This window comes from Brevundimonas bullata (assembly GCF_003350205.1).
In the GTDB taxonomy this organism is placed as follows: domain Bacteria; phylum Pseudomonadota; class Alphaproteobacteria; order Caulobacterales; family Caulobacteraceae; genus Brevundimonas; species Brevundimonas bullata.
In genome coordinates this window covers 55,821-166,128 of record NZ_QLLC01000001.1, presented here as the reverse complement: position 1 = coordinate 166,128, position 110,308 = coordinate 55,821, and the positions used below count along the sequence as shown (strand labels likewise).

The window sequence follows — 110,308 nt, the reverse complement described above, 5'->3', positions numbered from 1 at the left end:
TGGCGTCGATCAGCCACTTGGTCAGCAGGGCCATCAGGCCGCCCATGAACAGGCCCAGGCCCATCAGGCCGACGCCCAGCAGGGCCGCCGCCAGGGCGCCGCCCGGCACGCCGATGAAGGGGCCGACCACCAGGACGGCGCCGCCGGCCACGAAGACCGCAACCCCGGCGATCAGCAGCGACAGCACCGTGCCGAACACCGGCAGGGCGATGGGCAGCAGGATCAGGATGTCGATGGCGCCCAGGCCCAGGATGCCGAAGATGGCCCCGGCGGCCGAGGAGGCGGTCTGTTCCTGTCCCCAGCGCTTGGCGCTGGCCTCGGCCTTCAGTTCGCGGGCCAGACGATCGGGATCGCCCAGGGCCTCGGCGACCTGAGCCTCGGTGCGGCCGGCGGCGAGCCCGTCGGCGAAGTGGCTTTCATAGTCGGCGACGATGTCGTTCGCCGTCGTGGTCGGCAGCCCGACCAGGCCGCGTTGCAGGCGGGCCAGGAATTCGGCGCGGTTCATTGTTCAGCTCCCCGTTGAGCGTCTGCGGATGGGTCGGCCAGGGCGGCCGGAGCGGCAAGGGCGGCGGGTTCGACCGGCGCGCCCGCCGCAATGGCGTCGCTGTGCGGCGCGGTGTTGGCCACCAGGGCGTCGACGGCCTGGGCGAAGGCTCGCCATTCGGCGGTCTGGCCTTCCAGGGCGGCGCGCCCGGCGGTGGTCAGCCGATAGTATTTGCGTGACGGGCCGCTGGTGGACTCGACCAGATAGGTCTCGACCAGGCCGTCCGTCTGCATGCGGCGCATCAGCGGATAGATGGTGCCTTCCCCCATGCCGATGGCGTCGGACAGGCGGCTGGCGATCTCGTAGGCGTAGCTGTCGTCGCGGGCCAGCAGGGCCAGCACGCACAATCCCAGCACGCCTTTCTTCAGTTGGATGTCGATGGAGTCGGGCATGGCGTTCCCTTCGGTGATGACGAATGGGTATCGCAAGGTATCGTGTGGTGCAAGGTAGCTGTCGGTACATGACAGCGAATTAATCCGCCGAACTTTTGCCTCATGCCGTCACTTGCGCGTCTTGATCGCTTGGCAAGCGCTACCCGAGCCGATAAGGACCGGCCCTGAAACGCCGAGGTCCGTCCAGGGCCCGGGGGTGTTTGCGAATTGCTCGCAAGTATCGGCTGCGAAACGGTTTATGAGGACTCGAATGGGGATGGGCACGCGAGCCATGGCGCGGATCGGAGGCGGTGTCGCCGCGACCGCTCTTGCCGCCTTCGTCGCCGCGCCGGCGTGGGCGCAGGATCTGATGGGACAACCGACCCCGGGCGGCATCGGCCTGCAGCCCGCCGCCGCGCCGTTGAAGCACGAAGCGATCTTCTTCCACGACGTGGTGTTGATGCCGGTCATCACGATCATCACCCTGCTGGTGCTGGCCCTGCTGATCTGGATCGCCATCCGCTACAACAAGCGCGCGAACCCCGTTCCGGCCAAGTGGAGCCACAACACGGTCATCGAGGTCATCTGGACCGTGGTGCCCGTGCTGATCCTGGTCGGCATCTCGCTGTTCTCGTTCCGCCTGCTGTTCGCCTACCACGACATGCCCGACCCCGACCTGACGGTGAAGGTCACGGGCAACCAGTGGAACTGGGCCTATGAGTACCCCGATCAAGGCGTGGCCGAGTACATCTCGAACATGACCCCCGAGGACAAGGCGCCGGCCCACCTCTACCGCCTGGCCGCCGACGAGCCGATGGTCGTGCCGGTCGGCAAGACCGTTCGCCTGCTCGTCACCGCCTCGGACGTCATCCACTCCGTCGGCCTGCCGGCCTTCGGTCTGAAGACCGACGCCGTCCCCGGCCGAGTCAACGAGACCTGGTTCAACGCCGAGAAGACCGGCATCTACTACGGCCAGTGCTCCGAGCTGTGCGGCGTCGACCACGCCTTCATGCCGATGCAGATCAACGTCGTCACCGAGGCTGAATTCGCCGCCTGGGTCGCCTCCAAGGGCGGGTCCATGACGAAGAAGGCTGACGAAGCCGCTGCGGCAGCCGCCGCCGCGCCCGTCGCCGCTGCTGCTCCGGCCGCCGACGCCGCCGCCCCGACCGCCGCCGCCGCTCCCGCGGCCCCCGCAGCCGCTGCCGCGCCCGTCGCGCCGGCCGCCCAGTAACAGAGACGCGAGAGCCCACGATCATGGCCACCGCTGCCGCAACGCACGACGATCATCACGATCACAAGCCGGGTTTCTTCACCCGCTGGTTCCTGTCGACGAACCACAAAGACATCGGGATGCTGTACCTGATGTTCGCCATCTTCACCGGCCTGGTGGGCGGCGCCCTGTCGGGCCTGATCCGCTGGGAGCTGGCTGAGCCGGGCATCCAGCTGTTCAAGGAAGGCACGATCATCCAGCAGCTGGGGATCGTGGAAGCCTCCAAGCACGGCTATAACGTCACGGTCACGGCCCACGCCCTGATCATGGTCTTCTTCGTCGTCATGCCGGCGACGATGGGCGGCTTCGCCAACTACTTCACGCCGATCATGATCGGCGCGCCGGACATGGCCTTCCCGCGCCTGAACAACATCTCGTTCTGGCTGCTGGTCGCCGCCTTCATCCTGCTGGTCATCTCGATGTTCGTCGACGGCGGACCGGGCATGGGCTTCGGCGGCGGTTGGACGGCCTATCCGCCGCTCTCCACCATGGGCCACGCGGGTCCGTCGTTCGACCTGGCGATCTTCTCGCTGCACGTCGCCGGCGCCTCGTCGATCCTGGGCGCGATCAACTTCATCACCACGATCTTCAACATGCGCGCGCCGGGCATGACCCTGCACCGCATGCCGCTGTTCGCCTGGGGCATCCTGATCACGGCCTTCCTGCTGCTGCTGTCGCTGCCGGTTCTGGCGGGCGCCATCACCATGCTGCTGACGGACCGCAACTTCGGCACCAGCTTCTTCGATCCGGCCGGCGGCGGCGACCCGGTGATGTACCAGCACCTGTTCTGGTTCTTCGGCCACCCCGAAGTCTACATCATGATCCTGCCGGGCTTCGGCATCATCTCGCACATCGTCTCGACCTTCTCGAAGAAGCCGATCTTCGGCTACCTCGCCATGGCCTACGCCATGGTCGCCATCGGCTTCATCGGCTTCATCGTGTGGGCCCACCACATGTACACCGTGGGCATGAGCATCAACCTGCGCGCCTACTTCGTGGCCGCGACGATGATCATCGCCGTGCCGACGGGCGTGAAGATCTTCAGCTGGATCGCCACCATGTGGGGCGGTTCCATCACCTTCAAGACGCCCATGCTGTGGGCGATGGGCTTCATCTTCCTGTTCACCCTCGGCGGCGTGACCGGCGTGGTCCTGTCGAACGCCGGCATCGACTACAGCCTGCACGACACCTACTACGTCGTGGCCCACTTCCACTACGTGCTGTCGCTGGGCGCCGTCTTCTCGATCTTCGCCGGTTTCTACTACTGGTTCGAGAAGATGTTCGGCGTGAAGTACAACGAGTTCCTCGGCGCGACCCACTTCTGGATCATGTTCGTCGGCGTGAACCTCGTCTTCTTCCCGCAGCACTTCCTGGGTCTGCAGGGCATGCCGCGTCGTTACATCGACTACCCGGAAGCCTACACCTACTGGAACCAGGTTTCGTCGTTCGGCTATCTGATCACCATCGTCGGCGTCCTCGTCTTCCTGGTGATGCTGGCTGAAGCCGCGATCCGTCGCCGCAAGGGCGAGGCCAATCCGTGGGGCGAAGGCGCCACCACCCTGGAGTGGACCCTGTCGTCGCCCCCGCCGCACCACCAGTTCAACGAACTGCCGGTGGTCAAGGCGGACAACCACTGATCCGACCCGGATAACCCTAGAGAGGCCGCCCTTTCGCTACCGGAAGGGCGGCCTTTGGCTTTTTATGACCATGACCGACCGCCAAGCTCCGCTCGTCACCACCGCCCAGCCGGAAGACTACTTCCAGCTGCTGAAGCCGCGCGTCATGTCGCTGGTGGTCTTCACAGCCGTGACCGGACTGGTCGTGGCGCCGGGGCATCCCAACCTGCTGCTGGCCGCCATCGCCGTCCTCTGCATCGCCGTGGGGGCAGGGGCCGCGGGCGCCCTGAACATGGCGCTGGAGGGCGAAACCGACGCCCTGATGCGCCGGACGCGCGGACGCCCCGTCGCGGCGGGCCGCATCCGCAAGAACGACGCCATGGCCTTCGGCGTCGTCCTGTCGATCTTCTCGGTCATGCTGCTGGGCATGACGACCAACTGGCTGGCCGGCGGCCTGCTGGCCCTGACCATCGTCTATTACGCCGGCTTCTACACCCTGTTGCTCAAGCGCCGGACGCCCCAGAACATCGTCATCGGCGGCGCCGCCGGCGCCTTCCCGCCGGTCATCGGCTGGGCGGCCGTGACGGGCGACGCGCCGTGGCAGGCCTGGCTGCTGTTCCTGATCATCTTCCTGTGGACCCCGCCGCACTCCTGGGCCCTGGCTCTCTATTCTGCCGGCGACTACGCCAAGGCGGGCATCCCGATGATGCCGGTGGCGCGCGGGACCAAGTCGACGCGTCTGCAGATCCTGATCTACACACTGATCTTCGTGCCCGTGGCCATCGCCCCGGCCTTCCTGGGTCTCGGCGGCGTCGTCTATCTGGCGGTGTCGGTCGCCGGGGGGCTCTTTTTCCTGACCCTGGCGTTTCGCCTGTGGCGCTCGCGTGCGGGCGACCAGCCGGACAAGGCCGAGGCGGTGGGGCGAGAGGCCGCATTGTACGACGTCCGCGCCGAGGCCAAACCGGCCCGGAACCTGTTCGCCTTCTCCATCCTGTATCTGATGGCGCTGTTCTCGGCCTTGCTGGTCGAGCAGCTGCCGGGCCTGGGAGCCTGACCGCGTGACCCGTCCTAACTTCATCAAACTGACCGACGAACAAGTGCGCGCGCGCAAGCGCCGCAACGTGGCGATCGCCCTGGGCCTGGTCGGCTTCATCGTCTTGGTCTTCATCGTCACCGTGGTGAACCTTCAGCGCAACACCGAGGCCCGCAAGGCGGCCGAGGCGGCGGCGCTGGGCACGGTCGAGCGCGCTGATCCCGCTCTGCCCGCCGCTGTGGCGGCCCCGGAGGCGCCGGTCTCGGAGCCGACGCCGTGAAGGACCGCAAGAACCTCGTCGCGCTGATCTGCGCGGCTGTGGTCATGGGCATGACCGGCGCGGCCTTCGCCGCCGTGCCGCTTTACCGCCTCTTCTGTCAGGTCACGGGCTTTGACGGCACGGTGAAGAAGGCCGAGGCGGCGCCGACCGAGATCCTGGACCAGAGCGTCCTGATCCGGTTCGACACCAACGTCCGCAACCTGCCGATGGACTTCAAGGCCGAGCAGGTCAGCCAGCGGGTGCGAATCGGCGAGACGGGCATGGCCTATTTCAAAGTGACCAACACCTCGGACCAGCCGATCCACGCTACGGCGGCCTATAATGTCGTGCCGGAACGCGCGGGGCCCTACTTCCAGAAGCTGCAGTGCTTCTGCTTCGAGGGGCAGGAAATCGGTCCGGGCGAGACCAAGGAATTCCCCGTCCAGTACTTCGTCGCGCCCGAGATGGCGACGGACGCGGAGTCCAAGGGCGTGCGGGAAATCACCCTCAGCTACACCTTCTTCCCGACCAAAGGCTTCGCCCAGGCCGCTTCCGGCCAATCCGCTACTGGCAAAGCCGGATAGCGGACGCTATAGCCCCTGATATAACGATCTCTCGCCTTAATTCAGAGACCCCTGGAATGGCCGACGCGCACGCTAAACCGCATCACGACTACCACCTGGTGGACCCGAGCCCGTGGCCGCTGATCTCGTCCATGGCCTCCGTGGTCATGTTCGTCGGCGCGGTCATGTGGATGAAGGGCCTGTTCGGTCTGCCCGAGGGCACCAAGTGGCTGTTCTTCGCCGGTCTGGCGGGCGTGCTGTTCGCCATGTACGGCTGGTGGTCGGACGTCATCAAGGAAAGCCAGAAGGGCGATCACACCCCGGTCGTCTCGATCGGCCTGCGCTACGGCATGATCCTGTTCATCGCCTCGGAGGTGATGTTCTTCGTCGCCTTCTTCTGGATGTTCTTCGACATGGCGATCTTCAATGAATCGCGCGCCCTGACGCCGGAAGTCGGCAACTGGATGGATACGGCCGCCGCCTGGAAGACCTGGCCGCCCAAGGGCGTGGAGCTGCTGGACCCCTGGGGCCTGCCGCTGCTGAACACCGTCATCCTGCTGCTGTCGGGCACGACCGTGACCTGGGCGCACCATGCGCTGCAAGTCGGCGACCGCAAGGCCGCCAAGACGGGTCTGCTGATCACCGTCCTGCTGGGCGTGATCTTCACCGGCGTTCAGGCCTACGAGTACCAGCACATCCTGCACGAGGGCTACTTCTTCAACGAAGCGGCCGCCCAGTCGGGTCTCTATGGTTCGGTCTTCTTCCTGACCACGGGCTTCCACGGCTTCCACGTCCTGATCGGCACCATCTTCCTGGCCGTCTGCCTGCTGCGTCTGCAGATGGGTCAGATGAGCCCTCAGAAGCACTTCGGTTTCGAAGCCGCCGCCTGGTACTGGCACTTCGTGGACGTGGTCTGGCTGTTCCTGTTCGCCTTCGTCTACGTCACCTTCGGGTGAAGCTGAGCGAGTCAGCCTCTGCACTTCAAACGGCGCGGGACGAACAGTCCCGCGCCGATTTGCTTGGCGGGCAGGCCGTTCGCGCCGGTCTCAGGGGACGTTGTCCGAACTGCGGGCAGGGGCGTCTGTTCCAGGGCTTCCTTAAGGTCCGCCCCGTCTGTGAAACCTGCGGCTACGACCTCGCCTCGGTCGAGACCGGCGACGGCGCCGCCACCTTCATCATGCAGATCGCCGGCTTCATCGTCGGCTTCTCGGCCCTGGCGGTCGAGATCGCCTGGCATCCCCCCATCTGGCTGCACCTGATCATCTGGCTGCCGCTGGTCGCCGCCCTGGCGCTGGGCCTGATGCGGCCGGGCAAGGGGCTGATGACCGCCTTGCAGATGCTGCGAACCCGAGACCCGAAATGACGACTGCCCCCCGCCCCCGTTTCCCCATCGTCCTGACCGTCCTCGCCGTCGCCCTGTTGGGCGTCCTGCTGGCGCTCGGCGTCTGGCAGGTGCAGCGGATGCAGTGGAAGGAAGGCCTGATCGACGGCGCCGAGGCCGCTGCGGGCCAGCCGCCCCTGTCGCTGGCCGAGGCGCTGAAGCTTGAGAACCCCGAGTTCCGCCGCGTGATCCTGACCTGCCGCGGTCTGGCGGCGGCGCCCTATGTCGAACTGCAATCCATCGAGAACAGCGACGCGGGTGTTCGTCTGGTTTCGGCCTGCCGCCCTGAAGGAACTGAGGGCGCTCCCGTCCTGGTCGATCGCGGCTTCGTCTCCGCCGACATCTCGGCCCGACCCACGGTGAACGCCGACGACACCATGCCTGTGGTCATCACCGGCGTCCTGCGCCGCGCCCCGGCCCCCAGCGCCCTGACCCCGCCGCCCGCCGAGGGCCGCTTCTACGGCCGCGACGCTGAGGCCATGGCCCGCGCCTTGAAGGTCGAGGGGCCGACCTCGCCCTTCACCGTCTTCGCCACGACCTCGACCAATCCCGACTGGGCCGCGCTGAGGCCCTCGGCGCCGCCCGCCGCCTTTACGAACAACCACCTGGGGTACGCCCTGACCTGGTTCGGTCTCGCCGTCGCCCTGATCGCCTTCTACGGGGTGCTGCTGCGCCGCCGCATGACCCGCAAGGACATAGAATCCTGACTGCTCGCCTTCACACCCTGTCCAACGGCGTCCGCGTCGTCTGCGACCCCATGCCCGGTCTGCGGACCTTCGCCTTGACCGTCGCCGTGCGCGGCGGGGCGCGGATGGAGGACGAGGCCCGCTCCGGCTGGTCGCACCTGCTGGAGCATCTGGTGTTCAAGGGCGCCGGCGACATGGGCGCGCGCGACATCGTCGAACGCATCGAGGCCGAGGGCGGCTCGATCAACGCCGCCACCGGCTATGAGCGCACCAGCTTCGAGATCCGCGCCCTGCACGGCTCCCTGCCTCTGGCCATGCAGATCGTCTCGGACCTGGTCTTCCGCCCCACGCTCGATCCTGCCGAGATCGTCCGCGAGAAGGACGTCGTGGCCCAGGAGATCGCCGAGGCCTTCGACACCCCCGACGACCACGTTTTCGAAATGGCCCAGACGCGCGCCTATGCCGGTCAGGCCCTGGGTCGGCCCATTCTGGGCACCGTCGACAGCCTGAAGGCCGCTGACCGCGCCGCCGTGGCCGACTGGCGCGCCCGGCTCTATTCCCCCGACCGCATGGTCGTCGCCGTGTCCGGCGCGGTGGACGAGAACGAACTGCTGGCCCTGGCCGAGCGCTGGTTCGGGCAGGAGGCGGCGACGCCGCTGGCCCCGCTCGCTTCCGCCGTCTTCGTCGGCGGCGAGGCCAAGCTGACGCGCAAGATCGAACAGGCCAACCTGGTCTTCCAGTTGCCGACCATGGGGGCGCTGGACCCGCGCCTCCCGGCCCTGCGTCTGTTCACCGAAATCCTCGGCGGCGGCATGGCCTCGCGCCTTTTCCAGAGCGCGCGCGAGGACCGGGGCCTGGCCTACGCCATCGACGCCTATCAGGAAGCCTATGAGGACGCCGGGCTGCTGGGCGTCTACGCCGGGGCCGCCGCCGACCGCGCGGTGGAACTGGCCGAGGTCAGCGCCGCCGAGCTGCTGGATCTGGCCGAGAAGGGCCCGACCGACGCCGAACTGTCGCGCGCCAAGGCCGTGCTGAACGCCACCCTGTGGATGGCCGACGAAAGCCCCGCCAGCCGCGCGGGCCGCAACGCCGCCCAGACCCTGATCTTCGGCGCGCCGGTCTCGTCGGAAGACAGCGCCGCCCGCATCCTGGCCCAGACCAGCGACGACCTGCGGGCCGTGGGCCGGTCCATGGTCGAAGCCGGGCGCTCGGCTACGGCGGTCCTGGGCCCCAAGGCGGCGGCGCCCGCAGGCGCGGCCTTCACCGCGCGTCTGGCCAACCGCTAAGTCGTGGCTGGCGTCGGCGGCGCATCTCGGTAATCTGCCGGCATGGCCCTGTTCGACTGGATGGCCGAGGCGACCGGACCCGTCCTGCGCGGACAGGGGGTCTTGCTGCGTCCGCCGCGCCCGTCCGATCACGCCGAATGGGCCGAGTTGCGCGGCGGGTCGCGCGACTATCTGCAGCCGTGGGAGCCGGCCTGGGCCGAGGACGACCTGACCCGCGCGGCCTTTCGACGGCGTCTCGGCGTCTATGCCCGCGAGATGGAGCTGGGCACGGCCTGGCCTCTGTTCATCTTTGATCCCGACGAAGAGCGGCTGATGGGGGCCATCACCCTGTCCAACATCCGGCGCGGCGTGGCCGAGACCGGAACCCTGGGCTACTGGATCGGCCAGCCTTATGCCGGGCAGGGCGTGGGCACGGCGTCGGCGCGCACCATGCTGGACTTCGCCTTTGGGGCGCTGAAGCTGCACCGCATCGAGGCGGCCTGCGTGCCGACCAACCACGCCTCGCGCCGGGTTCTGGAAAAGGCGGGCTTTCGCCATGAGGGACTGGCCAAAGCTTATTTGAAAATTAACGGCGTATGGGCAGATCATCTGCTGTTCGGCGTCATCAGGGACGAGTTCGTCCCGGACCCGGCAGCGTCCAGTTCTTACACCCAGGAAACGCTTTGAACACACGATCCAGAGCGCTGGCCTGGGACCCGACGACGGCGATCGAGGCGCTGGCCGCCGCCGACGCCGCCCTGTGGATCTGGACCCCCGCCGACGACCAGATCCGCTTTACCGGGGCAACCCGCGCGCTGGGCCTCGGGCCGCTGGCGCCGGAGTGTTCGGGCGCCGCCTTCGCCGCCCTGGCCATGCCTCAGGACCGCGCCCTGGCCGACCGCCTGCTCAAGCCCCAGGCAGAGGGGACCGAGATCGCTGTGCGCCTGCGGATGCGCGGCTGCGAGACCTGCCTGTGGCGCGGCGTCTGGCTGGAGGACGGCCTGCGCGCGGCGGGCGTCGTGGCGCTGGAGACCAAGTTCGCCGGGGCTGATCGCGACACCCTGACCGGCCTGCTGGATCGCCGTACCTTCCTGGTCCGCGTGGCCGAGACCCTAGCCCAGCCGGGGGATTATGAACTGGTGGTGGCCGACGTCGATCGTCTGCGCCGCCTGAACGAGGCCCTGGGCCATGAGCGGGCCGATCTGGTGCTGTCGGCCCTCGGATCGCGGCTGGCCGGGGCCTTTTCCAAGGACTGCTCGCCCGCCCGAATCGGCGAGGACGAGTTCGCCGTCCTGACCCGGCGCAGCGCCACCAGCGCCAGCGAACGCGTGCGCGAGGCGCTGGAACAGCCGCTGCGCGTGGCGGGCTTCGACATCTATCCGACCGTCTCCATCGGCGCTGTCGCCGCCGAGGGCGGACCGGACGCGCCCGACCCCGCCGAGCTGTTGCGCCGGGTCGAACTGGCGGTGGAACAGGCCAAGACGGCGGGGCGCGGCGGGGCGGCGGCCTATGGCCGGGCGCTGGAAACCGACAGCCTGTCGCGGCTGGCGCTGGAATCGGACCTGCGCAACGCCTTCGTGCGCGGCGAGATCGAGCCCTTCTACCAGCCCATCGTCAACCTGAAGACCGGGGCGGTGGCCGGGTTCGAGGCCCTGGTGCGCTGGCGTCACCCTCAGCGCGGCCTGGTGCCGCCCGACGACTTTTTGACCCTGGCCGACGAAATGGGCCTGATGAACGAACTGGGTCTGCTGATGATGACCCAGGCGGCGCGTCAGCTGGCCGAGTGGCTGCATCGCCACCCCGGCGCGGGCAAGCTGTTCTGCAGCGTCAACCTGTCGGTCGGCGAGATCGAGCGCGATCATCTGGTCGAGGACGTGGCCCGCATCATCCAGGAGACCGGCCTGCCGCGCGGCGCGCTGAAGCTGGAAGTCACCGAGGGCGATATCATGCGCGACACCGCGCACGCCGCCGAGGTGCTGACGAAGCTGCGCGAAGCGGGGGCCAGCCTGGCGCTGGACGACTTCGGCACCGGCTTCTCGTCCCTGTCCTATCTGGCGCGCCTGCCTTTCGACACGCTGAAGATCGACCGCTACTTCGTTCTGACGATGAACAAGGACGAGGGCTCGGCCAAGATCGTCAAGTCGGTCGTCAACCTGGGCCGTGACCTGTCGCTGGAAGTCGTGGCCGAGGGGGTCGAGAACGCCGAACTGGCGGGGCTGTTGCTGGAGGCGAGCTGCCACTACGGCCAGGGCTTCGGCTATGCGCCCGCCCTGCCGGCCCAGGAGGCCGAGGTCTATCTGAACGAGTCTCTGGCCGACGGATCGGCGCCGATCAAGGCGCGGTCGGCGTAGGTGTCCGCCTTCCCTCTCCCGGCGGGAGAGGGCTTGAGCCTCCAAGAGCGAAGCGATTGGTTAGGCGAAAGGGTGAGGGGCTACCCTTCAAGTAGGCGAGAGCCGTGGTGCGGCGGCTTGCGCCGACGGTTGCCGACGACCCTCACCCTTTCGCGCAAGAACGCTCGCTGACGCTCTCGTGCGCTCAAGCCCTCTCCCACCAGGAGAGGGGGGGGTTACGCCCGTCCGCTTTGCGCCGACAGGCGGGCGGCGTCGACGCCCAGGCCGGCCAGGGCGCGCGCCCACTTGGTCGTGTAGTCGGCGTCGAAGATCAGCGCGGGATCGGCGTCGGCGGTCAGCCAGACGTTTTCGCCGAGTTCTTCCTCCAGCTGCCCCTCGCCCCAGCCGGCGTAGCCCAGCAGCAGGATCGACTGGGCGGGACCGTCCTCGGCGTCGCTCATGGCGGTCAGGGCGTCGCGGGTGCCGGTCAGGGCCAGGCCGTCGCCGAAGCTCAGCGTGACCTCGCCATTGGTCCAGTCGTCGGTATGCAGGACAAAACCGCGCTCGCGCTCGACCGGCCCGCCGATCAGAACCGCCCGATCCGCCATGGCCTCCGAGACGGGCGTATCCAGCTTCTTCAGCACCTCGGACAGGGTGACGCCGGGCGCCGGCTGGTCCAGCCGCAGGCCCATGGCGTGCTCGTCGTCGTGGGCGCAGATCAGGATGACGGCGTGGCGGAAACGGTCGTCGTCTATGCCCGGCATGGCCACCAGAAGACGCCCGGTCAGGGAGGAGAAGGCGGTCATTTTCCTATCATCGGGCGGCGAGCGCCGCGACGCAAGGCGCGAGGGAACGAAGGGCGCTTGGCGATCCTTCTTCCCGTCTCTATCTGACAATTCGAACGCCGCCCGGATTCCCCGGGCCCTTCAGCCCGGAGACCCTGCATGACCATCCAGATCGGCGACCGTATTCCCGACGCGACCCTGACCACCATGACTGCCGACGGCCCCAAGCCGGTCACAACCAGCGAGCTGTTCGCGGGCAAGACCGTGGCCCTGTTCGCCGTCCCCGGCGCCTTCACCCCGACCTGCTCGGCGCGCCACCTGCCGGGCTATGTCGACAACCGCGCCGACCTGGCCGCCAAGGGCGTGGACACCGTCGCCTGCCTGTCGGTCAACGACGCCTTCGTCATGGGCGCCTGGGCCCAGGCCAATGACCTGAACGGCACGGACGACGTGGTCATGCTGGCCGACGGCAACGGCGACTTCACCCGCGCGGTCGGCCTGGCGTTGGACGCCAAGGGCTTCGGCATGGGCGAGCGTTCGCAGCGCTACTCGATGCTGGTCAAGGACGGCGTGGTCGATCAGCTGAACATCGAGCAGGGCGGCGAGTTCAAGGTGTCCTCGGCCGAGCACCTGTTGGCCCAGCTCTGATTCTGTCTGTCATGGGCTGAACCATGACAGACGTCTTCACCCCGGAAAAACGCAGCGCGGTCATGCGCCGGGTGAAGGGGCGCGACACCGCGCCCGAATGGAAGGTCCGGCGGATGCTGCCCGCCGCCGGGATCGGCTACCGTCTGGGCGGCTGCGGCCTGCCCGGACGGCCCGACGTGGTGATGAAGGGACGCAAGGTCGCTCTCTTCGTCCACGGCTGTTTCTGGCACGGCCACGACTGCCCGCGCGGGGCGCGCAAGCCTCAGGCCAACGCCGACTACTGGATCGCCAAGATCGACCGCAACCGCGCTCGCGATTCGCGGGTCGCGGCGGAGCTGACCGTCGGGGGCTGGCGGGTGCTGACGGTATGGGAGTGCCAGTTGCGTCAGTCGGGCTTCGCCGAGGAACTGGTCGCGCAGGTTCGGGGTCAGGCCGCTGCGCTCTGCGCCGCCTCGGCCGCCGCCGCCGCTTCCTCCAGCACCTGGGACAGGGCGCCGAGCAGCGATCCGGGCGTCAGCGGCTTGGACACGAAATAGTTCATCCCGGCGGCGGTGCAGGCGGCGATGTCCTCGGGCGCGGTGTCGGCGGTGACGGCGATGACCGGAACGGCGGCGTTCAGCCCGCCCCCGGCGCGCAGGCGGCGCGTGGTCTCGCGCCCATCCAGCTCCGGCATCCGCACGTCCATGAAGACGACGTCGAACTGGGCCCGCTCACAGGCCTCCAGCGCCGCCAGACCGTCCTCGGCCATGGCGATTTCGCAGTCGAGGGATTGCAGGATCAACTGGATGGCGCGGCGGTTGATGGCGTGGTCGTCGACGACCAGAACGCGCAGCGGCGACTCGGTGGGTTCGTTCTCTGACAGCTCGACTTCCATCGTCGCCGCCGTCTCGGGCGCTGGTGCGGGCTCCAGCGCAGGCTCTAGCGCGACTTTTGGCTCAGGTCTTGGCGCGGTGATGACGGGCCGGGCCAGGGCGCGGGTGATCGTGGCGCGGGCCCCGGGCTCCAGGCCGGGAGGCGAGGCCTCGCCCTCGGCGCCGCGCGGCAGGATGACCGACAGGGTGAAGACCGATCCCTGGCCCGGCGTGCTGCGCACCGTCAGGCGACCGCCCATCAACTCGATCAGGTCGCGACTGATGGCCAGGCCCAGGCCTGATCCGCCGAAGCGGGCGGCGACCCCCTCGGTCGTCTGGTCGAAGGGCGTGAACAGGCGAACGAGCTGCTCGGGCGTCATCCCGGCTCCGGTGTCCTCGATGTCGATCAGCAGGACATGGGCGCCGTCCTCGTCCGGCCAGGCGTTCAGGCGCAGGGTGATGGCCCCGTCGTCGGTGAACTTCATGGCGTTGGAGATCAGGTTGTTCAGCACCTGACGCAGGCGCATGGCGTCGCCGCGCACCATCTGGGGCAGGGTGCGGGCGCCCTCCAGCCGCAGGCGCAGCCCCTTGGCGCGGGCCGGGCCAGCCCACAGGCGGGCGGTCTGGGACAGCAGGTTGCGCAGGTCGAAGTCGCGGCTCTCGATGCTCATCCGTCCGGCGTCCAGCCGGGCGTGATCCAGCAGGTCGTCGAGCAGTTCCTTCATCATCAGACCGGCGTCGGTGATCAGGGCCACCTGCGGACGCGCCGCGCCGGACTTGACGCCGCGATCCAGTTCCTCGGCGCCGGTCAGGATGGCGCTGATCGGGGTGCGCAGGTCATGAGCGACGGCGGCCAGGAAGGCGCTGCGGCTTGCCATGGCCGTCTCGATTTCCTTGTGCTTGCGATCGGCCTCAAGGCGAGCCGTGGTCTCGGCGCGATTGGCGCGGAACAGGGTCCGCCGCGTGTTCAGGCAGAAGACGGTGTAGGACAGGATGCCGACCGCCACGGCGGTGACGACATGGGGCGGGGCGCCCATCTGGGCCATGAACAGCGGCGTCAGGGCGAAGATCGCCAACTGGGGCAGGACGGTGCAGGCGAAGATCCGCATGGAGCCCGCCGACATGATCACCGAGTTGATCATCCCCGCAGACAAGAGCACGGCGCTGGCGATGCCGCCCATCGGACCGCCGACGATCCAGAGCGGAATGGCGATGACGCCAAAGAAGCCCGCGTTCAGGATCAGCACCAGATCGCCATAGACCCCGCGCCATCCGGTCGGCGCCTGGACGCGGCCCGCGACGACGGGGGCGAAGACCTCGGCCTCTAGAAACTGGATCAGGACGTACATCGCCATCCAGGTCGCGCTGAAGCGCCAGCCCAGCATGGGGCTGAACACCAGGGCGGTGGCGGCGCCCATGACGAGGCGCTGCAACATGGCCTTGCGGCGTTGTCGGATAGCGGGCGCCCAGATGGCTTGGGCGTCGGCGGCGATCTGCGTCATGCGACTTTCCGAGCAGGCGAATTCGCCTATCGGACCGATGATGCAGCGGCTTGCCCTAATGCTCCGTCAACGGCCGACGGCTTCGGAAATATGGGCAAAGCCCTCGGCGCGCAGGCGGGCGGCCAGGTCGCGCTTGATGGCGCCGACCAGGCCGGGGCCGTCATAGATGAGGGCGGAATAGATCTGCACCGCACTGGCGCCCGCGCGGATGCGGGCATAGGCGTCCGCGCCGCTCTCGATGCCGCCCACCGCGATCAGGGGCAGACGCCCGGCGGCGGCCTCGGCGGCGGCTTCCAGAGCTTTTTGCGCGAAGGGTTTCAGCGGCGCGCCCGACAGACCCCCGGCTTCGTTCGCATGGCTGGACTTCAGCGTGGAGGGGCGTTCCAGCGTCGTGTTGGACACGATCAGGGCGTCGATCCGGTGGGCCAGCGAGGCCTCGACGATCATGCCGATCTCTTCGCCGATCAGGTCGGGCGCGATCTTCAGGAAGACCGGCGCGCCATCGGTCGGGCGGGCCTCATGGATGCGGCCCAACAGGTCGTCCAGCGCCTCGCGGCCCTGAAGGGCGCGCAGGCCCGGCGTATTGGGCGAGGAGATGTTGATGGTGAAATAGTCGGCCAGACCCGCCAGACGACGCAGACCCGCGACATAGTCGGCCGCCTTGTCCTCGGTGTCCTTGTTGGCCCCCAGATTGGCGCCGATGGCCGTGCGCTTCGGACGATGGGCCAGACGCGCGGCGAAGGGCTCCAGCCCCTCGTTGTTGAAGCCCATGCGATTGATGATGGCCCGGTCTTCGGACAGGCGGAACAGGCGCGGCTTGGGGTTTCCCGGTTGCGCGCGCGGCGTGACCGAGCCGCATTCCACGGCGCCGAAGCCGAGCCGCGACAGGCCGTCCAGGGCCTCGCCGTTCTTGTCGAGCCCCGCCGCCAGACCGACCGGGTTGGCCATCTCCAAACCGGCGATGCGGGTCTTCAGGATCGGATCATCGGCGCCGGGCGCGGGCAGGGGCGCAACCTGAAGGGCGCGGATGGCCAGGCGGTGCGCCGTCTCAGGGTCCATCTGGCGCAGGATGACAGCGCCGAGGTCGGTCAGGCTCATGGAAGCTCGCTCAGGATCATCTCGCCCGCGTCCGTCACCGACAGGGCGCGCGCGCCCCGCGTCGCTGCGACCGGCAGGGGGCCGTAGATATGGGGGAACAGGGCGCCGCCGCGCGACGGCTCCCAGATCAGGGTCTCGCCGAGGGCGTCGAGATCGACCTCGACCAGCATCAGGTCGCTCTGGCCCGCATAGTGCTTGGCGGCGGTCACGGCCAACTGGTCGGCGGCGGACAGGTGGATATAGCCGTCGGCGTGATCGACCGGCGAGCCGTCATAGGCGCCCTCGGCCAGGGTCGCGCGCCAGTCGGCCCGGCTCAGGATCTTGAAGGCCGTGGTCGGCAGGGCGTCGGTCATTTTTCCAGATCGTGCGGCGTCAGCCAGCCTTCATAGGTGGGCCGTCCCGCGACATCGACGGTGAAGATGGCCGCCGCCCCGGTCGGGAAGCCGCCGCTCATCTTGTCCATGACGCCGGGCGAGGCGGCGCTCTCGATCAGGTATTCGACCGCCAGCTGATGCACGCCCGGATTGTGCGCCACCAGCAGCAGGCAGCCCGCCTGATCCTCGGCGGCCTCGACCGCGCGACGCAGCGTATCCGATGAGGCGTTGTAGAGGGCGGGCGACAGATGCACCTCGACGTCGCCCATGGCTTCACTGACCTCATCCCAGGTCTGCCGCGTGCGCCGGGCGCTGGACACCAGGGCCGTGTCGGGACGCAGGCCGCGCTCGGCCAGGGCCTTCCCCATGGCCAGGGCGTCGGCGCGTCCATGCTTGGACAGGGGGCGGTCGATGTCGCCGCCGGGGGCGCTCTTCTCGGCCTGGGCGTGACGCATGATGATCAGTCGCTGCATGAGGCTCGCCTTAAGGCCGTTTGCCTTCGCCGACCAGAGCATGGGCGGGCGGCCCATGGTCGCGCGAGGCGGGGGAGGGGGTCAGGGCGGGGCGTCCCGCCAGCACCGTTTGCGCCAGACCCTGCGGCCGGATGCGGACGTAGGACTGCCGCGCAGCCTCCAGCATGATCAGGCCCGCCGCTCCCGGAAACACCCAGCGCCCTACCTGCTCGATCCCATCGGCCATCGGCAGCAGGGGCCGCCACGGCGGGACATAGAGGGTCTGCGACCAGGCCGAGGGCTCCAGCCCGACCTCGCGCACCAGCCGCTCCAGCTGGCCGCGCGTAAAGGGGCGGCCATGGCCGAAGGGGGTGGTCTCGGCCCGCGCCCACATCCCGCCGCGCGCCGCCGTGGCCAGGATGATGCGACCGGCGGGGGCCAGGGCCCGCACAGCCTCGGTCAGCAGGGCTAGGGGATCGTCGGCCTCTTCCAGGGCGTGAACCAGAAGGATGCGGTCGAAGCTGCCCGCCGCGAAGGGCAGGCGTCTTTCGTCCACCAGCAGGGTGCGGTTGCGCCCCGCCGTCGCCCATTGCTCGGCGCCCTGTCCGCCCGGCATGGCGGCGATGACGCGCCGCGCCCCGACGAAACCGTCCAGCCAGGGCGTGGCGTAACCCAGGCCCAGGACGTCGCAGCCCTCGGCCTCGCCCCAGGCGTCCTCCAGCCGCCGCGCCAGCATGCGCCGCGCCAGCGCCCCGGTCGGCTCGCCGTAGAAGGTGCGAAGATCGTCGATGCTGCGGCGCATTTTTCTCATTCACGCTCTATTCGCTGCGCTCATCGCTCCGTGGGGGCGGCGAACGATCGCCGACGCCCGGTCGGGCTTTGGGCAGCAGAGCTGCTTATTGCTACTATAGTCCCTGGACGGCCCTCGCTGCTAGGATGCGCCCATGACCCTGACCGTGCGCCAGTTCGCCTGCCTGTCCGACAACTACGGCTTCCTGATCCGCGACGAGGCGACCGGGATGGTCGCGACCGTGGACACGCCGGACGCCGAGGCCGTCCTGGCCGAGATCGAGGTCTCCGGCTGGGGGCGGCTGGACCTGATCCTCAACACCCACTGGCACCCCGACCACACCGGCGGCAACGAACGGCTGAAGGCCGAGACCGGCTGCGAGATCGTCGGCCCGGAAGAGGTCCGCCGCGCCGCGCCTCTGGACCGCGTCGTGGTCGACGGCGACCTGGTGCGTCTGGGCGAGACAGTGTTCGAGGTTACGGCCGCGCCGGGGCACACCCTGGGTCACGTGGTCTATCGGTCGATCAAGGACGACCTGGCCTTCGTCGGCGACGTCATCTTCGCCCTGGGCTGCGGCCGTCTGTTCGAAGGCTCGCCGGAACAGATGTGGGACAGCCTGAACCGCATCGCCGCCTGGCCGGAAACCACCACCCTCTACTGCGCCCACGAATACACGGCGTCCAACGCCCGCTTCGCCCTCAGCCTGGACGACCGACCGGAGATGAAGGCCCACGCCGAGGCCGTCTTCGCCGCCCGCGAACGCGGCCAGCCGACCGTGCCGACCACGGTCGCGGCCGAGCGCCGTTTCAACCCCTTCCTGCGCGCGGCCGACGCCGCCGACTTCGCCGCCCGACGCGCCGCCAAGGACGGGTTCAAGGGCTAGGATTCAAGGCGAGGGCGCCCGGGCGGGGCGCCGCCGCAACCCCTGGGACACGCGACCGTTAGCGATCCTGTCATCATCGTGTTAAGAGCCCCGCCCTTTATAGCGGCGGCGGTGTCGCCAAAGCCTTTCAGACTTCTAGGAGAAGCCACACATGAGCAGGGTGCTGGTTATCGGTGCAGGCGGCGTCAGCTCTGTCGCCGTCCACAAGATGGCGATGAATGCGGACATTTTCTCGCATATCACCCTGGCGAGCCGCACGAAGTCCAAGTGCGACGCCATCGCCGAATCCGTGAAGTCGCGCTTTGGCGTGACCATCGACACGGCCCAGATCGACGCCGACGACGTCGCCGCGACCACGGCCCTGATCCAGTCGGTCAAGCCGGCGCTCGTGGTCAACCTGGCCCTGCCCTATCAGGACCTGGCCATCATGGAGGCCTGTCTGGCCGCCGGCGTCAACTATCTCGACACGGCCAACTATGAGCCGCGCGACGAAGCCAAGTTCGAATACAAGTGGCAGTGGGCCTATCAGGACAAGTTCAAGGAAGCAGGCCTGATGGCGCTGCTCGGCTCGGGCTTCGACCCCGGCGTGACCTCGGTCTTCGCCACCTACACCAAGAAGCACCTGCTGGACCGGATCGACACGCTCGACATCCTGGACTGCAACGGCGGCGACACGGGTCTGCCCTTCGCCACCAACTTCAACCCGGAAATCAACCTGCGCGAAGTGACCGCCAATTCGCGTCACTGGGAAAACGGCCAGTGGGTCGAGGGCCCGGCCCTGAGCCACAAGCAGGCCTTCGATTTCGAGGGCGTGGGTCAGAAGAACATGTACCTCATGTACCATGAGGAACTGGAGTCGCTGGCCAAGTTCTACCCGGAAATCAAACGTATCCGCTTCTGGATGACCTTCGGCGACAGCTACCTGAAGCACCTGGAGGTGCTGGAAAACATCGGCATGACCTCGATCGAGCCGATGATGTTCCAGGGCCGCGAGATCATCCCGATCGAGTTCCTGAAGGCCCTGCTGCCGGAACCCTCGTCGCTGGGGCCGATCACCAAGGGCAAGACGAACATCGGCACCATCGCCACGGGCGAGAAGGACGGCGTTCAGAAGACCTTCTACGTCAAGAACATCTGCGACCACGAAGCCGCCTATGCCGAAACCGGCAACCAGGCTGTCAGCTACACCACGGGCGTTCCGGCCATGATCGGCGCGGCCATGATGCTGACCGGCACGTGGAAGGGCGAAGGCGTCTTCAACATGGAGCAGCTGGACCCCGATCCCTTCATGGACATGCTGAACAAGCATGGCCTGCCGTGGACCGTGGAAGAGCTGGACGCCCCTCTCGCGTTCTAAAATGCTCGCCTTCTAGAGACCTGAGTAAAAAGACGACATGGAAACCAAGGCCGGCGATCCCGGAGCCTTTGCTCACTTTGATCTGAACCGCGTCGCCTCGCCCGCCTTCGTGGTGGACGAGGTCGCGGTGCGGCGCAATCTGGCCGTGCTGAAGGACGTGCGCGACCGGGGCCATGCCCGGGTCCTGCTGGCGCTCAAGGCCTTTTCCATGTGGTCGCTGGCGGACGTCGTCGGGGAATACCTCGACGGCGTCTGCGCCTCCGGTCTGTGGGAGGCGCGGCTGGCGCGTCAGTTCTACAAGGGCGAACTGACCACCTATTCGCCCGCCTACAAGGCCGAGGATCTGCCTGAGATCCTGCGCCTGTCCGACCACGTCATCTTCAACTCGCCGGATCAGGTCACGCGCTTTTCCGACCTGATCGCCAAGGCGCGGGCCGAGGGCGAGGTCTTCGAGATCGGCCTGAGGCTGAACCCCGAACATTCCGAGGGCGAGGTCGCCAAGTACGACCCGGCCCAGCCCTGCTCGCGTCTGGGTTTCCCGGTGTCGCAGCTGAAGCCCGAGCATATGCAGGGCGTCGACGGCCTGCATATCCACGCCCTGTGCGAACAGGATTTCGAGCCCCTGGCCCGCATCTGGGCGGCGGTGGAGCCGAAGCTGGCCCCGCTGCTGGGCGGGGTGAAGTGGCTGAACCTCGGCGGCGGCCACCACGTGACCCGCGCCGACTACCAGACCGACGCCCTGGTCGCCTTCCTGAACCAGATCGCCGAACGCCACGGGGTGCAGGTCTATCTGGAGCCGGGCGAGGCCGTGGCGCTCGACGCCGGCATCCTGATAGGCGAGATCCTCGACGTCTTCGACAACGGCATGCCCATCGCCATCACCGACATTTCGGCCACCTGTCATATGCCGGACGTGATCGAGGCTCCCTATCGCCCGGCCATGCTGCATGAGCCCGAGGACGGCGTCAGGGTGCGCCTCGGCGGCCCGTCCTGCCTGGCCGGGGACATCATCGGCGACTACGTCTTCGCCGAGCGCCCTGTGCCCGGCACGCGCCTGGCCTTCCTCGATCAGGCCCACTATTCGATGGTGAAGACCAACACCTTCAACGGCGTCCCCCTGCCGTCTATCGCCCTGTGGAACAGCGCCACGGACGAGCTGCGGATGGTCAAAGCGTTCGACTGGACGGAATTCCGCGACCGCCTGTCCTGATCGTCCCGCGCGGGCCGCTTGGCCGTCTGTTTAGGGACTAGGGGCGGTCCTTCGCCTTCCCGTCGATCAGAACGGCCTGCTGCCAGGGGCTGGGCGCCTTGTCGGTGCGGTGGATGCAGCCGACCCAGCAGCAGGGCCGCTTCTTGCCCTCCAGCAGTTCCTCGACCGTGCGTTCGATGCGGCGCTGGCGCGTCTTGGGCTGCTTGGCGTCCTCGACCCAGCAGATGAACTCGTTGCGCCCCAGCGGCGTCAGCGCCTTCCACAGGTCGAAGACCGCCGGCTCCGCCCGCAAGGCCGCCTGTAGGTCGTCGCCCGCGTCATGGACGACGCCCTGCGGAAAATCACTCGCCATTGAAGCCTCCGCCCTCGACGAAGCCGGAGCTTGGCGGCGGGGCCTGGGAATGTCCACTGCCGGACGGGAGGCGGAGTTCATCAAAGGGTGGTTAGCGGACGTCTCGCATGCAAATCTGGAGCCATGTGGACAGTTCAACACACACCAGAAGAAGTGGCTCGGTGCCTACGAGACTTCATCGACGGCACTGGCGGCGAGTGGGATTGGGACGACTTCGCAAGCGTCACGATCAAGGATCAGGCTCTCGAAAGCATCCGCCAGCGGGCTACTCGAACTGAGCCAGTGAAGGCTGACATTGAGCAGCTTCGGAAACTATTGGCAGAAGCTGAAGCGCTGTGCGTTAAGCCTACTAATGTCCGCTAAGGGGCGCCTGCGACCCGCTCAACCGCCGCTCCCAGCCGTCAGTCCTGGGGGATCACCGCGCGGATGACGCGGGCGGAGGAGGGGCGGCCGGCGATGCCGCGTCTGGGGTCGACCACGACGCGCAGGTCGCCTTGGGAATAGCTGACCGAGGCGCGTGAGCCCTCGACCACGGTGATGCTGCGCAGCCGGTCCAGGAAGGGGCGGGCGCTGGGCGAGCGGGCGATGCGGACCACGGCGTCGGTGGTGACGATCAGGGCCTCGATGCACAGGGCCTCGGATTCCTCGCCGGACAGGTTGATGCGGATCAGCCGGCCCATGGCGTCGCTGACCAGGCCGCTGCGGCGGGTCATCAGGTTGAACATCTGCACCGGGCCGAGGCTGGTCGGCTCCAGGCTGACGGCGGGGCCGGCCTGGGACACGGGCGAGCCGCCGGGGTTGCGGCTGGTATAGACGGTGATGCCGCCGGAGGGCGTGACGCGCAGCACCTGTTCGCCCGCATCATTGCGATAGATGGTGTCGCCGCGCGGGGCCGAGGAGGGGCGCAGGGCCCAGGTCTCGTTCGAACGATCAAAGCGCAGCAGGGTCAGCGACCCGGCGCGGTCCAGCACAAAGCCCTGACCCGCCTCGGACACATAGCGGGCGGGGGGCGGCACGCTGCGGGTCACGGTCTGATCGCGGATGGTGCGGCTTTGTTCGGCCTGGGCGTTGGAACGCAGCTGCGCCGCCGCCGGACTGGCCGCCAGACAGGCGGTCAGCAGCATCAGGGCGGCGAGGTCCAGGCGCAGGCCCACGACCGTCCTGGCGCGCGGCGCCAAGACGGCGAAGCATGGCGGATTCTCCGCCTCAACCTCGACCGTTGCCATCATGACACTAGTGGTGGAACGCCCGAACGGCGGATTTTAGGCAAAGCGGATTTAGCCAACCAGGTACTGGCCGCCGTTCAGCGACAGGGTGCAGCCTGTGACATATCCGGCACGTTCGCCCGAAAGCCAGGACACCATGTCGGCGATTTCCTCGCCCTTGCCCAGACGCCCGACGGGGATCTGGGCGATGATGCTGTCCAGCACCTTCTGGTCCATGGCCCCGACCATTTCGGTGTCGATATAGCCGGGGGCGATGCAGTTGACGGTCACGCCCTTGCGGGCGTTTTCCAGCGCCAGCGCCTTGGTGAAGCCGATCATCCCGGCCTTGGCGGCGGAATAGTTGGCCTGGCCGATCTGGCCCTTCTGACCGTTGATCGAGGAGATGTTGACGATGCGGCCGAAGCCCCGGTCGCGCATGCCGTTGATCACCTGGCGCGTCATGTTGAAGACGCTGTCCATGTTGACCCGGATGACGTCCGACCACTGGTCGTGGCTCATCTTGTGGAAGAAGCCGTCGCGGGTGATGCCGGCGTTGTTCACCAGGGTGTCGATGGGGCCCAGTTCGGCCTCGACCTCCCGCACCGCCCGCTCGCAGTCTTCGAACGAGCCGACATTGCCCTTGATGACCATGACGCCCAGTTCGCGCGCGGTTGCGGCCGCCGCCTCATCATTGCCGGAATAACCAGCGGCGACGGCCATGCCGTCTTCTCTCAGCCGCTGAACGATCGCCTTGCCTATGCCCCGGGTTCCACCCGTGACCAACGCCACTCGCGCCATGATCCGCTCCCCATATTGGACGACGCCCCATCAACGTCGTCCTTACCCTCTGGAACAAGCCTTAGCTTGGCAAGCGTCGCAGGAGAAGACGCCGTTACGCGGCCTGGTCAATCTGGGCCATGTCGATGACGAAGCGATAACGCACGTCGGACTTCTCCATCCGGGCATAGGCCTCGTTGATCTGATGCGGGGCGATGGTCTCGATGTCGCAGACGATGCCGTGCTGGGCGCAGAAATCCAGCATCTCCTGGGTCTCGCGGATGCCGCCGATCAGGCTGCCGGCGACGCTGCGCCGACGCCACAGCAGGGGCAGGGCGAAGACCGGCAGGCCCTCGGTCGTCAACCCCAGCATGACCATGGTCCCGTCGCGCGCCAACAGGTTCAGGTGGCTGGCGATTTCGTGCGTGGCTGACACCGTGTTGATGATCAGGTCGAAGTTCTCGGCCGCCGCCTTCATGGCGGCCTTGTCGGAATTGATCAGGAAATGTCTGGCGCCCATGCGCTCGGCGTCGGCGCGCTTGCGGTCCGAGGTCGACAGGACGGTGACTTCGGCGCCCATGGCGACCGCTAGTTTCACAGCCATGTGACCCAGGCCGCCCAGGCCGACGACCGCCACCTTGGACCCCGGCCCGACCTTCCAGTGGCGCAAGGGGCTGTAGGTGGTGATGCCCGCGCACAGCAGGGGGGCGGCGGCATCCAGCGGCAGGCTGTCGGGAATGGACAGGACATAGGCCTGATCGACCGTGATCCGGTCGGAATAGCCGCCCTGGGTGATGGTCTGGCCGACCTCGGCGCCCTTGGGGTCGGGCGAGCCGTAGGTCTGGGTCATGCCGGGGACGCAGTACTGCTCCTCACCGCCCTGGCAGGAGGAACAGGTGCGGCAGCTGTCGACCATGCAGCCGACGCCGACGCGGTCGCCTTCCTTGAAGCGCGTGACATGGGCGCCGACCGCCGTCACCACGCCCGCGATCTCATGGCCCGGCACGAGCGGATAGACGGAGCCGCCCAGGTCGTTCTGAACCGCGTGCAGGTCGGAGTGGCAGACTCCGCAGTATTTGATGGCGATGGCCACGTCGTCCGGGCCGGGATCGCGGCGCTCGAAGCTGTAGGGGCTCAGCGGCTGGTCGGCTGCGGTGGCGGCGAAGGCGCGGGCGGCGATCGGCATGGGACGTCCTCAAGCTCGGCGGGAAGGCGCGCCGCAGATGGGACGCGCCCCGTGGGGCCGCAAGACGACCCGGCGGCTATTTCAGCTTTGCGATCAGCGCCTGGGCCGCCGCCGGGTTCCGCACCTTGGCCCCGGAAATGAAGTAGGCGAAGACGTCGCCGCGCGCGGCCCAGGCGCGGGTCTGGGCCGCGACGGCGTCCAGTTCCTCGGAGGTCATGCCCGTCGGCTCGTCCTCGCGGCTGGACATCAGCCGGGCATAGGTAAAGTCAGCGGTGGCCTCGTCGATCTGGGGCCAAGTCGGCTCCTCGTCGTCGACGGTATAGACGATGGCCGCGCCGTAGTGGCGCGCCAGGTCATAGAATTGCTCGCAGGCGAAGGTCGGGTTGCGGACTTCCAGTGCGTGACGCAGCCGCACCCCGTCCTTTTCCTGGGGCAGCAGCTTGAGGAAGCCCTCGAAGTCTTCGGCGTCAAACTTCTTGGTGCCCATAACATGGATGACTATTATTTCGCTCGTGGTATGAGCGAGTATGGTTAAGAAGCCAACAGCCTACGCCTACAGCCGAATCAGCACCCGCGCGCAATTGAAGGGCGACGGTCTACGGCGCCAGTTAGCAGCGGCGCTCGAATGGGCTGAAGAGCATCCCGACATCGAGTTTGACCCTACGTTTGTGGATCGCGGGATATCAGCGTCGGTCGGTCTTCATCGCGAGACGGGCAAGCTCGGCGTTCTTTTGAACATGATAGAGGCCGGGACCATCCGGTCGGGCGATTACCTTCTTGTCGATGAATTCTCGCGACTGACCCGCGAGATCGAGAGCGAAGCCCTTCACCTTCTGACGTCGATTATTCGGAAAGGCGTCAACGTCGTCACTCTGGTCGATGGCGAGGTTTACCACAAACACTCGACGTCCCTTGAACTGATGCGGGCGTTGTTCACGATGTCCAACTCCCACAACGAGAATAAGGAACGGACCCGTAAAGTCGCAAAGGCTTGGGCTGAGAAGCGTGAGGAAGCTCGCCTAACCGGTAAGAAGCTCTCCCGCCGTGGACCGGCGTGGACCGTCTTCAACGAGCGGACCAAGCACTTTGACCTGATCGGCGACCGGGCCGACATCATCCGGGGCATCTTCGCCGAGTGCATCGACGGGCTTGGGATCACGGCCATCGCCCAACGGCTGAACGCCAACAAGGTGGAACCCTTCGTCGCCGGATCGGACGGCTGGCATCAAGGCTATGTCCTCACCATCCTCCGGTCACCCTCGGTAATGGGGTTCTATCAACCGACCCTAACCAGCCAGCGCGCGCATAAGCGGATGCTTCGCCAGCCTGACGGTGACCCGATCCCTAACTATTATCCGAAGGTCGTTGACGAAGAGACCTTCGACCGCGCGCAGGCGATGATCGCCTTGCGAAACAAACGTGGAGGAGGCGCAGGTCGTAGAGGGAAGCGGTTCCCAAACCTTATCATGGGGATGGGTAAATGTGAGGCATGCGGCGGGACGCTCGTCGTCACGAACCACCCGAACTCGGCCCGTGTCCGATCCTTCCGATGCTATCAGGCCAACCGCAAACAGAACTGCGACAACCGTCAGACCTACCTGTGTTCTGATGTCGAAGAATGGCTGACCGTTTTCCTTATGGAAGCCCGGATGGAAGCGGCTCAACCCCTACCAGATCAAACGGACCTGACGCACAAGCTGTCCGCTCGCCGTGCCATTCAGGTCAAGATCGACAACCTCAATGATACCATCGAAGCTGCCGAACGAGGCGAGGACGTCAGTTCGACGCGCATCCGCTTGGCTGAACGCCAAGCCGAAGCGTCCAAACTGGACAAATTGATCGAAGACCTTCGGACCATGCTGAAACACCAGACCCGGATGGTTGGTGTTGATGCGGTCGAAGAGGCGGCGAAATGGATGGATAGCCTTCGCGACGAAGACACCGAAGACATCTACCGAAACCGGGCGAAGGCGAATGCAATTCTTTTGGCGCTCTATGACACGATCATGCCAGTCGAAGGTGGCCTCTACATTCTGTCAAACGGCAAAGGCTGGTTCGTTAACGATGAAATTTACGCTGAACTCGACGTCGAAGATAGGCGGCCGATCACCCGCAAAGAACTTGAAATGAGCGCCACTTGGACGAAAACCACGATGATTTAGAGTCGTGTCGGGGGAGCAAATGGCGAGACGGCAGTAGTAGAAATCTGGATGACATAACGATTCTTTGGGCGACAATGCCCCCTTCCCAACCCGGAGGTCTCTTGAGCCAGCACGCCATCGTCTTCGACCTTGAAACTGTTCCCTGCACGGAGACGCTCGCCCGCCTTCACGGCCGCGAAGCCCTCACCGACGATGAGGCTGTCGAAATCCTTGGCGACAAATTCCCCAAGCTTCCGCTCCACAAGGTTGCCGTGCTTGCCGCCCTCGTGGCCGAGCGCGTCGATGGCGTCTGGCGCGTCAAATCACTCGGCGCCCCACATATTGGGGAGCGGGCCGAGATTGATCTGATCTCGGCTTTTGCCGCCCGCGTGGACACCCTCCGGCCGACGCTCGTCACCTTCAACGGAAACGGTTTCGATCTGCCTGTCTTGCGATATCGGGCGATGGTCAACGGGATCGCGGCATCGGGTCTGACCTCCCGGCCCTACTTCAAGCGCTACGATCAGGCCCACGTCGATCTGTGTGACGAACTTGCCAGCTTCCAGTCGAACGCCAAGGCATCGCTGGATGACCTGTGCAAAATGATGGGATTGCCCGGAAAGCCCGATGGGATTGATGGTTCAAAGGTCTGGGAGCACGTCCGAGCAGGTCGCATTCAAGAATGCGCCGACTACGGCGAGACTGATGTCGTGAACACCTACCGGGTTTGGCTCCGCTACGAACTCTTCCGTGGCGCTATCACGCCAGAACAGATGTCGGAGAGCGAAGCTGACCTTACCTCGTTCATTCGGGCACGCATAAGTGAACGACCGCACCTTGCATTCCTCGTGGCGTGACGCTTCGGCCCTGATCGCAACTCGCGGATTGGTTGAGCCGAAGTGTCGCGCTATACGCGAACAATGCCTACAAACGTCGCATCAGAGATCGATCTCCAAATTGGAAAGACTGTCCGCACCCGTCGTGAGAAGGCCGGGCTGACACAGGCCGATCTTGGTCACGCAATAGGCGTCACCTTCCAGCAAGTTCAGAAATATGAGCGGGGCACCAACCGAGTGTCGGCGGCTGCTATGGTCAGGGTTGCCGAGGCTCTCAAGTGCAGCGTCGCGGACCTCTATGATGACCCCGACCCAAGCGGCAGCAGCGTATCTGAACGCACTATCCTGAAACTCTGGGGGAAGCTTCGAGACGCGGAACGCGATGCGGTCGTCGCCATGATCCGCGAGTTCGTGAAGCGGTAATGTGCGGGCGGTTCGAGACAACCGGGAAATTCACATGGGCCGAAATCCATGAGGCTCTCTCCACCATCGCGCCCGTCACCACGCCACCCCTGAACCTCCAGCCCGACGACGATGTTCGTCCCACGACCATGCAAACCACTGCACGGCTGGAAAGCGACGGCTGGGTGGTCGAAAGGATGCGATGGGGCCTCGTGCCCTTCTGGCGGTCGGGCAAGCCTCTCAAGGATACGGAGAAGGGCAGAGACGACGGTTTCAAGCTCTCGACCTTCAACGCACGATCCGAGACCTGCGCTGGCACCTCCACCTTCCGTGAGGCGTATGCCAAACGCCGCTGCATCATCCCTGCAAGCGCATGGTTCGAATGGACCGGCAGTAAGGGAGCCAAGATCAAACACCGCTTCGCTCGGACCGATGGCGATCTCCTATGGTTCGCCGGGCTATGGGATCGCGTCATCACTCCTGATGCGGGGGAGTTCGGATCGTTCACGATCCTCACCGGACCATCGGAAGGATGGATGGGCGACTATCACACGCGGGCGCCGGTCATCCTCAACCCGCACAATTGGGAAGCGTGGCTGAACCCTTCCGTAGACGCTCGTGACTTGTTCGCGGCGGTGCGGCCAGAACGGTTCGTGGTCGGCTGACTCGATGACGATCAACACAGTTTGCGATATTGCGACCCATGGTTTCTTTCGACGATCTCGCCGCCGGTAGTGACATCCACATCGTGGTTCCGCTGGCAGGAGCGATCCTGATCCAACCTCGGCCAGACTGTGAGGAAGAGTTCGATACGCTCGTCGCGCACCTCTACGAGGTTGAGGATCGCGGGTTCGCCATCTTCCCGAAGATGGGGCCAGCCGGGTTCTATGCGTCGGCCGAGGTCATGCGGCTGAACTGATCGCGCCGTCCGCCTGAAGGTTCGCGGACACCGCGTTGTCGTCCGGCTCGTCCGATTTGGCGGCAATAGATGCGCCACATTCGAGTCCAGCAGCACGGCGATCTAGGTCATCGCAATGCCCTTCAATAGCCGCCAGCGTCTGGGCGTCCGTTACCCACCGGGACAATGCACGAAAGCGAACAGATTGTTCTCGTAAGCTTTTTACTTCAGACGACATTCCCTCCCAACCCCCAAACGAACTTGGGGTTCTGGCGCAGCTTGATCTTAATACGGAACGAAGCGCTGCCATATTTGCATCGCGCTCGCGCTACGCTTAAAATTGTCGAATGATTACATTCGCCGACTTGCAGAAAGATGGTGAGGTCTACTTTTCCCGCGAGCGTGACGGCTCGTGGACGATCCACCCGAGGCTTGGTTTCGAACAGGAGTTCGACCGGTTCGTTGCGTCCCTTCAGGACATGACGGTTCGCGACTTCGCGCTGTTCCCCCGGCTCGATGAAAACAAGCTCTACGACTGTGCCGAGATCATCCCCGTCTAGCGGTCTACGCTCGCACTTCCATCAGTTCGGTGAACCGCGTCGTGAATCGAGGTGACCGATTGTTCGCCCGCGTGGACCACGGCTTCACCGGGCGTATCCCGCCCGGCCGCAATGTCCCCCGTCCAAACTTCGCGTTCACGGAATCCAGCGCCGTCATCAGCTTCTCGGACTTGATCGGATCGACGGTCGGCAGGAGGTCGCGGGGCGCATCAGCCTCTGCCTGAAGGTCCAGCAGGATCACCCCGGCCTTGGCGTAGCGCGTGTTGGGCTTCCACATCGACCGGCCCGCTGCGACGGCCTGACCTATGATCGCGAAACTGTCCGCAGTCGGCTCGATCTCAAACGAACGCTGGCCATGATACCAAGGATCGCCGTTGTGCGGATGCGTGTGGAAGAACACCTGCATCGCATTGGCCACCAGCCCATGCTTGCGACACTTCTCCGCAGCGCGTGCAGCGTGGGCCGCTAGTGCCTCGCGCATGTCCTCCCACGTCTCAACCGGGCGCCCGAACATCCGCGTCACCGCCACCGTTTGCTTCTGATCGGGAGCGAGGGTCAGCGGCATACAGGACACGCCGTTGAGTTCGGCATGGGTCCGCTGGCCGGTGACGGTCATGAGTTTCCTGACGCTGGCGGACGGGAGCGCTGCGAACTGCTCGACCGTATGGATGCCGAGGTTGTTCAGCTTCGTTTGACTGGCGCCCCCCACGCCCCAGATTTCGCCGATTGGCATTTCGGCAAACCCCTGACGGCGGGCGTCGAGATCACTGAAATCAGATACGCCGGTCGGCCCGCCCTTGGCGTGCTTGTTCGCCAACTTCGCCAGCGTCTTCGTCGGCCCGATGCCGATGCATGTTGGAATCTTGGTGATCTGGCGGACGCTATCTCGGACGCGGCGGCAGTAGTCCACGCGGGCGAACTGCGTCAGGTCCAAGAACATCTCGTCGATGCTGTAGGGTTCGACCCTCTGGAAATGGTCGGACAAAACTTCGAAAACGCGGCGGCTCATGTCGCCATACAAAGCGTAGTTCGAGCTTTTCGCGATGACGTTCCGATACTCTGGCTTCCGCTTCGAAAGGTGCCAGACCTCACCCATCTTGATCCCGAGGGCCTTGCTCTCGGCAGAGCGCGCTATGGCGCAGCCGTCGTTGTTCGACAGCACGATCACCGGCTTGCCAATGAGCGTCGGGTCAAAGGCCCGCTCGCAGGAGACGTAGAAGTTGTTGCCGTCGATTAGGCCGAACATCAGACATCCGTCCGAACCAGCGCGGCGATCATGGCCCAGACCTCGGTGTCGTCGGACAAGGGCTGGGGCGTTTGGTTCGAAGGCTCCAGCCACCATTGGCCGTCCTTCTCCATCAGCACCGCCAGCACCACGTCGCCATGCAGGAAGGCCACGCAGACCTTGCCGGTGATCGGCGGGGCGTCGGTTGTCACCACGAGGATGTCCCCGCCGTGGATGCCGCGCTTTCGAAGGCCCTCGCCCTTGACCCTGACTGCGTATCGCTGAGGTCGCCGTAGCTCCAGAAGCTCGGCGAGATCGGGCACGCCTTCGATGTGATCCTGTGCCGGGCTTTGGAAGCCCGTCGTCTCGTCGCCCCGATATGCCCTCTCGCTCATAATGAGAACGTATGGGGAACATTTGATTGGGGGGAAAGCAGTTTGATTACATCTCCACAGGCGAGCGAGCCGTCAGCTACATTCTCTCAAGGATTTTCGCGTAGGTTCACCAAGGCGGATGCAAGGAGGTATGACGGTGAATCAGGCAAAGTTCGACGTCATCCGTGAAGCTGCCAAGGCCCGTAAATCGGCGCGCGAGGCGGCGGAAGCGGCCTCCATAGCCGTGTGGCCCGAAAAGTATGCGGCAATGGTAATGCGTGCGGGAGGCCCAGCAGACTATTTCGGGCCGTTGACGGACATCAGCGTCGAAGACCTCTCAGCAGATCAGTCCAGTCAAGACGCAATTACGAAGCCCGCCTGAACGACCGTCGCCAGAACCAACAAGGCAATCAACCAAAGTTCCGCTCGATCACGCTTTGGATACATGGCCGTCCGTCTAAGCGACTGGCTGGCCCAATGCGGCACGGCCACCCGGCACCGTTCGATACAACGTGCTCGGCGCCACCCCCACCTGACGGGCGATCTCCGACATCGAAAGCTGATCGTCGGCCATCAGCGCCTTAGCGATTTTAAGCTTGGTCTCGTCCATAGCCTTGGGGCGGCCACCGAGACGACCACGGGCAATCGCGGCCTTCCGCCCGGCTTCACAGGCGAGACGTTTCTGTTCGACTTCATACTGTCCGAGCGCTGCCAAGGTGTGGACCGCAAGCCGACCGCTGGGGGTGGTGCTGTCGATGGCCTCGCTCAATGACTTCAGCCCGATATCGCGGCGGGTGAACTGATCGACGAGATCGAGGATTTGGCGGACATCACGGGCGAGACGGTCGAGCCGCAGGACAACCACGGTATCTCCGGGCCGGGCGAAGTCGAGAAGCTCGGTTAGCTGCGGCCGATCACTGCGCGTGCCGGAAGCGGTCTCGACGAAGATGCGCTCGCACCCTGCCCGCTCCAGCGCGTCGATCTGCGACTCATGATTTTGCCCACGAGCCGAGCACCTCGAATATCCGATTAGCATCCGTTTCCGAAAACCCCTGAAAGCCCCGCGTTGTCGGAGATAGATTTCAGGATACGGTATTCGGAGAGTCTGTCATCCATATCTGATGATTAACGAGAGGCTTCCAGACCCACTGATCGACATCTGCCAGAAGTATACCTTTCGAGATCATCCAAACCCCGCCACCGATCTGCACCGTGTTTCGCACTTGACGGCAATCAAGCAAGGAGAACGGCATGGCGGTTGATCTCCAAAGCGAACCGTCAGAGAGACGGGACATTCGATCTGGCAGGGGAAGAAGCATGGGTATTCGCGCGACGATGATTGGGGCCGTTGCAGCGCTGCTTCTGGTGGGCGGCTGCGCTTCGATGATGGCGAACGCTCCTGCTGACGTGGTGGTGAGCGAGCAGGTCGTGCGCCTTCCCACCTCCAGCGCGCGCGAACTGGAACTCAAGGTCTGGGGTGTCGAGGAGCCTACAGCCATCGTCGTCTTCACCGCGGGTGGCGGTGGCCAGCCCACCAACTACGACCGCATGATCCGAGCCTTGGCGGAAGAAGGCTTCGTCGTCGTCGCCCCCGTTCATAGCGATGCTCTGGCTCGTGGTGATCTGTCGGGTTCGGGTGGGCCAGACAGCTTCGCAGCACGGATCGAAGACCTCGCCATCGCGCGCGGCTATGCCAAGGCAGCGCACGCCGAGCTGCCTCTGGTCGCCATGGGTCACTCATTCGGAAGCCTGATGTCTTCGTTGACCATCGGTGCGGCCACACCTGCTGGACCCCAGACTGATCCCGCCGTGAAGGCTCTGGTCGCTTTCTCCAGTCCGGGCATGGTGCAAGGGCTGCTGACGCCCGCGACCTACCGGAGCCTCACCGCGCCGGTGTTGATGATGACTGGCGATGCCGACGTCGTTCAGGGCTTCGTCACCGACTGGCGCAGTCACCGCGCGATGTATGACGACAGTTCAGTGCCCGGCAGCGCCCTCGTGGTCGTTCGCGGTGCTGATCACAACCTCATCGTCGAAGCCGCCGATCCCCAGTTCGAAGCACTTGTCGATCTCACCGCCACCTTCATCAGGGCGCATGCCTTGAACGACGCGAGAGCGCGTGCTCGTCCTTCGCGGATCGAACTGTGCGGGGCGGTAGTTGAGCAGCGGTAATCCGCGTCGCTCTATCGAATCGTCCCATTGTCCAGCGGCACGACGAACATCCTGCTATAGCGATGACCGCCGTCGCTCGTCGGGAAGACCACGAAGTCCTCGCTCGCGTGGTCTACGGCCTCATGCACCAGATCGCTGAACTCGTCCAGACGGTCGGGCTTGCCGACCAGAGAGAAGCCGTCGTTCTCGGCCTTCACCTCGTAAGCCGGGGAGCCTTGGATTAGTCTGTCCAGCAGCCTTCCCATGCCGAGGAGGACAACATCGGTCTTGAAGGGCGTCAAGCTGGGAGACTTCAGCACCGTCACGGGCGCACCCTCCGGCCGCTTCGCGACCGTCAGAAGGGCTGGGTTTTCGAGCCGAGATACGAACTGATCTGGACCCACGCCAATCGACATTGAACCGACTTGAAGAAGGCATTTGGTGCCGACGCCGGATGGCGTCGCCAGCAACAAAGAGATCGGCGGAAGTGGCCGATCTCTTTGTTGCAATGCATTCGCTTTGATGGGGGAGGAGCCGGATTCCTCGGCCCCATCCAGTTCCCGGCTCAGCGACAAGGCTTCGATAGGACGAGCGGCTCTTCGCCGGGAGGCCGTAATCGAAGGCGTGGAGCCGTCGCGCATAGCGCGGCGCAATGTCTCGGCAGTCGAGGATCAAGCAACGCTCCAGCGCGTCACGCCAATCCTCTAAAGACTATTAGACTAATGACGTGACGAGGTGCGCTCGTGACGGGCATTTTTAGAAACGACAGTCACGAAGTTTATAGTCAGCACGATCATCTGCGTGGTAAATACTGATTGTGTCGCACGCATAGGGGCTGCGATTACGAACAACGTCAAATCATCATGCAGACTATTTACTACAGCGGCGCTGGGTGCGGTGCTGGGAAGACCAAATGGGCCGTCGAACACATCGGCCGCACGCCCGGACGCTACATCTACGCGGTGGATCGCACCGACGAGTTCGCCGTCCGCCAAAGCCTCATCATCAACAATGGCATCCAGTCGGGCGCTTCGGTGACGGTTCGCTCCCTGTCCAGCGAGGGTGGCAACGTCGTCTCCCGCGACTTTCCGCTGATGATTGAGCGTTGCAGCGACGAAGAGCACATCGTCCTGATCTTGACCCATGAGGCGATCAAGAGAGTGGATCACTCGGTCGTCGAGGGTCGCGGCTGGACGATCATCATCGACGAAGACCCCAAGGTCTGGACATCGGGATCGTTTGATCTCGGGGCCTCCACACCGTTCTGGGAAGCAACCTACAATCTGGAGCCGTTCGCCAAGGGCTACTCCAAACTCCTCCCGAAGGCCGACGCACCCTCCTCCCGTGCGCTTGCTGCCGACGACCTCACCCGCCCGGTCGCAGCGTTGCACAACCGGGTTCAACGGGGCGGGGCCGTGATCAATCTGGAAGCTTGGGAAGAACTCCAGCACCGCCAGAGGCTGACCTACTTCAGCATCTGGGATGTCACCGAACTGGCCGTCTACGACCGGGCTGTCATCCTCGCGAACAGCTTTACCAGCCTCATCACCTATCGGCTGTGCACGTCGCTTCATCCCGGCGTGATCTGGAAGCCGATTTCCATTGGTCAGAACGCTGTGTGGCAGGGTCGTGATCTGACGATCAGATACGTCGCGGAGGACCATCGCGCCGGTTCGACATTTTTCGAGACGACCGAGGCTGGTCAACGAGCCGTTCAGGCATGGTCCGCTTGGGTTCGAACGAACGTCACCGCTGGGCAGCACTACTGGGCAGCGAACAAGAAGCGGGGCGACCTGAAGCTGCCGGGTGAACAGGTCCCACCGAAGATCGCCGGGTCCAACAAATACCGGTCATTGACCCAGTGCTCGGTTCTCTACAGCGCCAAGGCCAGCGATGCGGAGAACAAGGTGTTCGCCGCCATGACCTGCGGGCTGGTCGACCACGATGCCGTGCGCCGAGATCGTGAGTTTGAAGACCTGATCCAGATCGTGTTCCGGTCGTCGCTCCGCATGCCCGACGACGCGCGCCCGGTGACGGTGACTGTCTATGACAAGGAACAGGCGACTTTCCTCGCCGACTATTTCAAGGCGGCGGGCTTTCCGTTTTTCACATCGTTGGAGTTCATCGACCTCGGGCTGACCTACACGAAGGCGAAGCCCGGCCCGAAGCCCGATCCCCAGAAGCCACCGAAGACGGCGGCTCAACGGGCGGCTAACTACCGTGCTCGGAAGGCGGCAGCGCGATGACGCAGGACGAGATCATGTCACTGTTGGCGGACGCCTTGGATGACGCCCAGAAGCGCCTCGATGTGCAGGAGAAGTGCATCGAAATGTTGGTCGATCAGATCGAGGACATGTCGCACCAAATGACCGGTGTGCTGGAGGAAGCTCGCACCGCACGCCTCCACTACGCGGAGCAGCGTAAGCGGCTGGGGCTGACGGTCGATGTGACGGGTGGCAGTCTGATCGGAGGCGGCTTCGGTCTGGCGGGGAATGAGGTGAAGTGAGTTGGCGGGGGGATGAGCCGTGCCTCAAAAGGTGGCGCGCTGATTGATGTGGCCGAACATCATGGGAGTGCCCTGACGCATATGCTGCGGACGGACATGCACAAGTGGACCACATATGGATCGGTAATCCGCCGCGTCCCAACGCCACGCTTCCTGAATGACGTAATGTGGATCGTAAAGCAGCCAGATCAGCACGTCGAAATCGTAGTTTGAAGCCTTCGCGCATTTCGTCACAGTTGATCCACGACGGCCGCTGGGTCGATTGGCTTTGACTTGGTAGCGTTTGCCTTCCCACACAAAGTCGAACCCTTTTCGAACCGCGCTCGCGTCGCCGATTGCTTCAGCCAGCTTGTTCATGGGCACACCGACCAGCACGGCTGCGTCATACTCCGAGATTGCGGAAGTTATCGACGGTGCAACGCCGAAACGCCGTTGCCATTCGAGAGCCGTCGAGACCAATCGCTCGCGCAGTTCGATTGTCATGTGAATTCCTCGCGAGTGCTCGCCAATGCTATTCGCTGGTCAGCGATGTGGAGCGAGTATGCGTCAGCCTGTTGAGAACATCGAGCCGCCGACCCTGCCGCGCTCGATGCGCGATCCTGAAGCGCGGGCGGTTCGACGAGCCATGCTCGATCTTCCGCACATCATGCCGCTCGCCAAGTTCGCCGCCGACCTCCGCGTCCGACACAACATTGAAGTGCCAGACTTCGACCCGCTGGATGGCGGCATCCGTTCTCGCATCCTGTTCCTCAAGGAGAAGCCCGGCCCGATGACATCGACATCTCGATCAGGACGGGTCGGCTCTGGCTTCATCAGCAGGGACAACGACGACCCCACTGCGGAGGCCACCTTCCTTTTCATGCAAGCGGCTGGAATTCCAAGAGATGACACCCTGATGTGGAATGTGGTGCCCGGCTGGAACGGCACGCGGAAGATTACGCGGCAGGAGCTTATCGAGGGGGTTGCGGAAGTGCGAAACCTGATGAAGTTGCTGCCTGACATCGAGGTCGTCGTCCTTGTCGGAAAGAAGGCTGCACGGGCCGAACCACTACTGGAGGGAACTGGTGTGATTATCCGGCACTCACTTCACAACTCCCCCTTGGTGCGCGCCTCCAGACCGGAAGAGTGGGCGCGCATTCCCGCAGTTTGGGGCGAGGCATACTCCAAAATCACACACAAACTGACGTGAAGGATATCCCGGCGGAAGCTTGCCCGTCGCCGATGGTCCATCTTACGCTGACACCATCTGTCAAACGGTAGTCTCGACTATCGCATTCTCGCCACGGCTTCGGTCTCACGCATTAAGGCTCCAGCAAACGCTGCCTCGGAAACTCGGAGGTCTTCACTCGCAGCAGCGTGGTAGAGAAAAGGCCATATCGGCGATCCATTGGCTTCACGCATGGCTTCGAAGATTCTGTTCTGCGCGACCTCGATGTAGGAATGACCCAACCCGTGATCCGGGGCGGCTGAACGGACAGCCAATGCGCCAGCTTGGAGCGCGGCGGGAATCTCGCCGACTTTTAGTTGCCCAGACTGAACCAATAAGGCGATGCTGTAATGCAGCCATCCGGCGAACATGATCGTCGCGTCGCGATCACTTATTTCTCCGAGATCGTCCTCGACCGTGTTGTGAAAGCCTTCAAGCACAGCGACGCTATTTTGCTCGATGGCCTTCCTCCCCCTCGATCCGAACATGGTCACCTCCTTAGCTCATGCAGATGGGATGTTGCCGGTTGAAGCGTTCCCACACAACCGCCGCCCCGCGCTCCACCATGGCGCAGTTGATCTCCACGCCGGAGGCGTTTCGGCAGATCGCAGTGACGCGCTCGTAGCTGGTGCCAGTCTGGAGGCAGGTGATCCGGCGACCGGCGAGTTGGGTCAAAGCCGCTGTGCTCATCGACGCAGATGCAGTCGGACATGGATGTCCCGGCGAGCACGATCCGTCCGTCTCTCTCGCAGAGATGGCGTGGAGCCGAACCCGCGTCCCGGCCTCACATCGGAGGGTGTCGCCGTCGTTCACAAAGGCCACTTCACACGCGAAGTCGTAGGCCCAACTCGTGTCTTGAGCCGAGACCGGATCGCCGCCGTCGCGGGCCGACACCACATCGGCGGAACGAGGCCACATCAGCGTGGCGAGGAAGGCCGCCCCCGCGACGACGATAACGGTGCCCACGAACTTCGCGTTCGACCCCTTGGCCCGACCTTTCGGCCAGCGGCGGAAGCGCGTGACATTCGATCCCCTTCTCATGGCCAGAGTTCACCACGGTCAGGGAAACGACCTCCTAACGGTCGAGAGAGACCGCCTACATCGTCCCCGATCTGGTTGACGGGCTGAATTTGCATGAGACGCTGAAACCTCCACAAAATAGGAGGTTGAATGGCACCGGAAGAAGCCCCGCTGCGATGTCTGGCTGTCCGCGCCGTCGCTGACGAGGCGGGCGAGATCGACGGTCTCGAACTCGAACTCTTCATGAACGCCGTCGCCGGTCCTCACCAATGGATCAGCACGACAGAGTGGCTGTTCATCAGCCCTCCGGCGGAAGCTGCCGGGGAAATCACCGTCCCCGTCGTGGTCCCCGAGGCCATCGCAATCAAGGCGATCCTTGCGGACCTTACCAACGCGCCGCAGCGCATCGTATTCGACCATGCCACGACGCCGGGCGAGACGCGGAAGTGGCGCTGGGTTGCCTTCCAGACTGCGCCGAACGCTCAAGGTCAAGGCCGCTTCCCATGGGAGCGCTTCAATGCGTGAGGGAGGGCTGCTGGGGTGGGCCACGGCCGCTTTGGTGAAGCTCGACGACGAAGTGCCCGGCATCCTGTCGCGCGTGCTCACGGCCGCCCCTGCGCGTCGGCAAGCGATCCTCGCAGCGCTGGCAGCGTATGAGGTAAAGGCCGGAGTTTTCGACGTGAGCGAAGACCTCCTCCCGATGTCGTTCGCCGAAGTCGTCCGCCACGGTCGCGTCGCGGACATCCTCCGCATGACCTTTGGTGATGTCCCCGAGGGTCTTCCGGGGCTGCTCGAACGCATCGGTGAGCGACCGCTGGACCGACGGGCCGACTATCTCGCCATCTTCCAGATGCTCGCGCGCAACGATGTCCGGGCGGCCGATGCCTTGCGCGGAGCGGGGCGGATCACGCGGCGCAAGCTCGAAGTCCTGTCATCCCTCGACCCGCGCTGGCATCACACCCATACGCTCGAACGGCTCGATACCGGCGCTGAGGCGACCACGTTCAACGCGGCCGTGGAGTTCGTGCAGTCGGTCTGCTCGCGCGCGTCTGACGAGACGGTAGCGGAGGCTATCGCGCAGATGCGCCCCACATCGACGTTGCCGCGCTTGCTCGACCGCTTCATCCGCCGGGCGGATCGTCTGCCGGTGAACCCAGTTCCTGTTGGCGACAACGACCTAAGACCGCTCTCGACAACGCGAGACCTTCTGGAGGCAGGGCTTCGATATCGGAACTGCATCTCCCACCGACTTTCCGAAGTGGCGGCGGGGAAGCTGGCGATAGCTGAGTATCAAACCCAGCTTCTCGTCGAGTTTCGTCCGCTTTCGCTCGGGGCGGCTTGGATGTTTCGCGACGTTCACGGACCTCGCAATGGGCCCGTCGCGCTGGCCTTGATCGCTGAGGTGGAAGCGAAGTGCGACGCGCTCGGCATTCCGCGCATCACCGAGGCTGGCGGCGGGGACGGCTGGAAAAGCTACAGGCGGTTCACGGGAGAGTTGGAGTGGGGCTGACCGCTCCATTATCGGCGAAAAGACTACGATTTAAGAGCGACTTCAACAGCCTCCTTCGCATCGTTCACCGCCTTGGCTCTGATCTTCCCTGTAGACTTAACCGCCGAGAAAACAGTCAGGCCATTGGACCCAAGCTTCTGAAGGTCATCATTGAATCTCCCTTCGCTGATGAACCGCACGAGGAGCTTCCGCTCTCCCTTATCCCCTTGTATGTTCATGATCTTCTTGCCCGCATCCCCCGCAAGAATGTGTCCGCCTTTCGGGTCGATGGCGAAGATCAGGTCGTCCTTCCAAACGAGAAAATCAGGGAAGAAGCGGCGCTTGTCGCCGATATCGAGCAAGGGGATGGCGAACCCGCCATTCACCGGGTTTCGCACCCAGTCGAGCTTGGTGGCGTCCAGCGCCTCCGCAATCTGGTGCTCCAACGGATTGAGGTCATACGCGCTGTGGAGAGCGTTCGCGTATGGCTTGGCCTTCGCCGGATTTACGAGGACCGGACCAACCGTGAACGGGTTTTCCTCTTCGAAGACGAGTTCACTGTTCTTGACGTAAGCGAGTGCGAGTTGCTCAGCATCCTGCCTCAGCGCCGCCGCCGCCGGGCTGGTGATCTCAATGAAGGCGTCGAACCTACCGTCAGCCCAATCAATGGCTTTTGCAGCCTCGGGATATAGCGATTGCATCCCTCGCCTTACGATCCAGCGGGCTGTGACGCGGTTCGAGTGGGGCGTCTCAACCGGCTGCACGTCGGGCTTCTGGCCCGTGCCGATTTCCTGAACGGCCCGCACCATCTCTCCCTTGCCAGCGGTGTTCACCTTGTCGGGACGATAGTCGTGGACCTCGCTCAAGCGGTCTGCAAGCGGGCCGAGGGCCTCGCTCGCGTCGATATGGATTTCGGGGACAGTGCGAACCTTCTTGGCGTCTTGGCGGGCGCGCTGGCGGTCTTTGGGGTCACTGAAACCCTCGACCTTCACTTCCGGCATTTCGGCCCCAAGCTTGGCCTGAACCATGCTCAGAATTTTAGGGAACTCTTGCTTGTCATCGACGCGGATGAAGAAAGTCGCCGTGTTGAGGTCGGCGTCGGCGTAATGCTTCGCCCCCGGCTGGCGAAGCACACGTCCGATGACTTGCTCGACCTGCACGCCGGAGCCCATCGACTTGTCGATGTAAGCGAAACAGCACGCAGGATCGTCCCAACCCTCCTGAAGGCTCAGGTTGAAGATCACATGGCGGTAGTTGCCCGCCGAGAAGACGGCAAAGTCCTGCTCTCCGCCTGAGAACAGCTTGAAATCAGGCGGCGGCGGATGGGCGGTGCGATCCAGCTTCAGGTCGCAGTAGACCGCGATCTCGGACGGATTTACGCCCTTCTGCTCCACCAAATAGCGCCATATCAGAATCGGAGGTGCCTTGCGCTCCACGAACGGTCGCGACACCACATCTGTCGAACCATCGTCCTGATTGATGTTGGTGCGGCAGACGTAGATGGCCTTTGGCAAGAAACCTGCTTGCAGAAGCTCGGCCTTCTCCGTCGCGGTTTCCATCGACTCGATCAGAGAGTCGATCATCGTCTCCATAATGGACGTGGACGCGCCGATTACGACTTGCTGCTTCACAAGCTCCGCATCAACCACAGCCTTGCTGCTTACGGCGGTGACAAGGCAGGGTTTCACGTCCGTTTTGTCGTCGTCCTGCGCGAGATCGGACCAACCGACTTCTTTGAGGCGCTCGATCAACTTGCCGAGGCGACCCGGTGTTCGCATCGTCGCGCTCGCGACGAGGATGGCGTCTGGTTCAAGTTCGAGCAGCAATTCGGTTTGCTGGTCCGAGAGATTGTGCCCCTCGTCGTAGACAACGAAGAGCGGCCTACGTTTGCCGTCCGTTCCAAGCCTTGCCGTTAAAGTGCCCCAAAGAGAGCCGTCGCCAGCATCATCATCTGTCTTGTGGACGCTGAGAGTGCCACCGCTCTTATCCTTCTGATTGAAGGTGCCCACCGTGGTGAGAGCCACGAAGGCTGTGCTGGAATCCGCGATGCGCTCAGGCGTAAGTTCCGCGAGGTAGACCACCTCATAGGCTTCGATCAGGTGGCTGTATTTGCCGCCGGGCTCGAAGTTTCCATAAGTCTGACCAACGACTGCCTTAGCCTTTGAAATCCACAGGACGATAGGGGCAACTGGCGTAGTCGCACGCATCTGAGAGATGGCGTCGGCAAGGATCGGTGTTTTCCCTGCGCCTGTCAGCGCCGCGAGTGCTTGGTAGTAGGGAACGTCCCATCCTTTGTGAACGGAGGGACGCTTGGGGTCCTCCGTCAGCTTCAGGTAACGGTTTACGATCTGCTGAGAGGCTCGAACTTGGAACGGCAGAAGTTCTATAATGCTTGTCATCCTGCGTGCTCAGCCGCAGATGAGTAAGGTTGAGTTGTGTCGTTAAAGCCGAGTTTATCGAGAATCCGGTCCGGTATCTGGTAAAATTCTATGTTGGGACCGGGGTAAATCGAGGTTCTTGCATAGACGTGGTAGGGTGCGGACAGGCCCTCCTTCTTGGCTTCTTCCACAATCGCCTTAAACGTGGCCCGGTCAAAAACCGAAGCTTTACTTGGCCCGCTCCACACGAGAAAGAAGCCTTCTCCTCGCGCGCTGACGGCAAAGAGATGGGCGTGCTGGCCCGCCGGAAGCCGACGCAAGTGCGAAGCGCTCCGCTCGCTCTGGTCCCAATGAGACGTAAGCAACAGATCGAGCATCTCTTCCCGTTCCAACGCCAACACCGCGTCGGCATCAACCGCCAGCATCAACTTGGAATAGCGGAAGCCGCCAGTGAGAGGCGTGGCTGTTCTGCTTACGACCCCTGCCTTATCAACACGCTCGCCGCTGATTGCACGTTCGACACGTTTGTAAGTCAGGGTTCTTGCGTAAGGGTCGCCACGCTCCGGGCGCCCTTGCTCCACGAGAATAAACCGACGATTCGCACCAGCTTCGGTGTTGAGTTCAAGAACGGCGTGAGCCGTCGTGCCTGAGCCCGCGAACGGATCGAGGACAATACCAGTCGGCGGGCACCAGATTTGGATCAGCTTCTTGATTAACTTGAGCGGCTTGACGGTCTCGAAGCCGTGATCACGTCCTACAAGTGCGTTAAGCTCTTCAACCCCATCGCGACTCCGGCCGCTCAACGAGGAAAGCCAAGATACCGCGCCGATCTCGGTAGGTGTTTCGTCCTCCTCCACCCAGAAAGTGGTTGGAACAACACCCGCCTTTACTAACTCCTTGTGCATCTTTTTGACCGGCTTCTGAAGCCCGTCGAGCCCCCAATAAAGGGTTGGCCATGCACCTTGATCAAGCCGGGTTTGCGCGCGCGCTCGCGACTTAGCGAGAAGCTGAGCCCGCTTCTCCTCGCTGGCCCGTGCCCAACCCTTAATCGCTAAGGCAAGCCCCCGATCATCCCCCAAGTCGTAGTCTTCGTAGTCAGCATCCCACTCTTGCAGCCACGATTTCATCTGAGTGCGTCGGCTGGCCCAATGCCTGTTGCCCGGACCGAAGAACTCGCCTGTAAAAGGATTTTGAATCGCGTAGTCGCTGGCTTTGCGTCGCTCGGGTGCCGTCAAGTCACCTTGCTTCCATTCTCCAAGCGGATCGTTGTCGAGGTTCTGGAACCGCGCGGTAGATTTTGCGCTACGCTGGGTTCGCGCAGCATCCTTATTCTTGGCGTAGACCAGCACATACTCCGTTGTGACAGAGACGTGCGACACGTCATTCTTCGGTGTCGTTTTCTGCCAATTGATGATTGCGAGGCGATTTTGTTCACCAAAAACCTCGTCCAGCACCATTCCCAGTCGGTAGAGTTCCCGCTGGTCGATACACATCGCCAGCACGCCAGAAGGACGAAGCATCTCCTTCATGGCCCAAAGTCGGGGCACGATGAAGCGCAGCCATTTGCTGTGCTTTGAACCGTCGTCAGCCGACACAAGGGGTCCAAGGTCTGGGTCGTTAGGGTCGGTGTCCCAGCGGTCGTTGTAGCGGAAGTCTTTGCCTGTGTTGTAGGGCGGATCAGCGATGATGAGGTCCGCTTGGCCTCGATACTTGTAGAGGGAGACCATCGCCTGAAGGTTCTCGCCTTCGACGATTAGGTTGCAGGCTTGGTCCGCCTCGGAACCGACGCAAAGCTTCCCCTCGATCTTCTGACGGCGGGGTTTCACCATCCGAACAATCCGCCACGGAAGCGACTGGCCCTTATAGTGGAGTCGCAGCGCGCCCGCTTCCTCAGCATCGCGACGGCTGAGCGCGTGGATTAACTCTTCCCGACTGAGAGCATCATAGGACGTTTCGGACAATGCAGAGCGCCCCGCGCATATGTGGAGATGATCGAGCGGGGGTGGATAGCCCGTGGCCGACATCCTCGCTCAATCTTAGTAGCAGCTAGACACCAAAGCCCAAGGTGAAACGCAAGGGTCGGGGTCAAGACAGAAGCATTTAAGGCGTGGGTGCGTCATAGTCGGTCGTAATGACCGCAGCCGCAGTGTTGCTCTCGACGAGAGGCGCACTGACGGCATAGGTAGATAAATACCGGAAAGGAGACCTCCGGTATGGACATCTATCAGCACTTCTTCGAACGCGGCCTCACCGACTCCCATCGACATTTCAGCAGCGCATGGCTGGGCCGCGCCGAGAACTATCTGTGCCTTCGGGGCGGGCGCGGGCCATCGGCCGACGCCCTCATCGAACTCTTCCAAACCCTCGTCCGTGAAGGTCGTCCAATGCTGGCGGCGCGAGTCGGCTGGGCCGTGCTCTGGCTGAAGCCGGAGGCCCGGCGATGAGCTACCATCAGGTCTTCCAGTTCCCGAACGACAACGAAGCGACGTTGGAAGCGGTGCTCGGCCAAACCAAGACCGGGGGGATTATCTCCAGCCCCATGAACGACTTGCTCCTGATCTGCTCAACCGAAGCAGACGCAGTGTTCGTGCGGTGCGGTCTAGGTCTACGACCGGTCACCAAAATCGCACTGCTCGTCCCGGTCGAAGATCAAACTGCGGTCGCCGAGTGGCTGATGCAGACTGGTTTGGCTCGGCGCTGCGATTGGGCGGCACTTGAGCATCTGGAGTTCATGAACGTCGCGGCGTTGAAGCGGACAGTCGAGGTGTTCAGCGACATCGTTGGGCATGAGCCTTACTCCCTGCCACTGAACCTTTGGCCCGATGTATTTCGCCCCAACGCTGATGCGGCTTAAGCCGCCAGCGGGAGGTTGATCCCGGCCCTGTGGATCGCCCGTGCGAGCTTGATGCGTTCACCCAGCCAGCGGACATCGGGAATGGCCAGCGAATTTCCGATGGCCTTGTAGCGAGCCACATCGAGCGAGCGCGCCTTGCCCGGCCACGGAATATTGGTGTGTCCCACAGGGATACCCATCAATCCTTCCCGTTCCTCGGGAATGATCTCACGCACTTTCCCATCGACCACGACACAGGCTTTGCCACCCGATCCACCTGCTGCACGCAGGGTGTAAGACTGTTCAACGGCCCACTTCGGCGTTGCGTCAGCGTTCAAGTAGATCGCAGGGCGTCGATGACCCAGCCGGGTGGCAACTTGCGCTTCGCGGTGGCGGGCCTTTCCAGCAGCCGTTTCAGAATGCCGTCCTTCGCTCGCTTGTTCAAAAAGAACCTCTCGGGGATCGGGTCCGTTTCGAGGACATCCGACAACAAAGACACGCTCGCGGTGCTGCGCCACGCCGCCGTGTTGCGCGTCGAGAACGCGCCAAGCGACGTGTCGGCGAACTCCGGTGACGTAGCCGAAGTTCGGCCAGCGTTTTTCGCGGCAGAGGAGCGGATCGGATGCGCCGACGAGGGCGCCGAGGTAGCAGCCGAAGGCGTTTCGTTTGTCACTGAGGAGTCCTTTCACGTTTTCGAGGATGATGAATTCAGGGTCGATCTCGTCGGCGAGGTCCACGAACTTGCGGGTGAGTTCACCGCGAGCGTCGGCCATGCCGAGTCGCTTCCCGGTGCGGCTGAAACTTTGGCAAGGGCTGCTGCCCCACAGCACGTCCAGCTTCCCGCGCCAGTCGGCACCGTCGATATCCAACATATTCCCAAGGTTCGGCACGGCGGGCCAGTGGTGGTTCAACACCGCGCTGGGAAAGCGTTCGATCTCCGAGAAGAATGCAGGCTTGAAGCCGCCGAGCGGCTCCCACGCCAAACTCACCCCATCGATCCCAGAGCACACGGTTCCGTATCGGATGACCTCGCTGCCGCGCGTGTTGTCGTTGGAAGCCTCTGAGCGGACAGGCTTGACCACAGGACGGCCATCGCTGCGGGCAGCATTGTCGTTGGCGACGTCACCCGATCCGACTTTCTCGCGATCTTCCGAGCGCATGGCTCCAAGGCGATCCTCGGCCATGCGGCAGTAGTCAGCCGACTGTTCGATCCCGACGAACTTCCGTCCCTCCTTCAGAGCGGCCACGCCGGTCGATCCAGAGCCGCAGAAGGGGTCGAGAACCATTTTTGCGTCCGTTGCCGCGATGATCAGGCGCGGCACTTCGACCGGGAATGGCGCAGGATGCGGATTCCTCCGATCCGGCAGAACCTTAATGACGTCCTTCAACCCGTGACCCTTGCGGAAGCGGAACTTCGGCTTGGCGAACACATGGATCACCTCGTGGGAAGGCGTGGCGAAGTTGCGGTTGAAGTTCATCCCGGAGCCGCGATCCCAGACGATGATCTGCCGCAGCGGCAAGCTCGGATTTAGATCGTGGGGCGTCCGAAGAACGCCGTGCTGAACGCGGTGCTTGTGTTGGTAGAATATGGCACCGTCCTCGGGGATGAGGCGCCAGCACTCTAGCAGAAATGCCTTCTGCCACGCGACGTAATCCTCGTAGGGCATCGCGTCGTTGTGCCCGTCGTAGCCCTCGCGGAGCTTGGCAGTGTTCCACTTGCCCTTGCGCGTCGGGAACCCCCCTTGCCCCTCGCGGAGATTGTAGGGAGGGCTGGTGAAGATCATCGGGACCGAGCCGTCAGCCATCTTCGCCATTTCGCTCAGGCAATCGCCGTTCAACACCGTCGCGGGCTTCTCTTCCTCCTTCAGCCCCAGACGCTTCTCGATGATCGGCCAGTAGGTCGGCTCGCGCTCGATCATCACCGCCGAACGACCGTGAGCCATCGACGCCGCGCCAGTCGTTCCAGAGCCACCGAACGGGTCCAGCACCACGTTGCCGGGGTTCGAGCACGCCAACACGATCCGCTCGATCATGGCTTGCGGAAACGGGCACGGATGCGCGGTGCGCTCCTTCGACGTTCCGTGGACCTGCGTGAAGGCCCAGATGTCGGAAGGATTAGCTCCAGAGAGGTTGTTGCGCTTGTCGGCCGACTGGCAGGGGATGCGCACGTCTTCCAAATTGAAGACCGGATCGATGTTCTTGGGACGACCGCGAGCACCCTTGAGCGTGCCCGGCTTAACCAGATAGAGCCAGCGTTCAGAGCGGGTAGAGAAACGCTGGGTCGTGCGCTGGTGGGCACGACGATCCCAGACGATCTCCTGAACGAAGGTCAGGCCCGTCCCGGCGATCAGGGGGAACAGGTAGTAGGTCAACGGCACGCGGCTGTTCGGACCCGCCTTGTGCATGCCGACGTTGATCCACATCGCGGCGCCCGGCTTCAGGACGCGGGCAGCGGCGGTGATCCATTGGCGGGAGAACTCGATGTAGTCTTCGATGGTCGCGAAGGCGTCGCCATAAGGCATGCCGATGTTCAGGTAAGGCGGCGACGTGATCACCAGATCGACCGACTCGGCAGTCATCGCGCTCATCGTGTCGATGCACTCACCCTTTAGGAGTCGAACGCTTGGTGCGGCGGGCGGCGGCGTGGTGGCGGGCAGGTTGTCGTTGGCGGCGACCACAGCCGAGGCGGCGAACTGGATAGGTTGGTTGGTCAATGGCGGCTCCTTCTTCAGTGGAGCCAAATCTTACGAAGATACCGTTGGTTAACGCCCGTTAGCCACACTCCCGCAGCGATTTGTAATGGGGTGTGAGGATGTCGGAGCGCGACGGCAAGATTTCAGATGCCGAGTTTGCAGCAATGATCGACGAGGTTGAAATGCAGTCATTTCGTCTCGCCACCAAAGACAATTTGGCCGATGTTCGCAGGCTGCTCATCGCACTGGCGCAGGGCATGTCTCCCCACACTACCCTACGCCAAGCCGTCTGCTTCCTCATGATAGCCCAAACAGCCGCCACCGGAAGCCGAACCAGCATCGGCTATATGAAGTCCGAAGCTGAAGGTGAGACATTTTTCGATCTGCTTGGCACGACAACCTCCCGCACCGTTCGCTCACTGAAAGAAGCTGGGCTGGTATTCACTGTGCCCTCAGAGTTTGACCGCCGAGAGTTAGAAATCAAGATGTCGCCGGAGGGTTATGCCCTGATCGACCGCGCGATGGATCAAATCAAAGAGCCGCATGAGCGGAAAGCATGATGATCGACCTGCTGATCCTCGTTGGAACATATCCTCCAACGGCGTTCGCCCCCGGCCTTCCGTTAGCCGCGAAGAATGGCTCTCAGCGCGTCTCTGAAGGCACGGAACGGGTTGATCGTGGTCGTGAGCCAGAACGCCCATGAGAGGCCTGTGCGCGGCTCTCTGGGGTATTTGGAGGGTCGCGGCCAACGGTCAACGAGTGAAGGTCTGCGAAACGATTGGCGGGCGTCCTCGACAGCCGTCTTGTTCTAGCGCTCGCGCTGGTAAGCCTCATAGAGAGCGGCATAACACCGAAGACCAGCATACTGGGTCCGGTCTCAACCCGCCTGAAAGCGCTGTTTTTCTTGACGCTGCTAATAGTATTTCATGTCATGAACTGCCAGTTGATCGGACCCAGCTTGTCGCCCAGCAGGGTCAGCCCCTGCGACAGGAAGCGGTCGAAGCTTTCGCCGCCTTCGGACAGGATCTTGCGGTTGGTGCAGTAACGGCTGGCCTTGACCGCAAAGACGAAGTCGTCGGGCGTCTCGTCGCGCCACTTCATCCAGCTGTCGGGCTTGAAGGTGGAATAATAGGTGCCGTTGATTTCGACGGTTGGCATCTTGGACGCCATGTAAGTAAGTTCTTGTTTTTGAACGAGTTTTTCTGGATAAAATACACCGCGCCAGTCTTCGAAAGTCCAGCCGCCGACACCTATCTTGATTACATTGGAGGTCATGTTCGTGTTTCCATGTTCAAGGTGACGCGGTGCAGCCGCGCGAAGTTATGCATCAGTTTCTAATGTGAACTAACGGTCGCAATGGGGAGGGGCTTCGGTCTGGAGATACGACGGCACCTACTAACTTGCGCCGGCCTCGCGCCGCTCCTCCGTGGCAGGCCGGGCCTTATCTTTTTCGATATCTGCCTTCCAATGCTCACCTATATTCGTGAAGCCTCGAACCATCACGTAGATCGCACCAATGAAGGCGATCACCACCGTAAGCTGACCGGATGCGTCGTACTCTCGACCCAAGAAAATCGGTGTGGCCAAGGCCACACTTACTTCGATGAGGCCGTAAAAGTCCTTCCTTGAGCGCCGCAAGGCGAAGAGAATGATGGCTGAGAGGCTGCCGATCACCACGAACATCCAAGGGCTGCCGACGAACTTCATTGCTCGAATGGCTGGGTGGAAGGTGAACCATGCCAATATGCCCGCCAAGCCGATCCAAAGGGCATAAGCGGCGACGAGCGTGAGTTTGCTTTTGGGGTTGAAGAACCCCAGAGCGACGATTTGGAGGGCCATTAGCGCCATGGCCGCGAACGCGGAGAAAGCGATTGCGTTGATCGCTTCGACCTGAGTTGCCGTATCGGGCATTCATTCTGTCTCAAGTAAAATCAATAAGTTACGTGGTGTAGAGCCCATTACACAATTTCGATGGAGGTCAGCGCCCGGCTGGCGAACCCCAGCTCGCGCTTCTGCGTCAGCCCCTCGGGATAGAAGACCCCGCGCCACGGCTCGAAGGTCCAGCCGCCGACGCCAACGTAGATACTCATGTCAGATACTATTGGAGTTGTTCGGTAGGGTCAGGTCTACTGCGAACCAAGTCGAGATGTCATCTTCAACGGCCATCTCGCCGGCTGCGCGCCAGGCCACGCTCACGAAGATCGAAGCACCCGCTGGGGCTGTCGTTACTGTCTGCTGTAAATGGTTGGCTTCATAGCTGGCCCACGAGGCGACGATGCCTTCGCCAGCAAGCCATTCACAGTCGCGCAAACCGACCTGCAAGACACCTTCCGGGTTCACGAGCTCCATGCCCTCCAACCATTCTCCGGTGGTGGCATAGCCGGTTCGTGCGGCGGCGACCTTCAATAGGAGCGATTTGTTGGGCGTGACGGTCTGTTCAATCCCGATGCGAAGCAGCTTTACACCATCAACGCGCATTCCCCTCGGAAGCGCAGGAATAACAACCGGCACTTCCTCAAAACCAACGCTGACGTAGCCGCTTGCCGTCACCAAAACCTCTCCGAGGGAAGTTCCGATGCGGTATTCCAAGCAAAGGGTGTCGCCCAATATGCCGTCGGCCATGATGCGCGCTCCGTTCGGGGCAGAAGATCGGGCGCGCAGCATATCCGGGATTGGCCAGTTGGCCAGCGAGCGGCATAGCCCCCGGTCCATGCCGCCCTAAGGCCGCAAGCGCGGTGGTGGTTTCCGGCGGCGGGGGCTATAGCGTCGCCGTTGCAGGAGTATTGCACGCGTGCCGGAACTGACGCCTGAAATCATCGCCCTCTTGGGTCTGGCGTCGGTGATCGCCGGGTTTATCGACGCCATTGCGGGGGGCGGGGGGCTGATCTCGCTGCCGGCGCTGTTGTCGGTGGGGTTGAACCCGGTCGCGGCCATCGCCACCAACAAGGTGCAGGGCAGCGTGGGCACGGCCTCGGCCCTGTGGAACTTCTGGCGCAAGGGCCGCGTGGATTTCCGTCTGATCCGCTGGCCCCTGATTCTGGTCGGCGTCGGGGCGGGGCTGGGGGCCTTCGCCGTGACCCTGGTGGACTCGCGCTGGCTGATGATCCTGCTGCCGGTGCTGCTGATCGGCATCGCGCTCTATTTCCTGTTCGGACCCAAGGCCTCGGACGAGGACGCCCACGCCCGGCTGACGCCCCTGGCCTATGCCTTTGTGGCGGGCGGGATCGGGTTTTACGACGGCTTCTTCGGGCCGGGGACGGGGTCGTTCTTTGCGCTCAGCCTGGTCATGCTGCTGGGCATGGGGCTGACGCGGGCCACGGCCCACACCAAGGCGCTGAACCTGATGAGCAATGTGGTCGGCATCGTGGTGCTGGCGGTCGGGGGGCACGTGGTCTGGACCCTGGCCGGGATCATGGCCGTGGGCCAGTTCGTCGGCGGGCGGATGGGCTCGCACGCCGCCATGCGGTTCGGGCCGCGCCTGATCCGGCCGCTTCTGGTGATCATCTCCCTGGCCATCACCGCGCGCCTCTTGTCCGACCCGGCCAATCCGCTGCGGGTCATGGTGACGGGCTGGCTCAGCTAGCGCGGCTCAGCCCGGCGTCAGCATGGCCAGGGTGGTCAGCAGGTCGCGGGCGGTGACGGGCTTGGCCAGGTGCAGGTCGGCGCCGGCAGCGCGGGCGGCGTCGCGATGCTCGGCCATGGCGTTGGCGCTCAGCATCAGGATCGGGGTGCGCGCCACGCCCGGTCGGGCGGCCTCCAGCGCACGAATGGCCCGCGTGGCGGTCAGTCCGTCCATGCAGGGCATCTGCATATCCATCAGCACCACGTCGAAGGTTCCGGCCTCAAAGGCGGCGACCGCCTGGGCGCCGTCATCGACGGTGACGATCTCCTCGACATGGCCGGCCAGGATCAACTGGACCACGCGCTGGTTGACCGGGTGGTCCTCGGCCAGCAGCACGCGCAGCAGGCGAGAGGGCTGCGGCCCGGCGGCGAGGGCGGCCACGTCGCGGGCGTCATAGTCCCGCAGGCTCTGGGCGCGGGGCAGGGGCAGTTCGACGCGGAAACGGCTGCCCACGCCCGGCGTCGAGGCCCCGGTGATGCGTCCGCCCATCATCTCGGTCAGCGAGCGGCAGATCGACAGGCCCAGGCCCGTGCCGCCGAAGCGCCGGGTGATCGAGGCGTCGGCCTGGCTGAAGCGCTGGAACAGCTGGGCGTCATGCTCGGCGTCGAAACCGACGCCGGTATCCTCCACTTCGAAGCTCAGCAGGGTCGGGGCCCCGTCGTCCTCGGTCAGGGCGAAGCGGACGATGACCGACCCCTCGGCGGTGAACTTGACGGCGTTCGACAGCAGGTTGCCCAGGATCTGGCTGATGCGGACGCTGTCGCCGATGAAGACGCCGCGCGCATTGGGCGCCCGCTCGACATGGAAAGCCAACCCCTTGTCCTCGGCCCGCAGGCGCTGGGTGTCCAGGGGGGCGGTCAGGGCCTCGTCCAGATCAAAGGGCCGCAGCTCCAGCTCCAGCTTGCCCGCCTCGATGCGCGACACGTCCAGCATGTCCGAGACCAGCCGTTCCAGCGTGACGCCCGAGGTGCTGATCAGCCCCACCATCTCCGCCTGCTCGGGGGCCAGAGGGGTGCGGGCCAGGGCGTCGATGATGCCGATGACCCCGTTCAGCGGCGTGCGGATTTCGTGGCTCATGTTGGCGAGGAAGTCTGACTTGGCGCGGTTGGCGGTTTCGGCGGCGGCCTTGGCCTCGATCAGGGCCTGTTCGGCGGCGATCTTGGCGGTGACGTCGCGGGCCACGGCGTAGATGCGGTCGCCGAACTTCTGAGCTCGCCATTCCAGGGTGACATAGTGGCCGTCGCGGTGACGATAGCGGTTGACGTGACCCCGGACCGGGGCGTCGGGGCGGCGGTTTTCGACCTCGGTCGCGCTGTCCAGGGTGGCGGGCAGGTCGTCGGGATGGACCAGACTGAGGATGGCCCGGCCGACCAGCTCGTCCGGCCTGTAGCCCAGGGTCGAGGCCCAGGAGGCGCTGACCCGGACGATGACGCCTTCCAGATCGCGGATGACCAGCAGGTCCAGCGAGACGTCGAAGAAGGTCGCCAGATCGGCCGCCGGGTCGCGCTGCGGCTGCGGCTGTCCTGTCGAGGATGCGGCGGCGAACGCGACGGTGGTCATGGGCAATCCTCGAGAACTGGACGCCATGCTTAAACCCAGACGGTTAAGGCCGCCTTTGCGTTCGCCCCTTGCCGAGGCGGGCCGTGAAAAACCTAGTAGGCGAAGTCGCGGTAGATGCGGCTGACGTCGCCCTTCCATTCGCCGTGATAGAGCTCCAGCAGGCGGTCGGCGGGGGTCACGCCGCTGTCGGCGATGTCTTCCAGTTCCGACAGATAGCCGCGCTCGTCGACCATGCCGCCGCTGAACCGGGCGCGGTTCTTCAGGCCCTGCTTGGCGATGTTCACCAGGTCGACGGCGATGTCGCGGACGCTGCGGCCCGCCACCTCGGCCTTGAGGCCCAGGCGGGTCACGTCGCGGCGCAGGCGCTCGTGGTCGGCGATGTCCCAGTCCTTGCACAGGTCCCAGGCCGCAGCCAGCGACGGCGCGTCGTACAGGACGCCGGCCCACAGGGCGGGCAGGGCGCAGATGCGGCTCCACGGCCCGCCGTCGGCGCCGCGCATCTCCAGATACTGTTTCAGGCGCACTTCGGGGAAGAGGGTGGTCAGGTGGTCGGCCCAGTCCTTGGCCGTGGCGCGCTCGCCGGGCAGGGCGTCCAGACCCTCGGTCATGAACTTGCGGAACGACTGGCCGGACAGGTCGACATAGGTCTCGCCGCGCTTGGCGAAGTACATGGGGGTGTCGAGCGCATAGTCGGCGTAGCGCTCGTAGCCGAAGCCGTCGGCGAAGACGAAGTCCAGCATGCCGGTGCGGTCGGGATCGGTGTCGGTCCAGACGTTGGCGCGCGCCGACAGGAAGCCGTTGGGCTTGCCCTCGGTGAAGGGCGAACAGGCGAACAGGGCCGTGGCGATGGGCTGAAGCGCCAGCGAGGTGCGGAACTTCATGATCATGTCGACTTCGGAATCGAAGTCGAGGTTGGCCTGGATGGTGCAGGTGCGCAGCATCATGTCGAGGCCCAGCGAGCCCTTCTTGGGCATGTAGGCGCGCATGATGCCGTAACGGCCCTTGGGCATGACCGGCACGTCCTCGCGCCGCCACAGGGGGTCGAAGCCGGCGCCGAGGAAGCCGAGGTTCAACTGGTCCGCGACCTGCTTGACCTCCATCAGATGCTGGCCGGTCTCGTTGCAGATGTCGTGGATGTCCTTCAGCGGCGCGCCCGACAGTTCGAACTGGCCGCCCGGCTCCAGGCTGATCGAGGCGGTGAAGCCCTCGGCGTTCTTGCGTTCCAGTGCGATGACATAGCCGGCCTCTTCCACCGGCGACCAGCCGAAGCGCTGAAGGCCCGTCAGCATGGCCAGGATGCCGTTGTCGCCCTCATAGGCGGGGCGGCGCAGGGTGGACTTGTCGAAGCCGAACTTCTCGTGCTCGGCGCCGATGCGCCACTGGTCCTTGGGCTTCTCGCCCTTCGACATGGCGTGGATCAGGTCGTCTCTGGAAAGCGGCGCCGTGTCGGTCATCTGTAACCCCTGCTGTCGCGGCTAGATGGGCGAGGATACGGCCCCGCTCAAGAGGGGAGGCGATAAACTTCTATCGCTCCCAGTCGCCGATGGCCGCCTGCCACAGGGTCAGGGCGGCGATGGCGGCGGTGTCAGCGCGCAGGATGCGCGGGCCCAGAGAGACGGCGGTGGTGAAGGTCAGGGCCCGCAGCCGGGCGCCTTCCTCGGGCGAAAAACCGCCCTCGGGGCCGATCAGAATCGCCCATTTATCGCCGCCCGCCGCGGTCAGGGCCGACACGGCGGGCGCCCCGCCGGTTTCGTCGCAGAACATCAGGCGGCGCGAGGCGTCCCAGCCGTCCAGCAGCGTCTCCAGCTTCACCGGATCATCGACCAGGGGCACGTCCAGTCGCCCGGTCTGCTCGGCGGCTTCTTCCGCAATGGCGTCCAGCCGGTCCAGTCGCAGCCGGTCGGCGTTGGTGCGGTGGGTCAGGACCAGACGCACGCGCGCGGCGCCCAGTTCGGTGGCCTTTTCGACGATGGTTTCGACGCGGGCCTTCTTCACCACGGCGACGACCAATTCGAGGTCGGGACCGTGGTTCTGCTCGCGCACCTGTTCTTCGGAGCGCAGGACGACGCCCTTCTTCAGCACCTCAGCGACGCTGACGCGCCATTCGCCGTGGCGGCCGTTGAAGGCCAGCAGGTCGTCGCCCGCCTTGAGCCGCATCACCTGGGTCAGGTAGCGCGACTGGTCGAGGGTCGGGGCGACGGCGAGGCCGGGGGCGAGATCGCCCTGAACGTGCAAACGGATCATAGGCAGGATTTAGCGGGCGCGCGGGCCGCCGTCATCCCGGACTGATGCGCCAATGTCAGGCCGATCCGTCTTGCTGTCGGCTGCAAGTCCGTCCACATATCGATGATATCAAAGTGGAGGGCGCGAATTGCTGCGAACGTTTGAGCGTCGAGCGGGGCCCTTTGTGGCGGTCGCTGTGGCCGCGATTGTTTCAATCGGGACCTATGCGCAATTGGCTCTGGCCTACCCTCGAGGAGGGCTTTGGCCGGCAGGGTGCTATTTCGGGGATGCCCTGATCGTCTTCATTCGATGCGACGCCAGCGTGCCCGGGTTTATCGAGCCGGTTCTGACCTGGAGCTGGTACCTGACTTGGGGGTGGTTCTGGCTGGTGGCCTTCTTTGTCCCGCTTGCGCCCTACCTGGGTCTGCCGATGCTGGGGTTATGGATCACCGCGCTGGTCGTTGCGGCTCGCTGGGCTTGGCGAAAACGTCCGTGGCGCCCTCGCGGGGATGAGCGGGTAGAGTAACGCGGCTATTTTCTATGTCAGCTGGTCGCGTTGGGCGGGCCAGACGGGCGGCAGGTCGGTCCAGCCCTGGGCGTGGCGCAGTTCGCGTTCCAGCATCCGGCTCATGGCGTCCAGCGGCAGGTCGTTGGGATCGTCCCCGAAGGGATCTTCCAGTTCGTCGCCCAGGGCATCCAGACCGAAGAAGGTGTAGGCCACCAGAAGCGACACCGCCATCGTCCACCAGCCAAGCGCCGGGGCGAGGGCGAAGGGCAGCATCAGGCAGAAGGCGTGGGCCGTCCGGTGCAGCAGCAGGGCGTAGGCGAAGGGCAGGGGCGTGGTCTTGATCCGCTCGCACCCGGCCAGGACATGGCTCATCTCGGTCAGGCGGGCTTCCAGCACCGAATAGCGGATCGGGTCGATCAGGCCGTCGCGCAGCAGTTCGGCGCATTGGCGGCCCACCGAAGTCAGGGCGGCGTCGGTGGCGTGGGGCCCGCCTTCATGAGGCGTCCAGCGCGCGATTTCGCCTGTCTCGTCACGGCCGCGCAGCCGGGCGGCCAGGCCGAAGACGAAGCCGCCGATCCCGTTCAGCATGGGCGCGCGGCGGTCCTCTGGCAGCAGAACCGTCTGGCGGATGAAGGAGCGGACGGCGATGATCAACTCGCCCCACAGCTTTCGCGCCTCCCACCAGCGGTCGTAGCAGGCGTTGTTGCGGAAGCTCATGAAGATGGACAGCGCCAGCCCGATCAGGGCGAAAGGCGCGGCCGCCAGATGCACCGGCAAGTCAGGGCGCGTTCGATGCAGCAGCACCGCCGCCACGGTGATGGCGACCGTCAGGGCCAGACGCCCCACTACGCGAGGGAGGATGGACCCGTTGACGGCGAACAGGATTTCGAGCGGGCCGGGGCGGGAGCGGACGATCATGCGGCTTCCTTACCGCCCGGCCTTGCCTCGACCAAGGTTATGATCACCGACTGTAATGATACCGGCACTGTGCGATCAGCAGACTGTCTCCTGTCGCGCGATAGACCAGCCGATGCTCCTGGTCGATGCGGCGGGACCACCACCCTGCAAATTCACCCTTCAGCGGTTCGGGCTTTCCGGTGCCCGCGAACGGGGTGCGCAGGCATTCGCGAAGCAGGGCGTTGATCTTCTTGAGCTGTTTCCGATCCGAAGATTGCCAGTAGAGGTAATCCTCCCAGGCCTCCTCATGAAACGTCAGCCTCATTCGATCAGATCGCGAACCTGGCCGTGCCCGGCGTCCAGTTCGGCGACGGCTTTGCGCAGGCGTTCCGCATTGGCCGGGCTGCGCAGCAGGTATTCCGTCTCCTGCCAGGAGGCGAAATCCTCAAGCGACATCAGCACGGCCGCCGGTTTGCCGCCTTCGCGGGTGATGATGGTGTAGTCATGATCCGCCGTCACCCGGTCGATGGTCGCGGCCAGGTTCTTGCGGAGTTCGGTGACGGACATGGCGTTCATGGCGACAATGTACGGATTTCCGTACATTGTCGCAAGGGATCACAGCGTGCGCGCGATCAGCAGCTTCATGATCTCGTTGGTGCCGCCGTAGATGCGCTGGACGCGGGCGTCCTTGTAGAGCTGGGCGATCGGGTACTCGTTCATGTAGCCGTAGCCGCCGAAGAGCTGGAGCATCTCGTCGATGGTTTCGCCCTGGGTGTCAGTGACCCAGTATTTGGCCATGGAGGCGGTGGCGGCGTCCAACTGGCCCTTGAGGTGCAGGCCGATGCAGTGGTCGACGAAGACCTTGGCCACCGTCAGCTTGGTCTTGACCTCGGCCAGCTTGAACTGGGTGTTCTGGAAGTCGATCACCCGCTTGCCGAAGGCCTTGCGCTGCTTGACGTAGTCCAGCGTCGCCTCCAGTCCGCGCTCGGCGGCGGCCACGCCCTGGACGGCGATGTTCAGGCGTTCCTGCGGCAGTTGCTGCATCAACTGGACGAAGCCCTGGCCCTCGCCGCCGCCGATGATGTTGTCCAGCGGGATTTTCACATCGTTGAAGAAGAGCTCGGAGGTATCGTTGGCCTCCATGCCGATCTTGTGCAGGTTGCGGCCGCGCTCGAAGCCTGCGGCTCCGTCCGTCTCGACGACGATCAGGCTGGTGCCCTTGGCGCCCTCGGCCGGGTCGGTTTTGGCGACGACGATGATGAAGTTGGCCAGCTGGCCGTTGGTGATGAAGGTCTTGGAGCCGTTCAGGACGTAGTGGTCGCCCGACTTGATGGCGGTGGTCTTGATGCCCTGCAGGTCGGAGCCCGCGCCCGGCTCGGTCATGGCGATGGCGCCGACCAGTTCGCCCGAGGCCAGACGCGGCAGCCAGCGCGCCTTCTGCTCCTCGGTGCCGTAGTGCCAGATGTAGGGCATGACGATGGCGTTGTGCAGCGAGATGCCGAAGTGGTCCGCGCCCTTCCAGCCCAGTTGCCGCATCAGCACGACCTCGTGGCGATAGTCGCCGCCGAAGCCGCCGTCTTCCTCAGGCATGGACAGGCCCAGGAGCCCGGCGTCGCCGGCGTCGTTCCACAGCTGGCGCGGTACGCTGGAGTTGGCGATCCACTGCTGGAACTTCTCGGGCGGGGCGTGGTCGTCGACCCATTTTCCGACGCTGTCGGAGAAGAGGACGATGTCTTCGTCCTGCATGAAGTCGGGTTCGGGCGTGTTGAGCACGTTCATGAGCGGTCCCTCGTGCGCCGGCTCTGACGGCCAGCTTGCAGATGAAAAAGAAGGGCCTCTCCCGCGTCAGCAGAAGAGGCCCTGTGGGTCAGTCGTGGATCAGAACGCCTCGGCGGGCATCTGCATCAGCAGCTCGGCGCCCGTCTTCATCTTCACCAGATGGGCGGCGGCGTCGGGCAGGATGCGCTCGACGAAGTAGCGGCCGGTCTGCAGCTTGGTGACGTAGTAAGGATCGGCGTCGCCGGCGGCGATTTTCGCCTGTGCCGACTTGGCCATCTGCGCCCACATATAGGCGAGCGCCGTCAGGCCGAAGATGTGCAGATAGTCGGTCGAGGCGGCGCCGGCGTTGTCCGGGTTGGCCATGCCGTTCTGCATCAGCCACATGGTGCCGTCCTGCAGCTTCTTCTTGGTGTCGGCCAGGCCGTCGACGAAGGGCTTGATGGCCTCGTCTTCGCCGTTCTCGGCCACGAAGGCGTCGATGTCGGCGAACCAGCTCATGATGGCGCGGCCGCCGTTCGACGGCAGCTTGCGGCCCACCAGGTCGAGGGCCTGAATGCCGTTGGTGCCCTCATAGATCATGGTGATGCGCGCATCGCGCAGATACTGCGAGGCGGGGAAGTGCTCGGTGTAGCCTGAACCGCCGTGGACCTGCATGGCCAGGCTGGCGACATGGAAGCCCTTGTCGGTCAGATAGGCTTTCAGCACGGGCGTGATCAGGCCCATGTAGTCCTTGGCCTTGGTGGCGGTGGCCTCGTCCGAGGACTTCTGCAGGTCGGCTTGCAGGGCGGTCCACAGGATGAAGGCGCGACCGCCTTCGACGAAGGCCTTGGACTCCATCAGCATCCGGCGCACGTCGGGGTGGACCATGATGGGGTCGGCGGGGCCGTCCGGGTTCTTGGCGCCGGTCAGGGCGCGGCCTTGCAGGCGGTCGTTGGCGAACTCGACGGCGGCCTGGTAGGCGGCGTCGCCGATGGCCAGGCCTTGCAGGCCGGTGCCGAGGCGGGCCTCGTTCATGACCACGAACATGTTGTTCATGCCGCGGCCTTCTTCGCCGATCAGCCAGCCCTTGGCGTTCTCATAGGCCATAACGCAGGTGGCGTTGCCGTGGATGCCCATCTTGTGTTCCAGGCCGGCGCACTGGACGCCGTTGCGTTCGCCGACGGAGCCGTCTTCGTTCACCAGGAACTTCGGCACCACGAAGAGCGACAGGCCCTTGATGCCCGGAACCGCGCCTTCGACGCGGGCCAGGACGGTGTGGATGATGTTGTCGGCGAAGTCGTGCTCGCCGGCCGAGATCCAGATCTTCTGGCCGGTGATCGAATAGCTGCCGTCGCCGTTGGGCACGGCCTTGGTGCGGACCATGCCCAGATCGGTGCCGCACTGCGGCTCGGTCAGGTTCATGGTGCCGGTCCATTCGCCGGTCGCCATTTTGGGCAGGTAGATCTGCTTCAGCTCGTCCGAGGCCGAGGCTTCGATGCCGTGATAGGCGCCCGCCGTCAGGCCCGGATACATGGAAAACGCCGCCGAGGCCGCCGCCGTGAACTGACCCACGGCCATGGACACGATCGCGGGCAGGCCCTGGCCGCCGTATTCCGTGCCGAAGGACAGGCTGGTCCAGCCGGCCTCGACCATCTGATGATAGGCTTCTTTCCAGCCCTTGGGCGTCGTCACGACGTCGCCTTCGATGTGGCAGCCTTCCTGATCGCCCGGACGGTTGATCGGGGCGATGACCTCCTCGGCGAACTTGCCGCCTTCGGCGATGATCTGGTCGATCAGATCGCGCGACAGGTCGGCGTCGGCGAAGTGGTTGGCGTAGCGTTCGACCTCCAGCACGTCGTGCAGGACGAAGGACAGGTCGCGGACAGGCGCCTTGTAGGCCATGTTCAGGCTCTCGCTTTGAAGGGCTGGAAGTGGGTGTCGGGGTTGAGCCGTTCGCTCAGCAGGTTGGCGTATTCGTCCGCCCCCGGCAGAAGGTCGGGGCGGTGTTCGCCCAGTTTGGACTCCATCCAGGCGCAGGCCTCCTCGGCCGTCTGGATGGCGCCCTCGATGTCTTCGAGCTGCTGCTTCAGCGCCTCGACTTGGGCGCGGTGACGGCGCAGGGCCACGGCCATCTGATGGACATTGTGATCCTTGCGGTCATACAGATCCAGCATCTCCTGGATCTCCTGCAAGGTGAAGCCGATGCGGCGGCCCCTCAGGATCAGCTTCAGTCGGGCGCGGTCACGGCTGTCATAGACCCGCGTCTGGCCCTTGCGGGCCGGGGTCAGCAGGCCCTTGTCCTCATAGAAGCGCAGGGCGCGCGCGGTCGCCCCGAACTCGCGGCACAGGTGCCGGATGGAATAGGTGCGGTGATCGTCAGCGGTCGCCATGCGTCACTCATAACTTGACGCGGACGTAAAGGGAAGCTTCTCGGCACCTCCCTCGACAAGTTGTGAACAGCGGGGGCTCAAACGCAAATCGGCCGCGGAGAGCTTGCGCCCGCCGCGGCCGATCCGGGGAGGAAGTCTGTGTCAGGCGATCAGTGGCGGCGGAACCAGAGCACCGGCGCCGTGATGGCGATCAGGAAGAGGTTGGTCAGGGCCAGGCCGAGGTTCATCTCCATGGCGTGCAGGATCAGCATGATGCTCTGCAGGGCCAGCAGGCCGACGCTGGCGGTCAGCAGCAGGGGGCGGCCGAAGCGCCAGGAGATCAAGGGCGCCAGCATCATGACCGCCAGCACGATCTCGACCACGCCCAGGCCGCGCACGAAGCTGACGCTGGCCAGGGCGGGCCAGTGCATCAGCACGGTCAGGTTCTCCATCGACTCCGTCAGCTTGGCGTAGCCGGCGGCGATGAAGAACATCGCGATCCAGCCCTGGAAGGTCCACAGCGTCAGGTTCAGATAGTCGGATTTTGCGCGGGAATGGGGCGTCAAGGTCGTCGAGGTCATGGCCGAAACCGTTGGGGTTTGATTGGTAACAGTCGCTAGATCAGATTGCGGAGCGTGATCGTCAAGGAAGTGTAACAATCTGTGAACCGGGGTAGGCGCGACCTGCGGCGACGGCGTGGCTGAAACCACAATTCCTCGTAACCCGACGCTGATCGTCAAACGGGATTAGGCCGCGCAAAACGGGCTGTCAACGTCTGATGACATCAGTTGATGACATAGGCTGAATGTGTAGCAAATACCGCTCAGCTTGGGGGCTGAATCCGGGTTGCTAAAGCGCCCAGGCGCCGCTCGCGGAGGCGAGGCGGGCCAGCTTGGCGTGCAGGGGCGCCCAGTCGTCGCCCTGGTCTATGGCCGACCACAGGGCCTCGACCTCTTCGATCAGCATTTCCTCGGGCTCGGGCCTGGCGAACATCGGATGCTCCAGCCGCTCGGGCCGGTCCGGCTCATGCTCCAGCAGGGCGAAACGGAAGGCGTCGAAGGTCTCGCCCTGATAGGTCTTGCCGCGCACCCCGCCCAGGGCGCGGGCCGAGGAGCTGAAGCCGCCGAACCAGTCGAAGAAGAGCGGTTCCCAGCGCAGGGCCTCGCCCTTGTCGCGCAACAGGGCCAGGGTCGCGTCCAGCAGGCGCTGGTCGGCGGCTTCGCCCAGGCTCTGGACCCCCAGCCGATTCAGGAAGGCGCCGCGCAGGTGGCGGATATAGGCGGGGCCGAAGCCGTTCAGCGCCTCGGTCAGGGCCGCGACCTGATCCTCGGCGATCAGCTTCAGGCAGCCGGCCAACTGGGTCAGGTTCCAGAACACGGCCTCGGGCTGACGCGCAAACGCATAGAGGCCCTGACTGTCGAAATAGGCGGCGGTGAAGGCCGGATCATAGTGGGGCAGGAAGCGCCACGGGCCGTAGTCGAAGCTCTCGCCCGTCACGTTCAGATTGTCGGTGTTCAGAACCCCGTGGACGAAGCCGGCGGATATCCATTTGGCCGTCAGTCGCGCCGAGGCCTCGACCACGGCGGCGAGGAAGCCCGGCGCGTCGCCCGGCGCGACGGACGGATGATAGAGGCTGCGAGCGTGCTCCAGCAGGACTTCGATCTGATCCTTGCGGCCATGATAGGCGGCGCGCTGGAAGGTTCCGAAGCGAATGTGGCTATGCGACAGCCGCACCATGACCGCCGAGCGGGCAGGCGAGGGCTCGTCGCCACGCGTCAGCGCCTCGCCCGTCTCGACCAGGGACAGGATGCGGCAGGTCGGCACGCCCAGGCTTTCCAGCATGGCGGCGGCCAGAACCTCGCGTACCCCGCCCTTCAGCGTCAGGCGCCCGTCGGCGTGTCGTGACCACGGCGTCTCGCCGGAGCCTTTGGTGCCGAGGTCGAGAAGGCGGGGTGGAGGGGCGCTATCGCTCGCGGCTTGAGCGTCAGCCGTTTCCCGCAGCTGCGCGGCCAGAAATCCGCGTCCGTCGCCGATGTCGGGGTTGTAGGCGCGGAACTGATGACCGTGATAGCGCATGGCGATCGGCTCGGGCTGGCCCGGCAGGGGCTGGAAGCGGCCAAAGTGGCTTAGCCACTCGTCGTCGCTCAGCGTCTCCAGCCCTACGGTCGCCGCCGCGCGGTCGTTGCGGACGCGCAGGAGGGTCTGGGGAAAGTCCGCCGCCTGCACCGGATCGCCGAACCCGGGGCCGAGGTCGACGAAGCGTGGATCGGGGCGATAGGCGGGGGAGACGGGCATGAAGCGGCAGATGCGCGTTCGCCTGGAGTTTCGCAACCGCGAAGGCGGGGTTGAACCTCGGGGCGGCTTGGGTATTTTCACGCGCAGAGATCAGGTCCTGCGCCGCCACCGGCGCGTTAGGGCCAGGCTGGCGCTCCGTCGGAGCGAATCCGGTCAGGCGTCCGTCGATAACCTGACGCCACGACAGTCCTTTTGATTTCGGAGACCGCCGTGGCGAGAAAATCCACCCTCGAATTCCTCAAGACCGAGGCCGGCTCGGGCGCCGCCCTGGGCGTCGCCGCCGTCGCGGCCCTGATCGTCGCCAACTCGCCCTGGGCCGGCGACTACTTCGCCTGGCTGAAGAGCGTCCACGTGCTCCAGGTCGGCCCGCTGCGGCTGGAGGAGACGACCTCCAACTGGATCAAGGAAGGCCTGATGGCGGTCTTCTTCCTCGTGGTCGGGCTGGAGATCAAATACGAGATTCTCAAGGGCGAACTGAGCAATCCCAAGAAGCTGGCCCTGCCGATCATCGCCGCCGTGGGCGGCATGGCGGTTCCCGGCCTGGTCTATCTGGCGGTCGCGGGTCTGCTGGGCGGGCCGTCGCAGGGCTGGCCCATTCCCCTTGCCACCGACATCGCCTTCGCCCTGGCCGTCTTCGCGGTGGTGGGCAAGAAGCTGCCGTCGTCGCTGCGGGTCTTCCTGCTGACCCTGGCCATCGTCGACGACCTGGGGGCCATCGCCCTGATCGCCGTCCTGTTCAGCCAGGGAGTGCAGTGGCTGCCGCTGCTGGGCGTGGCCGGTCTGCTGGCCGCCTTCGCGCTTCTGGGCCGTCGCCGTCTGGCCGGGCCCTTCTGGGTGCTGGGCTTCGGCGCCGTCTGGTATCTGACGGTGCTGTCTGGCCTGTCGACGTCGCTGACGGCGGTGGCCTTCGCCATGATCGTGCCGGTCGAGCCGCGCCGCGAGACCTCGCAGAGCCCGCTGAAGGAGGCGATGCACGACCTGCACCCCTACGTGGCCTTCCTCGTCCTGCCGTTGTTCGCCTTCGCCAAGGCGGGGGTCTCGTTCGCCGGCCTGTCGCTGGAACAGGCCTTCGCGCCCCTGGTGATCGCCATCGCCCTGGGTCTGTTCATCGGCAAGCAGGTCGGGGTCTTCGGCGCCGCCTGGCTGGCCGCCAAGCTGGGTCTCGGCGACAAGCCCTCGGGGTCCAGCTGGCTGCAGCTCTACGGCGTCAGCCTGCTGTGCGGCATCGGCTTCACCATGAGCCTGTTCATCGGCGTTCTGGCCTTCCCCGGCGCGGTGGATTCGCCCGAGCAGATCGAGGTCAAGCTGGGCGTGATCGGCGGTTCGGTGCTGTCGGCCCTGGCCGCGGCGGTGATTCTGAACCTGGCGGCGCGGCGTCAGCAGCAAAGAGAAGACGCGGCTTCCGCCAGGTTGTCTCAGTAAACGCTGGTAATATTGACCTAGCGGAACCGTTTTTTGTCGCTTTCCCGCCACATATAGAGCGATGTTGGACGAAATCGCCGTTCCTACGTCTCACGCCTGCTTGTCGCTGTGCTGACCCTGGCTTACGCCTAGGGAATGCGAATTCACGACGTTCAATGAGCGTGGATCGACAGGGACAGGAATCGCCACGGTCGCCGCGGGCGACCGGGCCACAGAGCCGGGGAGCCGCCATTATGCGTTTCAACACTATCCTTCGCTGCACGGCGTCCGTCGCCGTTGTCGGCGCCGTCGCCTTTGGCTTCGCCGGGGCCGCCGCGGCCCAGGACGGGCCGACCACGATCGACGACATCATCGTCACCGCCCAGAAGCGTGAACAGAACCTGCAGGACGTGCCGATCGTGGTCACGACCCTGTCGCAGGAAGCGCTGAACGGCGCCGGGGTGCGCGACATCAAGGATCTGCAGATCCTGACGCCGGGCATGACCGTCACCTCGACCCAGTCGGAGGCCTCGACCACCGCCCGTATCCGCGGCGTCGGCACGGTCGGCGACAACCCCGGTCTGGAAAGCTCGGTCGGCGTGGTCATCGACGGCGTCTATCGCTCGCGCAACGGCGTCGGCTTCGGCGACCTGGGCGAACTGAGCCGTATCGAGGTGCTGAAGGGGCCGCAGGGCACCCTGTTCGGCAAGAACACCTCGGCCGGCGTCATCAACATCATCTCCGAGGCTCCGTCCTTCACCCCCGGCTTCAACGCCGAGGCCACCTACGGCAACTTCAACGCCTGGGGCGTCGCCGGCTCGGTCACGGGCCCGATCACCGACCAGATCGCCGGTCGCCTGTATGTGGCCAAGCGCGAGCGTGACGGCTTCTACGACGTCGTCACCGGCGCCGGTCCGCGCGCCGAAAAAGACGATCAGAACCAGAACTTCTGGACCGCGCGCGGCCAGCTGCTGATCCTGCCTTCGGACGAGGTGTCGATCCGCCTGATCGCCGACTATTCCAAGCGCGACGAATACTGCTGCGTCTCGACCCAGATCCGCACCGGCCCGACCTATGGCGCCGTCACCGCCGTCGGCGGCCAGCAGACGCCCCCGGCGCCCGGCTTCGGGGCTCTGCCCTTCTCGCGCACGGCCTACGCCAACCGCAGCACGGCCCAGACCATGGAAGACATGGGCTTCTCGGCCGAGGCCAACATCGACATCCCCTCGTGGAACGCCACCCTGACCTCGGTCAGCTCCTGGCGGAACTGGGAGGGGATCAACGCCATGGACCTCGACTATACGACGGCGGACCTGCTGTATCGTGTGGATGACGGCGGTTACGGCTTCGAGCTGAACAACCTGACCCAGGAGTTCCGTCTGGCCGGCTCGACCGACAAGCTGGACTGGCTGGTCGGCGTCTTCGCGACGCGTGAGAACATCAGCCGTGACGACAGCTACTGGTACGGCGCCGGCTACACGCCCTTCCTGTCCCTGCTGATCTCGTCGCAGCTGAACGCCGGCACCGGCGGCGCCATTCCGCAAAGCGGCGCCATCATCGGCTGCCTGACGCGGCCCGGCACGACGGCCCAGTTCCTGGCCGGCTGCCTGGTGAACGGCGGCACGTCGACCTCGGGACCTCTGGCGCCTTCGGGACCGGGCTTCGGCGTCGGTCATGGGGTGCAGGACCACTACAGCCAGCGTTCGGAATCCCTGGCCCTGTTCACCAACAACACCTGGCACGTCACCGACAAGTTCGATGTCACCCTCGGCCTGCGCTATACGCAGGACAAGAAGCGTCTGCTGGCGGTTCAGGACAATCTGGGCACAAACGGCGCGGCCTGCGGCGGTGTTCTGGGGAATGTCACTAACCTGACCAATGCCTTCATCGGCGCCGGTCTGTCGCCGGCGGCGGCAGCCGCCAGCGCGGGCGGCGTCGCCGGCAACATCTGCCTGCCCTGGGCCAACCCCCTGTTCGACAACCGCCGCATCTCGGAAGAGACCGACGACGGCGAACTGAGCGGCACGATCAAGGCCGCCTATCGTCTCAACGACTCGGTCATGGCCTACGGCTCCTACGCCCGCGGCTACAAGTCGTTTGGTTACAACCTGGACCGTGTCCAAGGGGCGACGGCGACCAACCCGCTGCCGATCACCCCGAACGCTTCGCTCCTGTTCCCTTCGGAAACCGTCGACAGCTATGAGCTGGGTCTGAAGAACACCCTGTTCGACCGCACGGTCCTGTTGAACCTGACCTACTTCCACCAGACCTTCGAGGACTTCCAGCTCAACACCTTCCTGGGCACGGCCTTCGTGGTCGAATCCATCCCTGAGCTGACATCGCAGGGCTTCGACGCCGACTTCGTCTGGTTCACCCCGGTCGAAGGCCTGTCGCTCACCACCGGCCTGACCTACACCGACACCAAGTACGGCGACTTCACCGCCGCCGACCTGACCAATCCGAGCAACTTCCGTCAGCTGTCGCTGCTGCCGGGCGCGCGGGCCTCGTTCGCGCCGGAATGGTCGGCCACGGGTTCGGTCGCCTTCGACCGCTCGATCGGCGCGGGCCTGAAGGTCGGCTTCAACCTGTCGGCCAAGTATTCCACCGAATACAACACCGGCTCCGACCTGCTGCCCTACAAGATGCAGGACGCCTTCACCCTGGTGAACGGCCGCGTCACCCTGGGTTCGGACGACGACCGCTGGGCCCTGGACATCTGGGCCCAGAACCTGACGGACGAGGAATACAAGCAGGTGGCCATCAACGCCCCGCTGCAAGGTTCCGCCTTCCAGAACACGGTTCAACCGAACGGGACCTTCTTCAACCCGGCGCTGGACACCCAGACCTACAACGCCTTCATGGGCCAGCCGCGCACCTACGGGGCGACCCTGCGCGTCAAATACTGATCGACCCGCCTTCAGGCGGACCGACATGAAGAGGCGGGCCGGAGCGATCCGGCCCGCCTTTTTGCTGGACGGCGAGCCGGGCGTCGCCGATTTCCTCTGGCGTGTTCCACGGGCGCTGATAGCGTCGCCGTTATGAAAACGGCGCGTTCCTTTCTGACTTCCCTGAGCACCCTGGTGCTGCTGTCGCTTGTGCTGGGCCTGGTCGCCGGGGCGGCGGCGCAGAAGTGGGGCCTGCCGGGCGGTCACGTCACCGCGGACTTCATCCAGGCCCTGGGCCAGCTGTGGCTCAACGCCCTGCGCATGACCATTATTCCCCTGGTGTTCAGCCTGCTGGTGACGGGCATCGCCTCCATCGCCGACGCGGCGCGGACCGGGCGACTGGCGATGCGGGCGGTGGCCTGGTTCGGCGGGCTGATCGTCTTCGCCACCGTCTACGCCGTGGGCGCGGCCTACGGCCTGCACGCCCTGTGGCCCATCGACCCTGAGGGCGCGCGCCTGCTGCTGGCCATCAAGCCCGAGGGCGCGGAAGGGTTGAGCGCCGGCGCGCCCTTCAGCGAGTTCCTGAAAACCATCGCCCCGGCCAACCCGATCCGGGCGGCGGCCGAGGACGCCATCCTGGGCATGGTGGTCTTCGCCGTCTTCTTCGGTTTCGCGGCCTCGGGTCTGCCGGACCGGCTGCGCGTGCCGCTGATCACCTTCTTCGAGGCGGTCGGCGAGACCATGATCACCATCGTCCGCTGGGTGCTGCTGGCGGCGCCGCTGGGCGTCTTCGCCCTGTCGATCGGGGTGGGGCTGATGGCCGGGGCCAGCGCGGCGGGCGTGCTGCTGCACTATGTGGCCCTGATCTCCATCGCCTGCATCGGCATCGGCCTGATCTTCTATCCGCTGGCGGTCATCTTCGGCCGGGTCAGCCTGGGGCGGTTCGCCCGCGCGGCGGCGCCGGCCCAGGTGGTGGCCTTCTCGACCCAGTCGTCGCTGGCCAGCCTGCCGGTCATGGTCGAGCGGTCGGTGGACATGCTGGGGGTCAGGCGGGCGACGGCGGGCCTGGTCCTGCCGTTGGCGGTGGCGGTGTTCCGCATCACCAGCCCCGTCGCCAACCTGGGCGTGGCCATCTACTGCGCCCACCTGTTCGGCATCGAGCCCGCGGCGGGCCAGTTGTTCGCCGCCATGCTGACGGCGGTGCTGATCTCGATCGGGACGGTGGGTCTGCCGGGTCAGGCCAGCTTCTTCGCCTCCATCGCCCCCATCTGCATCGCCATGGGCGTGCCGCTGGAGATGCTGCCCCTGCTGCTGGCGGTCGAGGTCATTCCCGACATCTTCCGCACCCTGGGCAATGTCACCGCCGACATGGCCGTGACCCGGATGGTGCAGGGCGGCGAGGCCGTCGAGGCCGACTGAGCGTCGAGCCCTTTTCTCGCGAGGCCTGTCTTGCTAGGCGTCTAGCCCTCGTCCATCGCCTCAAACATGGCCTCGGCCTCGTCGAAGGTGTCGTAGTCGAGGCGCTCGGGCGGTCGCAGGATGACGAAACGGGTCAGGACGTCGGCGCCGGCCTCAAGGTCGCGGTCCCATTGCCAGAAACTGCGGTCAATGCGTTGTTGCAGCATGGTCCACCGCCCAGGGTCGCCGGGCGGACGCGGCGCGTGCGGGTTTGGCGTCATGGATATTCCCTTTCCTTGTTTCCTTGGCCGACGGCTAAGAGCGATGTCTGGATCAGTCCTCGTCGTTGCCGCCCGAGGTGTGGGCGGGGCCACGGAAGACGGCGTTGAGGAAGAGGGGCTTCAGGCCTTCGAGGAAGGCGCGCATGGTCACGTCCTGGGTGAAGGCCACAACCTGTCCGCGGCCCAGTTCCGTGACCATGGCCACCGGCTTGTAGGCCAGTTGACGCCGGTTCTCGGCCCAGAGCTGACCCGAAGCCAGGACCTCATCCGGCCCGGCCAGACGCACCACATTGGTCCCCTGGCCACGGGTCAGGGGCGTATAGATGTCCGCGCCGCGCACCATGACGCTGAGGTCGCGCGCGACGCCGGCGCCCAGCCAGTGCTCCTGATCCACGACGGCGTGGGCCAGGACACCGGCCACGGAGTCGGGCGAGCCGTGGTGGTTGGTGCGGTCCAGATAGTCGGCCTCCGACGGGATTTCGACGCCGGGAACGGTGGCGCCTTCGCCCGCGTCCTTCTTGTCGCCCTCGGGGGCCACGGCGGTTTCGCGGCGGCTGTCCAGCAGCTTGGCGTCGGGGTCCGTCAGCAGGCGGCTGGCCGAGCCGACGCCGATCAGGACGCCGCCGCCCTCGACCCAGGCGCGCAAGCTGGCGACGCCGTCGGCGCCCAGAATCTTCTTATAATTGCCGCCCGAGGGCAGGATCAGCACTTCAAAGTGCGACAGGTCGGCGCTGCCGAGACGGCGGGTGCGGACCGCCGTCACCGGCCAACCGTATTCGCGTTCCAGCACATGGCGGATCGACCCGGCGGACTCGGCGTCGGTGGGGTCGTCCCAGGCCATGGCCACGCGCGGGGCCTTGATGGTGAAGGCGTAGTCCGAGCCGACGTTGGGGCCGCTGGACACCCAGGACGTCGCCAGGGCCGTGACCTCGGCCCCGCTGTCGGCGGCGATGCGGCGCACCCGCTCGTCCAGATCGGCGGGGCTGCCGCTGCGCGGCACGATGAAGGCGCCGCCCGCATAGGGTTTGCCGTCCAGGGTGAAGGCTTCCTCGATCGAACGAACCGGAAGCTTCTCCTTCAGGGCGGCGGTCAGGAAGCGCATCCCCGCCGTGCCGGGGTTGATCGCATAGCCATAGGTCGCGTCCGACCCGGCGATGGCGACAGGGCGGATCAGTTCGGGGCCGACCGCCGTGGTCTGGACCGAGGGCGCGCCCGCGCACTTCTGGCTGGGCACGTTGAACAGCAGGGGCATGGACCAGCCGGTCAGGTCATAGATTTCGTCGCCCAGACCGCGCGCGCGGCGGGCTTCCTGTTCCGCCACGAACTTCGGATCCAGCGGCACCTCCTTGGCCAGCAGGACCTCGGCCATGCGACGCTGGGGCTGGGACAGATTCACCACATAGTCGCCGGCGCGATAGTTCTGACCGCAGGCCGAGAAGGAGGCCGTGGCGCGCCCGACCTCTAGCCCGGAGCGCACCAGCAGGCCCGCCAGCTTGTCGGCGGCGGCCGGATCGACGGCGGCGGAACGGGAGAGGACATAGGCGCCGCGTCCCGCCACCCCGTCGCGGTGGAAGGCGTAGAAGTCGTTCAGCAGCTTCTCGCGGTCGCGGGCGGCGGTCTCGATGGTCGACAGGCTGGCGGTCAGGTGGCCCTTGACCGTGTCGGCGTAGGTGATGACCTCGCCGGTGCGCCTGCGCGCCATCAGGCCGCGCGACGACCCCTGCTCATAGGTCATGGAGACGGCGCCGAAATAGGCGGGCCAGCCGTCGCCATAGCCGGGATAGAAGGCGTCGTAGGTCTCACGCGTGAAATAGGCCAGGCCGGCCTGATCAAAGCGCGCGCCGTTGTTGCGGCCGAAGCGTTCGCGGGCGTCCAGAATTTGAGGATAGATCCAGGGGTTCAGCGGATTGGCCTCGGGCGGGAAGAAGAAGCTCGAATCCGTGCCCATCTCGTGGGAGTCGACCAGCACCTGGGGCCGCCAGTCGCGGATCAGGGCGGCGTGACCTTGCGTTTCCGGCTGGGACTGGATGAACCAGTCGCGGTTCAGGTCGAACAGGTTGTGGTTATAGCGGCCCGAGGGCCAGGGCTCTGAGCGTTCTGCCGACAGGGGATCGGGGTTGGGCTGGGCGCCCAGGCCGGCCTCGAAGGTGGTGATGAAGCGGTCGCGGCCGTCCGGGTTCTGGGTCGGGACGAAGACGACCACGGCGTTCTGCATCCAGCCTTGCGCCTCGGCGTCGGCGGGGTCCATCAGGCGGCGCGCGGCGGCCATGGCGGCGTCGGCGGGGCTGATCTCGTTGCCGTGCACCGAATAGGCCATCCAGACGATGACCGGGGTGTCAGCGATCAGGGCGCGGGCCTGATCCGGCGAGGTGCGGCGCGGGTCGCCCAGCGCCCGCGTCGCGGCCTTGATCGCATCCAGCCGGGCGATGTTGGCGGGCGAGCCGACGGCGGCCCAGAACAGGGGGCGGCCTTCCCAGGTGGCGCCATAGTCGCCCATGACCATGCGGTCGGGAGCGGCGGCGCGCAGGGCCTCGAAATAGCGGCGCACCTCGGCGGGCCGGGTGATGCGCGTGCCTGGCGCATGGCCCAAAACCGTCTCCTGCGTCGGCGGGCTCTGCTGAGCCAGGGCCGGCGAGGCCGCGGCAGCCAGAACCAAACTGAGCGCCAGCAACGGACGCGCGGCGATACGACGACGTGACATGGAAACTTCCCCCTACTGGCCGCCAGCTTAGCCGCCGTTTCGCGGGGAAGGGAAGACGGGGTGTGAGGGTCAGGGCCCGCCTCTCCCGAAGCGGGCCCCTCGTCAGTCAAAAGGGCGGCGCCTTGGCGGACTGATCGCGCGTCTTCCAAAGCGACCAAATCACCCCCGCCGCCAAGATGAGGGCCGTGATCGCCAGCGACCATTCGGCGGGGAACTTCTCCCAGCCCAGCAGGTCGGCCACGAAAATCTTGCCGCCGATGAACACCAGCAACACAGCCAGCGCCTGCTTCAAATAGGCGAAGCGATGGATGATGGCCGCCAGCGCGAAATAGAGCGCTCGCAGTCCCAGAATGGCGAAGATGTTCGAGGTGTAGACGATGTAGGGATCGGTCGTGATGGCGAAGATCGCCGGCACCGAGTCCACCGCGAAGATCACGTCTGCGATCTCAATCATCACCAGCGCCAGGAACAACGGCGTGGCCCATAACGTCATGCGGCCCGTCTTCGGGTGCGGCGCCCGCACAAAGAACTTCTGCCCGTGCAGATGGTCGGTGATGCGAAGATGTCCGCGCATCCACTTCACCAGCGGATTGGCGCCCACGTCGGCGTGACCATCGCCGGCGAAGAACATCTTGATCCCGGTGAATATCAGGAAGGCGGCGAAGATGTAGAGCACCCAGCCGTACTGACTGACCAGGGCCGCGCCCGCGCCAATCATGATGGCCCTGAGCACGATCACGCCCAGGATGCCCCAGAACAGCACCCGGTGCTGAAGCGCGCGCGGAATGGCGAAGTAGCCGAAGATCATGGCGATGACGAAGACATTGTCCATCGCCAGCGACTTCTCGATCGCGAAGCCGGTCAGGTACTCGATGCCGGACTGGCTGCCGAGCTCCCACCAGACCCAGCCCCCGAACAATAGCGCGACGGCGATATACATGCCGGACAAAAGCAGGCTCTCGCGCACGCCGATCTCATGCTGATCCTTGTGCAGGACGCCCAGGTCCAGCACCAGGAGCGCCACGACGACGCTCATGAAGGCCAGCCACATCCAGGCCGGCTTGCCCAGCCATTCGGCCAGGAAGAAAGTCATCAGGTCCATTGGACTCCCCTTTGCTAGGGAGCGACCACGGCGCGCGCGTGAAAGGGGATCGACCGTAAGAGGCCGTCGCGCACCGAGCTCGCTCGATGCGGTCCGACATCACGCCTGCCATCAGACGTCAGAGGGGCCCGGTCCGCTGCGCCGCAGTTTAGCCAATCCGGCCCTTTCCGGCAAGTTGAGACGGGATAGAGCGCATCCCTGACGGTCTCCGCTGGTCCTGACAAAGGCGCGATAACCCAGGTCGTTGACAGCCTCATACAGTATGTAGCATACACTGTGCGTCACACACTATGTGGCGGCAAGTGAGGCGCGGCGTGGACAAGGATCTGTTCGAGACGATGCGGCTGGAGCTGCGGCGCGGGTCGCTGGTGCTGGCGGTGCTCGCCTGCCTGCGGACCGAACGCTACGGCTACACCCTGCGTCAGGCCCTGGCGGCGGACGGGCTGGAGATGGAGGAATCAACCCTCTATCCGCTGCTGCGCCGGCTGGAGGGGCAGGGGCTGCTGACCAGCGAATGGCGCGAGGAGGAGAAGCGCAAGAAGCGCTTTTACGTCCTGTCGCCCGGCGGCGAAGCCATGCTGGCCGCCCTGACCGACGAATGGCGCGGCATCAACGCCTCGCTGGACCGAATGCTGTGAAATCCCGGGGGAGGAAGACCGAAATGGACGTGATCGAACGCTATCTGGAGGCCGTGGCGGCCCAGTTGTCGACCGAGGACCGCGACGACATCGTCGCCGAGCTGCGCGACCTGATCCTGAGCCGGGTCGAGGCGCGCGAGGAGGAACTGGGCCGGGCGCTGAGCGACGAGGAGAAGGAGGCGATCCTGCACGAGATCGGCCATCCGCTGGTGGTCGCGGCCCGTTATCGCAAGGGACCGGATTCGCTGATCGGGCCGGAGCTGTTCCCCTACTGGCTGTTCGGGGCCAAGGCGGGGCTGATCGTGATCGCGGCGGTGCAGGCGCTGGGCCTGCTGGTCCATGTGCTGGGCGATCCGGCCCATTTCGGTCAGTCGATCGGTCAGGCCTTCAACGGCTTCTTCTCCGGCGCCCTGACCCTGCTGGGGCGCTGACCCTCGCCGGGGCGATCATGGAGCACTACGACATCAAGCCGACCTGGCTGACGAAATGGCGGGTGCGCGACCTGTCGGCCTTTGGTCTGGCCGACCCGGCGAAATGGGGGGCGTCCATGGCGGGAAACGACAAGTCCAAGGCCGAATGGCTGCCCAAGGGCGCCAAGGTCTGGGGCGTGCGCGCCCAGACGCCGCGCGCCGCCGAGGCCCTGTGGTCCTTCATCGCCAGCGCCGTCTTCATCCTGTGGTGGATCGGCGCGATCCGCTTCACCGGCATCGGCGACTTCGCCCTACGCGGCGGCGACGTCAGCGTGACGGCGGCGCCGATCTGGTCGCTGCTATTTGGACTGATCCTGGCCTGGGCCGTGGCGGGCATGGCGGTGGACGGCGTCACCCTGTGGCGACCGGAGGCGCGGCGGTTGCAGGCCCTGCTGAAGATTCCGGTGGCGGCGGCGGGACTGTGGATCGGCTGGCGGCTGTTCCAGGCCGGTCACTGGGCCACCCTGACGCAAGGCGACCAGACGGCGCGCGTCATGGGAGCTTCGCCGATCCACATGGACTTCGACGCCATCCACGCCATTCCAGAGGCCCAGCGCGGCCTGGCCGAGACGGCTTTGACCCTGGGCACGGTGCTCAGCTGGGTGCTGGCGATCATCATGCTGTGCCTGGCGGTCGACATCCTGAAGGCCCTGTGGCGGATCGCGACGGCGCGGGACTGATCGGGCGCGGCGCCGTCATGTCCGAAAACCGCGAGACAGGGCGACGGCGAGGGATCATGTTGCGGGCATGGAAATCGCCCGCGACAGTCTGGATCAGGAGGCCTGCTACCGGGCCGTCCTGACGCGCGATCCGCGCTTTGACGGGCGGTTCTTCACCTGTGTGAAGACGACGGGAATCTATTGCCGCCCGGTCTGTCCGGCAAGAACGCCCAAGCGCGAGAACATGCGTTTTGTCGCCAGTGCGGCGGCGGCGGAGGAGGCGGGGTTCCGCGCCTGTCTGCGCTGTCGACCCGAAACCGCCCCGGATATGGGGGCGTGGCGCGGCACATCGAATACGGTCAGCCGAGCCCTGGGCCTGATCGAGGCGGGGGCGCTCGATGAAGGCGACGTCGATGGTCTCGCCGCGCGGCTGGGCGTCGGTGAACGCCACCTGCGCCGTCTGTTCCGTCAGCATCTGGGCGCGGCCCCGGTCAGCGTGGCCCAGACGCGGCGGGTGCTATTGGCCAAGGCCCTGATCCACCAGACCGACCTGGCCATGGCCGAGGTGGCTCTGGCCTCCGGCTTCGGCAGCGTGCGGCGCTTCAACGAGACGTTTCAGTCGCTCTATGGGCGGCCGCCGTCGATGCTGAGGCGGCGGGCGGAGAAGGCGGGCGACGGGGGTGTGCGGCTGAGCCTGCCCTATCGTCCGCCCTACGAAATAGACGCCATGCTGGCGGATCTGGCAGCGCGCGGCGAGACGGTCGAGGACGGGGTCTGGCGACGTGCGCTGACGCCCGATGTGGATGGCGCGACCGGCGAGGTCTTGGCCCGGTTCGAGAGCGGGAACCGGCTGGCGGTCACGGTCGCGGTTTCGGACCTGAAGTCCCTGCCCGGAGTATTGGCGCGGGTGCGGCGGGTGTTCGACCTGTCGGCGGACCCCGACGCGATCCAGAGGGACCTGTCAGCCGATCCCTTGCTGGCGCCCCTGGTGCGGGCGCGGCCCGGCCTGCGGCTGCCCGGCGACTGGATCGACACTTTGCCTAAGGAGGCGGCGGATATGGCTAGCGATCGGCTGCCCCAAGACTGGAATGACGAACGGCTCGCGCCACGGGCCGAGCAATGGCGGCCCTGGCGGGCCTATGGCGCGCTGCACCTGCGGGAAGCGGGGATCGACAGCGTCCGGATCATGGAGAGGGACGATGAAAAAGACGCAGCCTGAAACCTTTACGCTGGACCGCCTCGCCTCGCCGGTGGGCGAGGTCTTGCTGGTGACGGACGCCGAGGGCGCGGTGCGGGCCTTCGACTTTGTGGACTATGAGGCGCGGATGCGAAAACTGCTGACCCGCCACTACGGCGAGGTCGTGTTGACGCCGGGCCGGGCGCCCGAGACGGTGCGCGCCGCCATCGGGGCCTATTTCGGCGGCGACGCCACGGCGCTGGACACGGTTGTGGTGAAGACCGGCGGCACCGACTTCCAGCGCTCGGTCTGGGCCGCGCTGCGCACCATTCCGGCGGGCGAAACCTGGTCCTATGGCCAACTGGCCGGCGCCATCGGCAAGCCCAGCGCCGTGCGCGCCGTGGGCCTGGCCAACGGGGCCAATCCGGTCGGCGTCATCGTGCCCTGCCACCGCGTCGTCGGCGCCAACGGAACCCTGACCGGGTATGCGGGCGGGCTGGAGCGCAAGCGTTGGCTGCTGGCCCATGAAAAGGCCGAGGCGGGAACAGAGCAGGGCGCTTTTGCGCTAGACTAGGGCGCCTCTTCTCCGGCGCGCTCCCGGAGCCATTATAATGAACCTGCCCAATGGGGCTTTCGTCGCTGTCGTTGACGGCGAGAAGCTGAACCTGTTCCGCAACACCGGACACCTTCTCGACATCCAGTTGCAGTCGGTCGAGGCGCCTGAAATCCCCGAACGCCTGTCGGGCGCGCCGGGCCGCCGCTCCAGCGAGGCCAACCCCGACAATGACACCCAGGCCGAGGACGGCTTCGCCATGGGCGTGGCCGAGGCGCTGAACCACATGGCCCTGACCAACAAGCTGGAGGCCCTGATGGTGGTCGCCGCGCCCAAGACCCTGGGTCAGTTGCGCAAGCACTGGCACAAGGCGTTGGAGGAAAAACTGGTCGGCGAAATCGCCAAGGACCTGACCGGCCGCCCGCCGGAAGCCGTGGCCGAGGCCATCAGCAAGGCCTGAGCCTAGGCCGCCCCGTCCAGGAACAGGCGGCAGGCCGGATTGTCGGTCTCGTCCACGTAAGGATAGCCCAGACCGTCCAGCGCGGCGGTCAGGGCCGTCGCCTGGTCCGGCGGGACGCTGATCCCGGCCAGCACCCGGCCCACGTCGTCGCCGTGATTGCGATAGTGGAACAGGGTCAGGGCCCAGGCGGGCTGCAAACTGTTGAGGAAGCGCAGGAAGGCGCCGGGGCGCTCGGGGAACTCAAAGCGCAGCAGCCGCTCGTGCGGCAGGCCGATGGTGCGCCCGCCGACCATGTAGCGGACGTGCAGTTTGGCCGTCTCGTTGTCGCTCATGTCCTCGACGGCGTAACCGTCGGATTTGAGGCGGGCGATCAGGTTCTCGCGCTCGGCGGCGCCGTCGCGTAGGCCCACACCGACGAAGATCTGCGCCCGGCCGTCGCCGGACCAGCGGTAGTTGAACTCGGTCACCGAGCGGCCGTCGAGGCTTTGCAGGAAGCGGTGGTAGTCGTCGCGGCGGTCGGGCATGGCCACGGCCAGCAGGGCCTCTGCGCCCTCGCCGATCTCGGCCCGTTCGGCGACGTGACGCAGGCGGTCGAAATTGACGTTGGCGCCCGAGTTGATCGCCACCAGGGCGCCCGTGCCCGGATTTCGCGCGGCCCAGACCTTCATCCCCGCCAGGGCCACGGCGCCCGAGGGCTCGGCCACGGCGCGGACGTCGTCGAAGATGTCCTTCACCGCCGCACAGATCGCATCTGTGTCGACCAGGACGATGTCATCCAGCAGGTCGCGGCATAGGCGGAAGGTCTCGTCGCCCGCGCGGCGCACCGCCACCCCGTCGGCGAACAGGCCGACCTGATCCAGGGTGACGACATGGCCGGCGTCGATGGCGCTCTTCATCGTCGGCGCATCGGCGGGTTCGACGCCGATGATGCGGGTCTCGGGCCGCAGGAAGCGGACGATGGCGGCCACTCCCGCCGCCAGACCGCCGCCGCCGATGGGGATGAAGACGGCGTCGATGGGGTCGGGATACTGGCGCAGGATTTCCAGCCCGACCGTGCCCTGGCCCGCGATCACGTCAGGGTCGTCGAAGGGGTGGACGAAGGCGGCACCGGTGTCTTTCTCAAGCGCGCGGGCGTGGGCGTAGGCGTCGTCGAAGTTGTCGCCGTGCAGGACCACGTTTCCGCCCAGGGCCTTGACCGCCGCCACCTTGATGCCCGGCGTGGTGGTCGGCATGACGATGGTCGAGGCCGCGCCGCGCCTGGCCGCCGCCAGGGCCACGCCCTGGGCGTGATTGCCCGCCGAGGCGCAGATGACCCCGCGCGCCAACTCGGCTTCGCTCAGGGCGGCGATCTTGTTGTAGGCGCCGCGAATCTTGAATGAGAAGACCGGCTGAAGATCCTCGCGCTTCAGCAGGGCCGGGCGGTCCAGCCGCGCCGACAGCCGCTTCAGCGGGTCCAGAGGGGTTTCCTCGGCCACGTCATAGACGCGGGCGGTCAGGATGCGGCGGACGGTGTCTTGCACGAAATTCTCGGAGCGACGCGAAAGGGGGGGCAATAGACCTTTCGTCTAGGCAGAAGCGGCTGTCAGGGGAAGGCCCTTGCATATCTAAGCGGTGCCGCTGCTGGCGGAGTCTGATATTTACCCGGGTAATAATTCGCGCTATTTAATCCGGGTAAAACAAAGAGAGGCTTCCATGACGTCCGAAGACCGCAAGGCGCTCATCAACGACTACAAGGACCGCGAAACCATCGCCGGGGTCTTCGCCGTCATCTGTTCCGCCACGGGCCGCGCCTGGGTGGGTCAGAGCCGCCACATAGACACCCAGCAGAACGGCCTGTGGTTTTCCTTGAAGATGGGCGGCAGCCCCTACAGGTCGCTGCAGGCCGAATGGACCGCCCACGGCGCCGACAGCTTCCGCTTTGAGCAACTGGACCGGCTGTCGCCCGACCTGTCCGACATGGCGCGCAAGGATGAGCTGAAGAGGCGGGCGGCGCTGTGGATCGCGCGGCTGGAGGCGGAGGCGCTATAGACGGCGTTCGCGCCCTTTTTCCTTGCGCCCTGTGCGGAACGGCCTACATTGCGCGTGCTTATGCTAACTTTGAGCATAAGTCGGAGCGGCGCAAACAGCCGCAGGGAGCGATGAAGATGGCGGACGGCGCTTTCGGCCTGTCAGAGGAACTGGCGCGCGAGACCGCTCCCGTGTGGGAGAAGGTCAAGGGTCTGGTGACGCCGCTGGAGTGGCCGGAACAGGCCAAGCTGATCAGCGAGATCAACGCGCTGAAGAAGGAGCGCGACGCCGTCATCCTGGCCCACAACTACATGACGCCGGAAATCTTCCACGGCGTCGGCGACTATGTCGGCGACAGCCTGGGGCTGGCCAAGGAGGCCGCGAAGTCGAAGGCGAAGGTGATCGTCCAGGCGGGCGTGCACTTCATGGCCGAGACGTCCAAGATCCTGTCGCCGGAAAAGACCGTCCTGATCCCAGACCTGCGCGCGGGCTGCTCGCTGGCCTCGTCGATCACGGGCGCCGACGTGCGCCTGATCAAGCAGCGCTATCCCGGCCTGCCGGTCGTCACCTATGTCAACACCACCGCCGACGTGAAGGCCGAGACCGACATCTGCTGCACCAGCGCCAACGCCGTTCAGGTGGTGGAATGGGCGGCCAAGGAATGGGGCGTCGACAAGGTCATCCTGATCCCCGACGAGTTCCTGGCGAGGAACGTCGCGGCCCAGACGAATGTCGGCATCATCGCCTGGAAGGGCCGCTGCGAGGTGCATGAACGCTTCACCGCCGAGGACATCGCCGAGATGCGCGCCGCCTATCCGGGCGCGGAGATTCTGGCCCACCCGGAATGCCCTGAAGAGGTGCTGGCGGCGTCGGACTTCGCCGGATCTACGGCGGCGATGATCGACTATGTGGTCGACCGCAAGCCCAAGCAGGTGGTGATGATCACCGAGTGCTCGATGGCCTCGAACGTCAAGGGCGACGTGGCCGGCGTGGATTTCATCGGCCCGTGCAACCTGTGCCCGCACATGAAGCGGATCACCCTGGAGAACATCCGCGACTGCCTGAAATACATGCAGTTCGAGGTCACGGTGGAGCCGGACATGGCCGAGCGCGGGCGTCTGGCCGTGCAGCGGATGATCGACCTGCCGCCGCCCGCGATCCCTGCGCGCTATGACCTGATCAAGGCCAAGCACCACGTCGATGTGGAGCTGATCTGAGGTGCTGCGGCGATGCGGCCCGTTGCGGGCCGGTCGTCGCGCGCCCAGTTCGACCCCATGAGCGACATCGACAACACCACACGCCGCCCCGGTCCCTGGGACCTGCCGCCGGAACAGGCGGCGCCCGAGCCTGTGCGCGCGCGCCAGTCCGCGCCGCTGGAGGACAAGGGCCAGCATCCGGCCTGGGCCATCGCCTCGACCCTGCTGATGGCGGGCTTCCTGTGGTGGATCACGGGCAGCGTCATCGTGGCGGGGGCGGTGCTGTTCGGCCTGTTCGTGCATGAATACGGACACGTGCTGGCGATGAACAAGCTCGGCATGGGGCCGGCGCGCATCTACATCATTCCCTTCCTGGGCGGGCTGGCCAAGGCGCAGCGTAATCCCAAGACCGAGTGGCATGGCGTGCTGGTGTCGCTGGCGGGGCCGGCCTTTGGTCTGATCGCCATGATCCCCTTCGTGGCCGTCGGGCTGGCGTTGAAGTCGCCCGAGTGGCTGATGGGGGCCTTCTTCATCGCCATGATCAATCTGGTGAACCTGCTGCCCGCCCCGCCGCTGGACGGGTCCAAGGCGCTGGGCCCAGTGCTGACGCGGGTGCATCCGCGCCTGGAGCAGGTGGCGCTGCTGGCTGTCGGCGGTCTGGCCGTCTGGTGGGGTCTGTCGACCGGGCGGTTCATTCTGGCGGTCTTCCTCGGCATCGCCGTGTTCAGCCACCTGAAGCGCGGCGTCTGGCGCGCGGCCTGGGGTCAGTTGAGCTGGCCCGAGGCGGGGCGCAGCCTGGCCCTCTATCTGGCGACGGCGGCGGTCTGTGCGGCGGCGGCGATCGGCGCCCTGCTGCCCCTGACCGGCGGGGCGGTCGAACCGGCCTTCGACATGGGCTTGCGGTTCATCGGCGTGGGGGGCCGCTAAAGCCATGGCGCGCATCCGGCATGACGGGCCGCTGATCATCGGCGGCGGACTGGCGGGGCTGTCGGCCGCGCTGGAGGCCGGGCCGGCGAAAGCTCTGGTGGTGACGCCGGAGCCCTTGCTGAACGCCTGTTCCTCGGCCTGGGCCCAGGGCGGGCTCGCGGCGGCGCTGTCGCCCAAGGACAGCGCGGTCCTGCACGCGAAAGACACCGAAGGGGCGGGCGCTGGGCTGGTCGAGCCCGAGGCGGCGCGCGCCCTGACCGAGCGCGGACGTGAGACGGTGGAATGGCTGGCCTCGCTGGGCGCGCCGTTTGATCGGGACGAGACGGGCGGTTTCTCCGTCAGCCTTGAGGCGGCGCACAGCCTGCCGCGCGTGGCGCGGGTCGGCGGCGACGGGGCCGGGCGGGCCATTCTGTCGGCGGTGGTGGCCGCCGCGCGCGCCTCCAAACATATCGAAATTTGGGAAGACGGACGGCTGCGCGGCCTGATCCAGGACGCGGACGGCCGGGTGCGCGGGGCCTTGATCGAACGTAGCGGCGGACGGGTGGACGAGGTCTTTGCCCCCGCCGTGGTCCTGGCCACCGGCGGGGTCGGCGGTCTGTATGAGGTGACGACCAACCCCTCGGCCCTGCGCGGCGAGGGACTGGCCCTGGCCTATGAGGCGGGGGCTGAAATCCTCGACCCGGAGTTCGTGCAGTTCCATCCCACCGCCATCGACGTGGGGATGGACCCGGCGCCGCTGGCGACCGAGGCCCTGCGCGGCGAGGGGGCGCGGCTGATCGACGGGACCGGCGCCTTCCTGCTGGGCGCGGACGAAGACGCCGATCTGGCCCCGCGAGACATCGTGGCGCGGGCGGTGCACGCAGCAAGGGCCGACGGGCGCGGCGCCTTTCTGGACGCGACCGAGGCCGTGGGCGAGGCCTTCCCGCACGAGTTTCCGGCGGTGTTCGCCGCCTGTATGCGCGCCGGGCTGGACCCGCGCGTCAGCCCCATTCCGGTGGCGGCGGCGGCCCACTACCACATGGGCGGCATCGTCGCCGACGACGAGGGACGGACCACGGTTCCGGGCCTCTACGCCATCGGCGAATGCGCGGCGACGGGGGTGCACGGCGCCAACCGTCTGGCCTCCAACTCCCTGCTGGAAGCGGGCGCCTTTGGGCGTCGCGCCGGACGCGCGGCGGCGCAGGAGGTTCAGCCGGCCAAGGTCGACCTGAGGCCGGCGCGGGCCTCGAAGGACCTGCCGCCCGAGGCCATGGCCGAACTGCGCGCCGCCATGACCCGGTTCGCCGGCGTGGTGCGCGACGAAGAAGGGCTAAGCGCCCTGATGGCGGTGATCGACGGGCTGGCCAAGGCGCATCCTGAGGCTGTGGTTTTGACCGCCGCCCGGTTGATCGCCGAGGGCGCGCTGAACCGGCGCGAGAGCCGGGGCGGGCACTACCGCGCCGACCATCCCGACAGCCTGCCGACGGCCCTGCACACCCGCATGACCCATTCTTCCGTCATTCCGGACGCGCCGCAGGCGCGAGCCGGAACCCAGGCGGTTGAGATAGTCTGAACGCCTGGGTCCCGGGTCCGCTGCGCGTCCCGGGATGACGGCATGAACACGAGAGACGAACGTTGATGACCCGTACCCTGCCGGACCTGCTGATCGAACCCGTCGTGCGGATGGCCCTGGCCGAGGATCTGGGCCGCACCGGCGACGTGACGGCCCAGGCCTGCATCCCCGAGGACGCGCGCTTCAGCGCCGTCTTCGCCGCGCGTCAGGCGGGCGTGATGGCGTGCGGCGCCGTGGTGCGGATCGCGGTCCATGCGATGGACCCGTCCGCGACGGTGACGATCAAGGTCGCCGACGGCGAGGCCTTTGAGGCCGGAACTGTGCTGGTCGCGGTCGAGGCTAACGCCCGCGCCCTGCTGGCGGCGGAACGCACCGCGCTGAACTTGCTGGGCCGGATGTGCGGCATCGCGACCCTGACCCGGACCTATGTCCAGGCCGTGGCGGGAACCAGCGCCCGCATCGCCGACACCCGCAAGACCACGCCCGGCCTGCGCGCTCTGGAAAAGCACGCCGTGGCTTGCGGCGGCGGGCTGAACCATCGCTTCGGTCTGGATGACGCCATCCTGATCAAGGACAACCACGTCGCCGTCTGCGGCGGGGCGGGCGAGGCCGTGCGCCGCGCCAGGGCCTTCGCGCCCCACCTGATGAAGGTCGAGGTCGAGGTTGACGGTCTGGATCAGCTGGACGAGGTCCTGGCCGAGCGCCCGGACGTCATCATGCTGGACAACTTCAGCCTGGCCGATCTGGAAGAGGCCGTGCGTCGGGTGAAGGCCAGCGCCTTTGGTCCGGTGACGATCGAGGCTTCAGGCGGGGTCAACCTGACGACTGTGGCGGGCATCGCCGGGACCGGGGTGGACGTGATCTCGGTCGGCGCCCTTACGCATTCTGTTCCGCAGCTGGACGTGGGTCTGGACGCGAAATAGCCGGGCGGGCGAACCACTTGCGGCCGATCCATTGCTGGATCGGCTCGTCGATGACGCGGTTGTAGAGGTCCGAGGCGATCACGGTGAAGACCAGGGCGCCGAACCACATGGCCCAGGCCTCCCAGGCCACGCTCTCGATCGCGGGGTGCAGGCGGGCGGCCAGGGGCTCGACCACGTCGAACCAGACGCCCCCGGTGATGGTGTGGACCATGAACAGGCAGAAGCTGACCTTGGCGCCCCATTCGGCGCCGGGGATGGGCTGGGTCACGGGCGAGGCGCCGCAGCCGATGATGATGGCGCAGATGGCCAGGACGTTGACCAGGTCCGGCCCCACCATCCAGGCGTTGACCAGCAGGACCGCGCCCCCGCCGAAGCCGATCAGACGCGCCGCGCCGCCGGTCCAGCCGCCGGTCTGAACCGCCCGGGCCAGAGCCAGGCCGGCCAGGAACAGAGGGGCGGCGCGGAACATGCACCACTGGTAGGGCAGGCTGAACTGCTGCTGACCCAGCAGGGCCAGGCTGAGGGCGTTGGAGCCGATGATGATGGCGACGGCCAGCCCCAGGCTGATCCAGACGCTGTTGATCCTCAGCATGGCGCGCCACAGCATGGGGAAGAAGGCGTAGCAGATCAGCAGGGTCGAGATGGTCCAGCTGGGAATGTTCCAGTGACCGCCGCCGAGGCCGAAGGCGTGCAGCAGCAGGATCTGGGCGGGCAGGCCGGCCAGGTCGAAGCGGCCCTCGTTGGTGGCCTGAATTCCCACCGCCCCGGCGACCAGCACCATGACGACCAGCATGGCCAGGGTGATGATGTGGGTGGGGTAGCAGCGCGCCAGCCGTTTCAGCCAGAACCGCGCCAGGGACACCTTGCCGCTGGCGACGCCCGCCCCATAGGCCTTGGCCAGGACGAAGCCTGACAGGATCAGGAAGAAGTCGGTGGCCAGATAGCCGCGCCCCAGAAAGCCGTGCATCGATTGCAGCGGGATCGGCGCCGTGTCCCCGAAATGGAACACCACCACGAACAGCGCGGCGACGAAGCGCAGGGCGTCCAGCGCGCCGCCGCGGGTCTTGGAGGCAAGGGGGGAGGCGGCGGAGGTCAGGGTCATGCGGCGGCTTCCGGGACGTCTGGGGCGTTCGGTCCGGCTCGCAGCAAGAAGCGGGCCGGGAACACCCTTGCGCCGAGGCTCGTTTCATTTGGGTGAAAGGAGCCGGCCATGACCAAGTCCCCGTCCGTGCCCAAGGAACAGCGCAGCTTCGCCGATCACGGCGCGCGCTCGGTTCAGGATATGGCGGATCGCCGCGATCTCGCCACCGGCGTCCAGTCGGGTCAGCCGGGCGACGCGGACGTCAACACGGGTCAACAGGGCCGCTACGGCAACCTGAAGCAGAACCTGACGCCGCAGCGGAAGACGCAGGGCCGCTGAGCGCGGTCCGTTGCCGGGCGATCAGCCGGCGACGGCGGTTTCCGACGCGATCTGGTTGTAGGGCACGGGGCCGGTGGAGGTTTCGGTCTTGAGGCTGGCCTGGATCATGCGCGGCGTTTCGGCGCCGGTCGAGGGACGCGGCGTATAGCGGAAGGCGTCGCTGGAACCCGAACGCCCGCCGAAGCGGTAGAACAGGTGGTTGCCGACCTGGTTCACCTTGACCAGGCTATGACGCCAGCGGGGCGATACGCCGGTAGTGTGGAAGTGGGTGGCGTTGCCGACGGGCGCATAGACCTGACCCGAAAGGGCCTTGGAGGCCACGTCGTGCGCCCGGTTCCAGGCGGCGCGGTTGACCGCCCCGCGCATGGCGCCGTTGCAGGTGAAGCTGAACTGGCAGCCGGTGCTGCGGTTCGAGCCCTGGAAGACCACGGCGCAGACGGTGTTGGGGAAGGAGGGATGGCGGGCGCGGTTCAGCACCACCTGGGCCACGGCCTTCATGCCGTCCGAGCCTTCGCCGCGCGCTTCGTAGTAGGCGGCCTTGGTCAGGCAATCGAGATCGCGCGTCTGGTCCAGGGCGCTGCCCATGCGGAAAGGCTTGGCGGCGGGGTTGGTCAGGTCGGCGCGACGCAGGCCATTCTGGGACTCTTCCAGGCGGGCGGTCAGCAACTCCGCCTGGCGGTCGCGCTGGGCGGCGCCGGCGACGGAATAGGGATCGTGACGATCGGCGATGGCCAGGGCGCTGGCGTCCAGGCCGCCGGCCGCGGCGGCCATGGCTTCCTGGGTATAGCCCTCGGAGCCGGCGCCGTGCAGGCGTTCAGCTTGGGCGCGAACGGTTGAAGCCTGGGCGGCGACGCCGCCCAGATAGGCTCCACCGACGGCAAGGCTGACAACGCCGCCGAACGCCGCAGCCGCCGTCTTGGGGCGCAGGCGAACAGATTGGGCGGCGTGCATCAGCGCACGCGTCTGCGAGGAGAAACTCAAAGGTGTAGTCCTGTTCAGCAGGGCGAGGATGCCGCCCCTGTACTCAACGAACCCAGGCGACATGACGCGTCGCGAACTGGCTCCGGACCAGAGATCGACGAACGGCCGACCTCCGGAAGGCGGGCCTTAAGCCATCTGTTTATGACCTCAATGTGTTTGATTCGCTAGTTATCGCTGCGATGCAGCAATCCGTCGCGCCTCTACAGCAGGCGGTTCGTCGATCTATGAGGAGCTTGTGTCATTGCTTCAGCACATCTCACCGAATCTGTATTCGGATACGGCCCGATGATTTCGAACCGCGGCCGTTTGCGGCCTAAACGCTATTCGAAGGGTCAGCTTTACTTGGTCCGATGAGTCTCGCCTGAGAAGGGAACTCTTTGGGTGTGAGGGCGTTGCAAGCTCAACCATTTCAAGGAGTTCTCCGCCTGATGACCCGTTTCCCGATCCGCGTCGCCGCCCTTCTCGCTCTGGGGGTGTCGGCCCTGGCGCTTTCCGCCTGCGGACATACGGTCGAGCAGAAGGCCGCGACCGGCGCCATCGCCGGCGCCGTGGTGGCCGGGCCGGTCGGAGCAGCGGTCGGCGGCGCGGCCGGCGCCGCCGTCGGCCACATCGACAAGCCGCACTGATCGACCGTCTGCGGCGTCGCTTGCCGGCGGCGCCCCAAGCGCCCATTTGGCGCTCAGGATGCGATCTTGGCCCTAATTTGCGTGTTTCAGGGCCTGAAACGGCGGCAGAGCTTGATTTCTGCGCTGGATTCCGCTTTGGCAGCGCGCCGGGCCGTTCGCGCATCTGCACGCCCGCCGGGCCGCCATGGATCGGCGTCGCCCCTCATCAGAGTTTCAAGGAAGACCGCCTCTACGCATGCGAGACCTCAAACAAACCGGCTTCAACGACCGCATCACCGCCCAGCAAGAGGCCAAGAAGGCGCTGCTGGCCAAGTTCAAGCCCAAGCCGACGGTCCAGGATCCTGAGTTCGAGAAGCTGGCCCTCAAGCGCGCCGCCGAGAAGGAAGCCCTGCGCCAGCAGTTCGAGCTGGAGAAGGCTGAACAGCGCCGCGAGAAGGCCGAGAAGGAAGCCGCTCGTCTGGCTGCTGAAATGGAAGCCCAGGAAGAGGTCGACGCCGCCAAACGCGCCGCCCGCAAGGAGCGCAAGCAGCTGACCAAGGAAGAGCAGAAGGCCGCGCGCGACGCCCGCTACGCCGCCCGCAAGGCGCGTCAGCGCTAAGACCTCTAAAATCCTTCTCCCCTTGCGGGAGAAGGTGGACGGCGAAGGCGAACGGATGAGGGGTTGCGCGATGTTGAAACCGCAGCCCACGTCCGCCGTGGCGACACCCCTCATTCGGCCCTGACCGGCCGCCTTCTCCCGCAAGGGGAGAAGGCATCCTGTTGCAACGCTCCGGCATCCTCAGCGTTAGGCACAGCGAAGATTCATCTGCCCAGGTCGTCGCCGCCCCTTGGCTGCGGCGCGAAAAGACCTAACTGCAGAGCTGGATATTTCGTTCGTCACGCATCAGGAGCAGACATGACCGCCTCCATCGACACCGGCCTGAAACCCAAGGAACGCGGCGACGTCGCGCAGGAGCTGTCCAAGGTTCTGGCTGACAGCTTCGCCGTCTATCAGAAGACGCACGGCTATCACTGGAACGTCCGGGGGCCGGAATTCTTCAGCCTGCACAAGCTGCTGGAGCAGCAGTACACCGAGATCTGGACCGCGCTGGACGACATCGCCGAGCGTATCCGCGCCCTGGGCGAGCTGGCCCCGCAGAGCGCCTCGGCCTTCGCCAACCTGACCTCGATCAAGGACGGCGATCCTGAAAAAGACGCCGGCGCCATGCTCAAGGAGCTGATCAAGGACCACGGGGTTCTGATCGCCACGGCCCGCGCGGCCCTGGACGCCGCCGACAAGGTGGGCGACGAGGCCAGCGTCGATCTGATGACCCAGCGCTTGGCGGCGCACGAAAAGGCCGCCTGGATGCTGCGTTCGAGCCTCGGCGAGCGTTAGAGCCTGGTCTGCTGAGGAGGGATCGCCTTGCGGTTCCTTCGACGCCGTGAATCAGGCTCCCGGCCTGCCCCTCACGGAACGGTAATCTTCGGGCCTGAAAAGCGCCGGATTGGGCGGTCACAGGATCGCCCTCCGGCGCTCGCCAGCGCCGCACATGAGACGCTGGATTGGGACGCTGGATGCTGAAAGGCCGACTGCCGCAGCTGAAGACGACCGGACGTCAGGCCCTGGCCGCGGCGCCCATGGTCGCTGCTGTCAGTCTGGCGGTCATGGGCCTGGCCATGTCGGCCAGCTCCAGCGTACGCCCTGATCTGGATCGCACCGCCGAGGCCGTGGCCCGCGCCACGGGCGGCGACCTGACCCTGAACGGCCTGAAACTGATCATGGCGCGGCTGGACCCCGGTCAGCTTGCGATCGCCCGCCGCTTTGATCCGGGGTTGAACCAGCCCGAGCTCTACGGCCTCACGCCGGGCTGGGAGAGCCTGAGCCTGGGCGGCAAGCCGTCGCTGGACGCCGGTGTCTCGGGCGTCGCGGCCCAGCAGCTGAACGCGGCCATGCCCGCCGCCTTCGGCGCCCTGCAACCGGCCAAGCCCTTTGATCTGCGTCCCGCCACCGAGGCCGACCGCAAGCGGGCCCTGCGCTGCCTGACCCAGGCCGTCTATTACGAGGCGGCGCTGGAGCCGAGCGAGGGGCAGGAGGGCGTGGCCCAGGTCGTGCTGAACCGGGTGCGCGACCCCAACTATCCCAACACGGTCTGCGGCGTGGTCTATCAGGGGGCCGAGCGGACCACCGGCTGCCAGTTCAGCTTCACCTGCGACGGCGCCCTGAGCCGCACCCCTATCCCCTGGGCATGGTCCCGCGCCGCCCGCGTGGCCGAGCGCGCCCTGGCCGGCCATGTGGCGACGCGCGTGGGCACCGCGACCCACTATCACGCCGACTACGTCCACCCCTGGTGGTCGCCGACCCTGGCCAAGATCACCCAGGTCGGGGCGCACATCTTCTATCGCTGGAAGGGCGCGCCGGGCGAAAGCAAAGCCTTCGTCCAGAGGTCGGCGGGCCGCGAGCCGGTCATCGACGAGGCCCGCTTCGCCCGGCCCCGCGTCCTGCTGGCCGCCGACAGCGTCGAGGAGGCCCTGGCCGGCGCCGCGCCGAACCAGCTGCGCACCGTCGAGATCGACGGCCAGACCCGCGTCGTCGGCATCGCCAGCCTGGGCGGCCGCCGTCAGGCCAGCAAGCAAGAGATCGCCGCCATCAACGAGCGGCTGAAGGCCTATGAGGCGGCGCCCGCCGTCGCGGTCGCGCCGCCGCCCGGCGTCACCGCCATGGCGGTCGAGGAAGTCGGCAAGCCGGCGGCCTGAGGCGTCGGTTACTGCAACGACTTGTCGCTTCACGCATTTCTTTTGGCCCGCTGAAAGGTTTTCCGGATTGAACGCTTGATTGACGCCAGCTCGTCTACATGGACCGAAGCGGACCGCCTGAAGGCGTTGCGGGCGACGGGCATTCTCGACACGGATCGCGAGCCGGCCTTTGACGACATCGTCGAGCTGGCCGCCAGCCTGTGCGAAACCCCGGTGGCCGTGGTCAATCTGATCGACGCTGAGCGGCAGTGGTTCAAGGCCGAGGTCGGGCTGGGCGTGCGCGAGACGCCGCTGGAAACCTCCTTCTGTCGCCACGCCCTGCTGGAAGCCGACCGTCTGGTGGTGCCCGACGCGCGCAAGGATGCGCGGTTCGCCTGCAATCCCCTGGTCACGGCCGAGGGGGGCTTCCGCTTCTATGCTGGCGTGCTGTTGAAGAGCGAGGACGGCGCGCCCCTGGGCACGCTGTGCGTTCTGGATGTGGTCCCGCGTCCCGAGGGCCTGACGCCCGTGCAGTTGCGGGCCCTGGAGGTGATGGCCAATCAGGTCATGACCCTGCTGGATCTGAGGCGCGGTCTGGCGCGCGAGCGGGCGGGCAATGCGCGGTTCGACGCCCTGGCCGATTCCATGCCGCAGATGGTCTGGTCCACGCGCGCCGACGGCTTCCACGACTACTTCAACGCGCGCTGGCACGAGTTCACCGGGACGAGGCCGGGATCGACCGACGGCGCAGGTTGGAGCGACCTGTTTCATCCTGAGGATCGGGAACGCGCCTGGGAGGTCTGGCGCGAGTCCCTGGCCACCGGCGAGCCTTATGAGATCGAATACAGGCTGCGTCGCCACGACGGCCTCTATCGCTGGACCCTGGGACGGGCGACGGCGATCCGGGACGACGAGGGCGAGATCGTGCGCTGGTTCGGCACCTGCACCGACATCGACGACCTGAAGCAGATCGAGCGCGGCAAGGAACTGGTCAGCCAGGAGCTGAGCCACCGGATCAAAAACATCTTCGCCGTGGTGTCCGCCCTGGTCGCCCTGTCGGCGCGGCAGCATCCGGAAGCCAAGGCGTTTTCGCAGTCGTTGCGGACGCGCATCAACGCCCTGGCCCGGGCGCATGAGTTCGTGCGCCCGCACACGGAAATCTCGGCGCCGAGCGTCGGCACCATGACCTTGCACGCCTTTCTTGAGGCGATGTTCCGGCCCTACACCGGGGTTCAGGGCGCGCCCCGAGTGCTGCTGAGCGGCGACGACGCCGTGTTCGACGACCAGGCGGCGACCTCGGTGGCCCTTTTGTTCCATGAGATGGCGACCAACGCTGCCAAGTACGGCGCCCTGTCCGACCCTGACGGCTGGGTGATGCTGGAGACGCGCAAGGCGGATGATCGATTCATCCTGGTCTGGCGCGAGCACGGCGGACCGCCGGTGACGGGCGCGCCGACGCGCGCCGGCTTTGGCACGACCCTGTCGACGCTGTCGGTCGAAGGCCAGTTGGGCGGCCGGTTGGAACGTCTGTGGCTGGCAGAGGGTTTGGTGGTGAAGGCTGACCTGCCCGCGACGGCCTTGTCGCGTCGCAGAGCGGCGTTGAAGACGGCATGAGGTCTGCGCTCCCCTGCAGTCCGAGCCGAACTGGAGTAGTCAGGAAGGTAGTATGTCCGCGCGTATTCTGATCATCGAGGACGAGGCGCTTGTGGCGATGGAGCTGAAGTTCGCCCTGCTGGACCTGGGGTACCAGGTCGTGGGGCTGGCTGCGGATGCGCCTACGGCGCTCGATCTTGTGCGTGAATCCGAGGTGGATCTGGCGCTGGTGGACATCCATCTGTCGGACGGACCGACAGGGATTGAGCTGGGTCGCGAACTGGGACAGGAGCGGGGCATCACCGTTCTGTTCATGACCGCCAATCCCGGCATGGTGCGCGACGGCGTGGCCGGCGCGGTCGGCGTTCTGCCCAAGCCGACGGACGACTATGCGATTCAAAGCGCGGTCGAATACGCCCTGCAGCGTCGCAAAGGCGAGCCCACGCTTTACGCGCCGCCCGAGTTGCAGGTTTTCAACTAGAGGCTTGCAGCGAGGGCCGCAGCCCTCGCCTTTAGACCTACCAGGCGCCGATCTTCTCGGCTTCGGCGTGGGTGATGGGGTTGTGGGCGGCCTTGTGGTCTTCCTCGGCCAGGAAGCGCGAGGCTTCCAGCGCGGCCATGCAGCCCATGCCGGCGGCGGTGACGGCCTGGCGATAGACGTCGTCGGTGACGTCGCCCGCCGCATAGACGCCCTCGATAGCGGTCGAGGCCGTGCCAGGCTTGACCCGCAGATAGCCGCCGGAGTTGATCTCCAGCTGGCCGGCGAACAGCTCCGAAGACGGGGCATGGCCGATTGCGATGAAGACGCCGTCGGCGGGAATTTCCGACAGGTCGCCGGTCTTGACGTTCTTCAGGCGGACGCCGGTGACGTTGCGCGCCACGCCGTCGACGACGCCGAGGATTTCATCAACCGCCACGTCCCAGATCACCTCGATCTTGGGGTGGGCGAACAGGCGGTCCTGCAGGATCTTCTCGGCCCGGAACTCGGCCTTGCGGTGGATGACCGTGACCTTCTCGGCGAAGTTGGTCAGAAACAGGGCCTCTTCGACGGCGGTGTTGCCGCCGCCGACGACCACGACCTGCTTGCCGCGATAGAAGAAGCCGTCGCAGGTGGCGCAGGCCGAGACGCCGAAGCCCTGATACTTGTTCTCGGATTCCAGACCCAGCCACTTGGCCTGGGCGCCGGTCGAGATGATGACGGTTTCGGCCAGAAGCTCGGTTCCCGAGTCCAGCGTCAGGCGGAATGGGCGCTGCGACAGGTCGGCCTTGACCACGATGTCATGGATCACCTCGGTCCCGACGTGCTCGGCCTGGGCCTGCATCTGCTCCATCAGCCAGGGACCCTGGATGGTCTCGGCGAAGCCGGGATAGTTCTCGACATCCGTGGTGATGGTCAGCTGACCGCCGGGCTGCAGACCGGCGATGACCACCGGGTTCAGCGAGGCGCGGGCGGCATAGATGGCGGCGGTCCAGCCGGCGGGACCGGAACCGATGACGGCGAGGCGGACAGTACGGGGCGTGCTCATGACGCCTATTTAAGGCCTGATTCCCGAATGCGCGATGCTAGCGTGTCATTTCAAGCGAGGGGATTTGATCATGAGCAACAAGAGCGCGGCCTTTCTGCCAATTGGGATCGGCGTCGGACTGGCGATCGGGGTCGTTTTCGGCAAGGCCGTCGACAACCTGGCGCTGGGGCTTTCGCTGGGCGTGGCCGTCGGAGCGGGCCTGGGCGTGGCCCTGATGGGGGCCGGCCATCTGAAGGCGCAGAACGACAAGAAGACGGCTGACGGTTCCCCAATCGTGTCGGACGGCGGCGCTTCGACATCGAGCAGCAGCCACTGCGCTCCGGGCGCCGATTGCGGCGGGTCCGACGGGGGCGGCGGCGGCGGCGATTGACGGACTTCGTCGCAGCGGCCCATTCTGTTTCAAGGAACAGGGTGTCGCCATGACTGCAGCCGCCGATCCGGTCCGTGAAACGCGCAGTTATCTGCGCCGTCTGCTGGCCGCGGCGCGGCGCGGGGTCGACCGGGAGGCGGTCGAGGCCTCGGTTTACGACAACGGGGGCTTGAGCGGTCGTTATCTGATGATGACGGTGATCTCGGCGGCCATCGCGGCCCTGGGGCTGATGCTGTCGTCGCCGGCCGTGGTCATCGGGGCCATGCTGGTGTCGCCGATGATGGGGCCGATCGTGGCCCTGGGCTTTTCGCTGGCCCTGCTGGACTGGCGCCGGTTGAAGCAGTCGCTGACCTGTCTGGCGGTGGGCATGGCGGTGGCCCTGACGGTGGCCATCCTGCTGACCCTGCTGTCGCCGCTGAAGGAGCCGACCAGCGAGATTCTGGCGCGGACCCGGCCCAACTTCTTCGACCTGCTGATCGCCGTCTTCTCCGGGGTGGCGGGCGCCTATGCGGTGATCCGCCAGCGCGGCGAGACCATCATCGGCGTGGCCATCGCCACCGCCCTGATGCCGCCGGTGGCCACGGTGGGGTTCGGCATCGGCACGGGGGATCTGTCGATCTCGGTGGGGGCCTTCTACCTGTTCATGACCAACCTGGTGGCCATCGCCCTGTCTGCGACGCTGACGGCGGGCTTCTATGGCTTTCGGCCCCGGTTGAGGGAGCGGCCTTCGCCGTGGCGTGGTCTGGCCGTGCTGGCGGTCTTTGTCCTGCTGTCGATCCCGCTGGTGATCTCGTTGCGCGCGATTGGGCTGGAGAGCCAGGCCACGGCTGAGACTCGGACGGCGGTCGCCGACATCTTCGCCGGGGCGGATTCGCGCGTCACCCTTCTGGACGCGCGCAGCGAGGGCAAGGGCGTCACCGTCTCGACCCTGGTCAGCACGCGCAAGCTGGTCCCGGATGCTCAGAAGCAGCTTCAGGACCGGCTGTCGGCGGCCTTGCACGTCCCGGTGACGGCGACCCTGGATCAGATTGTCGTGGCCGATCCCCAGGCGGCCTCGCGCGCGGTCCAGGCCAGCGCGGGCTCGAGCCCCGATCCGACCGCGACCCTGCGCACCCGCCTGTCCGACGCCGTCCCCTTCGCCACCGACGCGGTCATGGTCGACGCCGAGGGCCGTCGCGCCATCGTCCTCCTGCGGCCCGACGCAGGTCTCGATCTGGCCAGCGCCTATGCCCTGGAGGCGGGGCTGCGGGGGCGCTTTGAAGGCGTGGACGTCTGGGTCACGCCGCCGGTACAGGAACTGTCCGTGGTCGATCTGGGCGACGCGGGCGCAAAGGCGCGGGCCGTCTGGGCCCTGGCGCGCTGGCGGGCCAGTCCGGCGGTGCGCGACTGCCGCCCTGCGCCGGGCGCCGCCGTGGCCGAAGGGCAGGAACCCCTGCCAAACCCGGGGGAGACCTTCCGCGCCCAGTTGGCGGCGGCGGGCGTGTCGATCCGCGCTGAGCCGGGACCGGAGTGTCTGCGCGGCGACGAGAACCTGGCGCGGCTGTCGCTGGGCTGAGGATCAGCCGCGCGCGGCCATGGCCTCCAGCACGGCGCGCGCTGCGCGCTCAGTCTCGTTGAGCGGGGCGTAGGTCCAGCCATGCAGCGTCCCGTCAAAGGGCCGCGCCGCGCCGTGGGCGGCCAGGTCGCCGTGCAGGCGGGCGAACTTGCCCGCAGGCTTCAGCGGGATCATGGGCAGCACATGGACCGGCTTGCCGGTCGCGGCGGCCTCGGTCGCCATATTGGCGCTGTCCTCGGTGACGAGGATGTGGTCGGCGGCGTCCAGCATGGCGAACAGGGGATTGGCGCCGGTCCCGTCCCAGATCCAGCCGGGCAGGGCCGACAGCCGCTCGGTCATCACCGCCTGGGCGGCGTCCGGCGTGCGGCGTGAAAAGGTCAGCAGCAGCGATCCCTCAGCCGCCTGAACCGCCGCCTTGATCTTCTCGGCCAGATCGGCGGCGTGGGCGGGCGTCAGGTCGAAGGCCTTGGACCTGCCGCCGATCATGACGGCGACGCGGGGACGGGGCAGGGGGGCGATGCGGTCGGCAAAGGCCGGCGCGGCCTCGGCCAGCTTCGAGGGCGTGATGCGGTGCGGAGAGCCGATGATCTCGACGACATTGTCGCCCGACAGGCCGTCGTGGGCTGGGGCGACGATCAGGTCGTAGGCGGTGTTCTTCCAGCGCGGGTCCTGGGTCTGGACGGTAAAGGTCTTGCCGCCGCTCCAGTCGCGGACCCTGGCCGACAGGGGCAGGCTGGCGCGCCCGGTGGCGATCCACAGGTCAGGCCATTCGGCGACAGCGCGGGGATCGAAGGAGCCCGGCGCCAGCATGGCCGGTGTCTTGAGACCCGACGGCCAGCGGTCGAACATCGGCCGCCAGCGGACGGCCTTGATGGCGATGTCGGCAGGGGTCAGCCGGGCCACAGCCTCGGCCAGGCCCAGGGCCTGGTTCTGGATGCCGGCGCGGCCGTCGGAGACGACCCAGATGGACAGAGGGCGCGCGGCTGAGCCGCGCGCCCCTGTGGCCTTCCCATTGTCGGGGAAGCTTACTTCCACTCGACCTTGAGGATCTCATAGGCCTTCACGCCGCCGGGCGTGTTGACCTCGACCACGTCGCCGATTTCCTTGGAAATCAGGGCGCGGGCGATCGGCGAGGCGATGGAGATCTTGCCCAGCTTCACGTCGGCTTCATGTTCGCCGACGATCTGATAGACGCCTTCTTCCTCGGTGTCCTCGTCCACGAAGGTGACGGTGGCGCCGAACTTGACCTGGTCGCCCGACAGCTTGGACACGTCGATCACCTGGGCGCGCGACAGCTTGTCCTCGATGTCGGCGATCGAGCCTTCGATCCAGCCCTGACGTTCTTTGGCGGCGTGATACTCGGCGTTTTCAGACAGGTCGCCGTGCTCGCGCGCCTCAGAGATGGCGGCGATGACGCTGGGTCGTTCGACCTGCTTCAATTGCTTCAGTTGCTCGTCGAGGACACGGTAGCCCTCGGCCGTCATCGGCACTTTTTCCATTGTGTCGTGAGTTTCTTGTTTCGCCCGGAGACTAAGGAGAGACGTATAATCAGCACAGTCACGATCACGGGGCGCGCGTGATCGGCCAAAGAGGGTAGGGCGCCCTTTCGCCAAACTCAAGAGCATGATCGGCAGGACGGATCAGGGCTTGGTCTGGCCCATGGCTCGGCGGATCGCGGTCCAGGCGATAAAGCCCAGCGCCGCCACCGCCAGCAGCATGAAGAAGCCCGAGATCAGTCCCGCCCCAGCGGCGATGAAGGCGATGATGACGCAGATGGCGGCTGACAGGGCCGCGATGACTTGAATGACTGAAAGGCGCATGGGCTCGTAAACGTCGTCGTCTGACGGGGGTTGCGGGCTCGCGAAGCCGTGATCGCGGAACCTGGCGATCAGGCGTAGGCGTATTCACCGCCCCGCTCCAGCGCGCGTTTCCACGCCGGGCGGGCGTGGATGGCCTGCAGGAAGCGGGCGATGTTGGGATAGGCGGACAGGTCGACGGCCCGGCTGGCGGCGGCCTCCAGCGGGAAGCTCATCATGATGTCGGCGGCGCTGAACGACGGCCCGGCGAACCAGCCGGTCGCGGCCAGTTCAGCCTCCTGCCAGTCGGCGTGGGCCTTGAGCTGAGGGTCGATGAAGCTGGCCTGCGCCTTGGCGGCGATGCCCTTGACGAGGGGACGCGCCAGGCCCGGCGCCCGCTTGGGCATCTGGGCGAAGACCAGCTTCAGCAGCAGCGGCGGCATGGCCGAGCCTTCGGCATAGTGCATCCAATAGCTGAAGCGCCGCCCGTCCGCCGTGCCGCGCGCCGGACGCAGCCGTCCCTCGGGATCGTGGGCGTCCAGCAGGTATTCGACGATGGCCCCGGTTTCCGCCACGCGCACGTCGCCGTCGTCCAGCACCGGGGACTTGCCCAGGGGATGGACGGCTCTCAGCTCGGGCGGGGCCAGCATGGTGGCCGGATTGCGCTCGTAGCGCTTGACCTCATAGGCCAGGCCCAGCTCCTCCAGCAGCCAGAGCACGCGCTGCGAGCGGGAGTTGTTCAGATGGTGGACCAGGATCATCGCCGCGCCCCTCAGACATGAACGCCGAGCTTGGCGTCTGGCGCAGGATACGTCCAGACGTCGAAGCCGGATCAGTTGCGGCGGGGCTCCGGCGCCGCCGTCCGCTCCAGTGCCTGCGGACGTGAGGCCAAGCGACGCTGCGGCCTGTCAGGCGAAGCGCGTGCGCCAGATGACGTAGAGCGCGGCGGTCAGGAGCGTGAGGACGTAGAGGGTCAGGATCAGGCCCAGACGGCTGGCGAAGGGCTGTTTGCGCGTCTTGTGGCGCAGGATGTGCTGACCCATCCACGCCCCGAGGGCGCCAAAGGCCACCGCGGTCAGCAGCGTACGCTCGGAAATGCGCCAGCCGCCGCTCCGGGCCTGCTCCTTGTCCAGCCAGAACATCAGGAAGGCGATCAGGTTGCCGATCAGCAAAAGCAGCAGGCTCAGGTCGATCATCGGCAGGGGCATTCGGGCGTCGTCTCCGATCCTTCGAACAGGATCGCCGACGGGGAGCTGACGAACGGTTAAGCGGCGCGGCGGGCCGCTAGGCGGCAAGAAAAAGCCCCCGGCGTCGAAACACCGGGGGCCGTTTTCAGCACTGGGCCGAGGCTCAGTTGTAGGACTGCACCGGGCGGACATCCAGTTCGCCGGCGCGGATGGCGGCGATCCCTTGCGCCGCGGCCAGCGAGCCGGCGGCGGTGGTGTAGTAGGGGATCTTCATCATCAGGGCCGTGCGGCGGATCGAGAAGCTGTCGGCCAGGGCCTGCTTGCCGTCGGTGGTGTTGAAGACCAGCTGGACCTCGCCGTTCTTCATGGCGTCGACGATGTTCGGGCGGCCTTCCAGCACCTTCTTGACCAGACCGACCTCGAGGCCCTGGGCCTTCAGGTAGTCGTGGGTGCCCGAGGTGGCGATCACCGAGAAACCCTGCTCCAGCAGCGAGCGGACAGCCTCGACGATGAAAGGCTTGTCGGCCTCCTTGACCGAGACGAAGGCGCAGCCTTCAGTCGGCAGGACGGTGCCGCCGCCGATCTGCGACTTGGCGAAGGCGCGGGCGAAGGCGGGGGCCAGGTCGGCCTCGCCTTCACGCTTCCAGTCCAGGCCCATGACCTCGCCGGTCGAGCGCATTTCCGGACCCAGGATGGTGTCGACCCCGGCGAAGCGCGCAAACGGGAAGACGGCTTCCTTGACCGCGATGTGGTCCAGCTCGTGATCGACCAGACCGAAGGAGGCCAACGGCACGCCGGCCATGACCTTGGCGGCGATGGAGGCGATGGGCTGGCCGATGGTCTTGGCCACGAAGGGCGCCGTGCGGCTGGCGCGGGGGTTCACTTCCAGCACGAAGATGCGCGGTTCGGCGCTGTGCGGCTCTTCGATGGCGAACTGCACGTTCATCAGGCCGCGCACCTTCAGGGCCTTGGCCATGGCGGCGGTCTGGCGTTTCAGCTCGGCCACGATCTCGGGACGCAGCGAGAAGGGCGGCATCGAGCAGGCGCTGTCGCCCGAGTGGACGCCGGCTTCCTCGATATGCTCCAGCACGCCGGCGACGAAGACGGTCTCGTCGTCGCACAGGGCGTCGACGTCCACCTCGGTGGCGCGGTTCAGATAGTGGTCGATCAGGACCGGGTCGCTGCCCGAGACGCGCATGGCCTCGCCGACATAGCGGTCCAACTGCTCGCGGTCGTGGACGATCATCATGCCGCGGCCGCCCAGGACGTAGGAGGGGCGCAGCACGACGGGATAGCCGACCTCCTCGGCCTTCTGCGCGGCTTCCTCGGCCGAGCGGGCCAGGCCGTTCGGGGGCTGCTTCAGGCCGATGGCCTCCAGCATCTGCTGGAAGCGCTCGCGGTCTTCGGCCAGGTCGATGCTGTCGACGGATGTGCCCAGGATCGGCACGCCTTCCTCTTGCAGGGCGTGGGCCAGCTTCAGCGGGGTCTGACCGCCGAACTGCACCACGACGCCGATCAGGTCGCCGTTCGAGCGCTCGACGTCGATCAGCTCCAGCACGTCCTCTTCAGTCAGAGGCTCGAAATAGAGGCGGTCCGAGGTGTCGTAGTCGGTCGAGACGGTCTCGGGGTTGCAGTTGACCATGATCGACTCGACGCCGATGTCGGCAAAGGCGAAGGCCGCGTGGCAGCAGCAGTAGTCGAACTCGATGCCCTGGCCGATGCGGTTGGGACCGCCGCCGAGGATGATGGCCTTCTTCTTGTCCGACGGCGCGGCCTCGCACTCGGGGATCTGGCCCAGGGCGCCGCTCTCATAGGTCGAATACATATAGGCCGTGGCCGAGGCGAACTCGGCGGCGCAGGTGTCGATGCGCTTGAACACCGGGCGGACATTCAGGGCGCGGCGGGCCTTGCGGACCTCGACCTCGGTCTTGCCGGTCAGGGTCGCCAGACGGGCGTCGGAGAAGCCCTTGGCCTTCAGCTTGCGGAAATCAGCGTCGGTCGCGGGCAGGCCCTGGACGCGGACGTGGCCCTCGGTGCGGATCAGGTCGGCGATCTGACGCAGGAACCAGGGCTCGTAGGAGCAGGCCGCGTTGACCTCCTCGACCGTCAGGCCGTGACGGAAGGCCTGGGCGATGACGCGGATGCGGTCGGGCGTCGGCTGACCCAGGGCGCGGATGACGGCGGCGCGGGCGCTGGCGTCGTCCTCGGCGTCGGCCACGCCTTCGATCTCGATCTCGTCAAAGCCGTTCAGGCCGGTTTCCAGACCGCGCAGGGCCTTCTGCATGGATTCCTGGAAGGTGCGGCCGATGGCCATGACCTCGCCGACCGACTTCATGGCCGTGGTCAGGTGGGGCTCCGAACCCGGATACTTTTCAAACGCGAAGCGCGGGATCTTGGTGACGACATAGTCGATGCTCGGCTCGAAGCTGGCCGGCGTCACCATGGTGATGTCGTTCTGAAGCTCGTCCAGGGTGTAGCCGACGGCCAGACGGGCGGCGACCTTGGCGATGGGGAAGCCGGTGGCCTTGGACGCCAGGGCGGACGAACGCGACACGCGCGGGTTCATCTCGATCACGACCATGCGGCCGTCGGCCGGGTTGATCGCCCACTGGACGTTGGAGCCGCCGGTCTCGACGCCGATCTCGCGCAGGACGTTGATCGAGCCCGTCCGCATCAGCTGATATTCTTTATCCGTCAGCGTCAGGGCCGGGGCGACGGTGATGCTGTCGCCGGTGTGGACGCCCATCGGGTCGATGTTCTCGATCGAGCAGATGATGATGCAGTTGTCCGCCGTGTCGCGGACCACCTCCATCTCATATTCCTTCCAACCCAACACCGACTCTTCGATCAGGACCTCGGTGGTCGGCGACAGGTCCAGACCGCGCTCCACGATCTCGTGGAACTCCTCGATATTGTAGGCGATGCCGCCGCCGGTGCCGGCCAGGGTGAAGGACGGGCGGATGATGGCGGGCAGGCCGACGAAGGCCAGGGCGTCGTCGGCTTCCTCGATATGGTGGACGGCGCGGCTGCGGGGGCTTTCCAGGCCCAGCTTGTCCATGGCGTCGCGGAACTTCTGACGGTCCTCGGCCTTGTCGATGACCTCGGCCTTGGCCCCGATCATCTCGACGCCGTACTTGGCCAGGGCGCCCGAGGCGTTCAGGGCCAGGGCCGTGTTCAGGGCGGTCTGGCCGCCCATGGTCGGCAGAAGCGCGTCGGGGCGCTCCTTGGCGATGATCTTCTCGACGATCTCGGGCGTGATCGGCTCGATGTAGGTGGCGTCAGCCACCTCCGGGTCGGTCATGATGGTGGCGGGATTCGAGTTGACCAGGATGACCCGGTAGCCCTCGGCCTTCAGCGCCTTGCAGGCCTGAACCCCGGAATAGTCGAACTCACACGCCTGGCCGATGACGATCGGGCCGGCGCCGATGATCAGGATGGACTGGATGTCTGTGCGCTTGGGCATCGGCTGCTACTCAGTTCGTCACGACCGCGCACTCCCAGCCGTCGTAGTCGAGCTGGAAGGCCGCGGCCCAGGATTGCATCATGGCCGACACAGGCGAAAACGACGCCTCGTCGACCGCTATGGTGGTCTCCAGGACGGTCATGTCGTCCTGGCTCCGTGTCAGAAACCCTGCGCGGCGGGCCACCTCGTTGAGGTCGCCGTGGTCGCCGTCGCCATAGAAGTAGAACAGCGTATGGCGCGGGGTGATCCCGCTGTCGCCCTGCTCGGCCAGAGCAGCGCGCACCATAGCATCCTTTTCCTCATGACTGGTCAGCGGCGGGCTCCACGCGCGCGAAGAAACCGGACGCAGGGCGAGCCCCCGCGACCGATCCGTTCAGGTTGTCGGTTAAGCGGCCCGTTTAGAGATGCGGGGGCGGGGCGGCAAGGGCCGGAATGAGGCGGCTGGGGATTTTACTCCGCCCGGTCTATCGCCGCGATCCAGTCGGGCAGTTCGGCGATGCGGCTGAGCGAGACGTAGCGGGGGTGGTTTTCCGGGGCGTCGGCCAGTTCGTGGGCCCAGGTGATCTCGTAGGGGATGTGGCAGGCGAAGGCGCCGGCTTCCAGCGCGGGCAGGACGTCGGACTTCATCGAGTTGCCGGCCATGACGGCCTCGGCCGCGCCGGTCCCGTGGCGGGCGAAGATGCGGTCATAGGTCGAGCGGTCCTTCTCGGAGACGATCTCGACGGCGGCGAACAGCTCGCCCAGACCCGAGGCGGCCAGCTTGCGCTCCTGATCCATCAGGTCGCCCTTGGTGATCAGGACCAGGCGATACTTCTCCGACAGTTCGGCCAGAACCTCGTCGACGCCGGGCAGGGTCTCGACCGGATGGGCCAGCATCTCGCGTCCTGCGGCCAGGATCTCGCGGATGATGTGCGGCGGGGCGGCGCCGTCGCACAGCTCCATCGCCGTCTCCAGCATCGACAGGGTGAAGCCCTTCACCCCATAGCCATAGAGACGCAGGTTGCGCCGCTCGACCACCGACAGGCGCTCCATCATCACCGGCTCGTCGGCGTGATCGGCCAGCAGGTCCACGAACCGCTTCTGGCTCAGGCGGAAGATGGTCTCGTTGTGCCAGAGGGTGTCGTCGGCATCGAGGCCGACCGTGGTGATGGTCATGGGGCGTCCAGGGTGAGGCGGGGTCTGGCCGCTTCCTAGACCCCCGCCGACGGCGAGGGTAGGGCGTGATCGGTCCAGAGACGGTTCAGCGGCGTATTTCCTCACGACAAGGGAGAGCAAAAGCCATGACGCAGGGTTCGGCGATCATTATCGGCGTGTCGGGCGGCGTGGGGCGGGCGCTGGCGCAGCAACTGGGGCAGGCGGGCGACCGCGTGGTGCACGGCCTGTCGCGCACGCCGGTCGCGCCCATCGATGGCGTGACGCATGGTCTTCTCGATCTGGAGGACGAGGCCGGCATGGCCGCCGCCGCCGCGCGCATCGCCGAAGGTCCGGCGCCCAGCCTGATCGTGACGGCGACCGGGGTGCTGCACTCCGGCCAGACGCCCGAACGCAGCTGGCGCGAGCTGACGGCGGAGCATCTGATGCGCGACTACCGGATCAACGCCGTAGGCCCGGCGCTGGCGGCCCGTCACTTCCTGCCCCTGCTGCCGCGCGACCAGCGGGCGGTGTTCGCGGCCTTGTCGGCGCGGGTCGGCTCCATCAGCGACAACCGGCTGGGCGGCTGGCACAGCTATCGCGCGTCCAAGGCGGCGTTGAACATGATCCTGAAGACCCTGTCGGTGGAACTGGCGCGCACCCATCCGCAGGCGGTGGTCGCGGGCCTGCATCCGGGCACGGTGGACACGGCCCTGAGCGCGCCCTTCCAGCGTGGGGTCAAGCCGGAGAAGCTGTTCTCCCCGGCCTTTTCCGCGGCCAGCCTGCTGACGGTGATCGAGGGTCTGACGCCGGCTGATAGCGGCGGCGTATTCGCATGGGACGGGGCGAGAATTCCCGCGTAAAGGGCGGACATGACCCAGACGGAAATCCTGCCCGACCCGCCGCACCGTATTGGCTGGGCGCTCGCCGCCTTGGTGGTGGCCGGCAATATGATCGGTTCGGGCGTCTATCTACTGCCTGCGACCCTGGCGCCGACAGGCAGCAGCAGTATCATCGGCTGGCTGATCTGCGGCCTGGGCGCCGTGACCCTGGCCCTGGTGTTCGGCGGTCTGGGGCGGATGCAGCCGGACGCCGACGGGCTGTCGGACTTCACCCGGCGCGGCATGGGCCGCTTCATCGGCTATCAGACGGGGCTGGCCTACTGGGCCGCCTGCCTGGCCGGGAACGTGGCGCTGGCGGTGGCGGGCACCGGCTATCTAGCCTTCTTCATTCCCGCGCTGAAAGAGCCCCTGTGGGCGGCGCTCAGCAATCTGGCCCTGATCTGGCTGACGACGGCGGCCTATGCGAGCGGAGCGCGGACCGCGGCGCGGTTCGGCGCCATTACGCTCGGCCTCGGCCTGATCCCCATTGTCCTGGCCATCATCGCCGGGGCCATGGCCTTCAGCGGCGACACCTTCGCCGCCTCGTGGAGCCCCGGCGACCAGCCCCTGTTGAAGACGGTGCCGGCCTCGCTGGCCATCATCTTCTGGGCCTTCCTGGGCGTCGAGAGCGCCGCGGCCCTGTCCAGCCTGGTCAAGAACCCCGCCGTCGACGTCGGGCGCGCCTCGCTGGGCGGCGTGGCCCTGGCCTTCATCGTCTATGTGGCCGCCAGCATCGCCGTCTTCGGCGTCATTCCCGCCGATGTTCTGGTCCATTCGACCAGCCCCTACGCCGATCTGGTGGCGCGGGTCATGGGCTCGTCCGTGGCCGGTCTGGTCGCGGCCTGCGCCGTGATCAAGGTGCTGGGCACCATCGCCGGCTGGACCATGCTGGCGGGCGAAACCGCGCGCGGCTCGGCCGAGGCCGGCTGGATGCCGCGCTGGTTCGGCGGAGCCGACAAGGGCAAGACGCCCCTGAGCAATCCGATCCTCAATTGTGTCGTCATGAGTGTCCTGGTCATCGCCAGTTCGCAGCCGAAACTTGGTCAGCAGTTCGAGAAACTGATAGGCGTCACGTCGGTGCTGACACTCTGTATGTACGCTCTTTGCGCGTTGACGCTGTGGAAGCTGACCCGCAAGACGGGGTGGCGGTTGCTGGCGATTGGCGGCGCGGTCTTCTCGGCCTTTGCAGTCGCGGCGGCGGCGGGCGACTATATTCTTCCCAGCGTCGGATTCTTCGCCCTGACCAGCCTGGCCTGGGTCTGGGTGCGCAAAACCCAGAAGGTCTAAAGGTCCTAGAAGATCTAAAGGTCCAAGGGCGGTTGACCCCGCCCCGGCATCTCTTTAGTGACGCCGCCGTTTGTCTGCCCGTATTCATTGCTAGGAGCCTGCGCCATGACGACCCAGATTCTGTCCGGCGCCACTGGCGTCCTCGCGCTCGCTGACGGCACCATCCTGCAAGGTATCGGCGTCGGCGCCGTCGGTTCGGTCCTCGGCGAGGTGGTCTTCAACACCTCGATGACGGGCTATCAGGAAATCCTGACCGACCCCTCTTACATGAGCCAGATCCTGGCCTTCACCTTCCCCCACGTCGGCAACGTCGGCGTGAACCATGAAGACGTCGAGCAGATCGGCGCGTCGCCCGAGCGCGCGGCCCGCGGCGCCATATTCCGCGACGTTCCGACCGAGCCGGCCAACTGGCGCGCCACCGGCAGCCTCGACAGCTGGATGAAGACGCGCGGCGTGGTCGGCCTGGCCGGGGTGGACACCCGCGCCCTGACCAAGATCATCCGCGACAAGGGCGCCCCGCACGCCGTCATCGCCCACAACCCCGAGGGCCAGTTCGACCTGGACGCCCTGGTGGCCCAGGCGCGCGACTGGAAGGGCCTGGTCGGCCTGGATCTGGCCAAGGACGCCTCGACGACCCAGGCCTTTGAATGGACCGAGGGCGTCTGGGACTGGCCGACCGGCTACGCCAAGCCTGAAGCCGGCGCCAAGTCGGTGGTGGTCATCGACTACGGCGTGAAGCGCAACATCCTGCGCGCCCTGGCCTCGACCGGCGTGAAGATCACCGTGGTGCCGGCGACGACCTCGGCCGAGGACGTCCTGGCGCGCAATCCCGACGGCGTGGTCCTGTCCAACGGTCCGGGCGACCCGGCCGCGACCGGCGCCTACGCCGTGCCGGAAATCCAGAAGCTGGTCGCCAGCGGCAAGCCGATCCTGGGCATCTGCCTGGGCCATCAGATGCTGGCCATCGCCCTGGGCGCCAAGACCATCAAGATGGATCAGGGCCACCACGGCGCCAACCACCCGGTCAAGGATCTGACCACGGGCAAGGTCGAGATCGTGTCGATGAACCACGAGTTCTCGGTCGACCGCGACAGCCTGCCGGAGACCGTGGAGGAAACCCACGTCAGCCTGTTCGACGGCACCAACTGCGGCATCGCCCTGAAGGGCCAGCCGGTGTTCAGCGTCCAGCATCACCCGGAAGCGTCGTCGGGGCCGATCGACAGCCTCTACCTGTTCGATCGCTTCACCGCCTCGATGAAGGCCTGAGGATGACGGCGCCCGTGGCGAAGTCGGCCTATCTGGACTGGCTCGCCGGGGCGTTGCTGGGCGACCGTGAAGCTGCGGTTTCCGGGGCGGCGGACGATCTGATCCTGGGCTACGCCACGGGCTATGACGCCGCCGACGTGGCGCCCTTCGTGCGCTCGCTGCGGGCGGTGTTCGACGGCCCGGTGGTTCTGGTCGTGGATCAGGACCCTGACCTGCTGGCCTTCCTGGCCGACAACCGGATCGAGGCCGTGGCGCCGGCGACGGTCGAGGGCTGGGCGCCGCATCCGGTCGTGGCGCGCTTCGCCGCCTTTGACCGGCTGATGAGCGCACGGCCCCAGGCGCGCAACGTCCTGTTGACCGATGTGCGTGACGTGGTCTTCCAGGCCGCGCCGTTCGAGCCTCAGCCGCAGGGTCTGCAGTTCTTCAACGAATACGCCGACGGCGTTCTGGCCGATCACGCCTTCAACATGAAGTATCTGCGCGGCGTCGGCGGCGATGCGGTTGCGCGCGTTCTGGCCGACAAGCCCTGCCTGTGCGTCGGCACGGTGATGGGGCCGCGCGAGGCCATGATGCGTTTCTGCCGGACCCTGCTGATGCTGGCCTCCGTGCCGCGTTCCGAGATCGGCGGGGCGTTCGGGGCCGATCAGGCGGCCTGCAACATGGCGGTCCATCTGGGCCTGATCGAAGGCGAGATCGTCCCCAACTATGGCCGCGTGGCGACCCTGGGTCTGACGCCGAGCCAGGACCTGCGGGTCGTCGACGGCCGCATCGTCAACCCGGACAACAGCATCAGCCCCATCGTCCACCAGCACGACCGGCATCCGGTGCTGGCCGCCGCCATGCACGAGCGCTGGGGCGGCGGCATGGAGCATCGCGAACGGGTTCGTCCCAAGTCCTCGGCCGAGCGGCGGCGCAAGCTGCGCGACTCCGTCATGCGTCGTCTGCCGGAACTGCGCTGAGGTTCAGTCTCTGACGAACCGATCGCGCAGCGAGAGCGACTGCTTCAGGCGTTCTGCGCGCATGGCCCACCGTTTGGGGTCGGTGGCGGTGGCGATCACGCCGATCACGGCGCCGTTGTCGTCCTTCAGCGGATAGGAATCGACGAAGACCGGCACAGGGTCCGCACCCGCCCCCAACAGCCACACTTCGTCCACGACGGCCTGTCCCGTGGCCATGGCTCGAACGACGGGCAGGGCCTCCAGTTTCGCGACGGACCCGTCCTGGGCGTAAACCTCGAACCGTCCGACATAGTCCTCGGCCGTAGCGCCGACGGCGTTGTCAAAGGCCAGGCCCGGCACGCCGCCGGCCGCCATCAGGATCTCTCCCGTGGGGGCGCTGTGCAGGATGACGGCGCCGCCCAGATGTTCGGCCATCAGTTCCAGCATGGGGCGGAGGAAGGCGGTGTGCGGGGCGGCGTCAGGCATGGAAAACTCGGAGAAGGACGTTCTTTGGGTCTGCGCCCGATCTCTGAATATTTCTGTAAAACCGCCAGTTGCGGATGGTCCGGGACCTTAGACCAAGGTCGAACACCCAGACGTCAGACCTCAGGGCAGGGCGATGAAATCAGCCTGGCGCAGGGCGCAGGCCTTTTGCACCGCCATGGGCGCCGCCGAGATCCAGTAGGCGGCGTCGTCGGCGCGGCGGGCCTGCTTTCGCTCCAGTCCGCGGCGACGGCGCGCGGCGGCGTTGTCCAGCAGGCGCGCATGCAGGGCGCGGGGCGTCAGGAACGGAACAGCGGGGGAGCCGGGGACGGCGACGGCGTCGGGGCCTTGGGGCTCCACCGCCGGGCGGGCGATGGCGATGAACATGGAAGATCCTTGAAGTACATTCATCCACAGGCTGTGGATAATGGTGTTGTCGCGCGGGATTGGGTCCGCATTCGGACGATGGCGCGTCCGAAGCGGCCTTCTTGGTTAACCAAAACCTAACGGGGTTTTGTCGAGCCGGGGCTTTTCCTGTTGTCACGGAAAGCGGCTAAGGTGGCGCGCCCTGGAGAACGCTTATGAGTTTCAGCCTGATGCGGACGGTCGCCGCCGTACTGAGCGCCGGTCTGCTGTTGTCGGCCTGCGCCAGCGGGGCGCGCAGCGACTTCGGCCTGACCGAACGCGACGCGGCCTCGCCCGTGGGCTTTCCCAACGTCCGCTTCTCCGTCGAGGACGAGGCGGCGGCGCAGAAGATCGAACAGCAGCTGGGCGAGGGCGTGCCCAAGGGACCGGACGGTCATTTCGACCTGATCGCCCTGTCCGGCGGCGGCGCCAACGGGGCCTTCGCCGCAGGTCTGATCAACGGCTGGACCGCCAGCGGCAAGCGCCCGGATTTCGAAGTCGTGACCGGGGTCTCGACCGGCGCCCTGGCCGCCCCCTTCGTCTTCCTGGGCCCGCGTTGGGATGGGCGGTTGAAGGAGGCCTATACCGGCGGGCAGGCGACCGGGTTGCTGAAAAGCCGGGGCGTGCGCGCCCTGATCGGATCGGGCGTGTTCAGCGGCGAACCCCTGCGTGAACTGGTCGAGAGCAATGTGGACCAGGCGATGTTGACCGAGGTCGCCGCCGAACACGCCAAGGGGCGGCTGCTGCTGGTCGCCACCACCGATCTGGACGCTCAGCGCGGCGTCATCTGGAACATGGGCGCCATCGCCGAGCGCGGCGGGCCTGAGGCTCTGGCCCTGTTCCGCGACGTCCTGATCGCCTCGGCCAGCATTCCCGGCGCCTTTCCGCCGGTCATGATCCGCTCGCAGGGCCGCGGCGCGGTGTTCGAGGAGATGCACGTCGACGGCGGGGTGATGAACCCCTTCGTGGCCCTGCCGCAGATCATGTGGAACTGGGACGACGTGGCCGGGGTGTTTCAGGGCGCGCGTCTGCACGTCGTGGTCAACGGCAAGGACGCGCCGCGCTTCGCCGTCACCCGCGACGCCGCCATTCCGGTGCTGACCCGCAGTCTGGACGCGGTGCTGGGCGGTCAGCTGCGCGCCACCCTCGTCGCCAACCGCGCCTTCGCCAGCCGCAACGGACTGGAATTCCACGTCGCCGCCATCCCCGAGGATTTCGACGGCGCCGACAGCCTCGATTTCAGCCAAGAGTCGATGCAGGCCGTCTATGACCTGGGCGAGGCCCTGGGGCGGACGGGCGAGGCGTGGAAGTAGCCCGCATCCACGCATTCGGCTGAGCCCCTGTTGTGTGTCGGTGTTCTTTTTATCGCCCCCCTTCCCCCTCGATGGGGGAAGGGACGGGGATGGGGGTGAGAGCGCGACGTGGCAACAAAAGACGCAAGAGGCGCGGCGTCTCGCGAGCGCTCATGGCGCCGGTCCGCCTTCACCCCCACCCAACCCTCCCCCATCGAGGGGGAGGGCTCTATTTCGGTTCCGCCAATGCCCCGCGGAAATTCGCCCACGCATTCCATCCTCGATCTTCACAGGCTGTGGAAAACAGAACCGGGGATGCCCATGTCTGAGGGTGCGGCGGCCCTTCCCCTCGCCGTCGCGCCGGAGTGTCTGGGATCGTGCGTTTCGACGATCGTTTCCTTGAAGAACTGAAGGCCCGCCTTCGCCCGTCCGATGTCATCGGCCGGACGGTGAAGCTCAAGCGTCAGGGACGCGAGTATGTGGGCCTCAGTCCCTTCTCCAAGGAGCGGTCGCCCAGCTTCTTCGTCAACGACGACAAGGGCTTCTTCCACGACTTCTCGTCCGGCAAGCACGGCGACATCATCAGCTTCCTGCAGGAGACCGAGCGTCTCAGCTTTGTAGAGGCGGTGCAGCGGTTGGCGGGCGAGGCGGGGATGCAACTGCCCGCCGAGGACCCGCAGTCGGCCGAGCGCGAGGCCAAGAAGCAGGGCCTGACCGACTGGATGGACCTGGCCCAGAAGTGGTTCGCCGCCAACCTGCGCCGCTCGGTCGGCAAGGCGGCGCGCGAATATCTGGAAAAGCGCGGCCTGCCCGAGGACCAGTGGGAACGCTTCGGCCTAGGCTACGCCCCCAACGACCGCGAGGGGCTGAAGAACGCCCTGATCCAGCGCGGGGCCAAGCCGGGCGATCTGGTCGAGGCCGGGATGCTGATCGCGCCGGAAAGCGGCGGTCAGCCCTATGATCGGTTCCGCGACCGACTGATGTTCCCCATTCTGGACGCGCGCGGGCGGATCGTCAGCTTCGGCGGGCGGGCGATGAACCCCGACGACCGGGCCAAGTATCTGAACGGGCCGGAAAGCCCGCTGTTTCACAAGGGCGCCACCCTCTACGGCCTGCCCGAGGCGCGCCGCATCCTGGGGGCCGAGAGCCGGGGCGAGCAGGGGATCATCGTCGTCGAAGGCTATATGGACGTCATCGCCTGCCAACGGGCCGGTCTGCCGGCCGTGGCGCCTATGGGCACGGCCCTGACCGAGGAGCAGATGGAACGGCTGTGGCGGGTGTCGGCCGAGCCGGTGCTCTGCTTCGACGGCGACGCGGCGGGGCTGCGGGCCGCCTATCGTTCGATCGAGCGGTCGCTGCCCCTGCTGAAGTCGGGGCGGTCCTTCCGTTTCGCCCTGCTGGAGGCCGGTCAGGACCCGGACGACATCCTGCGCGACAAGGGGGCGCCCGCCCTGCGCCACGCCGTCAGCGAGACGCGGCCCTTCGTCGAGGTCCTGTTCCGCCGCGAGGCCGAGGCCGAGCCTCTGGACACGCCCGAACGCAAGGCGGGGCTGAAGGGGCGGCTGCGTCAGGCGGCCTCGGCCATTCAGGACAAGGACCTGGCCGAGCAATACCGCCGCGACCTGTTCGAGCGTTTCGACGCCCTGTTCCCCCGCCAGCAGCAACAGCAGGGCCAGTCCTATCAGCAGGGCGGGGGGCGACCGGGCCCAGGTGGCGGGATGGGCGGACGCTGGCGCGGGCCACCGCCGAAATTGGGCCAGACGGCCGAGGGCGCCCAGGCCATGCACGCCCTGTCGCGCTCCATCGAGCCGGTGGCGGCGGCCCTGGCCCACGGCGCGGTCGATGACCCTGAGCGAATGGACGACCATCTGGAGGCCATCGCCCGCCATGGGTTCGGCGATCCGGCGCTGGATGGGCTGGCGCAGGAACTGGTTCGGTTGCGGTTTGGCGGTCAGAGCCTTGACTCTGCCGCGATCCGACGCCATCTGGCCCACTCGGGTCATGATGCCTTGATGCACGAGGTCGAGAAGGCGGCGGCAAAGTCCGGCGCGCCATTCCTGGCTGCAGACAAGCCCCTCGGCGAGGCGAGGACCCGGTGGTCGCAGGCGTTTGACGCTCTGACCCGCGTAGCGGCGTTGGAGCAGGCGCTGGCGTCAGCAAAGTCGGGCGCCCATCAGGCGTTCGATAACTCGGCCTTCACCCTGGTGAAAGCCGAGCGCGATGCTTTGCGGCGGGCCATCAAGACCGGAACGATTTGGGAAGACGCGGCTTCTTCGTAACCAACGAAGTCGTCGGGCGTTGTATTTTCGCCGCAGGGGACTGATCACCCCCGA

At 66.0% G+C, this 110,308-nt stretch carries 113 protein-coding genes and 4 pseudogenes (1 of these 117 running past the window's edge); 62 read left to right on the top strand and 55 right to left on the bottom strand.

All coding sequences use genetic code 11. The features are described 5' to 3' along the window. Both DXK21_RS00845 and DXK21_RS00840 read right to left on the bottom strand, forming a co-directional pair. On the bottom strand, window positions 1-505 hold the 5' portion of the coding sequence (locus DXK21_RS00845; protein WP_114815890.1) for a DUF1700 domain-containing protein. It extends 68 nt beyond the left edge of the window; the window shows 505 of its 573 coding nt (coding positions 1-505); its start codon is at window positions 503-505; its stop codon lies beyond the left edge, outside the window. 107 nt (window positions 506-612) lie between these two features. Next, window positions 613-936: pseudogene (locus DXK21_RS00840) on the bottom strand (PadR family transcriptional regulator); the annotation flags it as partial. Window positions 937-1,186: 250 nt separating this feature from the next. Here DXK21_RS00840 and coxB point away from each other — a divergent pair. From coxB to DXK21_RS00785, 11 genes are all read left to right on the top strand, one after another. Continuing rightward, window positions 1,187-2,146 (top strand): cytochrome c oxidase subunit II, encoded by a 960-nt coding sequence (gene coxB / locus DXK21_RS00835; RefSeq protein WP_114815888.1) that lies wholly within the window; start codon window positions 1,187-1,189, stop codon window positions 2,144-2,146. A gap of 23 nt (window positions 2,147-2,169) precedes the next feature. After that, complete coding sequence (ctaD, locus tag DXK21_RS00830) at window positions 2,170-3,822, top strand: cytochrome c oxidase subunit I (protein ID WP_114815887.1); 1,653 nt, start codon at window positions 2,170-2,172, stop codon at window positions 3,820-3,822. Between the two features lie 64 nt (window positions 3,823-3,886). After that, on the top strand, window positions 3,887-4,855 hold the full coding sequence (locus tag DXK21_RS00825; RefSeq protein WP_114815886.1) for a heme o synthase: 969 nt from the start codon (window positions 3,887-3,889) through the stop codon (window positions 4,853-4,855). Window positions 4,856-4,859: 4 nt separating this feature from the next. Further along, a complete protein-coding gene (locus DXK21_RS00820) occupies window positions 4,860-5,114 on the top strand; it encodes a hypothetical protein (RefSeq protein WP_114815885.1) in 255 nt (84 codons plus the stop codon). Next, window positions 5,111-5,677, top strand: coding sequence for a cytochrome c oxidase assembly protein (locus DXK21_RS00815; protein ID WP_281269009.1), 567 nt, complete (start codon window positions 5,111-5,113; stop codon window positions 5,675-5,677). Before DXK21_RS00820 ends, DXK21_RS00815 begins: the two co-directional genes overlap by 4 nt. 56 nt (window positions 5,678-5,733) lie before the next feature. After that, window positions 5,734-6,612: a cytochrome c oxidase subunit 3 gene (locus DXK21_RS00810; RefSeq protein ID WP_114815884.1), complete on the top strand. Its 879-nt coding sequence runs from the start codon at window positions 5,734-5,736 to the stop codon at window positions 6,610-6,612. A 59-nt stretch (window positions 6,613-6,671) separates the two neighbouring features. Then, the gene (locus tag DXK21_RS00805; RefSeq protein WP_170136941.1) at window positions 6,672-7,019 is read left to right on the top strand and encodes a DUF983 domain-containing protein; all 348 of its coding nucleotides are present in this window, start codon (window positions 6,672-6,674) and stop codon (window positions 7,017-7,019) included. After that, complete coding sequence (locus tag DXK21_RS00800) at window positions 7,016-7,744, top strand: SURF1 family protein (protein ID WP_114815883.1); 729 nt, start codon at window positions 7,016-7,018, stop codon at window positions 7,742-7,744. The genes DXK21_RS00805 and DXK21_RS00800 overlap by 4 nt, the downstream gene beginning before the upstream one ends. A gap of 50 nt (window positions 7,745-7,794) precedes the next feature. Next, a complete protein-coding gene (locus DXK21_RS00795) occupies window positions 7,795-9,009 on the top strand; it encodes a M16 family metallopeptidase (RefSeq protein WP_114815882.1) in 1,215 nt (404 codons plus the stop codon). Between the two features lie 42 nt (window positions 9,010-9,051). Beyond that, complete coding sequence (locus DXK21_RS00790) at window positions 9,052-9,675, top strand: GNAT family N-acetyltransferase (protein WP_114815881.1); 624 nt, start codon at window positions 9,052-9,054, stop codon at window positions 9,673-9,675. After that, the gene (locus DXK21_RS00785; protein WP_114815880.1) at window positions 9,672-11,339 is read left to right on the top strand and encodes a putative bifunctional diguanylate cyclase/phosphodiesterase; all 1,668 of its coding nucleotides are present in this window, start codon (window positions 9,672-9,674) and stop codon (window positions 11,337-11,339) included. Before DXK21_RS00790 ends, DXK21_RS00785 begins: the two co-directional genes overlap by 4 nt. Before the next feature lie 215 nt (window positions 11,340-11,554). Here DXK21_RS00785 and DXK21_RS00780 read toward each other — a convergent pair whose 3' ends face one another. Continuing rightward, a complete protein-coding gene (locus DXK21_RS00780) occupies window positions 11,555-12,124 on the bottom strand; it encodes a YqgE/AlgH family protein (RefSeq protein WP_114815879.1) in 570 nt (189 codons plus the stop codon). A gap of 138 nt (window positions 12,125-12,262) precedes the next feature. On the opposite strand from DXK21_RS00780, the gene DXK21_RS00775 reads away from it, so the two are divergent. Both DXK21_RS00775 and DXK21_RS00770 read left to right on the top strand, forming a co-directional pair. Then, window positions 12,263-12,751, top strand: coding sequence for a peroxiredoxin (locus tag DXK21_RS00775; RefSeq protein ID WP_114815878.1), 489 nt, complete (start codon window positions 12,263-12,265; stop codon window positions 12,749-12,751). 23 nt (window positions 12,752-12,774) lie between these two features. After that, complete coding sequence (locus DXK21_RS00770) at window positions 12,775-13,287, top strand: very short patch repair endonuclease (RefSeq protein WP_114815877.1); 513 nt, start codon at window positions 12,775-12,777, stop codon at window positions 13,285-13,287. Here DXK21_RS00770 and DXK21_RS00765 read toward each other — a convergent pair. The 5 genes from DXK21_RS00765 to DXK21_RS00745 all read right to left on the bottom strand — a co-directional run bounded on the left by DXK21_RS00765 (window position 13,179) and on the right by DXK21_RS00745 (window position 17,830). Further along, window positions 13,179-15,104, bottom strand: a complete 1,926-nt coding sequence (locus DXK21_RS00765) for an ATP-binding protein (RefSeq protein WP_114815876.1) — start codon at window positions 15,102-15,104, stop codon at window positions 13,179-13,181. The genes DXK21_RS00770 and DXK21_RS00765 overlap by 109 nt on opposite strands. Window positions 15,105-15,170: 66 nt before the next feature. Beyond that, window positions 15,171-16,202, bottom strand: coding sequence for a quinone-dependent dihydroorotate dehydrogenase (locus DXK21_RS00760; RefSeq protein WP_114815875.1), 1,032 nt, complete (start codon window positions 16,200-16,202; stop codon window positions 15,171-15,173). Continuing rightward, entirely contained in the window at window positions 16,199-16,555 is a 357-nt protein-coding gene (locus tag DXK21_RS00755; protein ID WP_114815874.1) for a DUF952 domain-containing protein, read from the bottom strand. Before DXK21_RS00755 ends, DXK21_RS00760 begins: the two co-directional genes overlap by 4 nt. Further along, window positions 16,552-17,049, bottom strand: coding sequence for a SixA phosphatase family protein (locus DXK21_RS00750; RefSeq protein ID WP_114815873.1), 498 nt, complete (start codon window positions 17,047-17,049; stop codon window positions 16,552-16,554). Before DXK21_RS00750 ends, DXK21_RS00755 begins: the two co-directional genes overlap by 4 nt. A gap of 10 nt (window positions 17,050-17,059) precedes the next feature. After that, a complete protein-coding gene (locus tag DXK21_RS00745; protein WP_114815872.1) occupies window positions 17,060-17,830 on the bottom strand; it encodes a class I SAM-dependent methyltransferase in 771 nt (256 codons plus the stop codon). Window positions 17,831-17,972: 142 nt separating this feature from the next. Here DXK21_RS00745 and gloB point away from each other — a divergent pair, with 142 nt between their 5' ends. From gloB to DXK21_RS00730, 3 genes are all read left to right on the top strand, one after another. Continuing rightward, on the top strand, window positions 17,973-18,701 hold the full coding sequence (gene gloB / locus DXK21_RS00740; RefSeq protein ID WP_114815871.1) for a hydroxyacylglutathione hydrolase: 729 nt from the start codon (window positions 17,973-17,975) through the stop codon (window positions 18,699-18,701). A gap of 151 nt (window positions 18,702-18,852) precedes the next feature. Continuing rightward, the gene (locus DXK21_RS00735) at window positions 18,853-20,058 is read left to right on the top strand and encodes a saccharopine dehydrogenase family protein (protein ID WP_114815870.1); all 1,206 of its coding nucleotides are present in this window, start codon (window positions 18,853-18,855) and stop codon (window positions 20,056-20,058) included. Between the two features lie 37 nt (window positions 20,059-20,095). Further along, window positions 20,096-21,268, top strand: coding sequence for a carboxynorspermidine decarboxylase (locus DXK21_RS00730; RefSeq protein WP_114815869.1), 1,173 nt, complete (start codon window positions 20,096-20,098; stop codon window positions 21,266-21,268). A gap of 37 nt (window positions 21,269-21,305) precedes the next feature. Here the strand turns inward: DXK21_RS00730 and DXK21_RS00725 are convergent, their stop codons facing one another. From DXK21_RS00725 to DXK21_RS00705, 5 genes and pseudogenes are all read right to left on the bottom strand, one after another. Further along, the gene (locus DXK21_RS00725) at window positions 21,306-21,620 is read right to left on the bottom strand and encodes a YdeI/OmpD-associated family protein (RefSeq protein WP_114815868.1); all 315 of its coding nucleotides are present in this window, start codon (window positions 21,618-21,620) and stop codon (window positions 21,306-21,308) included. Between the two features lie 401 nt (window positions 21,621-22,021). After that, window positions 22,022-22,774 (bottom strand): DUF4908 domain-containing protein, encoded by a 753-nt coding sequence (locus tag DXK21_RS00720; protein ID WP_245945010.1) that lies wholly within the window; start codon window positions 22,772-22,774, stop codon window positions 22,022-22,024. Between the two features lie 123 nt (window positions 22,775-22,897). Beyond that, window positions 22,898-23,623 (bottom strand): acetoacetyl-CoA reductase, encoded by a 726-nt coding sequence (gene phbB, locus DXK21_RS00715; protein WP_114815866.1) that lies wholly within the window; start codon window positions 23,621-23,623, stop codon window positions 22,898-22,900. Window positions 23,624-23,717: 94 nt separating this feature from the next. After that, entirely contained in the window at window positions 23,718-24,788 is a 1,071-nt protein-coding gene (locus DXK21_RS00710) for an NAD(P)-dependent alcohol dehydrogenase (protein ID WP_114815865.1), read from the bottom strand. A gap of 76 nt (window positions 24,789-24,864) precedes the next feature. Continuing rightward, window positions 24,865-25,275: pseudogene (locus tag DXK21_RS00705) on the bottom strand (DUF72 domain-containing protein); the annotation flags it as partial. Between the two features lie 40 nt (window positions 25,276-25,315). Here DXK21_RS00705 and DXK21_RS00700 point away from each other — a divergent pair. From DXK21_RS00700 to DXK21_RS00675, 6 genes are all read left to right on the top strand, one after another. Beyond that, window positions 25,316-26,950: a recombinase family protein gene (locus tag DXK21_RS00700; RefSeq protein WP_114815864.1), complete on the top strand. Its 1,635-nt coding sequence runs from the start codon at window positions 25,316-25,318 to the stop codon at window positions 26,948-26,950. Window positions 26,951-27,051: 101 nt separating this feature from the next. Beyond that, entirely contained in the window at window positions 27,052-27,786 is a 735-nt protein-coding gene (locus DXK21_RS00695) for a 3'-5' exonuclease (RefSeq protein WP_162790551.1), read from the top strand. Between the two features lie 42 nt (window positions 27,787-27,828). Continuing rightward, a complete protein-coding gene (locus tag DXK21_RS00690; RefSeq protein WP_211305941.1) occupies window positions 27,829-28,188 on the top strand; it encodes a helix-turn-helix domain-containing protein in 360 nt (119 codons plus the stop codon). Continuing rightward, window positions 28,188-28,832, top strand: a complete 645-nt coding sequence (locus tag DXK21_RS00685; RefSeq protein ID WP_114815861.1) for an SOS response-associated peptidase — start codon at window positions 28,188-28,190, stop codon at window positions 28,830-28,832. The genes DXK21_RS00690 and DXK21_RS00685 overlap by 1 nt, the downstream gene beginning before the upstream one ends. Window positions 28,833-28,870: 38 nt before the next feature. Next, window positions 28,871-29,086, top strand: a complete 216-nt coding sequence (locus DXK21_RS00680; RefSeq protein ID WP_114815860.1) for a hypothetical protein — start codon at window positions 28,871-28,873, stop codon at window positions 29,084-29,086. Between the two features lie 326 nt (window positions 29,087-29,412). Further along, window positions 29,413-29,625 carry a hypothetical protein gene (locus tag DXK21_RS00675; protein ID WP_114815859.1) on the top strand — a complete coding sequence of 71 codons (213 nt, stop codon included), beginning with the start codon at window positions 29,413-29,415 and terminating at the stop codon, window positions 29,623-29,625. Window positions 29,626-29,629: 4 nt separating this feature from the next. Here DXK21_RS00675 and DXK21_RS00670 read toward each other — a convergent pair whose 3' ends face one another. Both DXK21_RS00670 and DXK21_RS00665 read right to left on the bottom strand, forming a co-directional pair. Continuing rightward, window positions 29,630-30,871, bottom strand: coding sequence for a Y-family DNA polymerase (locus tag DXK21_RS00670; RefSeq protein WP_114815858.1), 1,242 nt, complete (start codon window positions 30,869-30,871; stop codon window positions 29,630-29,632). Beyond that, a complete protein-coding gene (locus DXK21_RS00665; RefSeq protein WP_114815857.1) occupies window positions 30,871-31,245 on the bottom strand; it encodes a LexA family protein in 375 nt (124 codons plus the stop codon). The genes DXK21_RS00670 and DXK21_RS00665 overlap by 1 nt, the downstream gene beginning before the upstream one ends. 136 nt (window positions 31,246-31,381) lie before the next feature. On the opposite strand from DXK21_RS00665, the gene DXK21_RS00660 reads away from it, so the two are divergent. Beyond that, a complete protein-coding gene (locus tag DXK21_RS00660) occupies window positions 31,382-31,606 on the top strand; it encodes a hypothetical protein (protein WP_162790550.1) in 225 nt (74 codons plus the stop codon). Window positions 31,607-31,681: 75 nt separating this feature from the next. On the opposite strand, the gene DXK21_RS00655 is transcribed toward DXK21_RS00660, so the two are convergent. Continuing rightward, a complete protein-coding gene (locus DXK21_RS00655; protein ID WP_114815855.1) occupies window positions 31,682-32,260 on the bottom strand; it encodes a recombinase family protein in 579 nt (192 codons plus the stop codon). 281 nt (window positions 32,261-32,541) lie between these two features. Between DXK21_RS00655 and DXK21_RS00650 the strand changes: the two genes are divergently transcribed. Next, window positions 32,542-33,396: an alpha/beta hydrolase gene (locus tag DXK21_RS00650; RefSeq protein ID WP_162790549.1), complete on the top strand. Its 855-nt coding sequence runs from the start codon at window positions 32,542-32,544 to the stop codon at window positions 33,394-33,396. An 11-nt stretch (window positions 33,397-33,407) separates the two neighbouring features. Here DXK21_RS00650 and DXK21_RS16425 read toward each other — a convergent pair whose 3' ends face one another. Further along, complete coding sequence (locus DXK21_RS16425; RefSeq protein ID WP_162790548.1) at window positions 33,408-34,016, bottom strand: hypothetical protein; 609 nt, start codon at window positions 34,014-34,016, stop codon at window positions 33,408-33,410. Window positions 34,017-34,238: 222 nt separating this feature from the next. Here DXK21_RS16425 and DXK21_RS00640 point away from each other — a divergent pair, with 222 nt between their 5' ends. Further along, window positions 34,239-35,621 (top strand): hypothetical protein, encoded by a 1,383-nt coding sequence (locus DXK21_RS00640; RefSeq protein WP_114815852.1) that lies wholly within the window; start codon window positions 34,239-34,241, stop codon window positions 35,619-35,621. After that, complete coding sequence (locus DXK21_RS00635) at window positions 35,618-35,881, top strand: hypothetical protein (protein WP_114815851.1); 264 nt, start codon at window positions 35,618-35,620, stop codon at window positions 35,879-35,881. Before DXK21_RS00640 ends, DXK21_RS00635 begins: the two co-directional genes overlap by 4 nt. Before the next feature lie 24 nt (window positions 35,882-35,905). On the opposite strand, the gene DXK21_RS00630 is transcribed toward DXK21_RS00635, so the two are convergent. Continuing rightward, the gene (locus DXK21_RS00630; RefSeq protein ID WP_114815850.1) at window positions 35,906-36,364 is read right to left on the bottom strand and encodes a hypothetical protein; all 459 of its coding nucleotides are present in this window, start codon (window positions 36,362-36,364) and stop codon (window positions 35,906-35,908) included. Between the two features lie 58 nt (window positions 36,365-36,422). Here DXK21_RS00630 and DXK21_RS00625 point away from each other — a divergent pair, with 58 nt between their 5' ends. Next, window positions 36,423-37,070: a uracil-DNA glycosylase gene (locus DXK21_RS00625; RefSeq protein ID WP_211305940.1), complete on the top strand. Its 648-nt coding sequence runs from the start codon at window positions 36,423-36,425 to the stop codon at window positions 37,068-37,070. Between the two features lie 77 nt (window positions 37,071-37,147). On the opposite strand, the gene DXK21_RS00620 is transcribed toward DXK21_RS00625, so the two are convergent. Next, window positions 37,148-37,576, bottom strand: a complete 429-nt coding sequence (locus tag DXK21_RS00620; RefSeq protein ID WP_114815848.1) for a hypothetical protein — start codon at window positions 37,574-37,576, stop codon at window positions 37,148-37,150. A gap of 10 nt (window positions 37,577-37,586) precedes the next feature. Continuing rightward, window positions 37,587-38,129 carry a thermonuclease family protein gene (locus tag DXK21_RS00615; protein WP_245945008.1) on the bottom strand — a complete coding sequence of 181 codons (543 nt, stop codon included), beginning with the start codon at window positions 38,127-38,129 and terminating at the stop codon, window positions 37,587-37,589. Between the two features lie 129 nt (window positions 38,130-38,258). On the opposite strand from DXK21_RS00615, the gene DXK21_RS00610 reads away from it, so the two are divergent. After that, window positions 38,259-38,633 carry a hypothetical protein gene (locus DXK21_RS00610; protein WP_114815847.1) on the top strand — a complete coding sequence of 125 codons (375 nt, stop codon included), beginning with the start codon at window positions 38,259-38,261 and terminating at the stop codon, window positions 38,631-38,633. Between the two features lie 34 nt (window positions 38,634-38,667). Continuing rightward, on the top strand, window positions 38,668-39,618 hold the full coding sequence (locus DXK21_RS00605; RefSeq protein ID WP_162790547.1) for a hypothetical protein: 951 nt from the start codon (window positions 38,668-38,670) through the stop codon (window positions 39,616-39,618). A 23-nt stretch (window positions 39,619-39,641) separates the two neighbouring features. Here the strand turns inward: DXK21_RS00605 and DXK21_RS00600 are convergent, their stop codons facing one another. Then, complete coding sequence (locus tag DXK21_RS00600) at window positions 39,642-41,996, bottom strand: DEAD/DEAH box helicase family protein (RefSeq protein WP_114815845.1); 2,355 nt, start codon at window positions 41,994-41,996, stop codon at window positions 39,642-39,644. Continuing rightward, the gene (locus DXK21_RS00595; RefSeq protein WP_114815844.1) at window positions 41,993-43,999 is read right to left on the bottom strand and encodes a site-specific DNA-methyltransferase; all 2,007 of its coding nucleotides are present in this window, start codon (window positions 43,997-43,999) and stop codon (window positions 41,993-41,995) included. The genes DXK21_RS00600 and DXK21_RS00595 overlap by 4 nt, the downstream gene beginning before the upstream one ends. A 189-nt stretch (window positions 44,000-44,188) precedes the next feature. Here DXK21_RS00595 and DXK21_RS00590 point away from each other — a divergent pair, with 189 nt between their 5' ends. Continuing rightward, a complete protein-coding gene (locus DXK21_RS00590) occupies window positions 44,189-44,419 on the top strand; it encodes a DUF6626 family protein (RefSeq protein ID WP_114815843.1) in 231 nt (76 codons plus the stop codon). Beyond that, the gene (locus tag DXK21_RS00585; RefSeq protein ID WP_114815842.1) at window positions 44,416-44,829 is read left to right on the top strand and encodes a hypothetical protein; all 414 of its coding nucleotides are present in this window, start codon (window positions 44,416-44,418) and stop codon (window positions 44,827-44,829) included. The genes DXK21_RS00590 and DXK21_RS00585 overlap by 4 nt, the downstream gene beginning before the upstream one ends. Here DXK21_RS00585 and DXK21_RS00580 read toward each other — a convergent pair. Next, on the bottom strand, window positions 44,826-47,522 hold the full coding sequence (locus tag DXK21_RS00580; protein WP_114815841.1) for a site-specific DNA-methyltransferase: 2,697 nt from the start codon (window positions 47,520-47,522) through the stop codon (window positions 44,826-44,828). The two genes, DXK21_RS00585 and DXK21_RS00580, sit on opposite strands and share 4 nt — an antisense overlap. A gap of 98 nt (window positions 47,523-47,620) precedes the next feature. On the opposite strand from DXK21_RS00580, the gene DXK21_RS00575 reads away from it, so the two are divergent. Further along, complete coding sequence (locus tag DXK21_RS00575; RefSeq protein ID WP_114815840.1) at window positions 47,621-48,061, top strand: helix-turn-helix domain-containing protein; 441 nt, start codon at window positions 47,621-47,623, stop codon at window positions 48,059-48,061. A 370-nt stretch (window positions 48,062-48,431) separates the two neighbouring features. Here the strand turns inward: DXK21_RS00575 and DXK21_RS00570 are convergent. The 4 genes and pseudogenes from DXK21_RS00570 to DXK21_RS00555 all read right to left on the bottom strand — a co-directional run. Then, window positions 48,432-48,776, bottom strand: a pseudogene (locus DXK21_RS00570) (DUF72 domain-containing protein); the annotation flags it as partial. A 120-nt stretch (window positions 48,777-48,896) separates the two neighbouring features. After that, on the bottom strand, window positions 48,897-49,412 hold the full coding sequence (locus tag DXK21_RS00565) for a hypothetical protein (protein WP_114815839.1): 516 nt from the start codon (window positions 49,410-49,412) through the stop codon (window positions 48,897-48,899). Between the two features lie 53 nt (window positions 49,413-49,465). Continuing rightward, window positions 49,466-49,591 (bottom strand): annotated as a pseudogene (locus tag DXK21_RS00560) (DUF72 domain-containing protein); the annotation flags it as partial. Between the two features lies 1 nt (window position 49,592). Further along, the gene (locus tag DXK21_RS00555) at window positions 49,593-50,123 is read right to left on the bottom strand and encodes a hypothetical protein (RefSeq protein WP_162790546.1); all 531 of its coding nucleotides are present in this window, start codon (window positions 50,121-50,123) and stop codon (window positions 49,593-49,595) included. Window positions 50,124-50,292: 169 nt separating this feature from the next. On the opposite strand from DXK21_RS00555, the gene DXK21_RS00550 reads away from it, so the two are divergent. Next, on the top strand, window positions 50,293-51,084 hold the full coding sequence (locus tag DXK21_RS00550; RefSeq protein WP_114815837.1) for a TSUP family transporter: 792 nt from the start codon (window positions 50,293-50,295) through the stop codon (window positions 51,082-51,084). 6 nt (window positions 51,085-51,090) lie between these two features. Here DXK21_RS00550 and DXK21_RS00545 read toward each other — a convergent pair whose 3' ends face one another. From DXK21_RS00545 to DXK21_RS00490, 11 genes are all read right to left on the bottom strand, one after another. Next, entirely contained in the window at window positions 51,091-52,683 is a 1,593-nt protein-coding gene (locus tag DXK21_RS00545) for a PAS domain-containing hybrid sensor histidine kinase/response regulator (RefSeq protein WP_245945007.1), read from the bottom strand. Between the two features lie 92 nt (window positions 52,684-52,775). Next, window positions 52,776-54,137, bottom strand: a complete 1,362-nt coding sequence (locus DXK21_RS00540) for a glutamate--cysteine ligase (RefSeq protein WP_114815835.1) — start codon at window positions 54,135-54,137, stop codon at window positions 52,776-52,778. A gap of 70 nt (window positions 54,138-54,207) precedes the next feature. After that, the gene (locus DXK21_RS00535; protein ID WP_114815834.1) at window positions 54,208-54,927 is read right to left on the bottom strand and encodes a 16S rRNA (uracil(1498)-N(3))-methyltransferase; all 720 of its coding nucleotides are present in this window, start codon (window positions 54,925-54,927) and stop codon (window positions 54,208-54,210) included. A 517-nt stretch (window positions 54,928-55,444) separates the two neighbouring features. After that, the gene (locus DXK21_RS00525) at window positions 55,445-56,332 is read right to left on the bottom strand and encodes a bestrophin family protein (protein WP_114815832.1); all 888 of its coding nucleotides are present in this window, start codon (window positions 56,330-56,332) and stop codon (window positions 55,445-55,447) included. A gap of 43 nt (window positions 56,333-56,375) precedes the next feature. Next, window positions 56,376-56,636 carry a Txe/YoeB family addiction module toxin gene (locus tag DXK21_RS00520; protein WP_114815831.1) on the bottom strand — a complete coding sequence of 87 codons (261 nt, stop codon included), beginning with the start codon at window positions 56,634-56,636 and terminating at the stop codon, window positions 56,376-56,378. Beyond that, window positions 56,633-56,887, bottom strand: a complete 255-nt coding sequence (locus DXK21_RS00515; RefSeq protein WP_114815830.1) for a type II toxin-antitoxin system Phd/YefM family antitoxin — start codon at window positions 56,885-56,887, stop codon at window positions 56,633-56,635. Before DXK21_RS00515 ends, DXK21_RS00520 begins: the two co-directional genes overlap by 4 nt. Window positions 56,888-56,926: 39 nt before the next feature. Beyond that, window positions 56,927-58,090 (bottom strand): acyl-CoA dehydrogenase family protein, encoded by a 1,164-nt coding sequence (locus DXK21_RS00510; RefSeq protein WP_114815829.1) that lies wholly within the window; start codon window positions 58,088-58,090, stop codon window positions 56,927-56,929. A gap of 99 nt (window positions 58,091-58,189) precedes the next feature. Continuing rightward, a complete protein-coding gene (locus tag DXK21_RS00505; RefSeq protein WP_114815828.1) occupies window positions 58,190-59,971 on the bottom strand; it encodes an acyl-CoA dehydrogenase C-terminal domain-containing protein in 1,782 nt (593 codons plus the stop codon). A gap of 2 nt (window positions 59,972-59,973) precedes the next feature. Continuing rightward, the gene (locus tag DXK21_RS00500) at window positions 59,974-60,459 is read right to left on the bottom strand and encodes a MerR family transcriptional regulator (protein WP_114815827.1); all 486 of its coding nucleotides are present in this window, start codon (window positions 60,457-60,459) and stop codon (window positions 59,974-59,976) included. Window positions 60,460-60,608: 149 nt separating this feature from the next. Next, window positions 60,609-61,019 (bottom strand): DoxX family protein, encoded by a 411-nt coding sequence (locus tag DXK21_RS00495; RefSeq protein ID WP_114815826.1) that lies wholly within the window; start codon window positions 61,017-61,019, stop codon window positions 60,609-60,611. Window positions 61,020-61,287: 268 nt separating this feature from the next. Beyond that, on the bottom strand, window positions 61,288-62,733 hold the full coding sequence (locus tag DXK21_RS00490) for a protein adenylyltransferase SelO family protein (protein ID WP_114815825.1): 1,446 nt from the start codon (window positions 62,731-62,733) through the stop codon (window positions 61,288-61,290). A 210-nt stretch (window positions 62,734-62,943) separates the two neighbouring features. On the opposite strand from DXK21_RS00490, the gene nhaA reads away from it, so the two are divergent. From nhaA to DXK21_RS00475, 3 genes are all read left to right on the top strand, one after another. Further along, a complete protein-coding gene (nhaA, locus tag DXK21_RS00485) occupies window positions 62,944-64,155 on the top strand; it encodes a Na+/H+ antiporter NhaA (RefSeq protein ID WP_114815937.1) in 1,212 nt (403 codons plus the stop codon). A gap of 233 nt (window positions 64,156-64,388) precedes the next feature. Next, window positions 64,389-67,040, top strand: coding sequence for a TonB-dependent receptor (locus tag DXK21_RS00480; RefSeq protein ID WP_114815824.1), 2,652 nt, complete (start codon window positions 64,389-64,391; stop codon window positions 67,038-67,040). Window positions 67,041-67,214: 174 nt separating this feature from the next. Beyond that, window positions 67,215-68,438 (top strand): dicarboxylate/amino acid:cation symporter, encoded by a 1,224-nt coding sequence (locus DXK21_RS00475; protein ID WP_245945005.1) that lies wholly within the window; start codon window positions 67,215-67,217, stop codon window positions 68,436-68,438. 41 nt (window positions 68,439-68,479) lie between these two features. On the opposite strand, the gene DXK21_RS00470 is transcribed toward DXK21_RS00475, so the two are convergent. The 3 genes from DXK21_RS00470 to DXK21_RS00460 all read right to left on the bottom strand — a co-directional run bounded on the left by DXK21_RS00470 (window position 68,480) and on the right by DXK21_RS00460 (window position 72,501). Continuing rightward, window positions 68,480-68,698, bottom strand: coding sequence for a hypothetical protein (locus DXK21_RS00470; protein ID WP_114815822.1), 219 nt, complete (start codon window positions 68,696-68,698; stop codon window positions 68,480-68,482). Between the two features lie 52 nt (window positions 68,699-68,750). Then, the gene (locus tag DXK21_RS00465; RefSeq protein WP_114815821.1) at window positions 68,751-71,399 is read right to left on the bottom strand and encodes a M14 family metallopeptidase; all 2,649 of its coding nucleotides are present in this window, start codon (window positions 71,397-71,399) and stop codon (window positions 68,751-68,753) included. 106 nt (window positions 71,400-71,505) lie between these two features. Further along, complete coding sequence (locus tag DXK21_RS00460; protein ID WP_114815820.1) at window positions 71,506-72,501, bottom strand: TerC family protein; 996 nt, start codon at window positions 72,499-72,501, stop codon at window positions 71,506-71,508. A gap of 338 nt (window positions 72,502-72,839) precedes the next feature. On the opposite strand from DXK21_RS00460, the gene DXK21_RS00455 reads away from it, so the two are divergent. The 6 genes from DXK21_RS00455 to DXK21_RS00435 all read left to right on the top strand — a co-directional run bounded on the left by DXK21_RS00455 (window position 72,840) and on the right by DXK21_RS00435 (window position 76,458). After that, window positions 72,840-73,139, top strand: a complete 300-nt coding sequence (locus DXK21_RS00455; RefSeq protein ID WP_245945020.1) for a PadR family transcriptional regulator — start codon at window positions 72,840-72,842, stop codon at window positions 73,137-73,139. A 23-nt stretch (window positions 73,140-73,162) separates the two neighbouring features. Beyond that, window positions 73,163-73,570: a hypothetical protein gene (locus tag DXK21_RS16820; protein ID WP_245945003.1), complete on the top strand. Its 408-nt coding sequence runs from the start codon at window positions 73,163-73,165 to the stop codon at window positions 73,568-73,570. Window positions 73,571-73,587: 17 nt separating this feature from the next. Beyond that, the gene (locus tag DXK21_RS16815; RefSeq protein ID WP_245945002.1) at window positions 73,588-74,289 is read left to right on the top strand and encodes a hypothetical protein; all 702 of its coding nucleotides are present in this window, start codon (window positions 73,588-73,590) and stop codon (window positions 74,287-74,289) included. A gap of 67 nt (window positions 74,290-74,356) precedes the next feature. After that, the gene (locus DXK21_RS00445) at window positions 74,357-75,487 is read left to right on the top strand and encodes a bifunctional transcriptional activator/DNA repair enzyme AdaA (protein WP_114815818.1); all 1,131 of its coding nucleotides are present in this window, start codon (window positions 74,357-74,359) and stop codon (window positions 75,485-75,487) included. Continuing rightward, window positions 75,468-76,019, top strand: coding sequence for a methylated-DNA--[protein]-cysteine S-methyltransferase (locus tag DXK21_RS00440; RefSeq protein ID WP_114815817.1), 552 nt, complete (start codon window positions 75,468-75,470; stop codon window positions 76,017-76,019). The genes DXK21_RS00445 and DXK21_RS00440 overlap by 20 nt, the downstream gene beginning before the upstream one ends. Before the next feature lie 37 nt (window positions 76,020-76,056). Then, window positions 76,057-76,458: a host attachment family protein gene (locus DXK21_RS00435; RefSeq protein WP_178827952.1), complete on the top strand. Its 402-nt coding sequence runs from the start codon at window positions 76,057-76,059 to the stop codon at window positions 76,456-76,458. Window positions 76,459-76,460: 2 nt separating this feature from the next. On the opposite strand, the gene ilvA is transcribed toward DXK21_RS00435, so the two are convergent. Further along, a complete protein-coding gene (gene ilvA / locus DXK21_RS00430; RefSeq protein ID WP_114815936.1) occupies window positions 76,461-77,978 on the bottom strand; it encodes a threonine ammonia-lyase, biosynthetic in 1,518 nt (505 codons plus the stop codon). A 172-nt stretch (window positions 77,979-78,150) separates the two neighbouring features. Between ilvA and DXK21_RS00425 the strand changes: the two genes are divergently transcribed. The 5 genes from DXK21_RS00425 to nadC all read left to right on the top strand — a co-directional run bounded on the left by DXK21_RS00425 (window position 78,151) and on the right by nadC (window position 83,063). Next, window positions 78,151-78,486: a GIY-YIG nuclease family protein gene (locus DXK21_RS00425; protein WP_114815815.1), complete on the top strand. Its 336-nt coding sequence runs from the start codon at window positions 78,151-78,153 to the stop codon at window positions 78,484-78,486. A 110-nt stretch (window positions 78,487-78,596) separates the two neighbouring features. Beyond that, complete coding sequence (gene nadA / locus DXK21_RS00420; protein WP_245945000.1) at window positions 78,597-79,682, top strand: quinolinate synthase NadA; 1,086 nt, start codon at window positions 78,597-78,599, stop codon at window positions 79,680-79,682. Between the two features lie 12 nt (window positions 79,683-79,694). Next, window positions 79,695-80,588 (top strand): metalloprotease, encoded by an 894-nt coding sequence (locus DXK21_RS00415; protein WP_245944998.1) that lies wholly within the window; start codon window positions 79,695-79,697, stop codon window positions 80,586-80,588. 4 nt (window positions 80,589-80,592) lie between these two features. Next, window positions 80,593-82,140, top strand: a complete 1,548-nt coding sequence (locus DXK21_RS00410) for an L-aspartate oxidase (protein WP_114815814.1) — start codon at window positions 80,593-80,595, stop codon at window positions 82,138-82,140. Window positions 82,141-82,205: 65 nt separating this feature from the next. Next, the gene (gene nadC / locus DXK21_RS00405; RefSeq protein ID WP_114815813.1) at window positions 82,206-83,063 is read left to right on the top strand and encodes a carboxylating nicotinate-nucleotide diphosphorylase; all 858 of its coding nucleotides are present in this window, start codon (window positions 82,206-82,208) and stop codon (window positions 83,061-83,063) included. Here nadC and DXK21_RS00400 read toward each other — a convergent pair. Then, entirely contained in the window at window positions 83,017-84,165 is a 1,149-nt protein-coding gene (locus DXK21_RS00400; RefSeq protein WP_114815812.1) for an acyltransferase family protein, read from the bottom strand. The two genes, nadC and DXK21_RS00400, sit on opposite strands and share 47 nt — an antisense overlap. A 108-nt stretch (window positions 84,166-84,273) precedes the next feature. Here DXK21_RS00400 and DXK21_RS00395 point away from each other — a divergent pair, with 108 nt between their 5' ends. Continuing rightward, entirely contained in the window at window positions 84,274-84,483 is a 210-nt protein-coding gene (locus DXK21_RS00395) for a hypothetical protein (protein ID WP_114815811.1), read from the top strand. Window positions 84,484-84,504: 21 nt separating this feature from the next. On the opposite strand, the gene DXK21_RS00390 is transcribed toward DXK21_RS00395, so the two are convergent. Beyond that, entirely contained in the window at window positions 84,505-85,464 is a 960-nt protein-coding gene (locus DXK21_RS00390; RefSeq protein ID WP_245944996.1) for a cell wall hydrolase, read from the bottom strand. Between the two features lie 428 nt (window positions 85,465-85,892). Here DXK21_RS00390 and DXK21_RS00385 point away from each other — a divergent pair, with 428 nt between their 5' ends. The 6 genes from DXK21_RS00385 (at window position 85,893) to DXK21_RS00360 (ending at window position 90,876) form a co-directional block, all read left to right on the top strand. Continuing rightward, entirely contained in the window at window positions 85,893-86,090 is a 198-nt protein-coding gene (locus tag DXK21_RS00385) for a hypothetical protein (protein ID WP_114815810.1), read from the top strand. A 235-nt stretch (window positions 86,091-86,325) separates the two neighbouring features. Beyond that, the gene (locus DXK21_RS00380) at window positions 86,326-86,688 is read left to right on the top strand and encodes a DUF6481 family protein (protein WP_114815809.1); all 363 of its coding nucleotides are present in this window, start codon (window positions 86,326-86,328) and stop codon (window positions 86,686-86,688) included. Window positions 86,689-86,985: 297 nt separating this feature from the next. Next, window positions 86,986-87,465, top strand: coding sequence for a Dps family protein (locus DXK21_RS00375; protein ID WP_114815808.1), 480 nt, complete (start codon window positions 86,986-86,988; stop codon window positions 87,463-87,465). Window positions 87,466-87,644: 179 nt separating this feature from the next. Further along, the gene (locus DXK21_RS00370; RefSeq protein ID WP_114815807.1) at window positions 87,645-88,823 is read left to right on the top strand and encodes a cell wall hydrolase; all 1,179 of its coding nucleotides are present in this window, start codon (window positions 87,645-87,647) and stop codon (window positions 88,821-88,823) included. A 75-nt stretch (window positions 88,824-88,898) separates the two neighbouring features. Then, window positions 88,899-90,416, top strand: a complete 1,518-nt coding sequence (locus DXK21_RS00365; RefSeq protein ID WP_245944995.1) for a sensor histidine kinase — start codon at window positions 88,899-88,901, stop codon at window positions 90,414-90,416. A 52-nt stretch (window positions 90,417-90,468) separates the two neighbouring features. Then, complete coding sequence (locus tag DXK21_RS00360) at window positions 90,469-90,876, top strand: response regulator (RefSeq protein WP_114815806.1); 408 nt, start codon at window positions 90,469-90,471, stop codon at window positions 90,874-90,876. A 37-nt stretch (window positions 90,877-90,913) separates the two neighbouring features. On the opposite strand, the gene trxB is transcribed toward DXK21_RS00360, so the two are convergent. Then, complete coding sequence (gene trxB, locus DXK21_RS00355) at window positions 90,914-91,921, bottom strand: thioredoxin-disulfide reductase (protein ID WP_114815805.1); 1,008 nt, start codon at window positions 91,919-91,921, stop codon at window positions 90,914-90,916. A gap of 70 nt (window positions 91,922-91,991) precedes the next feature. Between trxB and DXK21_RS00350 the strand changes: the two genes are divergently transcribed. Together DXK21_RS00350 and DXK21_RS00345 are read left to right on the top strand one after the other, a co-directional pair. Then, window positions 91,992-92,291, top strand: coding sequence for a glycine zipper domain-containing protein (locus tag DXK21_RS00350; RefSeq protein ID WP_114815931.1), 300 nt, complete (start codon window positions 91,992-91,994; stop codon window positions 92,289-92,291). Window positions 92,292-92,340: 49 nt separating this feature from the next. After that, window positions 92,341-93,846, top strand: coding sequence for a TIGR00341 family protein (locus tag DXK21_RS00345; protein ID WP_114815804.1), 1,506 nt, complete (start codon window positions 92,341-92,343; stop codon window positions 93,844-93,846). Between the two features lie 3 nt (window positions 93,847-93,849). On the opposite strand, the gene DXK21_RS00340 is transcribed toward DXK21_RS00345, so the two are convergent. From DXK21_RS00340 to DXK21_RS00305, 8 genes are all read right to left on the bottom strand, one after another. Beyond that, window positions 93,850-94,881 carry a mitochondrial fission ELM1 family protein gene (locus DXK21_RS00340; RefSeq protein ID WP_114815803.1) on the bottom strand — a complete coding sequence of 344 codons (1,032 nt, stop codon included), beginning with the start codon at window positions 94,879-94,881 and terminating at the stop codon, window positions 93,850-93,852. Then, window positions 94,872-95,345: a transcription elongation factor GreA gene (greA, locus tag DXK21_RS00335; protein ID WP_114815802.1), complete on the bottom strand. Its 474-nt coding sequence runs from the start codon at window positions 95,343-95,345 to the stop codon at window positions 94,872-94,874. The genes DXK21_RS00340 and greA overlap by 10 nt, the downstream gene beginning before the upstream one ends. Before the next feature lie 141 nt (window positions 95,346-95,486). After that, window positions 95,487-95,666 (bottom strand): hypothetical protein, encoded by a 180-nt coding sequence (locus tag DXK21_RS00330; RefSeq protein ID WP_114815801.1) that lies wholly within the window; start codon window positions 95,664-95,666, stop codon window positions 95,487-95,489. A gap of 68 nt (window positions 95,667-95,734) precedes the next feature. After that, a complete protein-coding gene (locus tag DXK21_RS00325; RefSeq protein ID WP_114815800.1) occupies window positions 95,735-96,403 on the bottom strand; it encodes a glutathione S-transferase in 669 nt (222 codons plus the stop codon). A gap of 147 nt (window positions 96,404-96,550) precedes the next feature. Continuing rightward, window positions 96,551-96,850, bottom strand: a complete 300-nt coding sequence (locus DXK21_RS00320) for a DUF1294 domain-containing protein (protein WP_211305939.1) — start codon at window positions 96,848-96,850, stop codon at window positions 96,551-96,553. Window positions 96,851-96,992: 142 nt separating this feature from the next. Next, complete coding sequence (gene carB / locus DXK21_RS00315) at window positions 96,993-100,292, bottom strand: carbamoyl-phosphate synthase large subunit (RefSeq protein ID WP_114815799.1); 3,300 nt, start codon at window positions 100,290-100,292, stop codon at window positions 96,993-96,995. Window positions 100,293-100,302: 10 nt separating this feature from the next. Continuing rightward, window positions 100,303-100,578 carry a hypothetical protein gene (locus tag DXK21_RS00310; RefSeq protein WP_114815798.1) on the bottom strand — a complete coding sequence of 92 codons (276 nt, stop codon included), beginning with the start codon at window positions 100,576-100,578 and terminating at the stop codon, window positions 100,303-100,305. 164 nt (window positions 100,579-100,742) lie between these two features. Next, window positions 100,743-101,447 carry an HAD family hydrolase gene (locus DXK21_RS00305; protein WP_114815797.1) on the bottom strand — a complete coding sequence of 235 codons (705 nt, stop codon included), beginning with the start codon at window positions 101,445-101,447 and terminating at the stop codon, window positions 100,743-100,745. Between the two features lie 125 nt (window positions 101,448-101,572). Here DXK21_RS00305 and DXK21_RS00300 point away from each other — a divergent pair, with 125 nt between their 5' ends. The 4 genes from DXK21_RS00300 (at window position 101,573) to DXK21_RS00285 (ending at window position 105,816) form a co-directional block, all read left to right on the top strand. Continuing rightward, window positions 101,573-102,286 (top strand): SDR family NAD(P)-dependent oxidoreductase, encoded by a 714-nt coding sequence (locus DXK21_RS00300; RefSeq protein ID WP_114815796.1) that lies wholly within the window; start codon window positions 101,573-101,575, stop codon window positions 102,284-102,286. A gap of 9 nt (window positions 102,287-102,295) precedes the next feature. Beyond that, a complete protein-coding gene (locus DXK21_RS00295) occupies window positions 102,296-103,591 on the top strand; it encodes an amino acid permease (RefSeq protein WP_114815795.1) in 1,296 nt (431 codons plus the stop codon). A gap of 105 nt (window positions 103,592-103,696) precedes the next feature. Next, complete coding sequence (gene carA, locus DXK21_RS00290) at window positions 103,697-104,857, top strand: glutamine-hydrolyzing carbamoyl-phosphate synthase small subunit (protein ID WP_114815794.1); 1,161 nt, start codon at window positions 103,697-103,699, stop codon at window positions 104,855-104,857. A 2-nt stretch (window positions 104,858-104,859) separates the two neighbouring features. Continuing rightward, window positions 104,860-105,816: a hypothetical protein gene (locus DXK21_RS00285; RefSeq protein ID WP_114815793.1), complete on the top strand. Its 957-nt coding sequence runs from the start codon at window positions 104,860-104,862 to the stop codon at window positions 105,814-105,816. 3 nt (window positions 105,817-105,819) lie between these two features. Here the strand turns inward: DXK21_RS00285 and DXK21_RS00280 are convergent, their stop codons facing one another. Together DXK21_RS00280 and DXK21_RS00275 are read right to left on the bottom strand one after the other, a co-directional pair. Beyond that, a complete protein-coding gene (locus DXK21_RS00280; protein WP_114815792.1) occupies window positions 105,820-106,281 on the bottom strand; it encodes a PAS domain-containing protein in 462 nt (153 codons plus the stop codon). Window positions 106,282-106,401: 120 nt separating this feature from the next. After that, entirely contained in the window at window positions 106,402-106,665 is a 264-nt protein-coding gene (locus DXK21_RS00275; protein ID WP_114815791.1) for a hypothetical protein, read from the bottom strand. 194 nt (window positions 106,666-106,859) lie between these two features. Here DXK21_RS00275 and DXK21_RS00270 point away from each other — a divergent pair, with 194 nt between their 5' ends. Then, complete coding sequence (locus DXK21_RS00270) at window positions 106,860-107,996, top strand: patatin-like phospholipase family protein (protein ID WP_245944993.1); 1,137 nt, start codon at window positions 106,860-106,862, stop codon at window positions 107,994-107,996. 356 nt (window positions 107,997-108,352) lie between these two features. Continuing rightward, the gene (gene dnaG / locus DXK21_RS00265; protein WP_114815928.1) at window positions 108,353-110,254 is read left to right on the top strand and encodes a DNA primase; all 1,902 of its coding nucleotides are present in this window, start codon (window positions 108,353-108,355) and stop codon (window positions 110,252-110,254) included. Window positions 110,255-110,308: the final 54 nt, after the last annotated feature.

Coding starts and splice junctions, on each gene's coding strand:
- DXK21_RS00790 (WP_114815881.1), top strand. CDS start 9,052: ATGGCCCTGTTCGACTGGATGGCCGAGGCGACCGGACCCGTCCTGCGC.
- DXK21_RS16815 (WP_245945002.1), top strand. CDS start 73,588: ATGGAGCACTACGACATCAAGCCGACCTGGCTGACGAAATGGCGGGTG.
- DXK21_RS00765 (WP_114815876.1), bottom strand. CDS start 15,104: ATGACGCAGATCGCCGCCGACGCCCAAGCCATCTGGGCGCCCGCTATC.
- DXK21_RS00440 (WP_114815817.1), top strand. CDS start 75,468: ATGAAAAAGACGCAGCCTGAAACCTTTACGCTGGACCGCCTCGCCTCG.
- DXK21_RS00515 (WP_114815830.1), bottom strand. CDS start 56,887: ATGAACGCCATGTCCGTCACCGAACTCCGCAAGAACCTGGCCGCGACC.
- DXK21_RS00655 (WP_114815855.1), bottom strand. CDS start 32,260: ATGCTAATCGGATATTCGAGGTGCTCGGCTCGTGGGCAAAATCATGAG.
- DXK21_RS00300 (WP_114815796.1), top strand. CDS start 101,573: ATGACGCAGGGTTCGGCGATCATTATCGGCGTGTCGGGCGGCGTGGGG.
- DXK21_RS00770 (WP_114815877.1), top strand. CDS start 12,775: ATGACAGACGTCTTCACCCCGGAAAAACGCAGCGCGGTCATGCGCCGG.
- gloB (WP_114815871.1), top strand. CDS start 17,973: ATGACCCTGACCGTGCGCCAGTTCGCCTGCCTGTCCGACAACTACGGC.
- DXK21_RS00410 (WP_114815814.1), top strand. CDS start 80,593: ATGGCGCGCATCCGGCATGACGGGCCGCTGATCATCGGCGGCGGACTG.
- DXK21_RS16820 (WP_245945003.1), top strand. CDS start 73,163: ATGGACGTGATCGAACGCTATCTGGAGGCCGTGGCGGCCCAGTTGTCG.
- DXK21_RS00595 (WP_114815844.1), bottom strand. CDS start 43,999: ATGTCGGCCACGGGCTATCCACCCCCGCTCGATCATCTCCACATATGC.
- DXK21_RS16425 (WP_162790548.1), bottom strand. CDS start 34,016: ATGCGCGACGGCTCCACGCCTTCGATTACGGCCTCCCGGCGAAGAGCC.
- nadA (WP_245945000.1), top strand. CDS start 78,597: ATGAAGATGGCGGACGGCGCTTTCGGCCTGTCAGAGGAACTGGCGCGC.
- DXK21_RS00385 (WP_114815810.1), top strand. CDS start 85,893: ATGACCCGTTTCCCGATCCGCGTCGCCGCCCTTCTCGCTCTGGGGGTG.
- DXK21_RS00295 (WP_114815795.1), top strand. CDS start 102,296: ATGACCCAGACGGAAATCCTGCCCGACCCGCCGCACCGTATTGGCTGG.
- DXK21_RS00455 (WP_245945020.1), top strand. CDS start 72,840: ATGCGGCTGGAGCTGCGGCGCGGGTCGCTGGTGCTGGCGGTGCTCGCC.
- DXK21_RS00270 (WP_245944993.1), top strand. CDS start 106,860: ATGAGTTTCAGCCTGATGCGGACGGTCGCCGCCGTACTGAGCGCCGGT.
- DXK21_RS00360 (WP_114815806.1), top strand. CDS start 90,469: ATGTCCGCGCGTATTCTGATCATCGAGGACGAGGCGCTTGTGGCGATG.
- DXK21_RS00625 (WP_211305940.1), top strand. CDS start 36,423: ATGCGTCAGCCTGTTGAGAACATCGAGCCGCCGACCCTGCCGCGCTCG.
- DXK21_RS00280 (WP_114815792.1), bottom strand. CDS start 106,281: ATGCCTGACGCCGCCCCGCACACCGCCTTCCTCCGCCCCATGCTGGAA.
- DXK21_RS00745 (WP_114815872.1), bottom strand. CDS start 17,830: ATGCGCCGCAGCATCGACGATCTTCGCACCTTCTACGGCGAGCCGACC.
- DXK21_RS00630 (WP_114815850.1), bottom strand. CDS start 36,364: ATGACAATCGAACTGCGCGAGCGATTGGTCTCGACGGCTCTCGAATGG.
- DXK21_RS00465 (WP_114815821.1), bottom strand. CDS start 71,399: ATGTCACGTCGTCGTATCGCCGCGCGTCCGTTGCTGGCGCTCAGTTTG.
- DXK21_RS00495 (WP_114815826.1), bottom strand. CDS start 61,019: ATGACCTCGACGACCTTGACGCCCCATTCCCGCGCAAAATCCGACTAT.
- DXK21_RS00640 (WP_114815852.1), top strand. CDS start 34,239: ATGCAGACTATTTACTACAGCGGCGCTGGGTGCGGTGCTGGGAAGACC.
- DXK21_RS00370 (WP_114815807.1), top strand. CDS start 87,645: ATGCTGAAAGGCCGACTGCCGCAGCTGAAGACGACCGGACGTCAGGCC.
- DXK21_RS00320 (WP_211305939.1), bottom strand. CDS start 96,850: ATGCCCCTGCCGATGATCGACCTGAGCCTGCTGCTTTTGCTGATCGGC.
- DXK21_RS00565 (WP_114815839.1), bottom strand. CDS start 49,412: ATGCCCGATACGGCAACTCAGGTCGAAGCGATCAACGCAATCGCTTTC.
- DXK21_RS00620 (WP_114815848.1), bottom strand. CDS start 37,576: ATGTTCGGATCGAGGGGGAGGAAGGCCATCGAGCAAAATAGCGTCGCT.
- DXK21_RS00520 (WP_114815831.1), bottom strand. CDS start 56,636: ATGAGGCTGACGTTTCATGAGGAGGCCTGGGAGGATTACCTCTACTGG.
- DXK21_RS00425 (WP_114815815.1), top strand. CDS start 78,151: ATGACGTCCGAAGACCGCAAGGCGCTCATCAACGACTACAAGGACCGC.
- DXK21_RS00760 (WP_114815875.1), bottom strand. CDS start 16,202: ATGAGCCTGACCGACCTCGGCGCTGTCATCCTGCGCCAGATGGACCCT.
- DXK21_RS00585 (WP_114815842.1), top strand. CDS start 44,416: ATGAGCTACCATCAGGTCTTCCAGTTCCCGAACGACAACGAAGCGACG.
- DXK21_RS00535 (WP_114815834.1), bottom strand. CDS start 54,927: ATGATCCGTTTGCACGTTCAGGGCGATCTCGCCCCCGGCCTCGCCGTC.
- DXK21_RS00710 (WP_114815865.1), bottom strand. CDS start 24,788: ATGCCGATCGCCGCCCGCGCCTTCGCCGCCACCGCAGCCGACCAGCCG.
- DXK21_RS00505 (WP_114815828.1), bottom strand. CDS start 59,971: ATGGCCTACAAGGCGCCTGTCCGCGACCTGTCCTTCGTCCTGCACGAC.
- DXK21_RS00490 (WP_114815825.1), bottom strand. CDS start 62,733: ATGCCCGTCTCCCCCGCCTATCGCCCCGATCCACGCTTCGTCGACCTC.
- DXK21_RS00500 (WP_114815827.1), bottom strand. CDS start 60,459: ATGGCGACCGCTGACGATCACCGCACCTATTCCATCCGGCACCTGTGC.
- DXK21_RS00375 (WP_114815808.1), top strand. CDS start 86,986: ATGACCGCCTCCATCGACACCGGCCTGAAACCCAAGGAACGCGGCGAC.
- DXK21_RS00780 (WP_114815879.1), bottom strand. CDS start 12,124: ATGACCGCCTTCTCCTCCCTGACCGGGCGTCTTCTGGTGGCCATGCCG.
- DXK21_RS00600 (WP_114815845.1), bottom strand. CDS start 41,996: ATGACAAGCATTATAGAACTTCTGCCGTTCCAAGTTCGAGCCTCTCAG.
- DXK21_RS00470 (WP_114815822.1), bottom strand. CDS start 68,698: ATGACGCCAAACCCGCACGCGCCGCGTCCGCCCGGCGACCCTGGGCGG.
- DXK21_RS00350 (WP_114815931.1), top strand. CDS start 91,992: ATGAGCAACAAGAGCGCGGCCTTTCTGCCAATTGGGATCGGCGTCGGA.
- carB (WP_114815799.1), bottom strand. CDS start 100,292: ATGCCCAAGCGCACAGACATCCAGTCCATCCTGATCATCGGCGCCGGC.
- DXK21_RS00795 (WP_114815882.1), top strand. CDS start 7,795: ATGCCCGGTCTGCGGACCTTCGCCTTGACCGTCGCCGTGCGCGGCGGG.
- DXK21_RS00540 (WP_114815835.1), bottom strand. CDS start 54,137: ATGACCGACACGGCGCCGCTTTCCAGAGACGACCTGATCCACGCCATG.
- DXK21_RS00435 (WP_178827952.1), top strand. CDS start 76,057: ATGAACCTGCCCAATGGGGCTTTCGTCGCTGTCGTTGACGGCGAGAAG.
- DXK21_RS00325 (WP_114815800.1), bottom strand. CDS start 96,403: ATGATCCTGGTCCACCATCTGAACAACTCCCGCTCGCAGCGCGTGCTC.
- coxB (WP_114815888.1), top strand. CDS start 1,187: ATGGGGATGGGCACGCGAGCCATGGCGCGGATCGGAGGCGGTGTCGCC.
- DXK21_RS00825 (WP_114815886.1), top strand. CDS start 3,887: ATGACCATGACCGACCGCCAAGCTCCGCTCGTCACCACCGCCCAGCCG.
- DXK21_RS00575 (WP_114815840.1), top strand. CDS start 47,621: ATGTCGGAGCGCGACGGCAAGATTTCAGATGCCGAGTTTGCAGCAATG.
- DXK21_RS00345 (WP_114815804.1), top strand. CDS start 92,341: ATGACTGCAGCCGCCGATCCGGTCCGTGAAACGCGCAGTTATCTGCGC.
- DXK21_RS00810 (WP_114815884.1), top strand. CDS start 5,734: ATGGCCGACGCGCACGCTAAACCGCATCACGACTACCACCTGGTGGAC.
- ctaD (WP_114815887.1), top strand. CDS start 2,170: ATGGCCACCGCTGCCGCAACGCACGACGATCATCACGATCACAAGCCG.
- DXK21_RS00555 (WP_162790546.1), bottom strand. CDS start 50,123: ATGGCCGACGGCATATTGGGCGACACCCTTTGCTTGGAATACCGCATC.
- DXK21_RS00775 (WP_114815878.1), top strand. CDS start 12,263: ATGACCATCCAGATCGGCGACCGTATTCCCGACGCGACCCTGACCACC.
- DXK21_RS00415 (WP_245944998.1), top strand. CDS start 79,695: ATGCGGCCCGTTGCGGGCCGGTCGTCGCGCGCCCAGTTCGACCCCATG.
- DXK21_RS00400 (WP_114815812.1), bottom strand. CDS start 84,165: ATGACCCTGACCTCCGCCGCCTCCCCCCTTGCCTCCAAGACCCGCGGC.
- DXK21_RS00615 (WP_245945008.1), bottom strand. CDS start 38,129: ATGAGAAGGGGATCGAATGTCACGCGCTTCCGCCGCTGGCCGAAAGGT.
- DXK21_RS00285 (WP_114815793.1), top strand. CDS start 104,860: ATGACGGCGCCCGTGGCGAAGTCGGCCTATCTGGACTGGCTCGCCGGG.
- DXK21_RS00460 (WP_114815820.1), bottom strand. CDS start 72,501: ATGGACCTGATGACTTTCTTCCTGGCCGAATGGCTGGGCAAGCCGGCC.
- DXK21_RS00700 (WP_114815864.1), top strand. CDS start 25,316: ATGGTTAAGAAGCCAACAGCCTACGCCTACAGCCGAATCAGCACCCGC.
- greA (WP_114815802.1), bottom strand. CDS start 95,345: ATGGAAAAAGTGCCGATGACGGCCGAGGGCTACCGTGTCCTCGACGAG.
- DXK21_RS00480 (WP_114815824.1), top strand. CDS start 64,389: ATGCGTTTCAACACTATCCTTCGCTGCACGGCGTCCGTCGCCGTTGTC.
- DXK21_RS00380 (WP_114815809.1), top strand. CDS start 86,326: ATGCGAGACCTCAAACAAACCGGCTTCAACGACCGCATCACCGCCCAG.
- DXK21_RS00750 (WP_114815873.1), bottom strand. CDS start 17,049: ATGCAGCGACTGATCATCATGCGTCACGCCCAGGCCGAGAAGAGCGCC.
- DXK21_RS00650 (WP_162790549.1), top strand. CDS start 32,542: ATGGGTATTCGCGCGACGATGATTGGGGCCGTTGCAGCGCTGCTTCTG.
- DXK21_RS00610 (WP_114815847.1), top strand. CDS start 38,259: ATGGCACCGGAAGAAGCCCCGCTGCGATGTCTGGCTGTCCGCGCCGTC.
- DXK21_RS00665 (WP_114815857.1), bottom strand. CDS start 31,245: ATGAGCGAGAGGGCATATCGGGGCGACGAGACGACGGGCTTCCAAAGC.
- DXK21_RS00730 (WP_114815869.1), top strand. CDS start 20,096: ATGGAAACCAAGGCCGGCGATCCCGGAGCCTTTGCTCACTTTGATCTG.
- DXK21_RS00275 (WP_114815791.1), bottom strand. CDS start 106,665: ATGTTCATCGCCATCGCCCGCCCGGCGGTGGAGCCCCAAGGCCCCGAC.
- DXK21_RS00330 (WP_114815801.1), bottom strand. CDS start 95,666: ATGCGCCTTTCAGTCATTCAAGTCATCGCGGCCCTGTCAGCCGCCATC.
- carA (WP_114815794.1), top strand. CDS start 103,697: ATGACGACCCAGATTCTGTCCGGCGCCACTGGCGTCCTCGCGCTCGCT.
- DXK21_RS00590 (WP_114815843.1), top strand. CDS start 44,189: ATGGACATCTATCAGCACTTCTTCGAACGCGGCCTCACCGACTCCCAT.
- nadC (WP_114815813.1), top strand. CDS start 82,206: ATGACCCGTACCCTGCCGGACCTGCTGATCGAACCCGTCGTGCGGATG.
- DXK21_RS00755 (WP_114815874.1), bottom strand. CDS start 16,555: ATGACCGACGCCCTGCCGACCACGGCCTTCAAGATCCTGAGCCGGGCC.
- DXK21_RS00395 (WP_114815811.1), top strand. CDS start 84,274: ATGACCAAGTCCCCGTCCGTGCCCAAGGAACAGCGCAGCTTCGCCGAT.
- trxB (WP_114815805.1), bottom strand. CDS start 91,921: ATGAGCACGCCCCGTACTGTCCGCCTCGCCGTCATCGGTTCCGGTCCC.
- DXK21_RS00800 (WP_114815883.1), top strand. CDS start 7,016: ATGACGACTGCCCCCCGCCCCCGTTTCCCCATCGTCCTGACCGTCCTC.
- DXK21_RS00445 (WP_114815818.1), top strand. CDS start 74,357: ATGGAAATCGCCCGCGACAGTCTGGATCAGGAGGCCTGCTACCGGGCC.
- DXK21_RS00735 (WP_114815870.1), top strand. CDS start 18,853: ATGAGCAGGGTGCTGGTTATCGGTGCAGGCGGCGTCAGCTCTGTCGCC.
- DXK21_RS00510 (WP_114815829.1), bottom strand. CDS start 58,090: ATGAACGTGCTCAACACGCCCGAACCCGACTTCATGCAGGACGAAGAC.
- DXK21_RS00310 (WP_114815798.1), bottom strand. CDS start 100,578: ATGGTGCGCGCTGCTCTGGCCGAGCAGGGCGACAGCGGGATCACCCCG.
- DXK21_RS00545 (WP_245945007.1), bottom strand. CDS start 52,683: ATGACCACCGTCGCGTTCGCCGCCGCATCCTCGACAGGACAGCCGCAG.
- DXK21_RS00675 (WP_114815859.1), top strand. CDS start 29,413: ATGATTACATTCGCCGACTTGCAGAAAGATGGTGAGGTCTACTTTTCC.
- DXK21_RS00685 (WP_114815861.1), top strand. CDS start 28,188: ATGTGCGGGCGGTTCGAGACAACCGGGAAATTCACATGGGCCGAAATC.
- DXK21_RS00725 (WP_114815868.1), bottom strand. CDS start 21,620: ATGGCGAGTGATTTTCCGCAGGGCGTCGTCCATGACGCGGGCGACGAC.
- DXK21_RS00670 (WP_114815858.1), bottom strand. CDS start 30,871: ATGTTCGGCCTAATCGACGGCAACAACTTCTACGTCTCCTGCGAGCGG.
- phbB (WP_114815866.1), bottom strand. CDS start 23,623: ATGGCGCGAGTGGCGTTGGTCACGGGTGGAACCCGGGGCATAGGCAAG.
- DXK21_RS00680 (WP_114815860.1), top strand. CDS start 28,871: ATGGTTTCTTTCGACGATCTCGCCGCCGGTAGTGACATCCACATCGTG.
- DXK21_RS00305 (WP_114815797.1), bottom strand. CDS start 101,447: ATGACCATCACCACGGTCGGCCTCGATGCCGACGACACCCTCTGGCAC.
- DXK21_RS00635 (WP_114815851.1), top strand. CDS start 35,618: ATGACGCAGGACGAGATCATGTCACTGTTGGCGGACGCCTTGGATGAC.
- DXK21_RS00525 (WP_114815832.1), bottom strand. CDS start 56,332: ATGATCGTCCGCTCCCGCCCCGGCCCGCTCGAAATCCTGTTCGCCGTC.